Annotated in this window: 100 protein-coding genes, 2 tRNA genes and 3 pseudogenes (1 of these 105 running past the window's edge); 19 read left to right on the top strand and 86 right to left on the bottom strand. The window is 44.7% G+C overall.

What is annotated here, in order from left to right; translation table 11 throughout:
- Positions 1–377 carry the beginning of a cell wall hydrolase gene (locus H8S54_RS06440; protein WP_186901133.1) on the bottom strand. Its footprint begins 985 nt before the window's first position, so the window shows 377 of its 1,362 coding nt (coding positions 1–377); its start codon is at positions 375–377; the stop codon falls past the left edge of the window.
- A gap of 289 nt (positions 378–666) precedes the next feature.
- On the opposite strand from H8S54_RS06440, the gene H8S54_RS06435 reads away from it, so the two are divergent.
- Positions 667–957, top strand: a complete 291-nt coding sequence (locus tag H8S54_RS06435) for a hypothetical protein (RefSeq protein ID WP_021924689.1) — start codon at positions 667–669, stop codon at positions 955–957.
- A 143-nt stretch (positions 958–1,100) separates the two neighbouring features.
- Here H8S54_RS06435 and H8S54_RS06430 read toward each other — a convergent pair whose 3' ends face one another.
- Positions 1,101–1,253: a hypothetical protein gene (locus tag H8S54_RS06430; RefSeq protein ID WP_173767532.1), complete on the bottom strand. Its 153-nt coding sequence runs from the start codon at positions 1,251–1,253 to the stop codon at positions 1,101–1,103.
- A complete protein-coding gene (locus H8S54_RS19320; protein ID WP_317259478.1) occupies positions 1,237–1,347 on the bottom strand; it encodes a DUF6783 domain-containing protein in 111 nt (36 codons plus the stop codon). Before H8S54_RS19320 ends, H8S54_RS06430 begins: the two co-directional genes overlap by 17 nt.
- On the opposite strand from H8S54_RS19320, the pseudogene H8S54_RS19315 reads away from it, so the two are divergent.
- From H8S54_RS19315 to H8S54_RS06420, 3 genes and pseudogenes are all read left to right on the top strand, one after another.
- A pseudogene (locus H8S54_RS19315) lies at positions 1,306–1,419 on the top strand (DUF6783 domain-containing protein); the annotation flags it as partial. The gene H8S54_RS19320 and the pseudogene H8S54_RS19315 overlap by 42 nt on opposite strands.
- Positions 1,420–1,451: 32 nt before the next feature.
- A complete protein-coding gene (locus H8S54_RS06425) occupies positions 1,452–1,814 on the top strand; it encodes a hypothetical protein (RefSeq protein WP_186901132.1) in 363 nt (120 codons plus the stop codon).
- Positions 1,815–1,952: 138 nt separating this feature from the next.
- Positions 1,953–2,225, top strand: a complete 273-nt coding sequence (locus H8S54_RS06420; protein ID WP_021924691.1) for a hypothetical protein — start codon at positions 1,953–1,955, stop codon at positions 2,223–2,225.
- 182 nt (positions 2,226–2,407) lie between these two features.
- On the opposite strand, the gene H8S54_RS06415 is transcribed toward H8S54_RS06420, so the two are convergent.
- The 7 genes from H8S54_RS06415 to H8S54_RS06385 all read right to left on the bottom strand — a co-directional run bounded on the left by H8S54_RS06415 (position 2,408) and on the right by H8S54_RS06385 (position 8,265).
- Positions 2,408–3,676 (bottom strand): competence/damage-inducible protein A, encoded by a 1,269-nt coding sequence (locus tag H8S54_RS06415; RefSeq protein ID WP_021924692.1) that lies wholly within the window; start codon positions 3,674–3,676, stop codon positions 2,408–2,410.
- 202 nt (positions 3,677–3,878) lie between these two features.
- Positions 3,879–4,418 (bottom strand): CDP-diacylglycerol--glycerol-3-phosphate 3-phosphatidyltransferase, encoded by a 540-nt coding sequence (gene pgsA, locus H8S54_RS06410; RefSeq protein ID WP_021924693.1) that lies wholly within the window; start codon positions 4,416–4,418, stop codon positions 3,879–3,881.
- The gene (rimO, locus tag H8S54_RS06405) at positions 4,402–5,739 is read right to left on the bottom strand and encodes a 30S ribosomal protein S12 methylthiotransferase RimO (protein WP_021924694.1); all 1,338 of its coding nucleotides are present in this window, start codon (positions 5,737–5,739) and stop codon (positions 4,402–4,404) included. Before rimO ends, pgsA begins: the two co-directional genes overlap by 17 nt.
- Before the next feature lies 1 nt (position 5,740).
- On the bottom strand, positions 5,741–6,088 hold the full coding sequence (rpoZ, locus tag H8S54_RS06400) for a DNA-directed RNA polymerase subunit omega (protein ID WP_021924695.1): 348 nt from the start codon (positions 6,086–6,088) through the stop codon (positions 5,741–5,743).
- Between the two features lie 295 nt (positions 6,089–6,383).
- Positions 6,384–7,010: a guanylate kinase gene (gmk, locus tag H8S54_RS06395; RefSeq protein ID WP_173767538.1), complete on the bottom strand. Its 627-nt coding sequence runs from the start codon at positions 7,008–7,010 to the stop codon at positions 6,384–6,386.
- Complete coding sequence (locus H8S54_RS06390) at positions 7,003–7,275, bottom strand: extracellular matrix/biofilm biosynthesis regulator RemA family protein (protein ID WP_021924697.1); 273 nt, start codon at positions 7,273–7,275, stop codon at positions 7,003–7,005. Before H8S54_RS06390 ends, gmk begins: the two co-directional genes overlap by 8 nt.
- Positions 7,276–7,386: 111 nt before the next feature.
- Positions 7,387–8,265: a YicC/YloC family endoribonuclease gene (locus tag H8S54_RS06385; RefSeq protein WP_021924698.1), complete on the bottom strand. Its 879-nt coding sequence runs from the start codon at positions 8,263–8,265 to the stop codon at positions 7,387–7,389.
- Positions 8,266–8,633: 368 nt separating this feature from the next.
- Between H8S54_RS06385 and H8S54_RS06380 the strand changes: the two genes are divergently transcribed.
- Positions 8,634–10,382: an Rqc2 family fibronectin-binding protein gene (locus H8S54_RS06380; protein WP_186901131.1), complete on the top strand. Its 1,749-nt coding sequence runs from the start codon at positions 8,634–8,636 to the stop codon at positions 10,380–10,382.
- A gap of 83 nt (positions 10,383–10,465) precedes the next feature.
- Entirely contained in the window at positions 10,466–12,022 is a 1,557-nt protein-coding gene (locus tag H8S54_RS06375) for an ABC-F family ATP-binding cassette domain-containing protein (protein WP_186901130.1), read from the top strand.
- Positions 12,023–12,135: 113 nt separating this feature from the next.
- Here H8S54_RS06375 and H8S54_RS06370 read toward each other — a convergent pair whose 3' ends face one another.
- The gene (locus H8S54_RS06370; protein WP_186901129.1) at positions 12,136–14,226 is read right to left on the bottom strand and encodes an elongation factor G; all 2,091 of its coding nucleotides are present in this window, start codon (positions 14,224–14,226) and stop codon (positions 12,136–12,138) included.
- 356 nt (positions 14,227–14,582) lie between these two features.
- On the opposite strand from H8S54_RS06370, the gene H8S54_RS06365 reads away from it, so the two are divergent.
- From H8S54_RS06365 to H8S54_RS06355, 3 genes are all read left to right on the top strand, one after another.
- A complete protein-coding gene (locus H8S54_RS06365; RefSeq protein WP_186901128.1) occupies positions 14,583–15,692 on the top strand; it encodes a prephenate dehydrogenase in 1,110 nt (369 codons plus the stop codon).
- Between the two features lie 168 nt (positions 15,693–15,860).
- Positions 15,861–17,135 (top strand): 3-phosphoshikimate 1-carboxyvinyltransferase, encoded by a 1,275-nt coding sequence (gene aroA, locus H8S54_RS06360; RefSeq protein WP_186901127.1) that lies wholly within the window; start codon positions 15,861–15,863, stop codon positions 17,133–17,135.
- A gap of 563 nt (positions 17,136–17,698) precedes the next feature.
- A complete protein-coding gene (locus H8S54_RS06355) occupies positions 17,699–18,688 on the top strand; it encodes a 2-hydroxyacid dehydrogenase (protein ID WP_186901126.1) in 990 nt (329 codons plus the stop codon).
- 134 nt (positions 18,689–18,822) lie between these two features.
- On the opposite strand, the gene H8S54_RS06350 is transcribed toward H8S54_RS06355, so the two are convergent.
- The 3 genes from H8S54_RS06350 to H8S54_RS06340 form a co-directional block, all read right to left on the bottom strand.
- A complete protein-coding gene (locus H8S54_RS06350) occupies positions 18,823–19,137 on the bottom strand; it encodes a type II toxin-antitoxin system RelE/ParE family toxin (RefSeq protein ID WP_173767546.1) in 315 nt (104 codons plus the stop codon).
- Between the two features lie 3 nt (positions 19,138–19,140).
- The gene (locus tag H8S54_RS06345; RefSeq protein WP_021926505.1) at positions 19,141–19,407 is read right to left on the bottom strand and encodes a type II toxin-antitoxin system Phd/YefM family antitoxin; all 267 of its coding nucleotides are present in this window, start codon (positions 19,405–19,407) and stop codon (positions 19,141–19,143) included.
- A gap of 110 nt (positions 19,408–19,517) precedes the next feature.
- Positions 19,518–20,351 (bottom strand): deoxyribonuclease IV, encoded by an 834-nt coding sequence (locus H8S54_RS06340; protein ID WP_186901125.1) that lies wholly within the window; start codon positions 20,349–20,351, stop codon positions 19,518–19,520.
- 391 nt (positions 20,352–20,742) lie between these two features.
- Between H8S54_RS06340 and H8S54_RS06335 the strand changes: the two genes are divergently transcribed.
- Entirely contained in the window at positions 20,743–22,116 is a 1,374-nt protein-coding gene (locus H8S54_RS06335) for a sodium-dependent transporter (protein WP_021926507.1), read from the top strand.
- A gap of 144 nt (positions 22,117–22,260) precedes the next feature.
- A complete protein-coding gene (locus tag H8S54_RS06330; protein ID WP_186901124.1) occupies positions 22,261–23,499 on the top strand; it encodes a CapA family protein in 1,239 nt (412 codons plus the stop codon).
- A 324-nt stretch (positions 23,500–23,823) separates the two neighbouring features.
- Here the strand turns inward: H8S54_RS06330 and queA are convergent, their stop codons facing one another.
- From queA to plsX, 13 genes are all read right to left on the bottom strand, one after another.
- Entirely contained in the window at positions 23,824–24,849 is a 1,026-nt protein-coding gene (gene queA / locus H8S54_RS06325) for a tRNA preQ1(34) S-adenosylmethionine ribosyltransferase-isomerase QueA (RefSeq protein WP_021926509.1), read from the bottom strand.
- Positions 24,836–25,600, bottom strand: a complete 765-nt coding sequence (gene trmD, locus H8S54_RS06320; protein WP_117852009.1) for a tRNA (guanosine(37)-N1)-methyltransferase TrmD — start codon at positions 25,598–25,600, stop codon at positions 24,836–24,838. The genes queA and trmD overlap by 14 nt, the downstream gene beginning before the upstream one ends.
- Positions 25,601–26,104 carry a ribosome maturation factor RimM gene (rimM, locus tag H8S54_RS06315; protein WP_021926511.1) on the bottom strand — a complete coding sequence of 168 codons (504 nt, stop codon included), beginning with the start codon at positions 26,102–26,104 and terminating at the stop codon, positions 25,601–25,603.
- Between the two features lie 121 nt (positions 26,105–26,225).
- Complete coding sequence (locus H8S54_RS06310) at positions 26,226–26,456, bottom strand: KH domain-containing protein (RefSeq protein ID WP_021926512.1); 231 nt, start codon at positions 26,454–26,456, stop codon at positions 26,226–26,228.
- A gap of 82 nt (positions 26,457–26,538) precedes the next feature.
- Positions 26,539–26,784, bottom strand: coding sequence for a 30S ribosomal protein S16 (gene rpsP / locus H8S54_RS06305; protein ID WP_117852013.1), 246 nt, complete (start codon positions 26,782–26,784; stop codon positions 26,539–26,541).
- A 53-nt stretch (positions 26,785–26,837) separates the two neighbouring features.
- On the bottom strand, positions 26,838–28,187 hold the full coding sequence (gene ffh, locus H8S54_RS06300; protein ID WP_186901123.1) for a signal recognition particle protein: 1,350 nt from the start codon (positions 28,185–28,187) through the stop codon (positions 26,838–26,840).
- 3 nt (positions 28,188–28,190) lie between these two features.
- Positions 28,191–28,514: a YlxM family DNA-binding protein gene (ylxM, locus tag H8S54_RS06295; protein WP_117852021.1), complete on the bottom strand. Its 324-nt coding sequence runs from the start codon at positions 28,512–28,514 to the stop codon at positions 28,191–28,193.
- 228 nt (positions 28,515–28,742) lie between these two features.
- Positions 28,743–29,804: a tryptophan--tRNA ligase gene (gene trpS, locus H8S54_RS06290; protein ID WP_021925986.1), complete on the bottom strand. Its 1,062-nt coding sequence runs from the start codon at positions 29,802–29,804 to the stop codon at positions 28,743–28,745.
- Positions 29,805–29,824: 20 nt separating this feature from the next.
- A complete protein-coding gene (gene ilvA, locus H8S54_RS06285) occupies positions 29,825–31,036 on the bottom strand; it encodes a threonine ammonia-lyase (protein WP_186901122.1) in 1,212 nt (403 codons plus the stop codon).
- A 25-nt stretch (positions 31,037–31,061) separates the two neighbouring features.
- The gene (gene ftsY / locus H8S54_RS06280) at positions 31,062–32,003 is read right to left on the bottom strand and encodes a signal recognition particle-docking protein FtsY (RefSeq protein ID WP_021925988.1); all 942 of its coding nucleotides are present in this window, start codon (positions 32,001–32,003) and stop codon (positions 31,062–31,064) included.
- Positions 32,004–32,017: 14 nt separating this feature from the next.
- Positions 32,018–35,578: a chromosome segregation protein SMC gene (gene smc / locus H8S54_RS06275; RefSeq protein ID WP_186901121.1), complete on the bottom strand. Its 3,561-nt coding sequence runs from the start codon at positions 35,576–35,578 to the stop codon at positions 32,018–32,020.
- A gap of 41 nt (positions 35,579–35,619) precedes the next feature.
- Complete coding sequence (gene rnc, locus H8S54_RS06270) at positions 35,620–36,303, bottom strand: ribonuclease III (RefSeq protein ID WP_021925990.1); 684 nt, start codon at positions 36,301–36,303, stop codon at positions 35,620–35,622.
- 213 nt (positions 36,304–36,516) lie between these two features.
- Positions 36,517–37,560 (bottom strand): phosphate acyltransferase PlsX, encoded by a 1,044-nt coding sequence (plsX, locus tag H8S54_RS06265; RefSeq protein WP_021925991.1) that lies wholly within the window; start codon positions 37,558–37,560, stop codon positions 36,517–36,519.
- Positions 37,561–37,799: 239 nt separating this feature from the next.
- Between plsX and H8S54_RS06260 the strand changes: the two genes are divergently transcribed.
- Positions 37,800–37,896 (top strand) — tRNA-Sec (locus H8S54_RS06260).
- Positions 37,897–38,026: 130 nt separating this feature from the next.
- On the opposite strand, the gene selB is transcribed toward H8S54_RS06260, so the two are convergent.
- The 6 genes from selB to H8S54_RS06230 all read right to left on the bottom strand — a co-directional run bounded on the left by selB (position 38,027) and on the right by H8S54_RS06230 (position 45,261).
- Entirely contained in the window at positions 38,027–39,685 is a 1,659-nt protein-coding gene (selB, locus tag H8S54_RS06255; RefSeq protein WP_186901120.1) for a selenocysteine-specific translation elongation factor, read from the bottom strand.
- A 171-nt stretch (positions 39,686–39,856) separates the two neighbouring features.
- On the bottom strand, positions 39,857–41,695 hold the full coding sequence (gene glmS / locus H8S54_RS06250) for a glutamine--fructose-6-phosphate transaminase (isomerizing) (protein WP_117852039.1): 1,839 nt from the start codon (positions 41,693–41,695) through the stop codon (positions 39,857–39,859).
- Between the two features lie 91 nt (positions 41,696–41,786).
- Positions 41,787–43,172 carry an exopolysaccharide biosynthesis polyprenyl glycosylphosphotransferase gene (locus H8S54_RS06245; RefSeq protein WP_117852044.1) on the bottom strand — a complete coding sequence of 462 codons (1,386 nt, stop codon included), beginning with the start codon at positions 43,170–43,172 and terminating at the stop codon, positions 41,787–41,789.
- A gap of 53 nt (positions 43,173–43,225) precedes the next feature.
- The gene (locus H8S54_RS06240) at positions 43,226–43,960 is read right to left on the bottom strand and encodes a nucleotidyltransferase family protein (protein WP_186901119.1); all 735 of its coding nucleotides are present in this window, start codon (positions 43,958–43,960) and stop codon (positions 43,226–43,228) included.
- A gap of 124 nt (positions 43,961–44,084) precedes the next feature.
- Positions 44,085–44,747: a hypothetical protein gene (locus H8S54_RS06235; RefSeq protein ID WP_186901118.1), complete on the bottom strand. Its 663-nt coding sequence runs from the start codon at positions 44,745–44,747 to the stop codon at positions 44,085–44,087.
- Positions 44,701–45,261 carry a GHMP family kinase ATP-binding protein gene (locus H8S54_RS06230; protein ID WP_186901117.1) on the bottom strand — a complete coding sequence of 187 codons (561 nt, stop codon included), beginning with the start codon at positions 45,259–45,261 and terminating at the stop codon, positions 44,701–44,703. The genes H8S54_RS06235 and H8S54_RS06230 overlap by 47 nt, the downstream gene beginning before the upstream one ends.
- A gap of 261 nt (positions 45,262–45,522) precedes the next feature.
- Here H8S54_RS06230 and H8S54_RS06225 point away from each other — a divergent pair, with 261 nt between their 5' ends.
- Positions 45,523–47,010, top strand: coding sequence for a nucleotide sugar dehydrogenase (locus H8S54_RS06225; protein ID WP_186901116.1), 1,488 nt, complete (start codon positions 45,523–45,525; stop codon positions 47,008–47,010).
- Between the two features lie 12 nt (positions 47,011–47,022).
- Positions 47,023–48,105, top strand: coding sequence for a GDP-mannose 4,6-dehydratase (locus H8S54_RS06220; RefSeq protein WP_186901115.1), 1,083 nt, complete (start codon positions 47,023–47,025; stop codon positions 48,103–48,105).
- Between the two features lie 182 nt (positions 48,106–48,287).
- On the opposite strand, the gene H8S54_RS06215 is transcribed toward H8S54_RS06220, so the two are convergent.
- The 23 genes and pseudogenes from H8S54_RS06215 to H8S54_RS06105 form a co-directional block, all read right to left on the bottom strand.
- Positions 48,288–48,797 (bottom strand): hypothetical protein, encoded by a 510-nt coding sequence (locus tag H8S54_RS06215; RefSeq protein WP_186901114.1) that lies wholly within the window; start codon positions 48,795–48,797, stop codon positions 48,288–48,290.
- A gap of 226 nt (positions 48,798–49,023) precedes the next feature.
- Positions 49,024–49,197: pseudogene (locus tag H8S54_RS06210) on the bottom strand (transposase); the annotation flags it as partial.
- 268 nt (positions 49,198–49,465) lie between these two features.
- Positions 49,466–50,272, bottom strand: coding sequence for a dCTP deaminase (locus tag H8S54_RS06205; protein WP_021925884.1), 807 nt, complete (start codon positions 50,270–50,272; stop codon positions 49,466–49,468).
- Positions 50,273–50,390: 118 nt separating this feature from the next.
- A complete protein-coding gene (locus tag H8S54_RS06200) occupies positions 50,391–51,176 on the bottom strand; it encodes an SDR family oxidoreductase (protein WP_186901113.1) in 786 nt (261 codons plus the stop codon).
- A 146-nt stretch (positions 51,177–51,322) separates the two neighbouring features.
- Positions 51,323–53,026: an AAA family ATPase gene (locus tag H8S54_RS06195; RefSeq protein WP_330600116.1), complete on the bottom strand. Its 1,704-nt coding sequence runs from the start codon at positions 53,024–53,026 to the stop codon at positions 51,323–51,325.
- 271 nt (positions 53,027–53,297) lie between these two features.
- Positions 53,298–54,992 (bottom strand): IS1634 family transposase, encoded by a 1,695-nt coding sequence (locus tag H8S54_RS06190; RefSeq protein WP_186901112.1) that lies wholly within the window; start codon positions 54,990–54,992, stop codon positions 53,298–53,300.
- Between the two features lie 232 nt (positions 54,993–55,224).
- Positions 55,225–56,061, bottom strand: a complete 837-nt coding sequence (locus H8S54_RS06185; RefSeq protein ID WP_186901111.1) for an SDR family NAD(P)-dependent oxidoreductase — start codon at positions 56,059–56,061, stop codon at positions 55,225–55,227.
- Positions 56,062–56,070: 9 nt separating this feature from the next.
- A complete protein-coding gene (locus tag H8S54_RS06180) occupies positions 56,071–57,828 on the bottom strand; it encodes a thiamine pyrophosphate-binding protein (protein WP_186901110.1) in 1,758 nt (585 codons plus the stop codon).
- Positions 57,829–57,875: 47 nt separating this feature from the next.
- Complete coding sequence (locus tag H8S54_RS06175) at positions 57,876–59,426, bottom strand: lipopolysaccharide biosynthesis protein (RefSeq protein ID WP_186901109.1); 1,551 nt, start codon at positions 59,424–59,426, stop codon at positions 57,876–57,878.
- Position 59,427: 1 nt separating this feature from the next.
- Positions 59,428–60,660 carry a polysaccharide pyruvyl transferase family protein gene (locus H8S54_RS06170; protein ID WP_186901108.1) on the bottom strand — a complete coding sequence of 411 codons (1,233 nt, stop codon included), beginning with the start codon at positions 60,658–60,660 and terminating at the stop codon, positions 59,428–59,430.
- Positions 60,661–60,673: 13 nt separating this feature from the next.
- Positions 60,674–61,624 (bottom strand): CgeB family protein, encoded by a 951-nt coding sequence (locus tag H8S54_RS06165; protein ID WP_186901107.1) that lies wholly within the window; start codon positions 61,622–61,624, stop codon positions 60,674–60,676.
- Positions 61,625–61,641: 17 nt separating this feature from the next.
- Complete coding sequence (locus tag H8S54_RS06160; protein ID WP_186901106.1) at positions 61,642–62,559, bottom strand: glycosyltransferase; 918 nt, start codon at positions 62,557–62,559, stop codon at positions 61,642–61,644.
- 13 nt (positions 62,560–62,572) lie between these two features.
- On the bottom strand, positions 62,573–63,073 hold the full coding sequence (locus tag H8S54_RS06155; protein WP_186901105.1) for a serine O-acetyltransferase: 501 nt from the start codon (positions 63,071–63,073) through the stop codon (positions 62,573–62,575).
- Positions 63,074–63,076: 3 nt separating this feature from the next.
- A complete protein-coding gene (locus H8S54_RS06150; RefSeq protein ID WP_186901104.1) occupies positions 63,077–64,105 on the bottom strand; it encodes a glycosyltransferase family 2 protein in 1,029 nt (342 codons plus the stop codon).
- A 19-nt stretch (positions 64,106–64,124) separates the two neighbouring features.
- On the bottom strand, positions 64,125–65,033 hold the full coding sequence (locus H8S54_RS06145) for a glycosyltransferase (protein ID WP_186901103.1): 909 nt from the start codon (positions 65,031–65,033) through the stop codon (positions 64,125–64,127).
- Positions 65,030–66,220, bottom strand: coding sequence for a hypothetical protein (locus H8S54_RS06140; RefSeq protein ID WP_330600115.1), 1,191 nt, complete (start codon positions 66,218–66,220; stop codon positions 65,030–65,032). Before H8S54_RS06140 ends, H8S54_RS06145 begins: the two co-directional genes overlap by 4 nt.
- Positions 66,217–67,065, bottom strand: coding sequence for a glycosyltransferase (locus tag H8S54_RS06135; protein WP_186901102.1), 849 nt, complete (start codon positions 67,063–67,065; stop codon positions 66,217–66,219). The genes H8S54_RS06140 and H8S54_RS06135 overlap by 4 nt, the downstream gene beginning before the upstream one ends.
- 11 nt (positions 67,066–67,076) lie before the next feature.
- Positions 67,077–68,321, bottom strand: a complete 1,245-nt coding sequence (gene cps2T / locus H8S54_RS06130) for a beta 1-4 rhamnosyltransferase Cps2T (RefSeq protein ID WP_186901101.1) — start codon at positions 68,319–68,321, stop codon at positions 67,077–67,079.
- 19 nt (positions 68,322–68,340) lie between these two features.
- The gene (rfbC, locus tag H8S54_RS06125; RefSeq protein WP_186901100.1) at positions 68,341–68,949 is read right to left on the bottom strand and encodes a dTDP-4-dehydrorhamnose 3,5-epimerase; all 609 of its coding nucleotides are present in this window, start codon (positions 68,947–68,949) and stop codon (positions 68,341–68,343) included.
- A 16-nt stretch (positions 68,950–68,965) separates the two neighbouring features.
- Positions 68,966–69,880, bottom strand: a complete 915-nt coding sequence (gene rfbD, locus H8S54_RS06120) for a dTDP-4-dehydrorhamnose reductase (protein WP_186901099.1) — start codon at positions 69,878–69,880, stop codon at positions 68,966–68,968.
- Positions 69,881–69,894: 14 nt separating this feature from the next.
- Positions 69,895–70,914, bottom strand: a complete 1,020-nt coding sequence (gene rfbB, locus H8S54_RS06115) for a dTDP-glucose 4,6-dehydratase (protein ID WP_186901098.1) — start codon at positions 70,912–70,914, stop codon at positions 69,895–69,897.
- Between the two features lie 28 nt (positions 70,915–70,942).
- Entirely contained in the window at positions 70,943–71,839 is an 897-nt protein-coding gene (rfbA, locus tag H8S54_RS06110; protein ID WP_186901097.1) for a glucose-1-phosphate thymidylyltransferase RfbA, read from the bottom strand.
- A 406-nt stretch (positions 71,840–72,245) separates the two neighbouring features.
- The gene (locus H8S54_RS06105; protein ID WP_186901096.1) at positions 72,246–73,775 is read right to left on the bottom strand and encodes an LCP family protein; all 1,530 of its coding nucleotides are present in this window, start codon (positions 73,773–73,775) and stop codon (positions 72,246–72,248) included.
- A gap of 283 nt (positions 73,776–74,058) precedes the next feature.
- On the opposite strand from H8S54_RS06105, the gene H8S54_RS06100 reads away from it, so the two are divergent.
- On the top strand, positions 74,059–74,940 hold the full coding sequence (locus H8S54_RS06100) for a homocysteine S-methyltransferase family protein (protein ID WP_186901095.1): 882 nt from the start codon (positions 74,059–74,061) through the stop codon (positions 74,938–74,940).
- A 114-nt stretch (positions 74,941–75,054) separates the two neighbouring features.
- On the opposite strand, the gene H8S54_RS06095 is transcribed toward H8S54_RS06100, so the two are convergent.
- The 11 genes from H8S54_RS06095 to glgB all read right to left on the bottom strand — a co-directional run bounded on the left by H8S54_RS06095 (position 75,055) and on the right by glgB (position 88,112).
- Entirely contained in the window at positions 75,055–76,209 is a 1,155-nt protein-coding gene (locus H8S54_RS06095) for a DUF362 domain-containing protein (RefSeq protein WP_186901094.1), read from the bottom strand.
- Positions 76,210–76,221: 12 nt separating this feature from the next.
- Complete coding sequence (gene ptsP / locus H8S54_RS06090) at positions 76,222–77,856, bottom strand: phosphoenolpyruvate--protein phosphotransferase (RefSeq protein ID WP_186901093.1); 1,635 nt, start codon at positions 77,854–77,856, stop codon at positions 76,222–76,224.
- 108 nt (positions 77,857–77,964) lie between these two features.
- Positions 77,965–78,993: a polyamine ABC transporter substrate-binding protein gene (locus H8S54_RS06085; RefSeq protein WP_186901092.1), complete on the bottom strand. Its 1,029-nt coding sequence runs from the start codon at positions 78,991–78,993 to the stop codon at positions 77,965–77,967.
- Positions 78,994–79,101: 108 nt separating this feature from the next.
- Positions 79,102–80,949 carry an extracellular solute-binding protein gene (locus H8S54_RS06080; protein ID WP_117852122.1) on the bottom strand — a complete coding sequence of 616 codons (1,848 nt, stop codon included), beginning with the start codon at positions 80,947–80,949 and terminating at the stop codon, positions 79,102–79,104.
- 9 nt (positions 80,950–80,958) lie between these two features.
- Complete coding sequence (locus H8S54_RS06075; RefSeq protein WP_117852125.1) at positions 80,959–81,780, bottom strand: ABC transporter permease; 822 nt, start codon at positions 81,778–81,780, stop codon at positions 80,959–80,961.
- Positions 81,780–82,823, bottom strand: coding sequence for a spermidine/putrescine ABC transporter ATP-binding protein (potA, locus tag H8S54_RS06070; protein ID WP_021924608.1), 1,044 nt, complete (start codon positions 82,821–82,823; stop codon positions 81,780–81,782). Before potA ends, H8S54_RS06075 begins: the two co-directional genes overlap by 1 nt.
- A 32-nt stretch (positions 82,824–82,855) precedes the next feature.
- A complete protein-coding gene (locus H8S54_RS06065) occupies positions 82,856–83,638 on the bottom strand; it encodes an ABC transporter permease (protein WP_186901091.1) in 783 nt (260 codons plus the stop codon).
- A complete protein-coding gene (locus H8S54_RS06060; RefSeq protein ID WP_456298165.1) occupies positions 83,635–84,486 on the bottom strand; it encodes an ABC transporter permease in 852 nt (283 codons plus the stop codon). The genes H8S54_RS06065 and H8S54_RS06060 overlap by 4 nt, the downstream gene beginning before the upstream one ends.
- On the bottom strand, positions 84,483–85,559 hold the full coding sequence (locus H8S54_RS06055) for an ABC transporter ATP-binding protein (protein ID WP_186901089.1): 1,077 nt from the start codon (positions 85,557–85,559) through the stop codon (positions 84,483–84,485). Before H8S54_RS06055 ends, H8S54_RS06060 begins: the two co-directional genes overlap by 4 nt.
- Before the next feature lie 233 nt (positions 85,560–85,792).
- A tRNA-Thr gene (locus tag H8S54_RS06050) sits at positions 85,793–85,865 on the bottom strand.
- Positions 85,866–85,982: 117 nt separating this feature from the next.
- Positions 85,983–88,112 (bottom strand): 1,4-alpha-glucan branching enzyme, encoded by a 2,130-nt coding sequence (gene glgB / locus H8S54_RS06045; protein WP_186901088.1) that lies wholly within the window; start codon positions 88,110–88,112, stop codon positions 85,983–85,985.
- A 236-nt stretch (positions 88,113–88,348) separates the two neighbouring features.
- Between glgB and H8S54_RS06040 the strand changes: the two genes are divergently transcribed.
- On the top strand, positions 88,349–89,323 hold the full coding sequence (locus tag H8S54_RS06040; RefSeq protein ID WP_021924613.1) for a carbohydrate kinase family protein: 975 nt from the start codon (positions 88,349–88,351) through the stop codon (positions 89,321–89,323).
- Positions 89,324–90,107: 784 nt separating this feature from the next.
- On the opposite strand, the gene H8S54_RS06035 is transcribed toward H8S54_RS06040, so the two are convergent.
- From H8S54_RS06035 to tgt, 7 genes are all read right to left on the bottom strand, one after another.
- Positions 90,108–91,271 (bottom strand): phosphoglycerate dehydrogenase, encoded by a 1,164-nt coding sequence (locus H8S54_RS06035; RefSeq protein WP_186901087.1) that lies wholly within the window; start codon positions 91,269–91,271, stop codon positions 90,108–90,110.
- Complete coding sequence (serC, locus tag H8S54_RS06030; protein WP_186901086.1) at positions 91,271–92,353, bottom strand: 3-phosphoserine/phosphohydroxythreonine transaminase; 1,083 nt, start codon at positions 92,351–92,353, stop codon at positions 91,271–91,273. Before serC ends, H8S54_RS06035 begins: the two co-directional genes overlap by 1 nt.
- Positions 92,350–94,026, bottom strand: coding sequence for a biosynthetic-type acetolactate synthase large subunit (gene ilvB / locus H8S54_RS06025; protein WP_117852149.1), 1,677 nt, complete (start codon positions 94,024–94,026; stop codon positions 92,350–92,352). The genes serC and ilvB overlap by 4 nt, the downstream gene beginning before the upstream one ends.
- A 16-nt stretch (positions 94,027–94,042) precedes the next feature.
- Positions 94,043–95,716: a dihydroxy-acid dehydratase gene (gene ilvD / locus H8S54_RS06020; protein WP_117852154.1), complete on the bottom strand. Its 1,674-nt coding sequence runs from the start codon at positions 95,714–95,716 to the stop codon at positions 94,043–94,045.
- Between the two features lie 72 nt (positions 95,717–95,788).
- The gene (gene leuB / locus H8S54_RS06015) at positions 95,789–96,871 is read right to left on the bottom strand and encodes a 3-isopropylmalate dehydrogenase (RefSeq protein ID WP_117852159.1); all 1,083 of its coding nucleotides are present in this window, start codon (positions 96,869–96,871) and stop codon (positions 95,789–95,791) included.
- Between the two features lie 226 nt (positions 96,872–97,097).
- Positions 97,098–97,397, bottom strand: a complete 300-nt coding sequence (yajC, locus tag H8S54_RS06010; RefSeq protein ID WP_021926753.1) for a preprotein translocase subunit YajC — start codon at positions 97,395–97,397, stop codon at positions 97,098–97,100.
- A gap of 146 nt (positions 97,398–97,543) precedes the next feature.
- Complete coding sequence (gene tgt, locus H8S54_RS06005; protein ID WP_021926754.1) at positions 97,544–98,695, bottom strand: tRNA guanosine(34) transglycosylase Tgt; 1,152 nt, start codon at positions 98,693–98,695, stop codon at positions 97,544–97,546.
- 327 nt (positions 98,696–99,022) lie between these two features.
- Here tgt and H8S54_RS06000 point away from each other — a divergent pair, with 327 nt between their 5' ends.
- Entirely contained in the window at positions 99,023–103,273 is a 4,251-nt protein-coding gene (locus tag H8S54_RS06000) for a 2-hydroxyacyl-CoA dehydratase (protein ID WP_186901085.1), read from the top strand.
- 207 nt (positions 103,274–103,480) lie between these two features.
- On the opposite strand, the gene H8S54_RS18865 is transcribed toward H8S54_RS06000, so the two are convergent.
- Positions 103,481–103,603 carry a DUF6783 domain-containing protein gene (locus H8S54_RS18865; RefSeq protein ID WP_334298040.1) on the bottom strand — a complete coding sequence of 41 codons (123 nt, stop codon included), beginning with the start codon at positions 103,601–103,603 and terminating at the stop codon, positions 103,481–103,483.
- On the opposite strand from H8S54_RS18865, the pseudogene H8S54_RS18860 reads away from it, so the two are divergent.
- A pseudogene (locus H8S54_RS18860) lies at positions 103,559–103,795 on the top strand (DUF6783 domain-containing protein); the annotation flags it as partial. The gene H8S54_RS18865 and the pseudogene H8S54_RS18860 sit on opposite strands and share 45 nt — an antisense overlap.
- Here the strand turns inward: H8S54_RS18860 and H8S54_RS05995 are convergent.
- The 7 genes from H8S54_RS05995 to H8S54_RS05965 all read right to left on the bottom strand — a co-directional run bounded on the left by H8S54_RS05995 (position 103,759) and on the right by H8S54_RS05965 (position 110,282).
- Positions 103,759–105,378: a putative polysaccharide biosynthesis protein gene (locus H8S54_RS05995; protein ID WP_173767315.1), complete on the bottom strand. Its 1,620-nt coding sequence runs from the start codon at positions 105,376–105,378 to the stop codon at positions 103,759–103,761. The pseudogene H8S54_RS18860 and the gene H8S54_RS05995 overlap by 37 nt on opposite strands.
- A gap of 3 nt (positions 105,379–105,381) precedes the next feature.
- Complete coding sequence (gene ung / locus H8S54_RS05990) at positions 105,382–106,068, bottom strand: uracil-DNA glycosylase (RefSeq protein ID WP_117852172.1); 687 nt, start codon at positions 106,066–106,068, stop codon at positions 105,382–105,384.
- A 28-nt stretch (positions 106,069–106,096) separates the two neighbouring features.
- A complete protein-coding gene (gene hisF / locus H8S54_RS05985) occupies positions 106,097–106,855 on the bottom strand; it encodes an imidazole glycerol phosphate synthase subunit HisF (protein WP_186901084.1) in 759 nt (252 codons plus the stop codon).
- Between the two features lie 2 nt (positions 106,856–106,857).
- Positions 106,858–107,475, bottom strand: a complete 618-nt coding sequence (hisH, locus tag H8S54_RS05980; RefSeq protein WP_117852176.1) for an imidazole glycerol phosphate synthase subunit HisH — start codon at positions 107,473–107,475, stop codon at positions 106,858–106,860.
- Positions 107,476–107,649: 174 nt separating this feature from the next.
- Positions 107,650–109,158, bottom strand: coding sequence for a sensor histidine kinase (locus tag H8S54_RS05975; RefSeq protein ID WP_117852180.1), 1,509 nt, complete (start codon positions 109,156–109,158; stop codon positions 107,650–107,652).
- Positions 109,158–109,835 carry a response regulator transcription factor gene (locus tag H8S54_RS05970; protein ID WP_021926762.1) on the bottom strand — a complete coding sequence of 226 codons (678 nt, stop codon included), beginning with the start codon at positions 109,833–109,835 and terminating at the stop codon, positions 109,158–109,160. Before H8S54_RS05970 ends, H8S54_RS05975 begins: the two co-directional genes overlap by 1 nt.
- 168 nt (positions 109,836–110,003) lie before the next feature.
- On the bottom strand, positions 110,004–110,282 hold the full coding sequence (locus H8S54_RS05965) for a hypothetical protein (RefSeq protein ID WP_021926763.1): 279 nt from the start codon (positions 110,280–110,282) through the stop codon (positions 110,004–110,006).
- 413 nt (positions 110,283–110,695) lie between these two features.
- Here H8S54_RS05965 and H8S54_RS05960 point away from each other — a divergent pair, with 413 nt between their 5' ends.
- Positions 110,696–110,929 (top strand): hypothetical protein, encoded by a 234-nt coding sequence (locus H8S54_RS05960; protein WP_021926764.1) that lies wholly within the window; start codon positions 110,696–110,698, stop codon positions 110,927–110,929.
- Between the two features lie 234 nt (positions 110,930–111,163).
- On the opposite strand, the gene H8S54_RS05955 is transcribed toward H8S54_RS05960, so the two are convergent.
- From H8S54_RS05955 to H8S54_RS05940, 4 genes are all read right to left on the bottom strand, one after another.
- Positions 111,164–111,583 (bottom strand): helix-turn-helix domain-containing protein, encoded by a 420-nt coding sequence (locus H8S54_RS05955; RefSeq protein ID WP_186901083.1) that lies wholly within the window; start codon positions 111,581–111,583, stop codon positions 111,164–111,166.
- Positions 111,584–111,888: 305 nt separating this feature from the next.
- Positions 111,889–113,922 carry a sugar transferase gene (locus H8S54_RS05950; RefSeq protein ID WP_186901082.1) on the bottom strand — a complete coding sequence of 678 codons (2,034 nt, stop codon included), beginning with the start codon at positions 113,920–113,922 and terminating at the stop codon, positions 111,889–111,891.
- Positions 113,923–114,304: 382 nt separating this feature from the next.
- Positions 114,305–114,661 (bottom strand): hypothetical protein, encoded by a 357-nt coding sequence (locus tag H8S54_RS05945; RefSeq protein WP_021926767.1) that lies wholly within the window; start codon positions 114,659–114,661, stop codon positions 114,305–114,307.
- Between the two features lie 59 nt (positions 114,662–114,720).
- Positions 114,721–115,200: a hypothetical protein gene (locus H8S54_RS05940; RefSeq protein WP_021926768.1), complete on the bottom strand. Its 480-nt coding sequence runs from the start codon at positions 115,198–115,200 to the stop codon at positions 114,721–114,723.
- Positions 115,201–115,343 lie beyond the last annotated feature (143 nt).

Here is a 115,343-nt window from a genome sequence, read left to right as displayed (position 1 = left end):
GTCAGCCAGCCGCGAACCATTCTTCCGTTGGAAGGATTAAAATACCTGGTAACGGTGGAACTTTTCAAAAATCCAGTGACCATTGCACCGGAGCCTCTGGTAAAATAGCGGACGTTTCTTCCTTTCGTATCTTTCTGCCAGCCCTTTAGCTGAACGCCCGTCTTGGCATCAAAATAATATTTCCTTCCTTTCAGGGTCAGCCAGCCCTTGTGCTTGGCACCGCTTGATGTTATGTAATAGGTCTTGCCGTTTATGGTCTTAAATCCAGCTGTAGCAGCCTGTACATCCTTTGATGTCATTGGCATGGCAAGAAGAACCAGCAGAACCAAAAGCGCCAGTACAGAAAACCAGTTTCCTTTTTTACTCTCTCTTTTCATAACAGATGTCCTCTCCATTTCAATCACTCCCCATGAGCGTGCCTCCAATTTTCCCCCCGGAGCCGCACACTCTACCCCCAATGTGTGATTGGTAACTGTTCAATACCTTCACATTCACTGTGATTGTTACTTTCTGGCAAATGAATGTGTCAATTTTGTTGCAAAGATTACAAAAATATTAAATTCATAATTATTATAGCTAATTTTTGTTTTTCTGTCAACTGCTTTGTCACACAGGAGCTGTCCCTTCCATATGATGAACTGTAAACATTTTCTGGAGGTTTCAGGCATGAGTGATTTAGCTGCAACAAACTGTGGCTGTGGTGAGGAAAGATCCGGATGCGGATGCAACAACGGATGTGGATGCGGCAATGACAATGGCTGCGGCTGCGGACTTTCCAACTGGGGAAATGGCTCCTGCGGATGCAACATTCTGTGGATCATTATTCTTCTTTGCGCATGCGGCGGAAACGGTTTCGGATGCAACAACGGATGCGGCAACGGAAATGGTGACTGCTGCTGGATCATCATTATCCTTCTGCTCCTTTGCGGCGGCTTAGGAAACGGATGCGGATGCTGATGTGACATTGCAAATCGGGACAGAGGCGCGGGGCCTCTGTCCCTTTTTCATAAGCGCTTCGGATTTTTTCCTGTTCTCCGCCGAAGCAATTTCAGCAATCGTTTTCTCTTTTATTTCATTTTTTCATTTTTCCTTCCAGGTTTTTACTGGTGCCGACCTGACATCCGGCCATTTTTCTTTCTCTGGTTTTCTTCATTCTCTTTGTCTTTCTGCTGGTTCTTTCTGCGGACGCATTCCAGATCCAGTTCGTAAATCGCGTTTCCATCTATGATCAGCTTTTCATTTTCTCTTCTCATGATCATCCCTCCTGGTATGCCACGAATGATTTTCAAACACGCGGGCTACGACAACCGAATTCGGGTGAAATATACCGCAAAGTGGGGCGTGCAGATTGCGGGAATGATTTTTCAAACACGCTCTAATATAACATATGTCAAAAGGCAGTTTCCCGACATATTTTAATAATAAAAACATAGATTAGAAAAGGGATTTTTATGGAGTCAGAATTTATTGCCCAGACTGCATTGGATCAGATGGTCGGAACAGACCAGGGTCAGCTTTTAAAAGCACTGATTCCTTATCTTCCGCCCAGGGAGCAGCAGCTTTTTTCCCTGTACGCCAAGGCAAAGGAATTTTCCAATGCTGTAAATCTTTTCGGAAGCCAGGCGCAGCCTATGCGCATGCAGGCGGTTTCCGCCTCACAGCCTGTAGACATTCTCAACGACCTGCGCAAATACTGCTTCGGAAATACCAGAAGAACTCTGGATCAGATTACAAATATGATGGCTATGGTAGAAATGATCAAGGTGATGAACAGTACTGTGCCAGAGGACAGCTGTGAAGAGGAGCGGCAGTAATTGCTGTCATTATAGGTCATATCCATGAATTCGCCTGCCCAAATATGTTTCATGGCTGCCGTCAGGAGAAATTGGATTAAGCAGGCCTAATCAACTGCCGTCCAGGATTTTTATCTCAGACAGAAAGGTGTGATTTTTTTGGAAGAAAACTGGCAGGACAATCCAAAGCTTGCGGGAATGGACAGAAGCAAGCTTGACATGCTTCAGCAGATGGCACAGCAGGGCGCAGGAAAATCCCCCTCCGACCTGCTTCCCTTCATTATGAACGCTGCTGCCAAAGGAAAAAGCGCAGGACTTCGCTTCAACCCCAACGAGATCAATACCATCATCGAAGTGCTGAAAATGGGAAAAAGCCCCCAGGAGCGGGCAAAATTGGATCAGGTGGTAAATCTGATGAAAATGATGCGATAAGGAAAAAGAGGGCCCTGGATTCTTTGTGAACCCCTGGTCCTCCTTTTTCATAAGCCATGTTTCCACAGCCCATTATTCCTCTGTGAAACTGCCGCCTATCGTCAGCCAGGCTCTATCCTTTGCGGTCTCTTCTGACTGTGTTGTTCCTCTACGAAGCTTCCGTTTATCGTCGGCATATCCCTTTAGTCATTTTTCTCGATGCCTTCCATGATGCATTCCCGAAGAAGCACCAGCGCACTTGCCACTGCCTGTTGGCGGATCTTGGTCCGGTTTCCGGTGAAATGGTATTCTCTGGTAATGGTCTGTCCATTGTAGCAGCAGCCCATAAACACAGTGCCAACCGGAGTCTCCTTGGTTCCGCCGTCAGGGCCTGCAAGCCCTGTAATGGAAAGGCAGATATCTGCATCTGAGTTTGCGCAGCCGCCTTTTGCCATCTCCTTGGCACACTTCGCGGAAACTGCACCTTCTGTCTTCAAAGTGGACTTCTTCACGCCCAGACATTTTCTCTTGGCACGGTTGCTGTAAGTAACAAAACCGTGAGTAAATACCTGAGACGCTCCTGGAACATTGACAATACGCGCCGCAATGGCACCGCCTGTGCAGGACTCCGCAAGAGCCAGGGTCAGTCCCTGATCCCGCAGCATATCCACAACAGATTCCTCCAGGGTCTTCTCAGCTTCAAGGGCAAAAATATTTTTGCCAAAACGTCTTTTCAGTTCTCTTACCACCGGCTTGATCAGCTTTTTACATTCCTTCTCATCCTCACCCTTGGCTGTGATCCGAAGATGAACCTCTCCGGTTTTGGCATATGGAGCAAGGGTAGGATTGGTCTGTGCCTCGATCATATCCTGAATATCCGCAGCGACCTGACTCTCGCCGATTCCGCAGATCTTCACAACCTGGGAGCAGATGATCTCCGGCTGTTTCTTGCGAAGATAAGGGAAAACAGACTCCTCAAACATAGGGATCAGCTCATTGGGCGGTCCAGGAAGAAGGATAGCGGTTTTGCCATCTTTTTCAAGGATCAGTCCCGGTGCTGTACCGTTGTGGTTATCAATTACAAGAGCACCCTTTGGTACCTGTGCCTGCTTGTAATTGTTGGTTGTGATCCGTCTGTCCGGGTGATTTTTCTCATATTCTTTCATGTAGCGCTCAATACGCTTGCGGGAATGCGGATCCTCCTCAAGGGGCAAACCCATCACCTCTGCGCAGACCTCTTTGGTCAGGTCATCCTCAGTAGGTCCAAGGCCGCCGGAAAGAATTACCACATCTGAGCGATCCAGAGCGGATGCAATCACGGCTTTCATTCTGTCATGATTGTCTCCCACCACTGTCTCATAATAAACAGACAGCCCAAGCTGCGCCATCTGCTCGGACAGATAGGCACTGTTGGTATTTACAATGTTGCCAAGCAATATTTCGGTTCCTACTGCTACAAGTTCTGCAATCATCTGTATCCCTCTTTTCTGATTGTGATTATTTCAAAAGCCGCTGATTTACTGGGTAAACTGCGGCTTTTTCATATCATCTTATGAATCTTGGGTTTCAAAGTTCTGTCATATAGATTAAAACAACAATATATTAGGCTTACAGCCTGTTTGAGAAAGGCTCTAGAGCGTGTTTGAAACACGCTCTAAGCTTTCCTGCACAGGATTACTCCTGCATGGAAATCACATTTTTATTCTGCACAATATAGGTGATCAGGGAAATCACAGTCAGTGCCAGTGACAGCCAGATAAAAATATTGGTCAGAATCTCAAAAATTCCGCCAAAATTCAGAATCAGCAGAATGATCATCACCATCTGGGAAGCAGTCTTAAATTTGCCCCAGTAGTTTGCGGCAATTACCACTCCGTTCTCAGCTGCGATCAGTCTGAATCCGCTGATAATAAATTCTCTTGCGATCACAACAATCACCATCCATGCAGGCAGGCGGTCCAGCTCGATCATGCAGATCAAAGCCGAACAAACAAGCAGCTTGTCCGCAAGGGGATCCATAAATTTACCAAAGTTGGTGACCAGATTATACTTACGTGCCAGTTTGCCGTCAAACCAGTCTGTAATGCTTGCCGCAGCAAAAATAACAAGACAGATATAACGGTTGGCTTCCCCGCCCCATCCAGTCAGAATAAATAATACAAAAAACGGTACCATAATCATTCTGGCAACAGTCAGCTTATTCGGTGTATTCATTCTCCAGCTCTCCTATCAAATCATACTCCAGAGCACCTGTAACCCGTACTCTTGCAAAATCTCCGGTCATGAGAAGTTCGCCTGTCTGTACAAAAATATAGCCGTCAACCTTAGGCGCATCTCCGTAAGTACGTCCAATATACGCACTTTCACCGGATACCTTGCCCTCGATCATAACAGTCAGTACCTGACCTACGCGATTCTCACCCTTCTCCAGAGAAATCTCCTGCTGAAGTTCCATGATCTCATCTCGTCTGGCTTCCTTGACTTCTTCGGGAATCTGATCCTCCATAGTCGCTGCCGGGGTATCCTCCTCTGCGGAATATGGGAAAACACCAAGGCGGTCGAACTCGATTTCGTCCACAAACTCCATCAGTTCTTCATGGTCTTCCTGGGTCTCTCCAGGGAAACCGCTGATCAGACTGGTACGAAGGAAAATATCCGGGATCTCACGGCGCAGCTTGCCAATAATGTCCACAAGCTCCTGCTTGGTGGTGCGGCGTCCCATACGTTTCAGTACGCGGTCGCTGGCATGCTGAATAGGAAGATCCAGATAATGGCAGATCTTCTTCTCTTCCTTCATGGTCTGAATCAGTTCATCATAAATCTCCTCCGGATAACAGTATAAAATACGGATCCAGCGGATTCCTTTAATCTTGCAAAGCTCTTTCAAAAGCACATGCAGGGATTTCTTTCCGTAAAGATCCTTGCCGTAAAGAGTAGTCTCCTGTGCAACCAGGATCAGCTCCTTCACGCCCTGTTCGGCAAGTGACTGTGCTTCCTTCACCAGCTGTTCCATAGGAACGCTTCGGTAGCTTCCCCTGAGCTTGGGGATAATACAGTACGTACAGTGCTTGTCACAGCCCTCTGCAATCTTCAGATATGCAAAATGGCCGCCAGTTGTCAGCATACGCTTGCCGGAAATATTGGGAAGGAAATCAATGCTCTTGTATTCTTCGAAGTGCCTGCCCGCCTCAGCTTCCTTAACAGCTTTGATAATATCGCCGTAGGAAGTAGTTCCAAGGATTGCATCCACCTCCGGTATTTCCTCTGAAATCTCTTTCTTGTAGCGCTGTGCCATGCATCCGGTGACGATCAGGACCTTGCAGGTTCCTGCCTTTTTCTTCTCTGCCATCTCAAGAATGGTATTGACACTCTCTTCCTTGGCATCTCCAATGAAGCAGCAGGTATTTACAATAATCACCTCTGCCTCATCTTCATCGTCCACGATCTGATGTCCGTCTGCTGCCAGCATTCCAAGCATTTCCTCAGAATCTACCAGGTTCTTATCACATCCAAGGGAAATGAACAATAATTTCATATTATTCTGCACTCTCCTGGGAAACAGTCTCTGCTGTTGCTTCTTCTGCAGCTGCTTCCTCTGCCGGCTGCTCCGGTGCAAGACCTGCGATCTCTCTTAAATCCTCTTCCTCGTGCTGTCCCGGAAGGATCTTAACCTTTCCGTGATATAACTCGTCGATTGCGATGGAAAGCGGTTTCTTGCCTTTTACATTATCTGCAAGAGGCTTCGCTCCGCCGATGAGCTGGCGTGCACGCTTGCTGGTTGCAAGAATCAGGGAATAACGGCTGTTGAGCACCATGCTCTCGTCATCGTCCTCGTTGTTTGTATTGATTGCTTCGATTAATTCTGAATAAGATGGATGGATCATATATATATACTCCTTTCAAATTTGAGGGCCTTTGCAGCGTGCAGGAACCAGTTTCTGTAAATACCAGAAAACCTTTCCTGACATGCTTCGGCCGTAATTTCTCGTTACTTGATAGTAACATTTTATCATAAAGGCCGGGAACCGGTTTCTATTTAAAACATGTTCCTAACCTAAATTAACAAATTGATATCTGCTGGCAGCACCACTGTAAAAATCAGATAAATTAACAGGAACAGTTACATCCTGCTCTCTCAGTCGGACATATACGTCAAACGCACCAGTTTGCAAATCTATCTCAATTTTCTGTAAATTTAGCTGCCTGCGCCTGGATCTCATGGATGAAATCCAGATTTCTCTTCATGGAAAAATGCTCGCTCTGGATGATGCCGTGAAGTCTGTCCACTGCCTCATCAAGCTGATCATTTACCAGAACGTAATCATACTCGTCCACGCCTTCCGCTTCCTGTGCTGCTCTGGCAAGACGCTGGTGGATCACTTCTGCAGTCTCCGTGCCTCTTCCCACAAGACGCTCTCTTAACACTTCCATGGAAGGTGCAGTCACAAATACCAGCACTGCCTCCGGGAATTTCTTCTTGATCTTGCGCGCGCCCTGGATCTCAATCTCAAGGATCACATCGCGTCCCTGTGAAAGCTGCTCTTCCACATAGGCCTTAGGTGTGCCGTAATAATTCTCAACATACTGGGCATATTCAATCAGCTGATCCTGACGGATCATCTCTTCAAATTCTTCTCTGGTGCGGAAAAAATACTCTCTTCCGTCCTCTTCCCCTGGCCTGGGGTTTCTTGTGGTGGCAGACACAGACAACGCATAATTGTCATATTTCGCCATCAGGCTTTTCATAATGGTGCCTTTCCCTGCTCCGGAAAAACCGGAAACAACTACCAGAACTCCTCTACTCATGGCCCTCTCCCTTACTTTCAAAATCGTGTACCTCTGCAAATCTGCGGGCAATGGTGTCCGGCTGGATCGCAGATAAAATCAGAATGTCGTCAGATGTCACGATCACGGACTTGGTCTTCCTACCCTGGGTGGCATCTACAAGGGAATTGGTTCCCTTCACACTCTGAACCATTCGTTTCACCGGTGCGGCATCCGGGTTCACCACAGCTACAATTTTCTGGGAATTCACCACATTGCCGAATCCGATATTGATTAATTTTGCCATGTTTTCCCCCTTCTGTCAATATAAAGGAAAGATTACGCAAAAAGTATTTTGCATAATCCGTAACCCTGCGGATTGCTCCGCCGCTATGCGGCTGGCCTTGATTCCCTGGCATTACTCTATATTCTGGATCTGCTCACGGATTTTCTCAATCTCGGTTTTCAGATCAATGGCAATGTTGGAAATCACCAGGTCACTGGATTTCGACAGAATCGTGTTTGCCTCACGGTTCATCTCCTGAGCCATGAAATCAAGCTTGCGGCCAATCCCCTCTTTCTCCTCCAGCATTCTCTTCATGCCCTGAATATGGCTGTGAAGACGCACAGTCTCCTCATCATTACAGATTTTGTCAGAGAACAGGATCACTTCTGCTGCAATGCGGGAATCCTCTATCTGGGAATCCTCAAGAAGCTCATGCACCTTCGCTTCCAGCTTCTCTCTGTAAGAATCCACAACCAGCGGAGAACGCTCCTCCACCTGGTTCACCTTCTCATCCAGTGCCTCCAGCTTGGTGATCAGGTCATTCTTAAGATGCTCGCCTTCTCTTTCACGGGCCTGGGCAAATTTCTCACAGGCTTCGCGAAGGGGGCCTTCCAGTACTGCCCAAAGCTCTTCCTCGTCTACAGACTGCTCCTCCATAGTCAGAACATCCGGATAACGGGAAAGAGCCCCTGCCTTCACGTCATTCTCAATGCCAAACTCCTCTGCCATCTGGCGGATATAGGCCATGTACTCAGATGCAAGCTCTTTATTATATTTCAATGCGCCACAGCTTAAGGTATAATCTTCATAGGTAATAAATACATCTACCTTGCCTCGCTGCATATATGTCTTCATAAGATTCCGGATAGCACCCTCCAGAAAACCAAGCTTCCTTGGCATCTTAATGCTCAGATCCAGATATCTGTGATTGACGGATTTTAATTCAACGGTGATTTTCCGATCTTTTGTAATCACCTCGGCTCTTCCAAAGCCGGTCATGCTTTTTATCATAGTAATCTCTTTCTGTATTTTGATTTTTGTTCCGAATGATGTCAGCCCCCAAACAGCTTACATCACTTCTACGCATACAGATTTATTATAGTTCATTCCAAAACCCTAGTCAAATCATTTTTTTGCTGTTATAATATATTCTGATATCAGGGGCAAAAGGTCAAAAAGCCGGTCATGCTTGCATGATAAGGCTTTTGAACTTGGGACCCGCCGAACATAAGGAAGTAGCGATTTACGTAGTAAATCAGCGGATTCCGAATGTTCGAGAATTGCGGGAGCTGCTTCGCAGCGGAGCAATTCGTGGATATCAAGTTCGGGGCAAAAGACTTTTTGACCCGAACATCATAGTATAGAAAGGAGTTATTCCTATGGCCTTTGACGGAATTACCATTGCAGCAATGGTTTCTGAATTAAATAAAAATCTCTCCGGCGGACGCATCAACAAGATTGCCCAGCCAGAGAGCGATGAGCTTCTCATCACCGGGAAAGGGGCAAACGGCCAGAAGCGTCTGCTGCTCTCAGCCAGTGCTTCCCTTCCCCTGATCTATTTCACAGGCAAGAACCGGATCAGTCCCCTCACTGCCCCCAACTTCTGCATGCTTCTTCGCAAGCACATCGGCAGTGCAAGGATCACAGCCATCCGCCAGCCGGAACTGGAACGTGTAGTGGAATTTGAGCTGGAGCATCTCAACGAGCTGGGCGACGTGTGCCACAAGGTTCTGATCATGGAGCTGATGGGCAAGCACAGCAACATTATTTTCTGCGATGACCAGAATATGATCCTGGACAGCATCAAGCACGTATCCTGCAACGTAAGCTCCGTCCGCGAAGTTCTTCCCGGACGCCCCTACTTTATTCCACACACTCAGGACAAGCTGGACCCGCTCACCATTTCCAAAGAAGACTTTATGGAAAAAGTCTGCGGAAAATCTATCGCCATTTCCAAGGCTCTTTACCAGACTCTTACCGGTCTTAGCCCGGTGATGGCACAGGAGCTTTGCTACCGCGCTTCCATTGACGGAAATGATGAGGCCACAGCCCTTGAGGAAAATGCCCGTGAAAAATTATATCAGGAATTTTCCGGTATGATGGAGCAGATCCGCAGGGAAGAATTTACCCCTGTTATTGTATACAAAGGAGATGAACCTGTAGAATACGGCGTTTTTCCTTTTGCTCAGTATGGAGAAGGCTTCTCCAGCCAGACGTATGAATCCGTTTCCGAGATGCTGGAAACCTACTACGCTTCCCGTGACGTGATCACCCGCATCCGCCAGAAATCCGCGGACCTTCGCAAGATCGTCCAGACCGCCCTTGACCGCAACCGCAAGAAGCTAAGTATTCAGCAGAAGCAGATGAAGGACACAGAGAAAAAGGACAAGTACAAGATCTACGGCGAGCTGATCAACGCCTACGGCTACGGCCTGGAAGAAGGATGCAAATCCTTTAAAGCTGTAAACTATTATAATGGAGAGGAAATCACCATTCCCCTTGACCCTACCCTCACTCCCCAGGAGAATTCCAAAAAATACTTCGACCGCTACGGCAAGCTGAAGCGTACCCAGGAAGCCCTGGAGGTTCAGATTGCAGACACAGTCAGCGAGATCGAGCATCTGGAATCCATTTCCAATGCCCTTGATATTGCCACTGAGGAAAGCGACCTTTCCCAGATCAAGGAAGAGCTGATGGAGTACGGCTACGTAAAACGCCATTACGGAAACAAAAAAGGCGCCAAAATGCAGGTGAAGTCCAAGCCCTTCCACTATGTTTCCAGCGATGGCTACGATATTTATGTAGGCAAAAACAACTACCAGAACGACGAGCTTACCTTCAAGTTCGCCACAGGAAACGACTGGTGGTTCCACGCCAAAAAAATGCCCGGTTCCCACGTCGTAGTAAAAACCAAAGACGGCACCCTGCCGGACCGCACCTTCGAGGAAGCAGGCAATCTTGCCGCCTACTATTCCAAGGGACGCACTGCCCCCAAGGTGGAAATTGACTATCTTCAGAAAAAAAATGTGAAAAAGCCAGCCGGTGCCAAGCCTGGATTTGTGGTTTATTACACCAACTATTCTTTGATGGCTTCCCCGGATATTACAGGAATCAAGCAATTATCCTAACCGCGGCAAATGCAGATTTTATTTTGCGGCAAACCGGAATGTTTGCTGCACAACATACATTATTCTAAGAACAGGAGCAACCTATGAGTATTTTAAACGTTGAACACCTTACCCACGGCTTTGGCGACAGAGCTATTTTTCAGGATGTGTCCTTCCGCCTTCTCAAAGGAGAGCACATCGGCCTGGTAGGCGCCAACGGAGAAGGCAAATCCACCTTCTTCAACATTGTAACTGACAAATTAATGCCGGATGAGGGCAAGATCCAATGGGCAAAGAATGTCCGGGTAGGCTATCTGGACCAGCACTCTGTCCTTTCCCAGGGCATGACCATCCGCGATGTGCTGAAATCCGCTTTTTCCTGGCTTTTCGAGCTGGAAGAGCGAATGAATACCATCTGCGATTCTCTTGGAGAAGCTTCCCCAGAGGAAATGGAAGCTCTTATGGAGGAGCTTGGAACCATTCAGGATACTATGACCATGCACGATTTTTACATAATCGACTCTAAGGTGGAGGAGGTTGCCCGTGCACTTGGGCTTCTGGATCTGGGGCTTGACCGTGATGTTACAGATTTAAGCGGTGGTCAGCGTACCAAGGTTCTTCTTGCCAAGCTTCTTCTTGAGAAACCGGACATCCTTCTTCTGGACGAGCCCACCAACTATCTGGACGAAGAGCACATTGCCTGGCTGAAGCGTTATCTTCAGGAATATGAGAATGCTTTTATCCTCATCTCCCATGATATTCCGTTTTTGAACGATGTTATCAACATTGTTTACCATATGGAAAACCAGGAGCTGAACCGCTACGTAGGCGACTATGACCACTTCCAGGAGGTTTACGAGGTAAAAAAATCCCAGCTGGAGGCAGCTTACCGCCGTCAGCAGCAGGAAATCAGTGAGCTGAAGGATTTTGTTGCCAGAAACAAAGCTCGTGTTGCCACCCGAAATATGGCAATGTCCAGACAGAAAAAGCTGGACAAAATGGATGTGATCGAGCTTGCAGCCGAGAAGCCGAAACCGGAATTTCATTTTAAACAGGGACGTACCCCTGGCAAATATATTTTTGAGACCAAGGATCTGGTAATTGGATACGATGAGCCCCTTTCCCGTCCTCTTACTCTTTCCATGGAAAGAGGTCAGAAAATTGCTCTGGTAGGTGCTAATGGAATCGGAAAAACCACTCTTCTGAAAAGTATCCTCGGACTGATTCCTGCACTGAAGGGAACCAGAGAATTAGGAGATAATCTTCAGATCGGTTATTTTGAGCAGGAAGTAAAGGGAGACAATAAAACCACCTGTATTGATGAGATCTGGGCAGAATTTCCATCCTACACCCAGTACGAAGTGCGCTCCGCACTTGCAAAATGCGGACTTACCACCAAGCACATTGAAAGTCAGGTCCGGGTACTCAGCGGCGGGGAGCAGGCCAAGGTTCGCCTGTGCAAGCTGGTAAACAAAGAGACCAACGTACTTCTTCTGGATGAGCCTACCAACCATCTGGATGTGGACGCAAAGGATGCGTTGAAGGAAGCGCTGAAAGAATACAGAGGAAGCGTTCTTCTTATCTGCCACGAACCGGAGTTTTACCAGGATGTAGTTTCCCAAGTATGGGACTGCAGCAAATGGACTACGAAAGTGCTTTGATCTGCTGGGAAAGTTCCAAACAACAGCCAGGAATGAGATAACAAAAAAGACGCCGGAGAGTTTGATTTTCAGGGTTCACCCAAACTCTCCGACGTTTTTTATAATTTTATGATTTATTCAGCATCCGCAGCAACCTTGCTTGCTCTTGCCTCGATTTCCTTCTGCTGGATATCTCCAGGTGCCTGCTCATAGCGTGCAAACTCATAGGAGAAGTCTCCGCTTCCGCCTGTCATGGAGCGAAGATCTGTGGAATATCCGTAAATCTCAAGAAGCGGCACATCGGCTTCAATGATAGTATTTCCATTGTGATCCGGATTCATGCCAAGGACACGGCCACGGCGTTTATTCAGATTGCCCATAACGTCACCGGTATATTTGTCCGGAACAGTAACCTTCATGGAAACGATTGGCTCAAGGAGTACAGGAGATGCGTCCATAAAGCCTTTCTTAAATGCCAGAATAGTTGCCATCTTAAATGCCATCTCAGAGGAATCTACCGGATGATAGGATCCGTCATAAAGAGTAGCCTTCACACCTACTACCGGATATGCAGCCAGAGGTCCCTTCTGAACGCATTCCTGAAGTCCCTTCTCAACTGCCGGGAAGTAGTTCTTCGGAACTGCACCGCCAACTACAACCTGCTCAAATACATATGGAGTCTCCATATCACCGGACGGCTCAAAGCGCATCTTAACATGACCATACTGTCCGTGTCCGCCGGACTGTTTCTTATGCTTTCCTTCTACATCAGAATTCTTGCGAATAGTCTCACGGAACGGAACCTTCGGTTTGGAAAGCTCTACGTCTACTTTATAGCGATCCTTCAGCATGCTGACAACAACGTCAAGATGCTGGTCGCCCATGCCATAAATAAGGCTCTGGCGGTTCGCACCGTCATTCTCAACGCGAACAGTCTTATCCTCGCTCATGATCTTGGACAGAGCCTGGGAAATCTTATCCTCATCACCTTTATTTACAGCCTTAAATCTCTTATAGGTATAAGGTGTGGAAAGGATTGCCTTCGGATAAAGCACCGGATTGGCTTTGCCAGCAAGGCTGTCGCCAGTCTGAACGCTTACCAGCTTGGCAATGGCGCCGATATCACCTGCATGGAGTTCCGGAACCTCGATCGGCTTGGAACCCTGAAGAACATATAATTTGTTCAGGCGCTCCTCTGTACCTTTCTCCACATTGAGAAGGGTATCATCGGATTTGATAACACCGGAGCAAACCTTGATCAGGGAATATTTGCCAAGGAATGGATCCACGATGGATTTCCATACATATGCAGATTTCGCTTTGGCGAAGTCGTAATTTGCTTCAAAAATTTCATTGGTTTTCTGGGAAATACCGTTGCAGGAACGTTTGTCCGGGCTTGGGAAATATCCGCAGATATCATCCAGCAAGTTGGATACGCCGCGAAGATTGATCGGGGATCCCATGCATACCGGAACAATGCTTGCTTCCTGAATATTGGCTGCAAGTGCTGCGGAAACCTCTGTTACAGAGAATTCATCTCCCTCAAAGTAACGATCCATGAATTCCTCGCTGGTCTCTGCTACAGATTCCATCAGGATATCATGATATTTCTCAAGGTACTCATCCAGGTAAGAAGGAATCGCACATTCTTCCTTCTGTCCCTTGTCAATATATTTTCTTCCGGCCTGCTTCACAACGTTTACATATCCCACAAACTTGCCGTCCTCACGAATTGGGAAATGAAGCGGAGCAATCTTCTTGCCGTAAAGCTCAGTAAGCTGATCTACTACCTTACGATAGCTGACATCGTCCACGTCCATATCGGTAACGAAAATCATACGCGGAAGTTTGTACTTCTCGCACAGATTCCATGCCTTCTGGGTACCAACCTGTACGCCGGCTTTACCAGATACTACGATGATTGCTGCGTCTGCAGCGCTGACAGCTTCCTCGACCTCTCCTACGAAATCAAAATATCCGGGAGTGTCCAGAATGTTTACCTTGTTCTTCTGCCACGGGACCGGAATCACAGATGTAGTAATGGAAAAGTGTCGTTTGATCTCTTCTTTATCATAATCACTGACAGTGTTGCCATCTTCCACTTTGCCTAAACGGTTGGTCAAGCCTGCCAGATATGCCATTGCTTCTGCCAGAGTTGTCTTGCCAGCCCCACCGTGACCTAATAGGACTACATTTCTGATTCGGTCAGTTCTAAAAACGTCCATATGTAATACCTCCCTGTTTGTCTGATATGTTCATATTTTACTAAATATTCAGAAGAATTTCAAGTATTTTCTGGGATTTTGACGGTCTTTTTTCAAAAAAGTTTAGATTATTTTGTCATTTTCGTGGGAATTGACAATTTGCGAGGAATCTCGTACAATGACAGAAGGTAATTTCTTATTTAAAACGCGGGTAATATTCCGCGAGGTATTTTTTGTGAACAAAGTTCACGAAAAATCCGAGACTAGCAGCGCGAAATCATGCCTGCATGATTTCTGTGCATCGCGAAGCGCGTTACTGTGAACAAAGTGAACTGTAACGTTTCTCACTTTAACGAAGGAAAGGAAACGATATTATAATGAAGACAATCGGTTTTATCGGTCTTGGTCTGATCGGCGGTTCCATCGCCAAAGCCATCCGGAAGTACCATCCGGACTACCACATTCTGGCCTATAACCGCAGCAAGGAAGCACTTGCCTCTGCACTTAGCAGCGGCATTATAGATGGTGTCTGCGAGGAAATGAAGGATCCAAGGTTTGGAACCTGTGACTATGTATTTCTTTGCGCACCAGTAGAAATCAATCTGGAATGCCTGGCATACTTAAAGGAGATCCGTCAGGACGGATGCATCATTACAGATGTGGGAAGCGTAAAGGGAATCATCCACCAGAAGGTTGAGGAACTTGGAATGACAGACTGCTTCATCGGCGGTCATCCAATGGCTGGTTCTGAGAAAACCGGATTCGACCATTCCAATGAGCGCATTCTGGAGAACGCTTACTATATTCTTACTCCAGGCGGCGAAGTTGGGCTGGAATATATTGGAGATTTCACAGAGCTGATCCGCTCCCTTGGGGCCATTCCTATGGTGCTCACTGCAGAGGAGCACGATTTCATCACTGCAGGTGTGAGCCATCTGCCCCACATTATCGCATCTGCGCTTGTCAATCTTGTGAAAACACTGGACAATGACGCGGAATATATGAAAACCATCGCAGCCGGCGGCTTCCGGGACATTACAAGGATCGCTTCCTCTTCTCCTGTAATGTGGCAGCAGATCTGCTTGGAAAATCACGAGAACATTTCCAATGTTCTGGATGACTACATCCGCATGCTGATCCAGATCCGCTGTTCCATTGACAACTGCGCTTCTGACGGCAGGGAAGCAGACGCCATTTACCAGATGTTTGCAAGCTCCAGGGATTACCGTGACTCCATCGATGTGGTAGATAATGGACCCATCCGCAAGGCTTATGTGCTTTATCTGGATATTGCAGATGAGGCCGGTGGAATTGCTACCATCGCAACCATTCTTGCTATGGACAAGATCAGTATCAAGAATATCGGCATCATCCACAACCGTGAATTTGAACAGGGCGTTCTGAAAATCGAATTTTATGAGGAAGACGCCATGGAGCGGGCAATTGCACTTTTGAAGAAGCGCAATTATATCGTTTATGAACGATAATCTGTGCCCCAGCGGTTGTTTATAAAGGATACATTACAATCAATTTTTCAAACAAACACTGTATCAGTACAGTAAATATGAAGTAATCGCCATATTGACTCGTCTAATTCTTCTATGGCAGATACTCCATTTTGCTGTATTAGACTTTTCATTTAAGGAACGATTATTATGGAAATAAAAAAATTAACCAATCTCCACGGCGAGATTACCGTCCCAGGCGACAAATCCATCTCCCACCGTGCTGTCATGTTCGGTTCCCTTGCCAAAGGGACCACCCGCATCACCCATTTTCTGGAAGGAGCGGACTGCCTTTCCACCATCTCCTGTTTCCGCAAAATGGGCATCGACATCGAGAACAACAACGGCGAAATCCTGGTCCACGGAAAAGGACTTCGCGGACTTTCTTCCCCAACTGACATCTTAGATGTAGGAAACAGCGGCACCACAACCCGCCTGATTTCCGGTATCCTTGCAGGACAGAATTTTGTATCCGAACTGACCGGAGACGACTCCATCCAGAGCCGCCCTATGAAACGGATTATGACTCCCCTTCTTTCCATGGGAGCCGACATCACCAGCATAAAAGGAAACAACTGCGTTCCCCTTCGGATTGCCGGACACCCGCTGAAAGCCATTCACTACGATTCTCCGGTTGCTTCTGCCCAGGTGAAATCCTGTGTGCTTCTGGCAGGCATGTACAGTGACGGCGTTACCAGCGTCACAGAGCCCGTCCTTTCCAGAAACCACACGGAGATCATGCTGAATTATTTCGGCGCACAGGTAACCTCTGAGGGAACCACCGCTTCCATTGTTCCGGAACCTTCTCTTCATGCAAGGGAAATCACTGTACCAGGCGATATTTCTTCTGCCGCTTACTTTATTGCAGCAGGCCTTCTGGTTCCAGGAAGCGAGATCCTTCTGAAAAACGTGGGGATCAACCCTACCAGAGACGGGCTTCTTCGCGTCTGCAAAGACATGGGCGCTGACATTACCATGCTGAATGTGAATATGGACGGCGAGCCAACTGCGGACCTTCTGGTACGCACCAGTTCGCTTCACGGTACCACTGTAGGAGGCGAAATTATCCCTACTTTGATCGACGAGATCCCGATGATCGCGGTTATGGCGGCTTTCGCAGAGGGAACCACCATCATCAAGGATGCCAAGGAGCTTAAGGTAAAAGAATCCGACCGTATTCTGGTTATGGCAGAGAATCTCTCCCGCATGGGTGCTGACATCACCCCGACAGATGACGGCATGATCATTCATGGCGGCAAGCCGCTGCACGGCGCCGTGATTGATTCTTATCTGGATCACCGTGTCGCCATGTCATTTGCCATCGCCGGACTCCTCTGCGACGGTCCGCTTTCCATTAAAGGCGGCGACTGCGTGAAGATTTCCTATCCGGAATTTTATGAAGACCTGTATGGTTTAGGCGAATAGCCTTTCACCCCTCGGGTTATTACATTGATCTGAGACAACTGAATTGGGCAAAAATAATAAAAGCCGGAATTTTCCAGAAAAACATCAGTATGGAATTTCGGCTTTCTTTTTATGCAATATCTTTTTTCCTTCAAATCTCCTTTCTCAAAATGGGTAAAATCTGGCTGTTTGTTCGGTTAATGACCTTTCTTTTTTCAAATATTTTCTCTTTGAGATGGTTGTTTTTCCGCCTCATTCTGTTAAATAATAATCAATGTTAGTTTGATGCAATCGTCTTTTTCACTATATAATTCTTCTATTTTCCTAATTTCATTATGTATTTTTCACATTTTATCATGTATTTATTTGTGCACAATTTTAAAATTCGTTTTATTCCGATTTTTATATTGATATTTTTTTAACACATTCGACGAAGTTGAAAAACTTCCTGTTTTCCCCTTTTTTTCCTGGAAAAAATAACGTATAATCTCACTGTAAGTTGAGGAACACTAAAAGACAAACAAAACGAACCGAGATCAGCCCAGACAAAAGAGCGGCTGGTACAAAGAAAGGAGCCAGAAATAATGAAAATTTTATTTTACGGAACCAAAAATTATGACGAGCAGTTTTTTGACAAACTTCTGCCTGAATTCCCAGGTATTGAAATTAAATTTATCGAAGCGAATATCCACGAAGAGACCGCTTCTCTTGCAAAGGGCTATGAAGCCATCTGTGCATTTGTAAATGCGGATCTGAGTACGAAAGTTATAGAAGAGTTACACCAGCAGGGCGTGAAACTGATCCTTATGCGCTGCGCAGGTTACAACAACGTCGATCTGAAAACAGCACAGAAATACGGTATCAAGGTTCTGCGTGTACCGGGTTATTCTCCGGAAGCAGTTGCAGAGCACGCAATGGCACTTGCCCTTACTGCCAACCGTCACACGCACAAGGCGTACATCAAATGCCGTGAGAACAACTTTACCTTAAATGGTCTTATGGGCGTGAACCTTTATAAGAAAACAGCTGGAATCATCGGTACCGGAAAGATCGGACAGGCTATGGCAAGAATCTGCAAGGGATTTGGAATGCGCGTCATCGCTTATGATCTTTTCCCGAATAAGAGCCTTGATTTCCTGGAGTATGTTTCCCTGGACGAGCTGCTTGCTACCAGTGATCTGATCAGTCTCCACTGCCCGCTTACCGATGAGACCAAGCATATCATTAATGAGAAAACAATTGCGCAGATGAAGGATGGTGTGATTCTTGTGAATACTTCCCGCGGCGGCCTGATCAAGACAGAGGATCTGATTTCCGGCATCCGCGATCACAAGTTCTTTGCAGTTGGACTGGACGTTTATGAGGAGGAATCTGATTATGTATTCGAGGACCTGTCCGAGAGCATTATGCAGACTTCCCTGATCCAGCGTCTCCTCTCTTTCCCGAACGTCACCATGACCTCCCACCAGGGATTCTTCACCGAAGAAGCCCTCACCAACATCGCCGAGACCACCATGGAAAATGCGCGTGCTTACATGAACGGAGAAGAACTGAAGAACGAAGTACTTTCATAAGCAGCGCCTCTGTTATTTCAATAAAATAAATGAAAGGTATTTCAAGGCAGAAAGCGTTTGAAATACCTTTTTTGTTTCTTTATAGTAAAAAGCACCACCAGTTGAAGCAACGATTTTTACATCAGCCATACATTTTATCGAATAAGCCAGCTATAATCCTTACGGCAATCAAGAATATAATCCACATACACCGCATGATCTTTGATTTGATAAAGAACTAGATACCACTTTTCCACGAACATCTTATGATATTTATTCGGTGGTATATAAGATTCTTCAAAGAACGGAAAGCGCTGAGACATACGCTCTAAGGAGCGCATCGCTGTGATCAGTTCTTTCTTTTTGGCAGCAGCAGCTTCTTTATTGACCTGTGTCATAAAACGGAAGTGCACTCCCAACATTTGCTTTGCTCTATCAGAAACAATCACCTTATATTTCTTATCTGCCATACACTATACCTCGTCAATCACATCATCAAGGTATGCATCCAGTTCATCAAGAGTACATCCGCTTCTTCCTGCTATTCTGTCTTCCTCAACAGCAAGCAGTTCCTCCCTTAGTTTTAGCATCTTTTCCCAACGGTTGTAAGTTTCAATATCCATAACCACCAAGTCACCTTCACCATTCTTGGTCAGGAATATGGGTTCTTCTGTTTTGCGGCACATATCAGCAATCTCGTTGTAATTTTGGCGAATCGCTGCAGACGGACGAATATTCATATTGACACCTCCTTGGAATCATTGAGATAGTAATATTCTATCTATATTATACTTATCTCATACAACGAAGTCAATGTTTTCAAAAAATTTGCAATTACAAGTTTTCTACATTATTCCGCATATTTCGCCCGTAATAGCGCAATCTCCCTTGTCCAGCCCTCGTCATCATTGGGTGTTTCCAGAATAAATGGTCTGCCTTCCAGGGCGGGGTGGCGGATGACACGGACCAGGGCGTCGAGACCGATCTGGCCTTCGCCGATTTTGGCGTGGCGGTCTTTGTGGCTGCCAAGGCCGTTCATACTATCGTTCAGATGAATTGCTTTCAGATGTTCGAGGCCGATGATACGGTCGAACTCATTCAGCACACCATCCAGATCATTCACAATATCATAGCCGCCATCCCATACATGACAGGTATCCAAACAGACACCCAGCTTGTCTTTCTTCTCCACCAGATCCATAATGGCCCGAAGCTCCTCAAAACGGCTTCCCACCTCAGATCCTTTCCCGGACATGGTTTCAAGAAGAACGGTTGTGGTCTGCTCCTTTGTAAGAACTGCATTCAGTACCTCCGCAATCTTCTGGATTCCAACCTCGATTCCCTGTCCCACATGGCTTCCCGGGTGGAAATTATAGTAATTTCCAGGGGTAAATTCCATGCGCTTCAGATCATCCGCAAAAGTCTCCTTTGCAAACTCTCTCAGATTCTCCTTCACCGCACAGGCATTCAAAGTATAAGGGGCATGAGCCACTATTTTCCCAAATTCATGCTCCCTGGCAAGCTCCAGAAACTTTGCCACATCCGCCGGATCAATAGCCTTGGCATTTCCCCCTCTTGGATTTCTTGTAAAAAACGCGAATGTATTCCCGCCGTTTTTCACCATCTGCCGCCCCATGGCAGCGTATCCTTTAGAAGAAGATGTATGATTTCCTATATATAACATATGCTTTTTCCCTTTCTGCAAATATCCTCCATTGTTCCTGTACACTTTGCGCCAAAACCCCCGCGGAACATTACCAGTGAACAGTCACCTTATTGGTTACTGTTCACTCCGTGCCCAGTAACACGCTTCGCGATGCACAGAAATCATGCAAAGCATGATTTCGCGCCGCAGTTCTCGGGTTTTCTGTGAACTTTGTTCACAAAAAACACCTCGCGGAACATTACCAGTGAACAGTCACCTTATTGTACCATTTCTCCCTTCTTTTTCAAGAAATTTATTGACGAAATCCCTTTTTCTTCTTATACTATTGAAAGATGTGTTCATCTGTAAAAACACGTTCGTCCCACATTTTTACAGAGTTCATTCATACAAAAAGAGGAAGGAAATCGATATGAAAGAACGTGAAAAATTCTCATCCCGGCTGGGATTTATCCTGATCTCAGCCGGCTGCGCCATCGGCATCGGTAATGTATGGCGCTTCCCTTACATCACAGGCCAGTACGGCGGTGCTGCCTTCGTACTGATCTATCTTCTGTTCCTGGTAATCCTGGGACTGCCCATCATGGTTATGGAATTTGCAGTCGGCCGCGCAAGCCGCAAATCCGCTGCCAGAAGCTTCCATCTCCTTGAGCCCAAAGGCACCAAATGGCACCTTTACAGCTACGGTGCCATGCTCGGCAACTACATGCTGATGATGTTCTACACCACAGTAGGCGGCTGGATGCTTGCATACTTTTTCAAAATAGCAAGCGGAACCTTCACAGGTCTTGACACAGACGGTGTCGGAAATGTCTTTAACACCCTGCTTTCCAATCCAGGGGAAATGACCTTCTGGATGGTAGTCGTAACCGCTTTTGGCTTTGGCACCTGCTGCATGGGACTGCAGAAAGGCGTTGAGCGTATTACCAAAGTTATGATGGTTTGTCTTCTTACCATTATGGTAGTCCTCTGTATCAAGAGCTGTACCCTTCCAGGGGCAATCGAAGGCATTAAGTTCTACCTGCTTCCGGACTTTGGCCGTCTGAAAGAAAACGGACTGCTCTCCGGTATCTACGCTGCTATGGGACAGGCATTCTTCACCCTGAGCCTTGGAATCGGTGCTATGGCGATCTTCGGAAGCTACATCGACAAAGAACGCAGCCTTATGGGCGAATCCATCCAGATCGGAATTCTGGATACCTTCGTAGCGCTGATGGCCGGCCTTATTATTTTCCCGGCATGCTTCGCTTACAACGTAAGTCCTACACAGGGTGTTGGACTTGTGTTCGTAACACTGCCCAACATGTTCAACCAGATGATGGGAGGACGCTTCTGGGGCGCATTGTTCTTTATTTTCATGACATTTGCGGCTCTTTCCACCATCATTGCCGTATTTGAAAATATCTTAAGCTTTGCCATGGATCTGTGGGGATGGAGCCGTAAAAAAGCCGTTGCTGTAAACGGTATCGCCATTTTCATTCTGTCCATGCCATGCGTGCTTGGATTCAATGTATGGAGCGGTTTTCAGCCGCTTGGCGCAGGAAGCACCATTCAGGATCTGGAGGACTTCATTATCTCCAACAACCTGCTTCCCCTTGGAAGCCTTGTTTACCTGCTGTTCTGCGTTACCCGCTATGGATGGGGATGGGACAACTTCATCAAAGAGGCGGATCTTGGAAACGGTGTTAAATTTCCAAAATGGGCACGTCCATATCTCACCTATGTACTGCCGCTTATCGTTCTGTTGATTTTCGTAATGGGTTATTACGATAAGTTTTTCAGATAAAATACCCGCAAAATACCATACCCAACAGGGCAAAAATTCACCGGACTATTTTACAGAAACCTTTGGATTTTTGCCCTTCTGACTATCCAGCGACCTTTTTATACAGTTTCCGGTTCACACCAAATACCAGATAAGGATAAACGTATGCAAAAGAAAAAGAATTTATATAGAAAATCCAGATATTATCGTCGGCGTCAGCAGCTGCTGCGGAGAATTTATGCAGCCATTGGCGGCGTTTTGCTGCTGGTCGTAATCGTTCTGATCGTACGCGGCTGCATGTCCAGACAGGCTAAGACCGCTGATTCTTCCAATGTCAAAAACGAATCCGCTGCAAACGCTGACACCACTTCCGATACCCAAGCTGCCGCTTCGAGTACTGCTGATAGTGAAGCTTCCGCGAACGGAGAAAGCGAGAATTCAGATTCCGCAGCTGGAACGGCCAAAGCCGCCCACGACACCCCTGTTACCCTCACCGTCAGCGTGGTTGGTGACTGCACCCTTGGCACAGATGAAAATTTCGATTACGATACCAGCCTGAACGCATATTTCGAAAGCTATGGAAAGGAATATTTTTTCCAGAATGTAAAAAGCATTTTCGAGGCCGATGACCTGACTATCGCCAACAACGAGGGAACCTTCACCGAAAGCTATGACCGCGAGGACAAAACCTTCGCCTTCAAGGCCCCTGCTTCCTTTTCCGGAATTTACTCCTGCAGCTCTGTGGAAGCGGTAAATACAGCCAACAACCACAGCCATGATTACGGCGAGCAGAGCTTCCAGGACACTATGGACGCACTGGACGCCGAAGGAATCGTTCACTTTGGCTATGATGAAACTGCTGTTATGGACGTAAAAGGGGTGAAAGTCGGTCTTATAGGAATTTATGAGCTAAACGACCACCTGGAGCGTAAACAGCAGCTGGAGGACAATATTAATAAGGTAAAAGATGAGGGCGCCGAACTGGTTATCGTCATTTTCCACTGGGGAAATGAAAAAGAAACCGTTCCGGATTCCAACCAGACCACCCTGGGCAGACTTGCCATCGACCTTGGAGCCGACCTGGTATGCGGTCATCATCCTCATGTGCTTCAAGGCGTTGAGGAGTACAAGGGCAAAAATATTGTGTACAGCCTTGGAAACTTCTGCTTCGGCGGCAATTCCTCCCCAAGCGACATGGACACCATGATTTTCCAGCAGACCTTCACTATCACAAATGATGGCGTGCAGGATGATAACGTAACCAACATCATCCCCTGCTCCATCTCCTCTGCCTCTGACTACAACAACTATCAGCCCACTCCCGCAGAAGGCGACGAGAAAACCCGAATCATGGAAAAAATCCAGGAAAGAAGCTCCTGGATTGATACAGAAAATACATATTGAAAATATAAACTACGTATGCTATAATATAGCTAAACAACAAAGACCAAAAGCCATATGTAACAGCAAAAGACCCCAGAGTTGCAGCTCTGGGGTCTTATTCCGTTTTGGAGTGGTGGCTTAATCCACAGGCTAGTTACCGACTACTTATCACCGTCTAACCATTTGATGATATAGTGACACACTACACCAGCCGCGACGGCAGCAACAAACGACCAAAATATTTCCATATGTAACACCTCCCTTCCTTACCTGTCTAGGAGGCGGTAACATATAAATTATACTTTAAGAACCGTTTTTTGTCTACCTATAAAAAATTATATTTTTTTAAAGTATCAACATCGCATCTCCAAAGGAGAAGAACCGATACCTCTCCTGCACTGCCACTTCATAGGCATGCATAATATTCTCTTTCCCAGCCAGCGCGGATACCAGCATGACCAAGGTGGATTCCGGCAGGTGGAAATTGGTGATCAGGCCATCAATCATCTTGAATTTGTAGCCTGGATAGATGAAAATCTCGGTCCAGCCACTTCCAGCCTTCAGGATTCCATCCTCTCCTGTGGCAGATTCCAGTGTACGGCAGCTGGTAGTTCCAACTGCGATCACCCGGCCGCCGTTTTTCTTGGTGTCGTTGATCAGCTTCGCCTGGTCCTCTTCCACTATATAAAACTCAGAATGCATGTGATGCTGCTCCACATCATCCACCTTCACCGGGCGGAAGGTTCCAAGTCCTACGTGAAGAGTAACATGGGCAATGTTTACCCCTTTTGCCTTCACCTGTTCCAGCAGTTCTTTGGTGAAATGCAGTCCTGCTGTAGGCGCTGCCGCAGAGCCCTCATGCTTAGCATAAACGGTCTGGTAACGGTTCTTATCCTTTAATTTATGAGTAATATAAGGAGGCAGCGGCATCTCGCCAAGCTGATCCAGAATCTCCTCAAAAATCCCTTCATAATGAAACTGGATCAGGCGGTTGCCCTCGTCAACCACATCAATGATCTCGCCCTTCAAAATGCCGTCACCAAATGTGATCTTCGCACCTGGACGAGCCTTTTTGCCAGGCTTCACCAGACACTCCCAGATATCATTCTCCCTTCTTTTCAGAAGAAGGATCTCGATCACGGCACCAGTCTCTTCCTTGTGTCCGTAAAGTCTTGCCGGAATTACCTTGGTATCGTTAATCACCAAAGTATCTCCCTTATTCAAATAGTCCAGTATATCCCTGAAATGGCGATGTTCAATGCTTCCATCTGCCATAGAAAGATGCATAAGCCTGGAAGAACTTCTATCCTCCAGCGGATCCTGGGCAATCAGCTCCTGGGGGAGCTCATAGTAAAAATCAGATGTTCTCATCTTTGGATTCCTCCTCTTTCCACTGCTTTTTCAGCTGCCGCACAAAATTCCATTCTTTGTTGGTAAGGTCTGCCTTTTTCAGCAGATCCGGGCGTCTTTTCGCAGTACGGATAATGGACTGCTCTCTGCGCCACTTCTCTATATTTGCATGATGACCGGACATGAGAACCTCCGGAACCTTTTTCCCATGCCACTCTTCCGGCCGGCTGTACTGGGGATATTCCAGAAGATTTCCTGCGAAAGACTCTGTCTCGCCAGATTCCTGGTTGCTGAGCACCCCCGGAACCATACGGGAAATGGAATCCATCATAACCATGGCCGGAAGCTCCCCGCCTGTAAGCACATAGTCTCCAATGGACACATAATCCGTCACAATTTCCTCCAGAACTCTCTCATCGATTCCCTCATAATGACCGCAGAGGAAAACAAGGTCCTCCTCTTTCGCCATATCCCGTGCCATCTGCTGGTTAAACACCTGTCCCTGGGGCGTGAGATAAACCACTCTGGGGCGTTTCCCTGCCTTTTGGGCAATAGCCTCATAGGCCAGGTAAACCGGCTCGGCCTGCATCAGCATTCCTGCTCCGCCGCCGTAAGTATAATCATCCACCTTCTGATGCTTGTTAAAAGCATAATCCCGGATGTTCACCGCTTCTACAGAGAGAATCCCTGCGTTAATGGCACGGCCTGTAATGCTGGTGTTCATTCCATTCTGGATCATTTCCGGAAAAAGGGTCAAAACATGGAAATTCATTTACAAAAGTCCTTTCATCAAATGTACAGTCATCACATTTTTCTCCAGATCCACGTCAAGGATACACTCCTTGATCGCCGGAAGAAGTACTTCCTGATGGTCCGGAAGCTCTACTACGTAAACATCATTGGCGCCAGTCTCCATAACATCCTTCAGGGTTCCGAAATGTGTATTGTCCTCCAGAACCACTTCCATGCCGATCAGATCGCCAATATAATATTCGTCCTCATCCAATTCCTGCGCTTCCTCACGGGGAACCCACAGGTCTCTGCCTTTGTACATTTCAATATCATTTATGTTATCGATCCCGTTAAATTTCAGGATCACAAGATTCTTAAAAAACTTCACATTCCGGATTTCCAGCTTCTTCATCTCTCTGCCGGCATCCAGAAGCACATATTCCAGATCCAGGAAACGCTCCGGATCTGTGGTAGGGAATACTTTCACTTCTCCTCTTACGCCATGAGTGGTTGTAATTACTCCAACCTTTAATAAATCTTCCATTCAAAACTCCTCTGCATAACTGAATAATGGAAAGCCAGTTCTTCTTAATTGCTGTAACAGACTTCCAATGTAAAAACAGGAGCCATGTTTCCACAGCTCCTGCACCATTATATCTTGCTTATCATTGCAGAATATCTACAATCACTTTTTTGCTGCTTTTGGAAGAAGCCGCTTTTACTACGGTACGGATTGCCTTGGCGATTCTGCCCTGACGTCCGATCACCTTACCCATATCAGATGGTCCTACCTTCAGCTCAATGACAACTGCGTCATCCTTTTCTGTTTCGGTAACGACTACTTCGTCCGGATTTTCAACAAGAGATTTTGCAATTACTTCTACTAATTCCTTCATTACACACCTCCCTGATCTGTCCTAGAGCATATCAAAAGGCTCTAATCTGGACGTTACAGAAATACCCCCTGAGAGATACTTCTTATTTCTCGATTCCGGCCTGTTTGAGGATCTTAGCAACAACTTCTGTAGGCTGAGCACCGTTTGCAAGCCATTTCTTAGCTGCTTCTTCGTCAACCTTGCATACGCTTGGCTCCTGGTTCGGATCGTATGTTCCGATCTCCTCGATACATCTTCCGTCACGTTTGCTGCGGGAATCTGCAACAACGATTCTATAGTAAGGTGCTTTCTTCTGTCCCATTCTTCTTAATCTGATCTTTACTGCCATTTTAATTTTCCTCCAGTTGATTTCTCTTTATTAGTTTAATTTAGTTTGTTTATCTAAAAGGGAAGCTTAAAGCCGCCTCTTTTACCACCCATTTTGCCGTTCATCATGCCCGGCATCTGCTTCATCATCTTCTTGCTCTGCTCGAACTGCTTCACAAGGCGATTGACTTCTGCAACATCCACACCAGCGCCTCTTGCAATGCGGTTCTTGCGGGAAACATTGAGGATTCCCGGATTGGAGCGCTCCTGCGGAGTCATGGAAAGGATAATGGACTTGGTTCTGTCCATTGCTTTCTCATCGATCATACTCTCCACATCCTTCATCTTGCTTCCCATACCAGGGAGCATGTTCAGGATACTGGAAATGCCGCCCATCTTATTCATCTGCTCAAGGCTGGTAAGATAGTCATTGAAATCAAAGTCCATCTTCTTCAGCTTCTTGGACATTTCCTGGGCTGCTTCCTGATCAACAGCTGCCTCCGCCTTCTCGATCAGGCTCATTACATCTCCCATACCAAGGATACGGGATGCCATTCGTTCCGGATAAAACTGCTCCAGATCGGAAAGCTTCTCTCCCATACCTACATACAGGATCGGCTTGCCGGTTACGGCTTTGATGGAAAGGGCTGCACCGCCTCGGGTGTCACCATCCATCTTGGTCAGGATCACGCCGTCGATTCCAACCTTCTCTGTGAAAGCCTGGGCTACATTGACTGCATCCTGTCCGGTCATGGCATCAACTACAAGGATTGTAGCATCCACCTCAATATTAGACTTAATATCAGCAAGTTCCTGCATCATATCCTCATCAATATGAAGACGACCCGCTGTATCAATGATCACTACATTCTGCTGATTGGCCTTGGCATGTGCAATGGCTGCCTTGGCAATGTCCACTGGGCTCTGCTTGTCACCCATGGTAAAGACTTCTACGCCCTGCTTCTCACCATTCACCTGCAGCTGTGTGATCGCTGCGGGTCTGTATACATCACAGGCTACCAGAAGAGGTCTCTTACCCTTGGACTTGATCTTACCTGCAAGCTTGGCTGCGGTGGTGGTCTTACCAGCACCCTGGAGACCTGCCATCATAAGCACGGTAAGGTCATTGCCAGGCTTGATCGGAAGTTCTGTAGTCTCGCTTCCCATAAGATTAACCAGCTCTTCATTTACAATCTTGATGACCATCTGGCCTGGATTCAGTCCGTTCATAACGTCCTGTCCAACCGCACGTTCCTGTACAGATTTGGTGAACTGCTTCACCACTCTGAAGTTAACGTCCGCTTCAAGGAGTGCCATCTTAACTTCCTTAAGAGCGATCTTAACATCCTCTTCTGTCAGACGGCCTTTGCTTCTTAGCTTCTTGAATACATTCTGAAGTTTATCTGTCAAGCTTTCAAATGCCATGAATTATAACTCCTCTAAAATCACATTGGATATTGCCACGATATCATCCGCGTGATACCCGGATGCAAGCTCATGGATCTTCTGTACCTGTCCCCGGATATTCACAAACTTCTCAACCAGATGCAGCTTCTCTTCATATCCCTCCAGCGCCCTGTCGCAGCGTCTGACCATATCATGTACGCCCTGACGGCTGATATTCAGTTCTTCTGCAACCTCACTTAAGGAATAATCCTCCAGAACTACACTCTCGTAGATCTGCTGCTGTCTCTTCGTAAGAAGCTCTCCGTAAAAATCATAGAGCAAAGTACGTTCTACAAACTTTTCCATTCGTTATCACCTTGGGTATCATACCTTATTTCGCGGTGTGTGTCAAGTGTTTTTTCTTTACAAGTTGAATTATTTTACTTTCCATGCAAAAAATAATTTTTCTGCAGCATGTAAAAAGGCCGGGAATTGTAACTGTTTCATACCTTACAGTTGTGAACCAAAATGCATTCCAGATTTCTTCAGGAATAGCATCCCGGCACAATTCCCAGCCAAATAGTAATCGAATGATCAGTGAATCAGATTGTCGTCATCAAAGTAATTGATTCTCATGGACGCCTTTACATCCTTCAGAGTCTCAGCGGCTTTCGCCTCTGCTACCTTGCTGCCCTCTCTTAAGATGTCGTAAACATCCGGGATTCGCTGCTCCCACATTTTACGGCGCTCGCGGATCGGTCCAAGCTCTGCCTGGAGAACATTGTTCAGGAACTTCTTAACCTTCACATCTCCAAGTCCGCCTCTCTTGTAATGATCCTTCAGCTCATCCAGGTTCTGATAATCCGGAAGGAATTCCGGGAAATACTCTGGCTTGCAGAACGCATCCAGATAAATGAATACCGGGTTGCCGTCTACATTTCCAGGATCCTGAACACGAAGATGGTTCGGGTCTGTGAACATGGACATAACTTTTTTCTTCACCTCATCTGCCTCGTCAGAAAGGTAGATGCAGTTTCCAAGGGATTTGCTCATTTTGGCTTTGCCATCAATACCTGGCAGACGCAGGCATGCCTTGTTGGAAGGAAGCACGATCTCAGGCTCTGTAAGAGTCTCACCGTATACGGTGTTGAATTTGTGCACGATTTCCTTGCACTGCTCCAGCATTGGAAGCTGATCCTCCCCAACCGGAACTGCCGTTGCGCGGAAAGCGGTAATATCTGCTGCCTGGCTGATCGGATAGCAGAAAAATCCTACCGGAATGCTGGCTTCAAAATTACGCTGCTGGATCTCAGATTTTACAGTTGGGTTACGCTGAACACGGGCCACTGTAACCAGATTCATATAATAGAAGGTAAGCTCTGTAAGTTCCGGAACCATGGACTGGATAAAAATAGTGGATTTGTCCGGGTCAATGCCGCAAGCCAGGTAATCCAGTGCAACCTGGATAATGTTCTGGCGTACTTTCTCCGGATGCTCTGCATTGTCTGTAAGAGCCTGGGCATCTGCGATCATAATATAAATCTCATCATAATTGCCGGAATTCTGCAGTTTTACACGCTCAGATAATGAGCCTACATAATGTCCGACATGAAGACGTCCTGTTGGACGGTCACCTGTCAAAATTACTTTTTTCATAGTGGGTATACTCCTTATTTTTATAAGCTTGCGCGGATCACCTTCGGTCTGCAGCCTGCAGTCTCAAGTGCCTTCACGATCTGATTCTTATGGTCTGTACCAAATGCCTCCAGAGTGATCTTCAGCTCCACAGCCGCATTACGGTTGGTGCTTACAAACTGGTTGTGATCCAGCTTGATAACATTTCCCTGATTCTCTGCGATAATGGAAGCCACACGTACCAGCTCACCTGGCTTATCCGGGATCAGAACAGATACGGTAAAGATTCTGTCACGCTGGATCAGACCATGCTGTACAACGGAAGACATGGTGATCACATCCATATTTCCGCCGCTTAAGATGGAAACGACTTTCTTGTTCTTGAAATCAAGATGACGAAGAGCTGCAACTGTCAGAAGACCGGAGTTCTCCACGATCATCTTGTGATTCTCAACCATATCAAGGAAGGCAACGATCAGCTCATCATCCTCGATGGTAATGATTCCATCCAGGTTCTCCTGGATATATGGGAAAATATGGGATCCCGGAGTCTGAACTGCAGTACCGTCTGCAATGGTATTTACGTGAGGAAGGGTTACAACCTCGCCCTTTTCCAGGGAAGCTTTCATGCAGGCTGCTCCGGCTGGCTCAACACCGATAACTTTAATGTGAGGATTGAGCAGCTTGACAAGTGTGGAAACACCTGTTGCAAGTCCGCCTCCACCGATTGGTACCAGGATATAGTCTACAAGAGGAAGCTCCTGAATGATCTCCATTGCGATGGTTCCCTGACCGGTTGCAACAGCCGGATCATCAAAAGGATGGATGAAGGTATAGCCTTTTTCCTCTGCCAGGTCCAGTGCATAAGCACAGGCTTCATCGTAAACATCACCGTGAAGGATTACCTCTGCGCCGTATCCTTTGGTGCGCTCTACTTTAATAAGCGGTGTGGTGGTCGGCATTACGATCACTGCTTTCACACCATATTTATGTGCGGCATAGGCAACACCCTGTGCATGGTTTCCTGCGGAAGCTGTAATCAGCCCTTTGCTTCTCTCCTCATCGGAAAGAGTACTGATCTTGTAATAAGCTCCGCGCACCTTGTATGCGCCTGTTCTCTGCATGTTCTCCGGTTTAAAAAATACCTTGTTTCCGGTCAGTTCAGAGAAATAGCTGCTTTTCACCAGCTTGGTCTCCTGGGTTACCTGCTTAACAATTTCTGCCGCTTCTTCAAAACTCTCTAATGTAAGCATTTTTTATTTTCCTCTCAATGATTTCTTAATTTTCCTCCGGGTGGATATCAAACAGCGCGTCCACAAAAGAATTCGCATCAAACTTCTGCAGATCGTCAATGCTCTCGCCCACTCCGATATACTTCACCGGAATATCCAGCTCAGACTGGATTGCAACTGCAATACCGCCCTTGGCTGTACCGTCCAGCTTGGTAAGAATGATTCCGGTTACATTTGCCACTTCCGCAAACTGTCTTGCCTGCACAAGCGCATTCTGTCCGGTAGTTCCATCCAGAACAACCAGAGTTTCCAGATAAGCCTCCGGGTACTCTTTTTCCAGAATACGGTAAATCTTGCGAAGCTCTTCCATCAGGTTCTTCTTATTATGAAGTCTTCCTGCAGTATCACAGATCAGAATATCCGCATTTCGTGCCTTGGCTGCTGCCACTGCATCATAAACAACAGATGCCGGATCTGCGCCGTCCTGGCCGCCGATGATTTCCACGCCTGCACGGTTTGCCCACTGAGTCAACTGCTCCCCTGCTGCCGCACGGAAGGTATCCGCTGCGCCAAGAATGACTTTCTTGCCCTGATCCTTCAGCATGCCTGCAAGTTTTCCAACGGAAGTTGTTTTACCAACGCCGTTTACTCCAATCACAAGGATCACGGATTTGCGGTTCTCAAATTCATACTCGGTGCTGTCCACCGTCATTTGGTCCTTGATGGTATCAATGAGAAGCTCCTTGCACTCTCTTGGATCCTTGATATTGCGGATTTTCACCTGTTCCTTCAACCGCTCCAGAATCGCTGTGGTGGCATTGATTCCAATGTCTCCCATGATCAGGATCTCTTCCAGTTCCTCATAAAAATCATCATCTATGGTAGAATAGCCTGTGAAAAGAGAATCAAATCCTGCCACAATGTTGTCCCTTGTTTTTGTCAAGCCGCTGACAAGTCTTTTAAAAAAGCCTTTCTTTTCCTCTGCCATTTGCTCTCCTCCTTTTACTGCGTAAGCTGGTTCTCTACTAAATCTACGGAAACCAGTGCAGATACGCCTTTCTCCTGCATGGTAATACCATAAAGCCGGTCTGCGGCATTCATAGTACCACGCCTATGTGTTATTATAATAAATTGGGTGTTCTTCGTCAACTTCTGAAGATAACCCGCAAAACGACCTACGTTGGAATCATCAAGAGCTGCCTCGATCTCGTCCAGAAGACAGAAGGGAGATGGCTTCAGGTTCTGGATGGCAAAAAGAAGGGCAATGGCAGTCAGCGCCTTCTCTCCACCGGAAAGCTGCATCATATTCTGGAGCTTTTTGCCCGGAGGCTGGGAAATAATACGGATTCCAGCTTCCAGAATGTCCACATCCTCCTCAAGCTCCAGAGTACCCTTTCCTCCGCCAAACAGCTCCTTAAATGCCTTGTCAAATTCCTTCTGGATATCCTGGAATTTCTCGGTAAACTGCCTGCGCATTCCCTCATCCAGCTCCTGGATAATGTTTTCCAGCTGGGCTTCTGCTGTTTTCAGATCCTCATACTGTCCGGAAAGGAACGCGTGACGCTCGGAAATTTCCTTATATTCTTCAATGGCATTTACATTTACATTTCCAAGCTTCCGGATCTCGTCCTTTACCTGGGCAATGTCCCGCTTCATGGCGTTCAGGTCTGTAAGCTCTTCCTTTTTGTACTGAAGGGCATTGTTTGGCGTGATCTCATATTCGTTCCACAGATAGGAAATCTGGGCTTCCCTGTGCTCTTCCAGCTTCTCCATCTGGCTTTTCAGACGGTAGCACTCCTTATCCAGAAGGGAAATCTTGCCGGAAAGTTCATCACGCTTTTCGAAAAAGGCTTTGTGACTGGTGTTCTTCTCATCCTTTACAGCCTGCCAGCTCTCCAGCTGGGCTCTCGCCTTCGTCTCCTCTTCCCCTAAAGTTTTGATCACAGCTTCCAGGTCTTCCACAGACTGGCGCTTCTTCTGGTTCTCCTCACTGCCAAGGGTAAGAGTCTCATGGATATCCGCCTCTTCCTGGCGAAGAGCCTCCATCTCATGATTCAGACGATCCAGAGTCTCAGATGCAAAGCTTTCTTTCTGCTGTGCGGTGCTGGCTTCCAGACGAAGGGATTCCAGTTTCTTTGAAACCTCCTGCTCCTCTGTTTTCCACTCTTCCAATTCTTTCTGCCTGGTCTGGATAAAAGCTTCCAGCTCTTTTTCATCCTGCTCGGAAGCCTTCAATTCTTCTGCAATTTTATTGTGGTCTGCCTTGGCCTCCTCGATCTGGCGGCGGATCTCCATCTGTTCTCTCTGGATCTCGCCATAGCCAGCCTGGATTTCCTTTGTCTTGGCTTCCACCTGGTTCATATTCATTTTCGCAGTGTTCTGAGCAACGTACTGCTGGCGCAGCTTTTCCTGCAGATCTGCGATGGTATCACGGATTACATTGCGCTTGCTTCTGTTGTCATTGATGGATTTCTGCATGTCATCCATGTCTTTTTTCAATGCTTTGACGCTGGATTCCAGTTCCTCAATCTCACGGCGGCGTCCCAGAAGGTTGCTGTTGTTCTTAAAAGAACCACCAGACATGGAACCGCCTGGATTGAAGGATTCTCCCTCTACCGTTACCATGCGCAGGCTGTGCCTGTATTTTCTTGCAATGGCAATGGCGTGGTCAATATGATCCACCACCAGAACTCTTCCTAGAAGATAGGTTGCAAGACCAGTGTATTCCGGCCCTGTTGACACCAGTTCACTGGCAAGGCCAATCACTCCCGGCTCTCTCAGCGCTTCTCTCTGGGTAAAACTGCTCTTGGTATTAATACTATTTAAAGGAAGGAACGTAGCGCGTCCGAAACGGTTCTTTTTCAGAAACTCGATCATCTGCTTGGCAGTCTGCTCGTTGTCTGTGACAATGTTCTGGATGCTTCCTCCAAGAGCTGTCTCAATCGCAATCTCGTATTCCTTATTTACCTGAATCAGATCCGCCACAACACCTTTGATTCCAGGTGCACGGTCCTTCTGCTCCATGACGCGGCGGATACTGTTTCCGTATCCATCATACCGCTCTGTAATATTCTTCAAAGATTCCAGTCTGGATGCTTCCCGGTGATAGGCACTCTGGCCGATCTCCATCTGGCTGTTCTGCTGCTTTAATTCACTGGTCAGCTTATGTACTTCATCATCCAGGCGCTGGCACTCTGCATTCATTTCTTCAATAAGAGAGGTGATTCCCTGGAATTTCTCCCGGGCCTTCTCCATCTCGGTGTGCTGCTCTGCCTCTTCAGTTTTCAAATGAAGCTGTCTCTGGCTGATTCCGGCTCTTCGGATATCGATCTGCTCCATCATGGTATCGAAACGCTGGGCTTTTCCTCTTGTGGTGGCACGGGAATTGAGAAGTTCAATGATCTCATTCTTGCCGTTCTCCACTGCCTGGGTGCACTCTTCAATCTGCGCCTGAATATTGGAAAGGCGCTCCTCCTCATCTCCCTGGCGCTTCTTTGCCTGAAGAAGGGCTGCATGGAGCTGGGATTTCTCCTGCTCCTGGCTCTCTAAAGAAGTCTGGCGCTCCTTTAAATCTGCTTCAATGGTCTGCAGACGATTCTTGTAGTGCTCTTCATTTTGCACGCCTGCAAGGATCTGCTCTCTTAAAACCTTAATCTCGCCATCCAGCTGCTGCCTGCGGATTGCCTTATTCTGGGTATCCTCCCGAAGCTGGTCCATCTGGCTGGTAAGCTTCTCCAGTTCCTCTTCCAGACGGTCGTACTCCACCTTGGTCTGGTCGTAGGCTTTCTGGTTCTCTTCCAGTTCTTCTGCCGCCCGGGTGTTCTTTCCGTCCAGTTCCTTCAGTTCCTGGCTGGTTTTCTCGTTTTCCACAAGGAAACAGTTTACATCCAGTTCCCGGAGGGTATCTCGTTTGGCAAGATAAATTCTGGCAGTCTCAGACTGGCGCTCCAATGGACCTAACTGTCTGGTCAGCTCGCTTAAAATATCGGTTACACGCACCAGGTTGGCCTGCTCGTCCTGCAGCTTCTTGATGGTGGTATTCTTGCGGCGCTTAAACTTTACGATTCCGGCAGCCTCATCAAACAGCTCCCGGCGCTCCTCCGGCTTGCCGCTTAGGATCTTGTCGATCTGCCCCTGACCGATAATGGAATAGCCTTCTTTTCCAATACCGGTGTCATAAAACATCTCATTGATGTCCTTCAGACGACAGGCACTTCCGTTGATCAGGTACTCGCTTTCCCCGGAACGGTAAAGCCGCCTGGTAACTGTGACTTCGTTAAAATCAACCGGAAGCTTGTGATCGCTGTTGTCAAGGGTGATGGCCACAGAGGCAAAGCTTAAGGGCTTTCTGGTCTCTGTTCCGGAAAAAATAACGTCCTGCATGTTCCCGCCTCGCAGCTGCTTGGCACTCTGCTCGCCAAGAACCCAGCGGACCGCATCGCCTACGTTGCTTTTTCCGCTTCCGTTAGGTCCTACGATTCCGGTAATTCCGTTATGAAATTCGAAATTGATTTTCTGTGCAAAGGACTTAAACCCCTGCACTTCAATGTTTTTTAAATACATGTATTCGAATCCTTGTCATTATTGTTATAGGAAATCCGCTTTTATGCTTTCATTTTGCGGATTGCCTGATAAGCAGCTTCCTGCTCGGCAGCTTTCTTGGTATGGCCAACGCCTGTCCCCATCACCTGGCCGCTGACCAGAACATCCACAGTAAAGCTCTTGTTGTGATCCGGTCCTTCCTCTTTCATAAGGCGGTACTCCACAAGATGGGTTCCCTTCTCCTGTACGATTTCCTGCAGGATGGTCTTGCTATCATAAAAGAGCTGCTTGTTCTCAAGATCGTTCAGGATAAATTTCAGAACGAACTCCTTTGCGCTAGCAAAACCACCGTCCAGATAAATAGCTCCAAGCAGAGCCTCTGTTGCATCGGAAACGATAGAGTCACGGTTTCTTCCGCCAGTCATATCCTCACCTTTGCCAAGAAGCAGGTACTGGGGCAGTCCAAAATCCCTTGCACAGTAAGCAAGACTTGGCTCACATACCAGGCTGGCTCTCTTCTTGGTCAGCTCTCCTTCCGGGATCTGGATGTATTTCTTATAAAGGAAATCACTGCTGATCAGTTCAAGAACTGCATCTCCAAGAAACTCCAGACGCTCGTTGCAGCCTACCTTGCCAAGCTTCTTCTCATTTGCATAGGAGCTGTGTGTCAGCGCCAGAATCAGAAGATTCCTGTTCTTAAACTCATAACCGATCCGTGCTTCCAATGCTTTTAACTTTTTTTCCATAATTAACTTCCTTCCCTCTGGCAATCCGAATATGTTCTGATGCAGTGCTGTCTGGAAAACTCAAAAAAGTTTCCAGCAGCCACTTCCTTACTATCTCACAGCAGGTCTTTGCTGTGAAATTGATGTCAGAAAAAAATCATGTATCATATTCAGGCTGCCAGTATCTCTTTACTTTCTGCCTTATGCACTGCGCACTGGCAGCATATAAAGCTTTTATGCCTCTTCTTTTGGTGTCTCTGCTTTTTGTGTTTCTTCTACCATGTGCGCTGCGATCTTCTCGTTGATCTTCTGCTGTCTGAACTGTACGCACTGGAAAATGGCGTGGCGGATTTCTACAGCCTTGGCACTGCCGTGTGTCTTCACAACCAGTCCCTTCAGTCCCAGAAGCGGAGCTCCGCCGTACTCGCTTGCGTCAAATGCCTTCATGGTCTCCTTGATGGCCGGCTTCACCAGAAGTGCACCTACTTTGCTGCGGGTATCCTTCATAAGACCGCTCTTGATCATCTTCATGAAAGTACTTCCAAGTCCCTCATACAACTTCAGGATCACATTTCCCACAAAGGCCTCGCAGACAATTACATCTGCATAACCAGCTGGAATATCCCTTGCCTCAATGCTTCCGATAAAATTGATTCCCGGACACTCTTTCAGAAGAGGGAATGTCTCCTTTACAAGGGCGTTGCCTTTCTCTTCCTCTGCGCCGTTATTTACAATGGCTACCCGGGGATTCTTGATTCCCACAACGTCTTCCATGTAGATAGATCCCATCTTGGCAAACTGCACCAGATGGTCTGGTCTTGCATCTACATTGGCGCCGCAGTCGATCAGAAGAGAAACGCCTTTCTCTGTGGGAATCAGCGGTGCCAAAGGCGGACGCTGCACGCCCTTGCTTCTGCCTACGATCACCTGGCCGCCTACCAGAATCGCTCCTGAGCTTCCGGAGGAAACAAAAGCATCTGCTTCCTGCTTCTTCACAAGGTTCAGGCCTACCACAATGGAAGAATCCTTCTTCTTACGGATTGCAACCACCGGAGGTTCTGCAGTCTCGATCACCTCTGTGGCATTTACCACCTGAATTCTTTCTTTGGGGTAATTCTGAAATTTACTCAGCTCACTCTCAATTACTTCCTGCTTACCAGTGAGGATCACTACAATATCATCTCTCTCTGTAACAGCTTCTACAGCTGCCTTCACAGGCTCTGCCGGGGCGTTATCCCCGCCCATGGCATCTACTACTACTCTAACTGTCTCTGCCATATTCTTCTCCTCTTGGATTTCAGTTACTGCATCTTTTCCAGGCAGCAACATCTCTTCAACACTGTACTTCATTAATGTGAAAATATCCATTATAATCGGGACACGCAAAATCACAGGATCTTACACTATCCCGAATAATACTATTCTACTGTACTGCCCCCGGTAAGTCAATGCCAAACTTTGGATTACTCTTCACTTCGTGACTTGACTGAGCGGGCTAACTTGGTTATACTCACTTCGGGAGCAGATAGGTGCCGGTGTGCCTCCTGGTCTTCAAAACCAGTGTGGGGCGCTAATCCCGTCCCGGATGGGTTCGATTCCCATATGTTCCCGCCAAATAAAAATGCAAAAAAGCATTCACAAAGATCTTCTGTATGTCGCACAACACATTTTTGTTATTATAACTGCGCTGTCTTTTCACAATATAAAATTAAATATATTCCAAACTAACGACAACAGCTGAAAATTATATACGAGTAATTAATATTCGTTCCCCATTTGTCATCCTGGTAATTCTGTCCCTGTCAAAGCCTTCCAGCAGCGTGATTGCACATTTTCTGGATATCCCCAGCTGATCACGAAATTCTCCGGTTTTGATCACGCCCTTTTCCTTATATAATGTAACCGCCATATCCAATGCTTTCTTTCGAATATCCCGATGCATATAATGTTTCTCATCATATCGCACCAGCACACCGCTTCGCACCATTTTGAAAAAAACTGCTGAAAATTCTTTCTCCCTGGAAAAATCGGACTTCACCTCATCTGTCAAAGGCGGGATAAAACCCGAATTTAAATATAGATTCTGAATTTTGATAAATATGGGCGTACTTTCCAATTCATTCTCTTTGTTTTTGTTAATATTGTTATCATTTAGATCGTAATTTTTCCCTGCAGTTTCTATACTGTTTGTTTTATTGATTTGTGCCGGAACAAGCTTTGCTCCATTCCCGGACATCTCTTTACTCAAATCGGTGTCAGAACTTGTTTGAAAACGACGTTCTGCTCCCAGCTTTCGCCTTCTCTTCCGTTTCAACGCATTTGGATTTTCCACCACGCCTCCGCCGATAGTTTCCACCGGCGAATAAAACCGAATCACAAAATGATCACCAGCTTTCATCGCAGTCTGCTGTTCCATGCGAAGCTGCGCCACAGCTTCTTCCCCTGTTTTCATCACTTCTCTGTCAAGCAAAATCACCTTGCAGATCAATTCTGCCGCTCCGTGGTACAAATGTACCCTCGCGCCGCTTTTTAAAGACCGATGTCCGCTTTTCAACAATCTCAGTTTGACATCCGCCATCATCGTGCTCTCCATGCTATCTGCGGCCGCCAGGATTTCTCCTCTGGAAATCTCCTCTTTCCCAATTCCTGCCAAATTCACCGCCACACGCTGTCCCGGAAAAGCACGGCTTACATTCTGCCCATGAACCTGGATTCCTCGAACTTTCACTAGCTGGGCCTTTGGATACAACATGGCGCTTGAATCCATATCCAGTGCCCCATCCAATAACGTCCCCGTCACAATCGTGCCAAAACCCTTTAAGGAGAACACACGGTCAATTGGAAGCCGAAAACTGTTCACAGAAGCATTTCTCTGCGCATAATCTCCTCCTTGCGTCTCTTCCAGACACATCTGCCACAGAATTCGCCGAAGGTCCTCAATCCCTCTTCCGTCCACTGCACTGGTCACTACCACTGCCGCTTTCTCCAGAAAAGTTCCCGCCACGAACATCTGAATTTCTTCTCTCAGTCCCGGCTTCCATTCCAGATCTCCCTTGGTAATCACCACTACGCCTCTTCGAATTCCCAGCAATGAAAGAATATCCAGATGTTCCCGTGTCTGAGGCATCACCCCTTCATCCGCCGCAATCACCATCATGGCAATGTGGATTCCGCCAGCTCCTGCCAGCATATTTTTTATAAATTTTTCGTGTCCCGGCACATCAATGATCCCGGCCTCTTCCCCATCAGGAAGCTTCAAAAAGGCAAATCCATTCTCAATGGTAATCCCCCGCTTTTTCTCCTCCGCAAGCCGATCCGTATCTGTCCCTGTCAAGGCCTTCACCAGCCAGGTTTTCCCATGATCAATATGCCCCGCCGTGCCGATTATAATATGTCTTTTCATACTGCTCAACTTCCATAATAAAAATGGTCCCATGGTATCAACTATCTCAAATAATGATACCATGAAACCAAATTTCGCTCAAATATTATATTATGATATCAGGGGCAAAAGATTAAAAAGCCGTTCATGCTTGCATGATAAGGCGTTTGAACTTGGCCCCCTAACATCATATTATTCTACCGTCACCGACTTCGCCAGGTTTCTCGGCTTATCCACATCCAGACCTTTGGCAACGCTGACATAGTATCCCATCAGCTGCAGCGGCACAATCGCAAGGCTGGTTGTAAAGTATTTCTCTGTTTTCGGAACATAGACTGAGAAATCAGCGGTATCCTCAATGCTGTAGTTCCCGTAGCTGGTCAGTCCCATCAGATAAGCCCCACGGCTCTTAACCTCAACCATGTTGCTCAGTGTTTTTTCAAACAAATCCTTCTGGGTCATGACGCCGATTACCAGAGTACCATCCTCCACAAGGCTGATGGTTCCATGCTTCAGCTCGCCAGCTGCATACGCCTCAGAATGAATGTAGCTGATCTCCTTCATTTTCAGGCTTCCCTCCATGCTGATCGCATAGTCGATGCCTCTTCCAATAAAGAAAATATCATGAGCATTTGCATATTTACTTGCAAACCACTGAATACGCTCTTTGTCATCCAGCACCTTGCTGATCTTATCCGGCAGTGTCTCCATCTCAGCAAGAAGCTCAGACACACAGCTCTCCTCCAGTTTTCCCTGGACAAAAGCACTCTGGATAGACAGCAGATACATAGCGATCAGCTGTGTGCTATATGCCTTGGTAGTCGCAACGGAAATCTCCGGTCCTGCATAAGTATACAGCGTATAATCGCTCTCTCTTGCAATGCTGGAGCCAACCACATTGACAACGCTAAGTACCGGCACATTTCTCTCCTTGGCAAGGCGAAGAGCAGCCAGACTGTCTGCAGTCTCACCGGACTGGGAAATGATCACAACCATGGAATCCTCTGCCAGGATTGGATTGCGGTAACGGAACTCAGAAGCCACATCCACCTCAACCGGAATTCCTGCCATGGACTCGATCACATATTTGCCAACCATTCCAACGTGATAAGCGGAACCGCAGGCAACAATGTAAATTCTCTTAAGAGAAGCCAGCTTCTCATCGGTAAGGCCTGTCTCAGACAGATCCACATGTCCGTCTTTCACATAAGCACCAATAGTATCCTGAACTGCCTTCGGCTGCTCATGGATCTCTTTGAGCATAAAGTGCTCATATCCGCCTTTTTCTGCTGCTGCCGCATCCCACTGGATCTCCACAACATCCTTCTGGATCTCCTCGCGGTCGATATTATAGAAATGGATCTCATCACGGGAAAGCTCTGCAATCTCAAGATTGCCAATATAATAAACTCTTCTTGTCTGATCCAGAATAGCCGGAACATCCGATGCGATCAGGCATCCGGAATCCTTCTGGCCAATGATCAGCGGACTATCCTTACGGGCAGCAAACAGTTTGCCCGGATAATCCTTAAACATCACGCCAAAAGCATAGGAACCGCGGATACGCAGCATGGCTCTGGAAATTGCCTCCAGAGGCGTTCCTGTTTTCTTATAGTAATAATCTACCAGCTTCACAGCCACTTCTGTATCGGTCTGTGAATAAAATGTATAGCCGGAACGAAGGAGCTTCGCCTTCAGTTCCTGATAGTTCTCAATAATTCCATTATGAACAAGAACCACAGATCTGTCATCTGTGCAGTGAGGATGGGCATTGGTCTCAGAAGGCTCCCCGTGAGTTGCCCAGCGGGTATGTCCAATACCGCAGGTACCCGGCACAGCGGAACCGCCGTCCGTCTTTTCCACCAGAGTTTTCAGGCGTCCTTTGGCCTTCACAATGGCGATCTTGTCTGTCACTTCATTGCGCACCGCAATACCTGCTGAGTCATAGCCTCTGTACTCCAGCTTGGAAAGTCCCATCAGCAAAATCGGTGCCGCCTGCTCATCTCCTACATAACCTACAATTCCACACATAAATTTTTTCCCTCCAGTAAAATCTCCTCTAAAAACTTATAATCGGAGTAAGTATAACACAAAATGGAGAAATTAGAAAATATTTTTTTCCTTACTTCCTGTCTTCCTCTTCTTTCTCCTGTCCCGCAGTCTTCTGCCATGCTTCAACCCCTTCTGTATTTTCCTTCTGGAAAAGGATTTTAAAGGTCAGCATAAGAAGCTTCACATCCAGTTTCAGAGAATAGGTTTCGATATAAGTAAGATCCAGTTTCAATTTATCATATGGCGTTGTATTATATTTGCCATAAACCTGGGCATAGCCGGTAAGTCCGGCTTTTACCTTCAGACGATAGTCAAACTCCGGAATTTTCTCACAGTAAACAGCCGCGATCTCCGGCCGCTCCGGTCTTGGGCCAACCAGAGACATATCCCCTTTGAGAATATTAAAGATCTGCGGCAGTTCATCAAAATGAATGCGCCGAATGATTTTGCCCACAGGGGTAATTCTGTCATCCTCTTTTTTCGCCAGCTGTGCCCCTTTGACCTCAGAATCCATCTTCATGCTGCGGAATTTCAGAATCATAAAAATCTGTTTATCCCTGGTAAGACGAGGCTGCTTATAAAGCACAGGGCCACCATCATAAAGCTTAATCGCAAGCGCGATCACCAGCATAAATGGAGATGCGATCACCAGCATCAGCAAAGAAAATACAATATCCACAAGACGCTTGCAAAACAGCTGCTCTGCCGTCAGTCTCAAATTACGGGAAAGAAGAAGTGTTGTGTCAAATAAGTGGATATCATCTGCATTTCTAAGCATAATATCGGAAAGCTTGGGAATAGAATAACACCGGATATCCTTCTCAAAGCAATATTTCAAAAGCACATTTCGCTCATGGGACGGGATATCCCCTATTACTACAGCCTTATATCCGCAAATCTTCTCCTTAATCGCATCAAGTCCCAGGGAAATGGGAACCATTTCCTTAATTGCATATTTGTCCTCTCTGGTTTCCAGTTTGCTTCGCAGGTCACCTGGATTATGCTCGCCGTAAACCATCAGCATTTGTCTGGGCGGATACAGCCGGGTGTACACAAACCGCATGCCAACAACCCAGATCACCACGATTATAAGGTCAATCCCCGTCATAGCCAGCATTGGAGTGAGATGCTCCCCCAGTCTCCAGCGTCCGATCAGGCACAGCTGCAAATACGTAATAAAATTCACGCATACTACAGACAGGATCTGGGAATAAATCACCTCAAATACTCTCAGATATCCAACCTTAAAGCCGCCATAGATTTTATAGAAGAAATACAGCATCAGCACATACAAACCGATCACCACCTGATTTCCTCTGACAAAAAGCCTGCCGATCACCTCTTTGGACAAATAAAAATTATACCAAATATAAGCAAACAGCGCTGTCTCGATAGCAACAATCACTACCGATGACAAAAACATAATAATTCTCTTGTATCGTTCGCGATTTTCCATTTTTTCCTCCGGTAAGTATTAGAGCCTGTCTGAAAAAACATGCTCCAGTCAAATCATCTGACTTTTAATTCTTTCACAGCCTCATAGCTGACTCTGTCGCCAATATCATAGCGTTTTCCCGGCATATTCCACGCATACACATCGGTGTTCCTGCTAAGCCAGGCAGCAAAGCTTCCCGGCGCATCAGGCTTGCAGCCCGCATCAAGAGCTTCCGAAAGTCTTGCCGCGTCCTTTGCAAGATAGCAGTAAAATGGCGGCACTGCAAGATTTCCCTTTGGCACCTGCGGCTTCTCTTCATAAGAAAGAATTTTGTCATTTTCATCTTTCACAATGATGGCAGTCCTCTGCTGCTTCTTCAGGTCGTTTTCCTCATGGCACATGACGCAGGACGCCTGTTTTTCACGCATGAAGGACAGAAAACCTGAGAAAGAGAAATTCACCAGATTGTCTCCTGCCACCACCAGAATATCATCCTGAATCTGCAAAGTCTCTACTGCAAACAAAATATCCTTCACAGCCCCAAGGCGGTTCTCATTGTCTGTGGAGCCATCATCCAGCACTCTGATCGGCCTGGTAAATTTCTGCTCTGCTGCCCAGCTTTCAAAATGGTTGATAAATTTGTGATTGCTGATCACCACAAACTCCGTCACCTCCGGAATCTGGTCAATATCCTCCAACAGCCAGTTCAGAAGAGGCTTCCCTCCAACCGGCAGCAATGGCTTTGGAAAATTTTCAGTAAGAGGATACAGCCTTGTGGCATATCCAGCAGCTAATACAATACAAATCATTTTTCTTCTCGCTTTCTTCGTATTTACTATGAGCATGTTTAAAAAATCATTTCTGCAATGTCCCACAAATTGTGACACACATCTTACAGAAAATCTTTTTCAGGCATACTCAAAATTTTCATATCTATTTCATGACAACTCCATCTGCACTTTCACAGATATAAGCAGAATATTTTCCTTCCAGCTTCGGGAATGCGGACAAATATTCCTTTGTCACCTGTTGAACGATTTCTTCCTCATAATCCGGGTCGATCAGCGCCATACAGCAGCCTTTAAATCCGGCACCGCTGAATCTGCCGCCATAGATTCCCTTCGTCCGATTCATAATCTCATACATTGTGCGCAGCTCATCGGAACCGCTCTCATATAGATGGATGGAAGAATGACCGCTCTGGGATATCAGCTGGCCAAAGGTCTCAATATCGCCTTCTCTCCACGCTTTTACCCCGGCCTCCACACGGGCGGATTCCCCATAAAAATGCTCCGCACGCTTTCTGAAATTCTCCGGCAGACGGTCCTTATACTGCTCAAATACCTCTGATGGCACCTGTCTTAACACAGCATCCGCATATTTCCCGTAACTCATGCCGGAAAACGCCATAAGGTCATAGGCCGCTGACTTGCATTCATCCACACGAAGATTATACCCTGATCCAGCCAAGGTTCTCTCTACACCGGAAAAGAAAATAGCAATCTTGTAAGGCTTCATAGAACTGCTGGCAGGTATCCGCTCATAGCTGTCATCCGCCGTATCCAGATAAAGAAGATGGTCTTTTCTGCAATACACCTCGCAGGACTGATCCAGTTTTTCCGGAAGAAACGCCTACATATTCATTCTCCGCACGTTTGGCAATGGAAATAACCTCCAGATCAGACAGCTGAATCTGGTTCACCCTGCAAAGCACGCTGAGAAACGAAATGGTCACTGCTGCGGAGGATGACAGTCCTCCTATGGGAAGGGTTCCCTCAATCACTCCGTCAAAGCCAGTCCGAAGCGGATGCTTTTCCCCAAGATATTTGGCAGCACCCCTCAGATAATCTGCCCAGTCCCCCACTTTATGTTCTTCAATCGCATGAAGATCAAACTGGATTCCCTCCGGAAAATTCACGGAAGCCAGGCGAACGACACCGTCTTCTCTTTTTTTGTACGCAACGTGAATTCCTCTGTCAATTGCAAATCCCGTTACTTTTCCCAGCTGATGGTCAATATGCGCCCCAAGCGGACAAATGCGATAGGGACAAAATGCAGTATCCTCCGGCATCTGCTGATATAACTTCTGAAAAACCTCCTCACAATACATGGTGTATCTCCTTCTCTTTATAATCTTAGCCTAAATTGCTTTTTGCAAATATCTCTTCCTAATTAAATATGACCTCATATCCAAAAGGTCTTTGCCTCTGGCATTTTGTTATTATAGCATAAGGATACCCAATGAGCAAATACAGATATTTTCCAAAATACAGGAGTATTTCTGTGAAAGATTATATATTGATATTTTAAATAGAATTTTCTAGTTTGAGATGCTATTTAAAACAACATTTTAACAAAACAGGTGAACAAAATGAAAAAAATATCCAAAAAAATCGTGGCAGAAACCATCACTGCAAAAAGAAAAGAGAAAAAACTTTCCCAGGCAATGCTCTCAGAAATGACAGGAATTAACCGTTCCATGATTGGAAGAGCAGAAAATGAAGAATTTATGCCTTCTATTGAGCAGCTTCAGACCTTAGGCGAGGTTCTGGGATTCGAAGTAACCGACCTTTTCGTTGAGGAAGGAACTACAGCACCAGCCGCTGCTGCAAATCACATCACAGTCGATAAGAAATACAACATCGCAGTAGCAGGTACCGGCTACGTTGGCCTTTCTCTTGCTACTCTTCTCGCACAGCACAACCATGTTACCGCTGTTGATATCATCCCGGAAAAGGTTGAACTGATCAACAACAAAAAATCTCCTATTCAGGATGATTACATTGAGAAATATCTTGCAGAAAAAGATCTGGATCTGACTGCAACTACAGATGGAGAATCCGCATACAAGGACGCAGAGTTCGTAATCATCGCTGCTCCTACCAACTATGACAGCAAGAAAAACTTCTTTGACTGCTCTGCAGTAGAAACCGTAATCGAACTGGTCCTGAAAGTAAACCCGGATGCCACTATGATCATCAAGTCTACCATCCCGGTTGGCTACACCAAACAGGTACGAAGCAAATACAATACTCAGAATATCATTTTCAGTCCTGAGTTTCTCCGTGAATCCAAGGCCCTCTATGATAACCTTTATCCATCCCGTATTATTGTATCCTGCGATGAGGCTTCTTCTGAAAAAGCACATATTTTTGCATCTCTTCTGCAGCAGGGTGCTATCAAAGAAAACATCGATACTTTATTCATGGGATTCACAGAAGCAGAGGCTGTTAAGCTTTTCGCAAATACATACCTTGCCCTTCGTGTTTCCTATTTCAATGAGCTTGACACCTACGCAGAATCCAAAGGGCTGAATACAAAAGAGATCATCGATGGTGTCTGCCTGGATCCGCGAATCGGAACCCATTACAACAACCCATCCTTCGGCTACGGCGGCTACTGTCTGCCAAAAGACACCAAGCAGCTGCTTGCCAACTTCCAGAATGTACCGCAGAACATGATGTCTGCCATCGTCGAGAGCAACCGTACCAGAAAAGACTTCATTGCTGACCGTGTTCTTGAGATCGCAGGTGCATACGAAGCCAACAGCGCCTGGGATCTTTCCAAGGAAAAAGAGGTTGTGGTAGGCGTATACCGTCTTACCATGAAATCCAATTCCGATAACTTCCGCCAGTCCTCCATCCAGGGTGTTATGAAGAGAATCAAGGCAAAAGGTGCCACAGTGGTTATTTACGAGCCAACCCTTCCAGCAGGCTCCACCTTCTACGGAAGCCGCGTCATTGGCGATCTGAATGAGTTCAAAGCAATCTCTCAGGCCATTATTGCCAACCGTTATGACACTTCACTGGATGACGTACAGGAAAAAGTATACACCCGTGACATTTTCCGCCGCGATTAAAGGAGAGAAACCATGCAGAAAATTGATTTAAAAAATAAGACCGTTTTTGTAACAGGATCCGCCGGCTTCATCGGCAGCAACCTGGTACTGGAGCTTTTGAGAACCCAGTCCCCTATCAACATTGTGGGACTGGACAACATGAACCACTATTACGATGTTTCCATCAAAGAGTGGAGACTTTCTGAAATTGAGAAATGCGCAGCAGAACATCCGGAGTCTACTTACCAGTTTTACAAAGGCGACCTTGCTGACAAAGCAATGATCGATCAGATTTTCGCAAAGCACAAGCCTGCAGTTGTAGTAAACCTTGGTGCTCAAGCTGGCGTCCGCTATTCCATCACAAACCCGGACGCCTATATCCAATCCAACATGATCGGTTTCTACAATATCCTGGAAGCCTGCCGTCATTCTTATGACAACGGCGAAACCGGTGTGGAGCATCTGGTATATGCCTCCTCTTCCGTATACGGAACCAACAAAAAAGTTCCTTATTCCACAGATGATAAGGTAGACAACCCGGTATCTCTGTATGCCGCAACCAAAAAATCCAACGAGCTGATGGCCCACGCCTACTCCAAGCTCTATAACATTCCGTCCACAGGACTTCGTTTCTTTACTGTTTACGGGCCTGCCGGAAGACCGGACATGGCATACTTCGGCTTCACCAACAAGCTTCTGAAAGGCCAGACCATCCAGATCTTCAACTATGGAAACTGCAAGCGCGACTTCACTTATGTAGACGATATCGTAGAAGGCGTCAAGAGAGTTATGCAGGGCGCACCAGAAAAGAAAAACGGCGAGGACGGCCTTCCCATCCCGCCATACGCCGTATACAACATCGGCAACAACAGCCCGGAAAACCTTCTGGACTTCGTGGACATCCTTCAGCAGGAACTGATCCGCGCAGAAGTCCTCCCCGCTGACTACGACTTCGAGTCCCACAAAGAATTAGTCCCCATGCAGCCCGGCGATGTCCCCATCACCTACGCAGATACCACCGCTCTGGAGCGAGACTTCGGTTTCAAACCAAGCACTAGCTTAAGAGATGGATTGAGGAAGTTTGCGGAGTGGTATAAGGTATTTTATAAAATATAATGCAGAAGATGACGAACGCCCCGGCAGGATTTCCTGCCGGGGCGACATTATGTATTATGGTTCAAGCCATAACATTGATACAGCACATTTAGCATTTTCTTTTTAACTCGATTTATTTCATTTTAACTTTGCAATGTTAAAAGGTAAGTTTTTGAGTTATTTCTCTTCCTACCTTTCGATCACTATATTTTGACACCAACCACTTTCTCCACCCGTTCTGCACATAGTTCCCAAACATCCTCTATTCTAATATCTGTAGATTCATCCAATTCACATCCCATAAAATCTTCAGAATACCATTCATAATCTTTCTTTATATTGTATTTGTCTTCCAGCAATTCAGAAATTTCAGATTCTGTTACTATCCCATTCTCGACCAGCCTTAACATCAATCCGTAAGAAATCGTCTCCGAAAAAACAGATGAGATAAGCAAATCACACCAGACTCTGGTTACGTTTATTTCTTTTTCGTCCATTTTATAAAGCTCAGATTTTTGCTTTGCTTTTTGCAATAATAACAGATTCCTAATCTGATTCTCTGTTTTGTCATCTTTACTTATATCAATTTTATTCTCTTCAATCAAAGACTTTACAAGTGAAATTCTTTTCTCTTCCTTCAATTGCAATTCCTGTATACGCAAATACGCTTCATTTGTACGAACCACACATCGATCCAGCATTTCTGTGCTCATTTCAGAAAACCCAAATATCTGATATACCGTGTTTCCTAAACAGTATCATCAACTGGTAGTATATCACTTTTTCAAGCAGATGAAAATCTGCTTATTTGTCGTTGTCAAAATGAACAAGAATTTAACCATTTTCATATTTCATAAATTTTTCAAGGCATTTCTTTTTAAATGCCAAGTAATCTCCGGAATATGCTTTATTTATCTAAATACCATTGTTCCATGAACTATAACGTTCAGGAAGATCGCGCCAAGGTGCCCCACTACGGGCAAGCCATACAATTCCATTCATAATAATACGATTGTCTTTCCTTGGACGCCCTTGTTTTCCAGTATTTTCAGGAGGCAATAAAGGCTCAATGCGAAGCCATTCTTCATCAGTTAACTCATATCGTCTTAACATAGTGAACCCCCCCTTTTCTTTATTTTATCATGAAAAAGGGAAATAAAACATGCGTTTTGTGCAATTTTTATTTTTCAGACACGCTCTAGAATGTAAGGCAACGATGGGAAAAAGATGTGAAAGTATGTCTTGAAAACCTGTCGTATTACTGGAATAATATGACAATTATGAAGCTGCATAGATATGCAAAACCGCCTATACTCAGCTAGTTTGGAACTGAGTATAGGCGGTTTTTATACCGTTTTCAATATTCAGATTTTACCTTGTACTAAAGCAATAATACGCCCAATAATACAGCAATCAATACTACCATAATAACTCCATAAAAAACTATCATTTTTTTACTGCAAGTCTTATGGTTAATAAAAAACATAATTAATCCCAGGAATAAGCAAATAACAATACCTAGCGACAAATTCATAACTGCTACATACTTTGTATTTGCAAATGATTTTCCCAGATTACTGAAATTAACTGTAATCAGAGAAAAAACGGATACAAAGATTCCCATAAGAGTTAATATATTCGCATATATATGATTTATCTTTTCATCCAAATCATTATTCGCATCCTTTATCTTCTCCATACGTTTCTCATATTCATCCTTATATTCCGCCATACCTCTATACTGGTCTTCATCATTAAAAGATGCGTTCTGCTGCTGATCATATGTATGTTCAGGTACATCACTTAATTGCTCAAAAAATATCTGGGCGATTTTATCACCTTTCTTCACTTTGATCGTATCAGAAGTAATATTCTGAACACGCAGATAAATATAAGTTTCATGCCCTGGGAAATAGTGTGGCCCGGACACCCATAATCCCTGCCTTATTCTGGAATTCTTCTCTCCAATTCTTCCCATTAAATCCTTAGGCATGTGGATTTTCTCTTCCATTTTAACAAAAATCACTTCATTCGGATGCAAAACATAAGAATCAGCTAGTTCATCCTGCGCAACAATCCCTAATATATGTAAATCGTATGACACTGCATTTACACAGGATTCATCATAGCATCCATCACAGAATATCTCAGACTGACGATTTTTAATGTCTTTATCAACTAATATCATAATTCTTCGCCTCTCTTCTAGATGGATATTATTATAGCACAGAATGTGCAAAATTCAATTCAGATTTTTTTACAATCTGCTATTTTTTGAGTGTTACTTTTTCAGGAAGTTAAGGTTATTATTTCGCGTATATCGCTCCAACGATTTTTCCACGAAGACCGCAGGGCAGCAGTTTGCACAGCAGACTGAGGAATTTGTACTGCGCTCCCGCCACACATATCGGCTTGCACTTCTTCTCTGCGATTTTTGCAATGTATGCACCAATTACTTCTGGGCTGGCACCGTTCTGCTCATCCTTTTCCATCTGGCTGACGCTTCGGGAAATACGACCGCCGTACTCTTTATCGCCAACGATCACCTTCTGCCGCGCCTGCGTGAAACCAGTGTGGATATCTCCCAGTTCAACCGCAGTCACCTGAATGCCGTAAGGCTTCACTTCGTTATCCAAAGCGCATGAATAGGAAGAAATCGCCGCCTTACTGGCGGAGTAGAATGCCTGGAACGGAATGTGTGCAGCTGCCGCCACAGAACTAATATTGATAATATGCCCTTTTCCGGCTTCCCGCATGAACGGCAAGACCGCCTTGTTCACATTGACTGTTCCGAAGAAGTTCACATCAAACTGTGCCTTTGCCTGGTCAAGTGGCGTAAACTCCACTGCACCGGAGATTCCGAATCCTGCGCAGTTGACCACGACATCAATTCCACCTGCTTCTGATATAATTTTCTCGACCGCTTTCTGGACAGCATCTTCATCTGTCACATCCACGCTGATGTGTTTTATTCCGTCCTGCGGCGCATCTCGGCGGCTGAACTCATAGACTGCAAACCCGGCATTCCTTAATGCAGCCGCCGTACAGCGTCCGATGCCGGAGCTGCCTCCTGTTACAAGGGCTGTCTTCATTTTCTGTCCTCCGTATTTTCTTCTTTTTTGTATCTTTTCTTCTATTATACCTATGGCTTGAACACATCGCAATCATATAGCAGAAAAAAGCCCGCCAGCGTACCATCTAAGAGTTACATAGTGCGCTGGCGGGCGAGGGTGTTTGCTTATAGTTTTTCAACTACGATTTTACAACGCTTTTTGCAGAATGCAATTCCATACGCAAGAATATTATTTCGTCCATCCTCACGCAGTTCTGTATCGTATCTGCGATCCTTGATTTGTTCCATTGCTCTTTCACAGGCCTTATCAAGATCATTCATGGAATATGCATATTTTAATTCTATCACGATTCCCACATCAGGATTCTTGGGCTTAAGCAGAATATCAGCAAATCCATCACCGGACTCTTTGTTTGATTTAACTGCCCATCCGGAATAGTTTTTCAGAATACCGATTAAAATGCCATGGTAGAAGTTTTCCTTTTCTTCGTTTCTGGCTTTCGTATCCAAAACGCTGATCGTCTCGCCAAGAAACATTGTCAGTTCCCGCCGAATATCATCGGTCTTTCCTTCAAGAAATCCAGAAACGATTTTCTTTATGGAAGAGCTATCGTTTTTCACAACTCCATTGAACCATTCATTGATTTGAGAGACGAAAACCTCGCGAACTTCCTTATTAGGGATGACTAGACTATACACACCGTTTTCGTTCTTTCCAAGCCGTGTAAGATAACCAGTTGTAAAAAGAACGCTCCATACATTATCAATGTTGTTATCAATTTCATCATAAGTCAAATCCAGCCGAATTTTCTTTTCAACCGCATTCCCAGCGATCAACTGCTCGATTTCATCTTTTGTGGTTGTATCTGCCTTGTCAACAAAGCGTTTAACCAAGTCATTTCCGCTACTGTTAATCCAGTAGGATTTTGAGGGTGCATCCGGGTCCGTCAGCCGATCTAAAACATAGTTTATTACATCCCATGGGCAGTAAATGTCCACATTCCCAAAATGATAACCGTCATACCACTCTTTAACTTCTGAAGAATGTTCTTGCATATTGTAGTCAGCCAAGAGGTTCGCTACTTCTTCTTTTGTGAAACCGAATTCTTCCTCATACTGAACATCATCAGCAGCATAAACCTTGAAATTATTCAAACCCGTAAAGATGCTCTCCTTGGAAACCCGAAGGCATCCTGTCAACACAGCAAACTGCAGATAATCATTTGTCTTTAATGCCTCACCAAACACGCCTCGGATTAGCGATACCATCTCTCTATAATAGCCGTGCTGAAATGCTTTGTCGAACGGCACATCATACTCGTCAATCAGAACAATTACTTTCTGATTATAATGTTTATATAATAGCTCTGATATTTTCTTTAGTGAAAATTTAAGCTTTACTGCAAATACAGTTTCTCGTCCCTCTTGAAACGAAATCAAATCACGATACAGTTTCTTTTCGTCGTCATCCAATCTGTCACTATTCAGCAAATACTTGAAACGTCTAGCTTCACTGGCAATCAGCTCACACAATGAGTACTGTGCCTCCTCAAATGTGAGCCCGTCCACGCTTTTTAGGGACAAGCACACAACCGGATACTTTCCCATATATTCCCTGCAAAGTTCTTTATTCTGTGAGATATAAAGACCATCAAACAATGTTGCATCTGTTCCAATTTCAAAAAAGCTCTTAAGCATACTCATGTTTAAGGTTTTTCCGAATCGGCGAGGTCTTGTAAACAGGTTCACTTTACTCCAATTCTCAAGAAGCCGCTCTATCAGTTTCGTTTTGTCCACATAATAGCAGCCCAACTTTCGAATTTCTTGAAAACTTTCAAACCCAACTGGCAGCTTTTTCAATCCCAGCACACTTTACACGCTCCTTTTCGAAGCTGTACTCCTGGAGTAATGTGCAAAAAGAACAAATTCTTCACAGTCTACCCCAGTGTATTTTGATTTTACCATTTAGCAGGTCAAATAACAAGTCAATAAGTCAGCGTACCGCCACTATTTTTCGCCCCATCGCAAGCTCCGGTATGCATTGTGAACTTCCGAAAACATTTCATCATAAGAACGGCTACTGTTTTCCTGTTCACTGCTTCTTCTCGTCCTTGCCATGCTCTTTTTCTCCTTCGTTTTCTTACTGGTTTTGCAAAATATTTCCGATCTCTTTCGCCTGATACCGCACATTTCCTTCATTTAAACCGAAGGCATCCAGTATTATTTTCTGGGTTGCTGTGACGGCGTGATCCAGACGATAAACGCCATCAAGCTGACGTATCATTACAATTTTTTCCAGTTCTTTTAAGGCAGCCGGAACCGTCAGATAGTTCGGTTTTTTCAGCATTTTTTCGGTTTTTTCTTTCAGTGCTGTATAGATCCTGCTACGCAGGATCAGGGCAATAAACTGGATAAATACCTTTGACGAAAGTGCTTCATCACTATGCACCCGCATACTTTTATTTCCAAGATAAGACTTATCACTGCGGAACAGTTTTTCCGAAGCATCCCTGCTTTTATAAAGCTCTATTGCTTCCCTCGCCGTCATATTATCCGAGGAAACAATGGCAAAATATCCAGCCAGGGACAGTTCCTTTTCCACTGCGGAAGTGTTCTCTTCTGCAAGCTTCAGTGTCTTCCCATCCTTTTCATAATTCAGGTGAAAATACTTCCCGATTTCTGGTCCGAAAAGCACACATTCTTTTCCAACACAGCTGTCCAGATATTTTTTCAGACGGCGTATACTCTGCTTGATCTCCTGCTTTTCACTGTAAGCTTTTCCGTCACTGTAATAAATATGAAAGTTCCTTTTTTTCGTGTCTCCCTCGCATAAAAAACGCTTCACTGTCGTACCGTATACATCATACCGGTCAACATATTTCCCCCGGCTGTTCTCAAAACCACCCTGGTTTTCCTCTATGATTCCACGGATAAAGTCCTTCATTCCCTTCACCATAATTAGAAAACTGTAGCCATTCTGATCCATATATGCCAGGTTTTTCTTACTAAAATAGCCTCTGTCAAGGATAAATCCAATGTTCCTGTAACCGTATCCCTGAGCCTTATCGATCATGCAGATCAGCGGGGAAACATCATTCAGACTGCCTGGATACAGTTCGTAAAAAAGAGGGATCCTGTTCGCAGAATCACAGGCAACTGAGTAATTAAAAATGGGCAGCCCCGCATCTACTTTCGCATTCCCGTATTCCACAAGGTCTATATCACCGGCCTGGCAGTTTTTATTTGTGGAATCATAAGAGAGGTAAATCTTCTGCCGTTTATTCTTTGATTTATTCCAGCTGTTCAGGAATCCAACCGACTGTTCCGGCTTTAACCCATGCAGAAAATCGGATACTTTTGAGTCTGTATATATCTTCATATCAGGTGTAAAAAGGGCGTGTTCATACGCATAATCCGGATAGTACTGCCCTGCATTCTTCTCTTCGATAATGCTGTAGCAGGCCAGGTCCAGCAAAAAGCCGATGTCTTTTTCATCCATATATTCGTCTAAAATCTCTTTTAATTTACAGTTCTGGATGAGTTTATGAAGTACCACATACGTACCGATATTTAAATACGGACTCCGGTCTGAACGGTCTATTTCTTCCGGGATTTCTGCATCAGGAAAGTACTTTAAAAAGTTTTCGTTCGGAGTCATCCTGGTCGGATCTTCCGGATCCACGCGTCCAATAGACGCCCGTTTTGGATATGTATACTGCTTCACCGGATCATAAATCCGATCATATTCATACTCTATATAAGTGTGTCCGCCACGGTTTTTTCTCACCAGTTTCCCCGGCACAACAGGAATGTCAACTTTATATTTCAGGAACATAGGAATCCCTCCATCCGAATAATAATCCGTTTACAATTATAGGGTATAAATGCCCTATAATTATTTTGTCATAAAATCCGGTCGATTGCAAGCAAATTTGCGTGCAAAACGCCGGATTTTCAATATTTTTTTATTCCTCATCATCCCTAAAATTTGTTTAGGGGAGATTTTTTTGGAAGTTCACACAGAGTTTCGCGGGCATGATCTATCAGGATTTCGAGAGATCATATTATCAATATTGAATAGTTCCAGATCCCCCACTAATATAAAATGTATCTCCTATTACCAAATCACACATATCACTAACCATTATCACTGCCAGTTGTCCAATCTCTGAAGGTGTTGCAAAACGCTTTGCCGGAATACAATCTGTATACAAAGTGTCTCCCTCCTTGCGCCCAAGCATTGCCGTTGCAACTGGTCCTGGAGCAATTGCATTTACAACAATTCCATATGGAATCAATTCAGCTGCAGCTCCCAATGTAAACGACCGAACTCCACTTTTTGATATTTCATAAGGAGTATAGCCAGGTTTTAGAGCAGCAGCCGAACTAACATTAAGAATATGTCCTTTTATTTTTTTCTCTTTCATGTAGTTACTTACTATCTGCGTCATAAAAAACAATCCTTTAAGATTCGTATTCATAACTGCATCATATGTTGCTTCTGAAACGCTTCCAAATTTTTGATTGCCATGTACGCCTGCGCAATTCACAAGAATATCAATCCTATTTTCAGGAAACAAACTAATAGCCTGTGAGACTTTATTATCAAATTCTGTCACATTGTTTAAATCTATCTGTATACCTCTTGTAGCATTTCCAAGTTTTTCAACAGTCTTTGTTACTTTTTCTTCGCTTGTTCCTGAAATAATAACTTTTGCACCAGCTTCCAAAAATGACTCTGCGATTGCTGCTCCAATACCACCAGTTCCGCCAACTATCAATGCAACTTTATTTTCCAGTAAATTACTCTTGTTTTTCGGAATATTGATTGGAACTACATTCTTTTCATTCTTTTTTGAGTAATAATAATCTATCAACTTTCGAATTTTTGAACCCACTCCCATTTTTACACCTCAGTCATTTTTGTGCATAACTTTTTGAATCATTTTTACACCATTTCGGCCAAGAATATTTTTAGCTAGTTTTTTTGTTTTAGCCATAACATTTTGGTCATTTTCTGAAAAATCTCTTAGACTCTGAGTCAAATCAAGAGCACTTACATCCTCATGTTCATCCATAAACACTTCAAAAAGTATCGGCTTTTCCTTATGTTTCGTAGCGGTAAACTCTTTCATTGCTGCAAGAAAGCTTGTTTTATCAGTTGCCGACAAATACTGAAATCCCAAATCTTGTGCGTAATGCTTTAAAAGCTCCTGTGATTTCTCGCCATAATGCCCATAAGCAGAAATATACGCATCTGCCGAGTCACCAAGACCTGCTTTCTGAACGTTTCCCAATGAATTTTTAAATTCTCCTCCCAATCCATTATTGGCAACAAGAATACGTACATTCGATGAAATATGTCTGTTTCCCAAGCTATTCATATCGTAAAAGAATGCTAAATCTCCAAAAATACCATAGTATATGGTATCAGAGTTCACAAGGGATGCGCCTATTAAACTTGATACACCTCCATCAATTCCAAAACCACCTGTATTCGAATAACCGCGAATGCTATGATCAGTTTCAAAACAATTCCAACAACGGAGAGAATTCAAAATTCCAAAATGAATAATGGAATTCTTTGGCATTTCTTTATACATGTTCTGTGCAATCCACAAAGAAGAAAATGCCATATCATTATTACTGTTCTGCATCGCCTCTATTTGTGAACGATATACAGCATGCCACTTTTCATATTGTGTAATCCGACTTTTTGAATTGTTTCCACAATATGCCTTAAAGAAATCTTCTTCTTGCATTTCAAATACTTTTGTAAGATGTTGATATGTATCACGAATCTCGCCATCAGGATTCACTCTCCAGATTTCTTCGGCAAATGCTGGCCATGATGCTGAAATATTTCCCAAATGAATCAATAGATTTATCTTTAAATTAGGAAACCCTACAATATCGAATACGCCACAAGGAATACCATACTTTCCGGTATAATTGCTTGTTTGATCATAAAAAACAAACGCATTATATTCTTCACAGAATGATTCAACCGAAGCTTTTAGTCTCTCATTCCATACCGAATGCGCTCCTACAAATATTGCAATATCTCCCTTAGATAATTCAGGTAATTTACTTTCTAAATCAACTCTTTGAATTACACGTTCTTCTGGAAGTTTGCTTACAGAAAAATCAAGGCTGTAGGATGTAGTCAAATTTATATGTACGGGTCCGCCTCCATTTCTTCGAAGTTCCAATAAAGCATCATTAATTTTTAAATTACATTCCCATTCATCTTGCTCATTCTCTATTACTGGAAGATGTACACTTTTTACTGCAATATCCTTTGGTATAACAGTTCTATCAATTAGCTGATCACGATTTTGCCCCAGCCATGCAATTGGTCGCGTTGCCGTTACTGCAATAACAGGCAATTTTCTATAGTATGCCTCTGTCAATCCGGGCATATAATTTCTTGATGCTGTAGCTCCAGTGCAACAAATCACAACAGGCTCTTGAGATTCTTCTGCTAGCCCACAGGCAATATATGCTGCGGATCGCTCATCAACAGAAGAATACAATTCAAATTCTCCATCATATTGTGCACTTGCTACAAAAGACGCGTTTGCACTTCCTGGGCTTAATACCATTTTTTTTATTTTATGCGCTTTTAATAGCGATAATAGCATTTGCACATTTCTTTCACTTGAATACATAATTTATTTTCCCCTTTACTATATGCTTTTGCAGAAAGGTTTCCTCGCTATTTTTTTATTATTTTCAATACTCGTGTAAATTTAAACTTGGTTATCCTATCAACCAGTTCAACCATCTGATTATAATAGCTATTTTTTCTATATATAACAAACATTGCTATATTTGACAAAACAACTGAAAAAATCAAATTTATTATAACCTGTCCTAACAAAGAAAGCTCTCTTGTTGTTCTACATAAAATACAGCATAAAAATGTAATAATGCATGCGGCAATGAAATATGTCACAAACTCTTTCATGAATTGCTTCAAGCTTCTATGAAATACATACTTAAAAACATTACTAATCATCCATGGCATTGATATAAAAACATAACTAATGATGGTTGAAAGTAATATTGCGTAAATACCCCAAAATTGAACTAATACAATGTTAAGAAACAAATTGACCATTGCTGCAATAAGCGGACGAAATCTATCCTGATGCCATACACCTGCGGCATCCTTATACATTCCATTTATCTGCTGCATCGTTACAAGATAAAAATAAACACAAAAAAGTGCAACAACTATTTCATCAAAAGTATAATCTTTTCCTACCCAAAGTTCTATAAATGGTTGGTATACTGTTGCAAAGCAACACATACAGACAGTAACGATCCAATTTATTAAAAATGTAAGAACTCTAAAATCATTATAATTTTTTTCTGCACTCTCCATCACCATGCTATTACCGACTCCAGCTAAACAGGAGCTAAAAACTACTGTCAATATCCCCATAACAGAGGACATAATAAAATAATAGTTTTGATACATGGCAAGAATTGTCAAACCTAAAAACGCTGATATAACAATTGTGTCTGCCGAATTAACAATCGTTGCACCAAGTTTTGCGGTAAACAAGTCTTTAATTCTTTGATTAATTGTTTTGACCGTTCTATCAGGCAAGTCTCCTTTTGGTTCCATGTCTGGATACAGATGCGATGCTGCCATCGCAGTAATAACATTCGCCATTGCCTGTGTAAAAAGCATAACGATAATGTAAAGATAATAGTTATGAAACAACCATAAGACAATTAATTGTGTCGCATATTGGAGTGTTGTTGTTACAATCGTTATCTTGCTCGCTATATCGCTTCGTTGATAAGCTTGAAGTAAAGAATTTTTATAGGCGAACAGCCAATATGTCATTACTGTAGCTGCTAAGTTTAGCAGATATAAAATATAAACATTTAACTGTCCAGGAATATCTCCACTAATTAGTTTTGGAATCAAAGGGGTCAGCAAAACGCCTACACAAGCGATTATTAGTCCAATAAAAAAATAGTATTTTTTATATAACTTTAACAATGCGCAAATAGTTGATTTGTCATTCTCAGCAATTGGCTTATACATACTATAAACCATCGCCGAACCCACTCCCAGTTCTGCAAGATTCAAAACTTGTAAAATAGATGTAAACAAACTATTTAATCCTAGATATTCTACACCCATCAGATAAATCATTGCCGTTCGCATTATAAATGGCAATAAAATCTGATAAATCTTTAAAATGACTCCAAACACTATATTTCTTGTTGCGTTTTGAGTTCTGTTCATATCACTGTACCTTCTCTTTTCTTTCCAATACCGTTACTAAAATATCTGTTGTTTTATGAGCTTCAGACTTCATAAAGGCATGTTTATTACAGAGATACTTCTTGTATTCATCATAATGATTTACAAGCTGCTCAAAACGATTTTCAATAGTATCTTTTGATAAGGTTTTAAGGTCAATGCAATATTCTGCCAAATTCATTTTTTCCATAAAGCCTTTCATCTTTTGTTCATATGATATCGAAATAAAAGGTGTTCCCATCTTTGCAGAAAAAATATTACTATGGTATCGCATACCAATAACTGCGTACAATTGACCTATCAAATACTGCTGAAAATAAGTATCATATCGCTCATCACTTGCTGTTACTACAAAATAATCATTTGTATCACAACAGAATGTACGCATCAAATCATAATCATTTCCGTTTCCATATAATTGCGGAATAAACACCACACCATAACCAGCCTTTGTAAGACTTGAAAGAAATTCGTGGAATACATCATGAATATTTTTTGAAATTGCAGGATTTTTAGAATACACCGGATGCCACAGTAAATCTGTAATTGTCACACCTACACATTTTTCATGTTTTTCTAAAAATCTCTTTAATTCCATATATTGATTTAGCTTTTCTTTGTTATGCTCAATATTTACATCATGTTGAAAAGCTGAGTCTAAAGTCAAAGAAATTGTTTTATCCGGAACAAAATCACGTACATATTTCTCGGAGATAGGATCCCTTAACACAATAGCCTCTGCATAGTCCAACACCTTTTTGCGCCATGAAATGCGTTCTTCCCTCTGAAACGGTCCCATAGACGGGGCATAAAACATATATGGTTTATGCATTGCAATCAGCAAATCATAAATTGCAAGATAAGTTGGCTCATCACTATAATATGTATCGCCAATGCTAGGACCACCTGGAGCATGTAAAATAATATCAGCTTTAGAAATCTCCGAAATCAGAGCTTTCTCATTTGAAGAAATTGATACCCTTCCACCTGTCAGTACAGCGATTCGATGTGCCAATTTTGCTTTAGAAGAAATTGGCATAAACTGATGTATCATTTTTACATTCGATGGCATATTAGGGTACTTTGTACCAGCACCACGGATAGCCAATGTAATTTCAACGCCTGGATATGCAGCACTTATTTCATCTACCATCGCATGAACAGCCGCTTCATCGCCACGGTTATCCGGATGGCAGTTAATAACTAAAATTTTCATTTTTTCTTTTTCCTTATAAATCGAATTTTTTCAACCATTCTGGAATAGTCAATGCCTGATAACCTGTTTCGACATATGGCTTTTCTATAAATGCATCATCTATGACTATGTTGTTCCTGTCTACAATCAAGATATTATCAGAATAAATTGGGTATTCCTTTATGAACGGATTTACCGTAACCACTTTTGTCTTTGTTAGCAACGCATCAAATGAACGTGTAGTAGGGCCTTCTTGTGTAGATTGCGGTACGTCTATAAGAACTTTAGACTTCCGCATATACGCGATATATTTTTCATATGTTAATGGCTGGTCATGGCAAAAATTTCCATTTGTATGTGCGGGATCATACAAATAAATGAACAGCTTGTACTCTTTTCCATATTTTGAATACAATTCATCTGCAATTTTCTGTCGATCCGAGTGTGCCGATCCAATAAAAAGAATGTCATATAAATCTTTTGAATCATGTCCTACTGTTTCATTTTGGACAAACATCGGACAATACGAAAAATTATACTTTTTACATTCAGAAATATTATATGCAAACCTCTCATCAAAGAACTTGATATGTGATTGTTTTATTAAATTTTTCACATCATCCCACGCATAGTAAATAAACCGTGCTTGTGGGTTTTTTTCCCTTACTACTTGATAAAATTTATCAGACAAAAAAGATCCATTGATGCAAAATACCACCGAATAGTAATTCTTCGTTGTATTTATCTTTTCAAGCGTTTGCACCAAATACTTAGCTTCCGCTCTTTCTTGATCATGTTCTTTAATTGCCGAAAAAAGCTTTCGCAACATCCACCGAAATTTACTGCATTTTTTATATTCTTCGAGAATCACTTTATCATATTGGTCGCAATTAAGTAATGTTACTTCATATTTTTTTCCCAACTGATCCTGCAAGCTTTTCTCATATCCCATAAATGAGGGCATTAAAAGTAAAAGCTTCTCCACTTGAACCATCCTTTCAGCTATATATGCTCTCTTAGCAACAGTGATGTTTTTTCAACGATATCTCTCCAAAAAAAACGACTTTTCAGAATTTGCACAGTACTTTTTATTTTTTCGATGCTCGATCCAGTTTTTATCATTTGCTTTTCCCTTTTATAGTATGAAAGCTGTTCAAGCTGACGACGGAATTTTTCGGAATTGAGAAAATCTGTAATGGTGTCTTCCGTGAGCAAATCAATCTGCTTCATATTTTTGGCAAGATAATCTCTTAGTAAAAACTGTTCAGTCTCATGTGATTTTGATACGCCACTCTGACGTATTCTATAACTCAGTTCAACCTTCGGAATATTCCCAACTTTATATCCATGTGCTATTGCCCGGAGAATAAAATCGTAATCTTCACAACGAGGTACATTCCGATACCCGTTTAAATCTTGATAGACATTTGACTTTGCCAACCATGTAGGATGTGCTAAACAATTCCCCCAACGCATAAACACCTTGACCTGAGAAGCTGTAACAGGAAACCTCATTGCACTCTTTTGGACAATTCCCCTTTCATCTATTATTTCAATAAATGAACCTACAACATCTAAATTATTTTTTTGCATATATTGCAGTTCATCCTTCAAACGAGTTTTCCTACTAATATCATCAGCATCCATCCGTGCAATAAAATTTCCTGTTGCTTTACTAATAGCTCTATTTAAGCTTCGTACTAGTCCGATATTTTCTTTATTTTCTATAAATTTTATTCTTTGATCATTTGCTTCATAAACTGCCGTCTTTATATCTTGGTTATCAGGATTATCACTAACAATTATAAATTCAATATTCTGGAACGTTTGATTTAAAATGGAATTAATACTTCTACTCAATTCATCAAATGACTCATTATACGCACTCATAATTACTGAAATTTTAGGTGTGGTTTCCATTTCTGCTCTCCAATTATTTTCTTCTAATCTCTTTGCCAGGGATTCCAACAATAGTAGCATTTTCTGTTAAACAGTTCTTAACAACAACTGCCCCTGCTCCAATTTTAACTCCATTGGCAATCCGAATAGGACCTAGCACTTTTGCACCAGTTCCAACATCAACGTTATCACCAATAATGGGACATCCTTCCGTTTTTCCATTATTTCCAATACAGTTATCACCATGTAGCATGCAATTTTTTCCGACTCTGGATTCCGCATTTACAACAATGTTGCCGTAATGCCAAATATGTAATCCCTCGTCAAAAACACCTGCTGGTATATAAATTCCTAATTTTGACCCCAATCTATTCTTGCTCAATCGATAAATGAATTTTGAAAAAATATTGCTTGCATTTTCTTCTGCACGCAGTTTTTTTTGAAAGCAATACAGATACCATTCATGTTCTTTGAGCAATGCATATTTCAGAAACTTTTTTTTGCTTTTGAAATATATTTTCCTTGTATTTTCCATTATTTACTCGATTCTCTTCTTTTTATTCTGAAGCCATGTCAGGAAATAAATAGTATAAATCCACTTATGCTCCATTGCAAAATTGTAAATATACTGCGACCTATTAAAAGAGGCTTTTGGATAATTTCCTATTAATGTTTGAACATCTTTTCTGGAACAAATCTTCCTGATATTTTGAATTGCTGTTACAAATCCATTTTTATCCGCATAAAATACTTCAAGTTTAATGCAAGTACGAATATGCCCGATAAAATTTGTATTCAGACGATATTTGGCTTCAACTGGCAAATCTAATTCCTGTATTTTTATGCCCATATAATAGTACAATTCCATAACAAGTTCCAACTTATTCGGCTTGTACGTATGTGTCAAAGACCCCTCATTAAAGCAATAATAATAAACAGGTTTATGGAGAACATATACTCTTTCGCACAGTGGATATGCATCTGCACTAAATGCCAAGTCTTCCCAGATAAGTTTTCGTTCGGATGGAAAAACAAGATTGTTTTTAGTGAACAGCTCTTTTTTATACAATTTTCCCCATGCCGTATAAGATAGGGCATCAAGTTTATTTCCGTTGTTGCCCATCATATGAACCATAAGTTCCTTCTTAATTTCATTTCCGCTATATAAACGCTCTGGTATTGCAACTTCTTGTACTTCATTTTTATAATAGTGAGTCGCAATTACCACATCCGCGTTTGTCGCAACCGCTCGATCCAGCATTGCTGCAATCGCATCCGAAGTTAAATAATCATCCGAGTCGACAAATGTAATATACTCACCAGTAGCTCTTTCAATACCATAATTTCGTGTCAGGCCAAGACCTTCATTTTCTTTATGAAATACTCGAATCCGAGAATCTTTCAACTCATATTCCTTACAGATTGAAAGCGAACTATCTTTTGAGCCATCATCTACCAAGAGAATTTCAAGATTTGAATAGCTTTGTCCAATAAGCGAATCCACGCATCTCTTCAGATACTTTTCTACATTATACACGGGAACAACAATTGATACTTTCTGCTCCATCCTTTCTTCTTCCTTTCCCTCAATACCAATTTAATAGAATCCCCAGTTTTAGAGCGAGTGTTCCGCTGAACGTTAGCCTTTTGAAAGCTGGGTCAAATAGAAGTGATACTTTGTCTTTGAACACTTTTTTGTAATCGCTTGCCTTTTTCAGAAAAGCACGATCCTCTGGCTGCAGAAGATCACTGTAATCCTCTAACATAGCTGTACTGATATTAGGATACGATTTCTTTTGTAACGTCTTTTTCAGTCTATATTGAATTGCTGTTCCTTTAGTGCCTTCTCCTGTAACACTGGTATCATATCGAATCCAATAGTAAAGTTCTTCATCTACAAAGTATACCTTACCAAACCAGTGGCATAATGTTCCAACCCACATATCATGAGGTAAATCGTCCACTTCAGGCCACACTCTGCAAACCAGTTCTTTTGCACTCTTATTGATAACCGTCGCAGCACCGTAATTATATGTTTTAATTAGCGTAAGTTTTTTTGTCAGCTGTTCGGGTTTCAAAACTTCTACCTGTTCATCCAAGCGATTCAGCTGAACGTCACTCCGCTGCATTTTGCAATATGCCAGCTGTGGGACTTGATTTGCTTCCTGCATCGCATCAATACACCGAATCAGCTTATTCGGTTTCCAAACATCATCCTGGTCTGCAAATGCATAGTAGTCTGCATTGCCGCACATCGAAAGACCAAGCCAAAAACTTTTTGCAAAACCAACATTTTCTCCCTTGATAATTTTAATTTTGTTTTGCGGATGGTTTTGTGCGTATTTTTGTACAATTTCTACGGTATTATCTTTACTACAATCATCTCGCACTAAGGCCTGAACATCTACACCAGTCTGCTCAAAAATTGAATCCAACTGTCGTTCAATATGCTTTGCGCCATTATATGCAGAAATTACAACTATCACTGTTTTCATATTTTTTCTATCTTTCCTTTATATATTCTATCAACTTTCTTTCCCACATTTTTAATGAGGCCATCAGTTTTAAAATTATTAAAAGCCCAAAGAATAAACGGAAGAAACGAGTAATCCACCAAGTCATTATCAACAAAATTTGCTATAAAAACTGCTATTATTGTTCCCAATACACATGCATTTCCCTTATTCTTTTTCGCCAAACAATAGGCGATCAAAAAGTAAACGAGTATAATTAAGATTCCATATCTCAATATTACATACAGATATCCATTATCCAAGACAATCGAACTTATATCTTTTCCATTAACATAAGTAATGTTATCACTCACGAACGATTCATTGCTCATAATATTTATAAGATGAAGACCAATTCTTCTCATTTTAAATATCGCCAGTCTAAATCTACCTGAAAAGAAAGTGTCAATTGTGTTCCAAATTCCACCTTTTAGTAATAAAAACAGCATTGAAAACGAAAAGATTGACATACAAGGTATACTTAAAACCGTAGTTTGATACAATATTTTATATTCACCTTTCTTCATTTTCTTTACAAAAATAACAAATAACGATAAAGCCAATGACAGAATTAACGCATTTCTCGAATGACAGAAAGTATTTATGACTCCTGCAAGAAGCATAAAGAAAACTATTACGTTATTTCGTATTTTTTCTTTTGCAATACAGATATAATACACTTCTAAATAAAAAATCAGCAATGGCAAAACATTGCTATGGTAAAATCCAAAAGAATGTCTGTTATAGTTAATTTGCTCTACCGTATTGCGAGATGTTAAAATGTCTGGCAATACTCCAAACATACAAAGAATCAAAACACTGATTATACCGATTACAATTATTCTCGAACTCGTTTTATAAACTCTTTCTATATTAATCTTTTTTGAATTATAAATAAGTAGAATTAAAACGCTCCAATATAAGTCTCCGGTTTTTACACCATACAGCAATGTCACCATTAAAACAGCAATCATCCGGAAAAAATCTTTCTTTTTCAATCTCATATTAATACAAGAAATAAAAATCAATACATATGAGCCCATGCGCAAATATCTTGCCAATATATCCATGCTACCGGTATTATAGACATCGCCAATAAACAATGATATATACAGTATAATGTAGGACAAATAAAATAATATTTCATCCTTTTTAAATTTTGTTATCACTTTTCTCCCCCATGATTCAACATTTGCGCAACGCAAAGCAAACTAAAGTTAATTGATCTAAGTTTTATACCATAAGCCACACTCCAGCCAAGAATCCTAATACATCCACTAATCCTACCACTAAAACCATTAAGACTAGAATAATACATTGTATCTTTTATTCTTATACGAAACCGATTCCAATATTTTTGCACATCCTTATTGCCACTGCGCTGAAAAAAGTTTTGGTATATTTTTACTGGAAGCGTGCAAAACTTCAACTCTTTTTTCCGAAAATCATCAAACAATTTTGTGTCAACACAATCCATAAACAGTCCTTCGTCATAGGTATACCCTTTGTATGCTTTTAACCTTACAGCAAGACAACTGTTGATTGCATTAAATTTATTCTGTGGAATTTGTTGTTCTGGAGATTTAATATACCTTCCTTTCAGCCATCCTGATTCATTTGGCGAATAAATCACACCATTTTGCCCATATATCACAGGAGCAAAGACATCATATGATTTATCCATCGCTTTATTTTTTAAACAATTAAAATATTCCTGGTCTACAGGCGTGTCATCATCAAACCAGATTACAATATCATCCTCAGAATTATCTTTCAGGATAGAGAGCGCATAGTTATACGCTTTGGATAAGCCAACATTTCCACCCATACTATGGTAGGTCAGCAAATCAATCGGATAATATTTCCTATTATCCACCACATAATCATCTGTGCTATTATCTAATACAATAATGTGAAGTTGCTTTTCCTGTAACTGCATTAAATGTGAAATCGTAATCGATTTCTGTATTTTTTTGTTATACAAAACAACAACTGCATAATATTCGCTCATCATTCTCGCCCTGCTTAGTTTTTATTATATTTGCGAAACGCATCTTCATACTGCCCACAGATCTTAGCCCATGTATACTCTTCTGCCACGCGCTTTTTAGCTCTCCGGCCCATCTCTGCAATTTCATCCGCACTCATCTGATCTACTTTATCAATCAGCTTTGCAAGACTGCCCGGTTTGCGGCTCCAATACAAAGCACAATCCTCTGCGACTTCTTTATTAAAACCAACATCAACCAACAGGTTCAGATCTGTACTACCAAGAGCCTCGATTAGCGACGGATTCGTACCGCCAACCGTATGGCCATGAAAATAAGCATAAGTATTCTCTCGAATCTTCTTCAACAATTCCTGATCATAAACAGTGCCGACAAACTTAATTCTCTTATCTTTCTTGAAATGCAGTTTTTCCTCAAGCTCATTCAGAAACTTGTCATTTACGTTTGTGATGATAGCAAAATCCTTCTGACTCTTGCTCTTCATGAATTCTCGAATCATAACTTCAAATGAATTCTCTGGTACAAAACGACCGACGACAAGGTAATAGTCCTTTTTCGTCAGTCCTTTTTCTTTATACCAGTTCACCAGCTTCTCATCGTCATCAGACAGTTTACTCAGGGTCAAATCTGCGCCATACGCAATAAATGTAGTCTTAGGATTTCTGCCCTTGATGCCTTTACTGTCGTAGCACTCATGGATATACTTCTCGATATTCACTGAATCGCAGATAGCAAGATCACAGTATTTAACCATCATTTGTTCGGAAATCTTCCAGTATTTCCGAATCGGCGCAGACCACTTTGCTCTCATCCATTCGTGTCCGTCCGGATTCAGGTACACAGTACCACCCAGCTTATGAATTTCTTTATAGAAATGACCAGCAAAAGGTCCGATACGGCAAGCCATGATATAAACGATCGGATGTTTAATCTGATATTCCTTTATGTACTTACAACAAGCCTTCAATGCCGCAACATCATAATAAATTGCCTGTGCAGGTCCAATCTGAGGAATATCTATCTTAAAACAATGTGCATTGTGGAATTCAAACTCATGATCATTGATTCTGGTCACACCATCCACTTTTGTTTCATCCATGCAACCGTCACCGTTAGCCTTACACGCCACATGATATTTAATATTTTTCTTATTCTGGTGGTACTCTGTGAGCTTATAAACAAAAGTCTCGTATCCGCCATATGCACCTAAGCTCTTAGCTCCTACCAGAAATACGTGTTGTACTTCGTTTTCCCGCTGCATTCTTCCTACCCCTGTGTTCTTAAAATTTAAAAGTATCCTTCAGTCCCAACCACTTCTGATCCTTATCACTCAGATTCAGTGCCGTTCCATCTTCCAGTGTGTATCCTTCTGCACTTGCGCTACTCTTATACTCACCCTTCAGTTCTGGCCACTTAATTCCAATCTCTGGGTCGTTCCAAGCCATGCCACCCTCATCATTCGGATGCCAGAAGTCATTAACCTTATAGCAGAACTCTGCCTCATCGCTCAGAACCAGGAAACCATGTGCAAAGCCCTCTGGGATGAGGAACTGCTTCTTGTTCTCAGCGGACAAAGTAACGCCATACCACTTGCTGTAAGTTTCGGAGTCTGCACGCAAATCAACTGCGACATCAAATACAGTGCCGCGCACAGCGCGCACCAGCTTGCACTGCGGATACTGCTTCTGAAAGTGCAGACCGCGCAGCACACCCTTTGTAGACATAGACTGATTGTCCTGCACAAAGTGGATATCGATGCCAGCTTCCTTCATATCTTTCTCGTTGTAGGTTTCCATGAAATAGCCACGAGCATCGCCGTGAACAGCAGGCTCAATGACACAAAGACCCTCTATACCGCCTACATTTTTCTCAACTTTAATTTGTCCCATCTTTCTCTATCTCCTCTTACTGCTCGATTTCCTTCAGATAACGGCTCAGTGCATCCTGCCAAGTCGGAAGCGGAGTAAAGCCAGCTTCCACCAGCTTGCTCTTATCCAGACGGCTGTTGAACGGACGAGAGGCCTTGCTCAGACCATACTCTGCCGTGGTCACCGGCAGGACTTCCGTCTTATATCCAGCCTGACGATAGATTTCTTTCGTGAAATCGTACCAGCTGATATAACCGCCCTCGTTGGTTGCATGGTAATAGCCGTACTTCTCAGTTTCATTCATATCAACGAGCAGTCGAGCCAAATCGTATGTATAAGTCGGTGTGCCGATCTGGTCATTAACCACACGAACAGCATCATGGATCTTACCGACATTCAGCATGGTCTTGATAAAGTTCTTACCATTCAGCCCGAACACCCAAGCAATGCGGACGATGAAATACTTCTCCAGTGTCTGGCTGACTGCCAGTTCACCTTCCAGCTTTGTCTGACCGTATACATTCAGGGGCTTGTAATCCTTGCAGTCCGGCTGCCAAGGCTCAGTGCCCTGGCCGTCAAACACATAGTCTGTGCTGATATAGGTCATCTTACAGTCCAACTTCTTGCAGACATTTGCAATGTTCTGAGTACCGCCTGCATTGATGACACGGACTTTCGCTACTTTATCATCATCCTCAGCCATATCCACAGCAGTCCATGCTGCACAGTGAATCACTGCATCCGGATTAACTTCTGTAATTGCTTTTTCAACAGCGTCCTTATCAGTAATATCCAGAGCGACATACGGTGCTTTTGTTACCGCAGAATCATCTGCTACACCGCTATAGTTTTCCTGAATATCAGAACCGATACCCTCATGACCGCGCTTCAACAGCTCGTTCATTACATCATGTCCCAGCTGACCGCCAACGCCTGTTACAAAAAACTTCATGTTCCTTCCCCCTATTAGCGATTGCTGTACATTTTCTCGTAGTAGTTCTGATACTCACCGCTGATGATGGTCTCCCACCACTCACGATTATCGAGATACCACTGAATAGTCTTCTTGATGCCATCCTCAAATTTAGTCTCTGGCAGCCAGCCCAGCTCGTTGTGAATCTTAGTCGGGTCGATTGCATAGCGCATATCATGACCCTTACGATCACCAACGTGAGTGATCAGGCTCTCCGGCTTGCCAAGCTCCTTGCAGATAATCTTCACAATCTCAATATTCTGTTTCTCATTGTGACCGCCGACATTGTAGACTTCACCAACGCGGCCATTGTGGATAATCAGGTCAATGGCCTTGCAGTGATCTTCCACATACAACCAGTCACGGACATTCAGACCCTCGCCGTAAACAGGTAGCGGCTTGTCAGCCAATGCATTGGCAATCATCAGCGGTATCAGCTTTTCTGGAAAGTGATATGGGCCGTAGTTGTTGGAGCAACGAGAAATAGTCACAGGCAGACCATAAGTACGGTGGTAAGCCAGAACCAGCAGATCAGCGGCAGCCTTAGAGCTACTGTACGGAGAACTGGTATGGATTGGGGTCTCTTCAGTGAAGAACAAGTCAGGACGATCCAGCGGCAGGTCACCATAAACCTCATCGGTAGAAACCTGATGATAGCGCTGAATTCCATGCTTGCGGCAAGCATCCATCAGCACACTGGTACCGATGATGTTAGTCTGAAGGAAAATGCCTGGGTCTTCGATGGAACGGTCAACATGAGATTCTGCCGCAAAGTTGACCACCATGTCCGGATGTTCTTCTTCAAACAGCTTGTCGACAGCTTCGCGATCACAGATATCGGCCTTTACAAAACGGAAATTCGGGTTATCCATAACAGGTGCCAACGTGGACAGATTACCTGCATAGGTCAGCTTATCTAGGCAGATAATCCGATAATCTGGATATTTCTTCAGCATATGGAACACAAAGTTACTACCAATAAAACCAGCACCGCCGGTAACAATAATATTCATGATCTATTCTCCTTTACACTTTCCCTAGTTAATACAAATGTTCCTGATACTTACCGTCCATGACATCCTTCAGATACTGACCGTACTGGTTCTTCTTCATGACTTCGTAGACTTCCATCAGCTCATCCTTGCTGATCCAGCCGTTCAGGTAAGCGATTTCCTCCAGGCAGGCAATCTTACGATGCTGATGCTGCTCCACAGTCTTTACAAAATTGGTTGCATCCACCAGGCTCTCATGTGTACCGGTATCCAGCCAAGTAAAGCCCTGCCCCAGCAGTTCTACATTCAGAGAGCCGTCTTCCAGATAAATGCGGTTCAAATCAGTGATTTCCAGTTCACCACGAGCAGACGGCTTCAAGTTCTTTGCAAACTCGATTACACGGTTATCGTAAAAATACAGACCGGTAACACAGTAATTGCTCTTCGGATGCTCCGGTTTTTCTTCAATAGAAATAGCCTTACCGTTTTTGTCAAACTCAACAATTCCGAAACGCTCAGGATCATCCACATAGTAGCCAAACACTGTTGCACCCTTGCCACTCTCAGCGTTTTCCACTGCAGCAGTTAGTCTTTTCTTTAATCCGTGACCTGCAAAGATATTGTCGCCCAGTACCATAGCCACAGAATCATTGCCGATGAAATCAGCACCAATAATAAAGGCTTGTGCCAGTCCATCTGGAGACGGCTGAACAGCATAGGTCAAATTCACACCAAATTGGTGACCATCACCCAACAGATTTTCGAAGCGAGGCGTATCCTGCGGTGTGGAAATAATCAAAATGTCACGGATGCCAGCGTTCATGAGAACGGACATCGGATAATAAATCATCGGTTTATCAAAAATGGGTAAAAGCTGTTTGCTTGTAACTTTCGTTAATGGATACAGGCGTGTACCAGATCCTCCGGCTAAAATAATGCCCTTCATAATTGTTTTCTCCTTCCGGTGCTTTTATATTTATAACTTATCTAATTATTTATCTTACTCATTGGCTATTTTAATCCCAATGAGACAAATCATATTTTCCGACAATTTTCATCATCGCATTCTTCTAATAAAAATACCACCTCCCCCCTGAATTGTCAACTGTACGCCCTTCATTTTACCTGTTTCTGGATAAAATTCGTAATTTTTCCCAATTATTCTATGTTTTTATTATCGTTTTTACTTCATTTAGCCCTTCTCCTGTCAAAAATATGTCAGCCTTCCGACTTATTTCTCTTCTTCCGCAAATCAAAAAAAGCCAGAGCAAATTAAATTTTAATAATCTGCTCTGGCTTACTATTAAACTGTCTGTTTGCTCTTTATTAGAGCCCACCTAATAATCGCTATCTTACTGCCCTGTAGTTCCGTCTGCATCTGCCTGCGTTACAACCTCGCCATTACGTACCTTCGCCATAAGGTCTTTCGCCTTATCAACAGTACTGTAATCCGGTACCATAACATAAGCCTTCTGGCTCATGGAGTATGGCTTCTCAGTTGCTCCGGTTCCATCCACACTGTAGGAAACAATCGTCCAGTCGCCGCCGCCTGCAAGCTGCTGCTGGAGAAGCTGTGCAATTTCTTCGTAGGTAATATTGGTACCAAAGCATCCGTCCAGGCTGGAAAGAATGGAAGAATAACTGGTAAGGATTTCCGGAGAAAGTGCTTTATCCACAACGCCTTTGATCACTGCCATCTGGTTCTTGCCTCTCTGGCGGTCACCCTCCTGGAACGCATATCGCTCTCTTGAGAATACAAGGGCCTGTTCTCCGTTTACATAGTTTGCTCCCTGATTGAAGTGGTATCCTGTAATGTTCTTAGAATCAAAGTCATAATCTGAATATACAGTAATTCCGCCTAATGCATCAATTACCTTCACAAATCCGCCGAAGTTGATTCTGAAGTAATAGTTGATATCAATATCATACAGCATTCCCAGGGTGTTCATACAAACATCAATTCCATAGATACCTGCATGTGTCAGCTTATCCGGTGCTCCGTTTGAAATGGAAAGCGGCACATAGTAATCACGAGGTGTGGAAACAAGAAGAATCTCACGGGTGTCTGTATTGATAGTCGCAATGATATTTACATCGCTTCGGCTCTTAGCTGTCATCTCGCCGCGGGTATCAATACCGCTGATGTAAATGGTATAAACCTTACCGCCTCTGGAGGTGGTTATCGGCTCTGCTGTCTGAGTATCATTACTGCCATCAGAGGATGTGTTATTTACCGCAATCTCACTTTCTACGTCAACAGTTCCAACCTGTTTCACCTTTGACTCAAAGTCCGCATACCCATCCATTTCCTCAAGGACATCCAGATATGCGTTATTCAGGATAATCGCACCTACTTCATTTTTGTAAAGTCCGTCTGCCAGCTCGGTAAGTCCGGCGTATTCTGTAGTCTGTACCGCTGTTCCAAACTGACTGTTCAGATGGTTTACAGCACCGTCCGTGTTCTCACGGTCAAGAGAGGACAAAATACCAAAATTGTATCCTGCAGTTGCTTCAACAGAATCCGCAGCATCGTCACTTCTTACATAAACTGCAATCTGGGTTACCTCTGTATTAACGCCGGAAATGCCGCTTAATGCATCTCTTGTCTTATTAATATAAAAACTGCCAAGGGCAAGAACTGCAACCAAAAGCACTGCAAGTATGGTACCTGCTATAAATCTGCCCTTATGTCTGAAATGCCATACCAGCAGCCAGATCACAGCGGTAAACAATACCAATACAATGCCTATGATCAGCATATAAATCGTGGGAACCATCTTAGTCATTGCAAGAAGTCCCATGAAAACAACAGAAAGCATAAGTACAATGATCGTGATCACTGCGCCTGGAATCCAGTCGTTTCTTCTTCTCCTTCTACTCATCGTGTAACTCCTTTTCTTATAGTCATTCATAGCTACTGTTCACGGAATGAACAGTAACCTTTTATCAGAACATAGCATATATTTTATATGCTGACAACTGGAAAATCAAGTCAAATAGTGATATAATGCAAAAGATTTACATTTATTTTTTTATGAAAACGTTATAATTTCCAGGACGCGGATGGGACTATGACGAAATCTACCGTATCCGGCAGAACTATATCATGTATACCCGGACAAGCGGGCAAGAAAATGTTCTGCCAATCTAAGGAGGAATTATCATATGACAAAACAGGATTTTCAGACACTTACACAGAATGTTGTTCTTCTTGATGGAGCTACAGGTTCTAATCTGATGGCTGCCGACATGCCAAAGGGCGTCTGCACAGAGGAGTGGGTACTGGCACATAAGGATGTCTTCCAGGCCCTTCAGAGAGGCTATGTAGAAGCGGGAAGCGATATTATCTATGCTCCTACCTTTGGTGGTAATCGCATAAATCTCACCATGCATCATCTTCAGGATCAGATAAAAGAGATCAACACCCGCCTGGTGTCCTATTCCAGAGAAGTAGCAGACGCAGCTTCCCGCAAGGTTTATGTCGCTGCTGACATTACCACAAGCGGCAAAATGATGGAGCCTGCCGGAGATATGACCTATGAGGCCGCTTTTGAAATGTACCGGGAGCAGATTGAAATTCTGAAAAACGCAGGAGTTGACCTGATTGTTGCTGAGACCATGATCAATATTGAAGAGACTCTTGCTGCTGTAGATGCTGCTTCCACAGTCTGCCAGCTTCCGATTATGTGTACTATGACTGTAGATGCTGACGGAAGTATTTTCAGCGGTGGAAATGCCATTGAAGCTGCTGTTTCTCTGGAGGCTGCAGGCGCTGATGCAGTAGGTGTAAACTGTTCCGTTGGTCCGGACCAGCTGATTTCTGTTATTCGAAACATCCGCGAGAATGTTTCCATTCCGGTTATCGCCAAGCCCAATGCAGGAATGCCTTTCATTGATGATCAGGGAAATGCCGTATATTCTATGAAAGCCCCGGATTTTGCGAAGCACATCAAGGCACTGATTGATGCGGGCGCTGGTATTGTAGGCGGATGCTGCGGCACCACACCGGAATACATCAAAGAAGTAGCAACTTTATTAGGGCGTTGATTTGTAAAAGCAGCAATAGGATAGCTGGTGAATCCAGATGTGCTACTGTTGCTTTTCATGTTAAAGTTCTTATTTTTCCTTAGATGCAAGAAGTGCTCTCAAACGAGCATTCAATCACTTCACCTTAATCGCCTTCTTCGGGCACATCTCCTGACAGCAGAAGCATCGGATACACTTTTTATAATCATATACCGGCGGATTCTCTTTTCCTTTTCGGAATTCCACAGCTTTACCGGGAACAGGGCAGCTGTTTACACAAATGCCGCAGCGAATACATTTCTCCGGCTCGATGTAGGGCTTCTTCTGGAAAATATTCAGGGCTTTGGCTAGTTTTGTCCAGACATTGCTGCGTATCTGAGTACGGTCCACATTGAAATCCGGTTTTCCGTACCGACAAACCAAATTCTCCATGGATACGAGCTGCTTCGAATGCATGGCATCTGCCACCACAAGCTCAATATTCTCTTCCCGGCAGTGTCCAAGTCCCATCTTTTCTCCATGGTAGTTTGTTGGCACCATCTCCGGCTTCAGGTACACCAGCCTTGCAAACACACTGTCCAGTGCCACCGGATCTGTGGACATAAGGATCACATTCATTGCAATCGGATCTCCGGACCCTGGACCGTTGCCTTCCATTGCCGTGATTCCATCCATAATATAAAGCCTTGGCTTCACATATTGATTCAGATCGATCAGCATACGTGCAAAGCTGTCTGCACTTGGATATTTGGTATGGCCGATTGCCTTATTTTTCCCATAGATAAAGCCATAGCTGTTTTTTACAGCACCTGTGATCCGTTCCAGGGCATGAGTTTTCATTTTGGAAAGGGAAATAACGCAGTCTGCCTCCAGAAGCTCCTTTGGGAGAATAAATTCCCTGGCCTGAATCCCCTGCGGATAATCTACATGCACTCCTTTTGTATAATCAATAGCCGGAATCTCGTATTTTTCCAAATAAGTATCCATGCCGGTTCCCTGGATCACCTGTCTGGTGGTTCCGTGACCGCAGGAGTCTGCAAGGACAATATTGGCATAGCCTTTCTCCCGTAAAATTCTGGCAAAGGCACCAACTACCACAGGATGGGTGATCACTGCCTTTTCTACTTCTGCCTTCTTCAAAAGATTAGGCTTAAGCAGAAGCTTCTCTTCTTTTCCAATCAGTGCTTCAAGCCCGCCAAGCTCCTTCAGACCAGCTTTTAAAAGATTATAAATTTTTTCTTCCTCATATGCCTCACAAGGAAGCACAACTACTTTACTTTTTTTATTCATGCACGATGTCCTTTATTCATCTTCATTTTTCACCCGCGCTGCTCGCAGTGCCTTTCTCACCGGCAAAATACATGCCGGTACCACAGACAATGCGTCTACACCCATCCGCAGAAAGGTCTCTGTCAGCCTTGTATCTGCTGCCAGCTCACCGCAGAGACAAACCTTACAGTTCTCTTTGTGTCCTGCATCTATAATCATTTTGATCATACGCACAACTGCCGGATGATGATCGTTATATTTTTTCTGAAGCAAAGGATTCTGGCGATCCATGGCAAGCGTATACTGGGTCAGGTCATTGGTTCCGATTCCAAGGAAATCCACACGTCTGGCAAGCTCCTCCCCGATCATTACGGCTGCAGGAGTTTCCATCATAATGCCCGTTCGGATATTTTTAAAGGGAATCCCCTCACTACTCAGCTCAGCTTTCACCTCCCGGATCAGCTCCTCAATCGCATCCATTTCCTCCTCTTCACTGATCATCGGATACATCATCCCCAGATTTCCGTACCAGCTTGCACGGTAAATGGCACGAATCTGTGTTTTAAACAGATTTTTCCGGTCCAGGCAAAAACGGATTCCACGATTTCCCATAAGAGGATTTGTTTCCTGAGGAATCTCCAGGTAGGCTGCCTGTTTGTCTGCACCAAGATCTGCTGTTCGAATGACCACCAGACGATCACCCATGGTCTGTGCCGTCTTCTTGTATGCCTGGAAAAGCTCTTCCTCTCCCGGATAGCTCTCTCTTCCCAGATATTGGAACTCACTTCGAAGCAATCCAATTCCCCTTGCGCCATAGTAAAGCGCACTGTTCAGATCATCCAGGCTTCCGATATTTGCATAAATTCCTACTTCCTTGCCATCCAGGGTGATATCCTTTTCATCCTTTAGCTTCAGAAGAGCTTCCCGCTCCACAAGATCTGCTTTTCTGCGGATTTCATATTCCCTTCTCACCTCACGGTCCGGTTCCAGATAAAGAGTTCCTGTATAACCATCGATTATGGCAACTGTGTCTTCCCATTCCTCTTCGGATGCGGGAATTCCTACTCCTGTTACACAGGGAATATCCATGCTTTTGGCAAGGATGGCCGTATGAGAGGTTGCAGAGCCTTTACGTGTCACAATGCCAAGGAGCTTGTCCTTGTCCATCTCCATCAATTCAGCCGGAGACAGGGCATCTGCTGCCAGAATTACCGGTTCCTCACCCAGATTGATTTTTTTCTCCTCTTTTCCCAGGATTTCCAGAAGAAGGTCTGAAACCCTGCTAACATTGTGAATCCGTTCTTTTATAGAGGGATCCTTCAGATTGCCAAACGTGCCATTTAACTCATCCCGTGTGGTCTGCACTGCATAGGCGGCAGTTACCTTTTCTCCGCTGATCATGCTCTGTACCGCCCGAAGGAAGCTGCCGGAGCCAAGAAGCTCAGCCTGCTCAAGTACCTGATGTTCAATAGCTTCTGAGATTCCTGCACTATCATATTCTTCCTTCAGGGTCTGCATCACATGTCTTCTTGCTACGTCAAAGTTACGCTGTTCCGTCTTTATATCATCTGCCTGATGCTGTCGGAGCTGATATTCTCCTTTTCGGTAAAACTGTATTTTTCCGATGGCAATTCCCGCAAATGCGGAAGCACCCTTATATATTTCCATGTTGTTCTCCCTTTAGCGAATAGTAAAGGCAGACTCAAAAGCCTGCCTCTACAAACTGTTGCTTTTGTATCAATTATACAACGCAACTCTTTTTAATGCAATTTTGAATTAATCACAAGCCGCCTTAAATTCCGTCCAGTTCTTATTATACTGCTCCTCTGCCTTTGCGTTTACATTTTTGATGCTTTCGCCGCTTGTTACGCTGTCCGGCACTACCAGGTTCTCATCTACCAGCTGGTCAGCCGCCTTGTTTGTGCAGTAGTATCCAATATAATCAAAGCACTCTGCTGCAATCTCAGGTCTTAAAATATAATCCACAAACTGATAAGCCGCCTCAGCATTAGGTGCAGCACTTGGAATGAACATGCCCATTACGCCAAATCCAAGACCCTCTTCCGGGTAAACCACCTTCAGCTCCGGATCCTCTGCAAGAGCTGCTGTTACCTGGGAAGTATAAAGGAGCGCCACAGATGCCTCACCGTTCAGAAGCGCATTCTGGGTATTGTCATCCTGGATCATACGAATATTAGGTGCCAGTTCCACAAGCTTTTCACCGGCCGCCTTAATAGTATCCACATCCTCCTCGTTCATGCTTTTTCCCATGGTAAGAAGTGTGATTCCATTGATAACACGATAGTTGGCAATCAATGCCACACTGTCCTCAAGGGACGGATCCCACAGATCCTTATAACCCTTAATGTCCAGATCCACCTCATCCGGATCGTAAACGATCAGCGGGATTCCTGCTCCGTAGGGTACGGTGTACTCATCATTTTCGTCATAGAACTGTCCCTGGTAAAGAGGGTTGATGTTATCCCAGTTGGAAATTTTTTCCTTGTCAAGCTTAGTGGCAAGACCCTCCTCTATAATTTTCTCAAGGATATAATCGTCTGCAATTACCACATCATAATCTCCGCCCTTTGCCATGGAAACCTTCTCAAGCATGGTTTCATCTGTGTCAAAATTGGAGTATACAATCTTATAGCCTGTCTCTTCCTCAAAGCCATCCAGAACCTCCTGTGGGAACATTCCCTCCCAGGTGTAAAGAACCAGCTCAGAATCAGCTGCATATACAGGTGCCACGCTGCCGCATACTGCTGCCACTGTTAAAATTGCTGCAAGTAACTTTTTCTTCATAGTCGATCTCCTTTTTCGTCTTACGGTTTCCCGCTGCCTGCCCCGTCAGCTTTTGGAAGTGCTGCCGCATCCACCCAGGTGACGGTGCTTACCGGTGCTTACCTACATTTACTCGGCCTTGATCTTGGTCCACAGCTCTGCATATTTCTGCTTGATCTTCGGCTCCTGATAGCGGAAAATCTCACTGTTAGGATTCTCGAAATCCGGAATATAAGAAGAAACGCCCTCATACTCACCACTGATCATGGTCTCGTAAACACTCTTTACAGGAGAAGTATAACCTACTTCTTCCGTATTGGAAAGAGCAGATTTTTCTTCCAGCATAAAATTAATAAACTGATGGGCCAGCTCCACCTCGCTGCAGTCTCTTGTGATTACCATAGCATCATACCAGTTATTGGTTCCCTGTCCCGGTGTGAAATAGTCCATATTCGGATTTTCACTGATAATATAGGAAGCATCTCCGGAATAAACTACTGCCATTGCCTTATTGCCGGAAATCATATTATCGATCACATCATCACCTGCATAAATAGGATCCATGGTGTTTCTCTGATTAACCAGCCACTGATAAGCCTCCTGAATCTGTTTTTCATCCGTTGTGTTCATGGAATATCCAAGGGCCTTTAAGGCTATCATAAAGGAATCTCGCTCAGAATCATACATGTAAATATTTCCTTTATACTTGGTATCACAAAGAATCTCCCAGCCCTCCTGAAGGTCTGCCGGATCTACCACCGTCTTATCATACAGAATTCCTACTGTTCCCCAGAAATACGGGCAGGAATAACGGTTGCCCGGATCATAGCTCTTATTCATAACCTCTTTCATCAGATTCGCCTTATTGGGAATCTGATCCCAGTCAATATGCTGGAGATAATCCTCTTTGATCAGACGCTCGATCATATAATCGGAGGGTACCAGCACATCATAGGATTCACCGCCGGACAGCTTGGTGTACATCATCTCATTGGACTCAAAGGTCTCATACACCACAGTACAGTTATATTCCTCCTCAAACTCTTTAAGAAGCGCAAGATCAATATATTCTCCTGCATTATACACCTTCAGCACATGACTCTCTCCTGCTGCACCGCCGCATTTTGCAAGGCCAAAGCCAAGAGCCGCCACTACCAGAAGTGCGATCACACGCTGAATCTTTTTCGTATGCTTACTTGCATGCTTCTCAAGAATCGGCGGAAGCATATTTGCGAAAACAAGTACCAGAATAATAACCACGATTACAATGGTAGACAAGGCATTAATGGTTGGATTGATTCGCTTGGTCATATTGTAAACAACAATAGAAATATTTTTCACACCGTTGCCGGATACAAAATAAGAAATTACAAAATCATCAAAGGACATGGTAAACGCAAGCAGGGCGCCGGCGAAAATACCGTCCTTGATCATAGGCACAATTACCTTTGTCAATGCCTGGAAGGGTGTTGCTCCAAGATCCATTGCCGCATTTGCCAGATTGGGATCCAGACTTCTTACCTTTGGATAAACACTGGTGATAACATATGGCGTACAAAAGGAAATATGCGCCAGCAGCATGGTGATATATCCCTTGCGAAAGCCCAGTGAGGAAAAAAGAAGCATCAGTCCGATAGCTGTTACAATATCCGGATTAAGGATCGGCAGGTTGTTAATATTTAAAAGTGTTTCCTTTAACACCTTCCGTGACTTGGAAAGCCCGATGGCTGTAATAGTTCCAAGAACGGTAGAGATCACAGTTGCCAGAATGGCAATCGTCACAGATACGTAAACCGCCTTGCTGACTTCTGTATTATGAAGCAGCTCGGTATACCATCTCATGGAAAATCCCGTAAATTTAGTCAGGGATTTAGATGAGTTAAAGGAAAAAATCATGGTCACCAGAATTGGCAGGTAAAAAAACACCAGGCAGATGGCCACATAAAATCTCTGAAAAAAGCTTGTCTTCTTCTGCATGATACCCTCCTACTCTCCTTTTTCCTTATCCATTCGCTTCATAAGACTCATGGAAAGCAAAATGATCACTGCCAGGATCATAGAAATGGCACTTCCGAAGTTCCAGTCTCCAACAGAGATAAACTGGGATTCGATCAGGTTACCGATCAGCATGTACTGTCCCCCTCCCAGAAGCTTGGGAATAACGAAGGAGGAAATGGCAAGAAGGAATACCATCATAATACCGTTTACCACCCCAGGCAAAGACAGCTTCCAGATCACCTTCCAGAAGGTCTGGAACCGGTTTGCACCAAGATCGTAGGCAGCCTCGATCAGGGACTTATCCATTTTATTTAAGGATGTATGAATCGGAATGATCATAAAGGGCATAAAGTTACAGATCAGACCGAGCATTACGGAAAAATCAGTATACATCATATTGATAGGTCCCAGTCCGATTTTTGCCAAAAGGTTATTGATGATTCCGTTATCTGACAAAAGGTTCATCCATGCATAGGTACGAAGCAGCATGTTGATCCACATGGGAATCGTAACCAGCATGATCAGAAGACCCTGCATTTTTTCAGAGCATCTTGCAATGATCAGGGCAAGGGGATAGCCCAGCACCAGACAGATAAAGGTGGTAAGCAGTCCCAGCCAGAAGGATTTCAAGATAACATTTAGATAAGTAGCTTCCAGAAACTTGGCAAAGTTTCCCCAGGTGAAGGAAAGAGTCATAACTTCATTTCCTTCTGTAGTAAATGCATACAGGGCAATGAGAAACAGTGGGATTACAAGGATTATGATTGCCCATATAAAATACGGAATAATAAGTCGTTTAAACTGTTTCATTAATATGCTCCCATTCTGTACATAACATGAATATCTTCCGGTCCGAATTTCAGTCCTACCTGGCGGCCCACCTCCGCATAATCAGTAGTCTGAACCTTATAGGTACGCAGCTCTGTCTCCACAAGGATTTCGTAGTGTACACCCTTGAAGGTAACATTTCGTACCACACCATTTAACTTAGCCTGAGATGGCTCTACAATATCCAGATCCTCCGGACGAAGCACAACCTCAATTTCTTCATTGTCTTCAAAGCCCTTGTCCACACACTCAAATTCAAATCCGTCAAACTGCACCAGGAAATCCTTTATCATAATTCCTTCAATGATATTGGACTCTCCGATGAAGCTTGCTACAAAACGGTTTTCCGGCTCATTATAAATATCAGTAGGCGCACCGATTTGCTGAATTTCACCGTTATTCATAACTACCACTGTATCAGACATGGAGAGTGCCTCCTCCTGATCATGCGTGACATAGATGAACGTGATTCCAACCTCCTGTTGGATTTTTTTCAGCTCAATCTGCATCTGCTTACGGATTTTGGCATCAAGGGCACCTAAAGGCTCATCAAGAAGAAGGATCTTCGGCTCATTTACAAGGGCCCGGGCAATGGCAACTCGCTGTTGCTGTCCGCCGGAAAGCAGGGTAACATCTCTTTTTTCAAAGCCCTCAAGGCCTACCATTTTCAGCATTTTGCTTACCTTCTGGCTGATAACCGTCTTATCCACCTTTTTCAGGTTCAGACCAAATCCAATATTATCTGCCACATTCAGATGGGGAAAAAGAGCGTATTTCTGGAAAACGGTGTTTACCTCTCTTTTATATGGAGGAAGCTTGGAAATCTCAATGCCGTTAAATAATACTTCTCCGCCACTTGGCTCCTCAAAGCCTGCAATGATTCGAAGGGTGGTGGTTTTTCCGCAGCCACTTGGTCCCAGAAGGGTGAGAAACTCGTTCTCATAAATGTCCAGATTGATTCCGCGAAGAACCTGCTGGTCATCAAAGTTTTTTGTGAGGTTTTTCAACTCAATGAGTTTATTCATTTGTTTTCTCCTTTCCGTAGACAACCATTGCCCTACCTAAGCTTCCTGTAAAACTTTCTCACAAGAGAATAGACAAGAAGGAGCAATACTGTAAAAGCCAGCATAATCGTACACAGGGCATTGATTTCCGGTGTCACACCGGTTTTTATCTGAGTGTACACCTTGATGGGCAAGGTGGACAGTCTCGGACCATTAATAAAAATACTGATCACCACATCGTCCATGGACATGGCAAATGCAAGTAATGAGCCAGACGCCACAGCCGGCATAATAAGGGGCAGGGTGATGTCAAAAAAGGCTCTGAGGGAAGTCGCGCCAAGGTCTCTTGCAGCTTCCTCAAGGGAAGGGTCCATGCCTACAAGCCTTGCCTTTACTTCCATCAATATATAAGGAATGCAAAACACCGTATGGCCGATAAGCAGGGTCAGCATTCCAAAGGGCAGGTTCAGCATATAAAAAAATGCCATCAGCACCATGCCCAGAATAATTTCCGGTATCATAAGGGGCAAAATAGAGATGTACTCAAGTGCGCCCTTTGTTTTCCAGTGGATTCGTGACAGTCCCACTGCTCCCATGGTTCCGATCACTGCGGAAACCGCACAGCTGGCAGCTCCCAGGATCAGACTGTTTACAAGTGCTTCTTGCATGTCACGATCTGCAAACAGCTTCTGATACCACTGCAGGGAAAATCCGGTCAGCCGTACAGGAAGCTTGGATTCATTAAAGGAAAAAATGATCACAACTGCCACCGGCAGATACATCAGCAAAAAAACAATACCCAGATAGATTTTTTCGAAACGTGTGCTTTTTTTCATCCCAGCCCCTCCACTTCTTTGGCATTGGTAACCTTACGGTACAAAAGGATCATCAAAGTGGTAAGGATCATCATGATCACTGCCAGGGCTGCTGCAAAGGGCCAGTTATTTCCCCTGGTCATCTGATCCTGGATCAGGCTTCCTACCAGCACCACTTTATTTCCGCCCAGAATATCTGCTATAAAAAACAGCCCCATGGATGGAATAAAGGTCAAAATCACACCTGACAAAAGACCGGGCAGGGTCAGCTTAAAGCTAACCGTCCAAAAGGCTTTTATTTTGCCGGCACCAAGATCCCGGGCTGCCTCCACCAAAGACCAGTCCAGCTTTTCCGCACTGGAATATACAGACAAGATCATAAAAGGCAGCAGCACATAAATCATACCGATTACAATTGCCGGGTAACTGTACATCAGCTTCAAAGGCTTCTCGATCAGTCCAAGCTTCTTCAGAAGGAAATTCAGAAGTCCTTTTTTCTGAAGAATAATGATCCAGCCATAAAGACGGATCAGGGAATTCACCCAGAAGGGAAGCATAAGAAGCAGCATGGCTTTCTTTTTGCCGCTGGCCGGCAGCTTCGCCATGTAATAGCCAAAAGGATAACCGATCAGTGTTATAAACAGGGTGCTTGTAAAAGCAAGCTGAAAGGACTGGGCAAATGTATTCAGATATACAGGCTCTAATAGCTTCCTGTAATTATCCAGTGTAAAAATCCACTGCACCCCGTGAACTTCTCCGGGAGTGGCAAAGCTTAAGGCAACCATATAGAGAAGTGGGCAGGCTACAAATATCAGGGTAAAAATATATAAAGGAAGAATCATCCATATGGAGCTTTTTTTGCCCATCAGTTTGTACCTCCCTTAGGGCGGTCCACTAAAACCGCATCCTTTGGTTCAAAACGCCAGCAAATCTGCTGTCCCGGCTGAATGTCTGCATTCATACCGAAGCGGCTGGCTGTAACCTCATCACCATTTGGCAGGGTAAGTAAAACCCTAAGCTGCCCTGCTGCAAAATTCTTTTCCTTCACAGTGGCATGCAAGTTGCCATTTTCCTCCAGCAGAATGTGTTCACCACGAAGAGCAACCGTAACGTTTTCCCCGACATTTACCTTTTCCTCTGTATCAATAGAAGCCACTTCATCTCCCAGCTTCACTTTTATGTGGTGCCCGTTTTTCTCTGCTACAGTTCCCTTGAGAATATTGGCATTTCCTACAAAGGCAGCCACATAGCTGGTCTTCGGATGATTATAAATTTCATCCGGTGTTCCGATCTGCTCAAATTGCCCCTGATTCATTACCACGATCCGGTCAGACATATTGATGGCCTCCTCCTGGTCATGGGTAATATAAATAAAGGTAATTCCAAGCTTCTTCTGCAAACGCTTCAGCTCCAGCTGCATGGTGCGGCGAAGCTGCAGATCCAGCGCTCCAAGTGGTTCATCCAGCAGCAAAACCCTCGGATTATTTGCCAGTGCTCTGGCAATTGCAACCCTCTGCTTCTGACCGCCGGAAAGCTCTGAGGGCTTTCGCTTCTCATACCCCTCCAGCTGCACAAGCTCCAGCATCTCTTTCACCTTTTTCTTAATCTCAGCCTTGGGAGCCTTACGGATTTTCAAGCCATACCCAATATTATCCGCCACATTCATGTGGGGAAAAAGGGCATAGTTCTGAAATACTGTATTCACATCTCGCTGATTAGGTTCAAGAGCAGTCACATCCTGTCCCTCCAGCCACACACTGCCGCTGTCAGGCTGCTCCAGGCCTGCGATAATGCGCAAGGTAGTTGTCTTGCCGCAGCCGGAAGCACCTAGCAGAGTTACAAACTCGCCCTGCCTGATTGTAAGATTTATCCTCTGAAGAACAGCCTCGCCGGGGGCAAAGCTTTTTTTCAGATTTTTTAATTCAAGAAATGAGTCAGACATACATTACCCTCCTCTCTGTATTTGTGAAAAAAAATACGGGCTGCCGACATAACAAAGCCCTTGATGGACTTCGGCATTAACATAATAAATGTTAATGCAGTGCTATTACTGCACCTTACGAAATCGGTAACCCGTATTTTCATATAATTTGCCGAAAAAAGGTACGCCAAAAGCAGGTTCGTCCTGTTCAAGGTATATTCTATCATGGAGTATACCCTTTTGCAAAATAAAAAAGCTGGAAATGAGACTCGAACTCACGACCCCTTCATTACGAGTGAAGTGCTCTACCGACTGAGCTATTCCAGCTTATGCGCCGACAGATGAAAACATCTGCCGGACACAATTGCTATTTTAATTTATACATCTGCATTTGTCAAGGAAATTTTGAACCAGTCCTCCTGGGAAAATTCCACTACTGTGCAATCATTTCACGGCCTTCGAAGCAATTACCCTCTTGGCAGGTGCCTTTCCCGGCGTGCAGCTGTAAATGCTGACACCAAGTGCGGGCAGCTTCACTTTAATAGAATACTCCCGCTCGTCCCACTCTTCTGCCTTTGCTGCTTTGACCCGGGCATTTACAACGCCCTCACCACCAAATTCTGCAGCGTCACTGTTAAAGACTTCTTTATATTTGCCTGCAAATGGTACGCCAACCTGATAATTCTCATAAGGAATGGCAGCAAAATTGCAGATCACCAGAAGCGTTTCCTCCGGCTTTTCTGTTTTGCGAAGGAAAGTGATCACATTTTCCTCGTACTTCATCAGCTGAATCCACTCAAATCCGTCGTAATCGTCATCCAGCTTATAAAGAGCAGGAGAATTTTTGTAAAGAGCATTCAATGCCTGAATACATTTCCCCAGCCCCTCCGGCATATCCCCCTGTGGTGCCATCATTTTACAGCCAGGATGTACCATCATATAGGAATAAGCAGCTCTTACCTGTGCCAGCTTCTGCTTCTCATCTCCTGGAAGCTTATCCATAAATTCCCCAAGAGTTCCCACATCTCTGCTTCCAAGGGTGAGTACATAATGCTCAGAATATGCATATAACGTAGACAACGTCAATTGATCATGATAATTCTTCCGAAGGACAGGATCTACGGAAAGATAGAACAGGAAATCTCTGGTCCATCCGCCGCTCCACTTGTAGTCAAAGCCAATGTGATCATTCTCTACACAATCTGTCAGCTCCGGCCACAGGCCGTCCTCCTGAGCAATGAGAAGCGCGCCTGGATTACGTTTCTTCACAATGGAATTAAGATGCTTCAGAAATTCTATAGCATGCAGGTTCTCATTGGAACCGTACATATTCGGTGTCCATCCGTCTTTTCTTCCGTAATCCAGGTAAAGCATGGCATCCACATCATCCATGCGAAGTCCGTCTGCATGGAAAACCTCCAGCCAGAAGCAGGCACCTGAAATCAGGAAGTCCTTTACCATAGGACTGTCATAATTATAAAGCATGGTTCCCCACATAGGATGAACTGCCATACCAGGATCCTTCACCTCATAAAGAACAGTTCCGTCAAATTTCTCCAGTCCGCCCTCATATCTTGGGAACTGGGCCGGGGACCAGTCAAGAATCACACCGATTCCTTCCTGATGAAGCTGATCAACAAAGGCAGCAAACTCCTTAGGCTCTCCATATCGTGTACTAAGGGCAAAATATGCAGAGGTAGGATAGCCATCTGCCTCATCCTCCAGAAATTCCATAACCGGATGCAGCTCCACATGGGTATAGCCCTCTTCCTTCAGAAAAGAAACTAATTCCTTCTTATTATTCCACTTGCCAAGGCTTGTCTCATAGATAGAAACCGGCTGTCTGCGGTCATCGTACTTCTTCCGGTCCTTCATCCACTTGCCGTCATTCCATTCAAAGTCTGACACATCTGCCACAACCGAGTTCCATTCCGGCGCCGCAGCAGCTCTGTTTCCATAGGGGTCTGCCTTCTGAAGAAGTACATCCCCTTTCGCCTTGATTTCATACCGGTAGGCATCTCCCACCTTCACTCCCGGAACAAACAGCTGAAAAATACCGGATTTTGGCATCTTATGCATAGGAAGCACTCTGCCGTCCCAGTCATTAAAATCTCCCACAACGCTTACACGAATGGCATTGGGTGCCCACACTGCAAAATGAGTTCCGCTTACCCCATTCATAACCATAGGATGCGCACCTAACTTCTTATAGCCTTCATAATAAACGCCGCACAAGAAGGCAGCCTCATCCTCCTCTGTGAGGATTCCTCCAAAGCCATAGGCATCCTTAAAGCTTCTCTCTTTATCACCTGTCTGTATCTGAAATTCGTACTCAGGGATTCTCCGTCCCGGAATTAAAACCCCATAATAGCCAGCTTCATCCTCCAGCTCCATCTGGTATTTCTTATTCCCAACAGCTACCGCTGCTGACTTGGCACCTGGGAAAAAGCCCTGTATCAGCACACCATCCGGTGTCAGTCTGGGTCCCATCACATCTCTTGGAGCTGTCTCTTCTCCATAAACAATTGCTTCAATTCCTGCCCAATTCATATAATCATATACAGTTTTACTCATATGCTCTCCATTTCTCCGCACAACCTGCGGCCACCCACAGTATTAATATCCTGCCCTTAAAATCTGTCTGAAAAATCCATCCGCAGGTAATGGTTATTTATTACTATTTTACCATTTTAAACTGAAAAAATAAAGGAATTTGTTTGACAAATCTTACCTGCTGCGTTAAATTATTGGTATATATTTTCGCTAGGGCATGTTTGTAAATGGCTCTAGAAGCTAAGGAGGATTTTTCAATGAGCAATCGAAGCTATGATGTGACTGCACTGGGTGAACTTCTGATCGACTTCACAGAGAATGGTACCAGCACACAGGGCAACCCTATTATGGAGGCCAATCCAGGCGGAGCCCCATGCAATGTTCTTGCTATGCTGAATCGTCTTGGAAAGAAAACTGCTTTCATCGGCAAGGTTGGAAAAGACATGTTTGGAAATCAGCTCAAGGCTGCTGTTGAAGAAGTTGGAATTGATACACAGGCACTTGTTATGGATGATGAGGTGCATACCACACTGGCATTTGTTCACACCTATCCGGATGGGGACAGAGATTTTTCTTTCTACCGCAATCCTGGTGCTGACATGATGCTGACCATTGACGAGGTTCCGGATGATTTGATCCGTGATTCCCGTATCTTCCATTTCGGAACTCTTTCTTCTACTCATGAGGGCGTTCGTAAGGCTACCCGCCATGCCATCGACGTAGCTAAGGAAGCCGGATGTATTATCACCTTTGACCCGAACCTTCGTCCGCCACTCTGGAAGTCCTTAGAGGATGCCAGAAAAGAGATTGAGTACGGTCTTACCAAATGCGATGTGCTGAAGATTTCTGACAACGAGGTAGAATTTCTCTTCGATACTACAGACTATGACAAGGGTGCAGCCCTTATTGAAGAGAAGTACCACATTCCCCTTGTACTGATCACTATGGGTAAGGACGGAAGCCGTGCTTACTACAAGGGTCGCCGTGTAGAATGTGCACCGTTCCTTCAGGAACATACTATTGAGACTACAGGTGCCGGAGATACCTTCTGCGCCAGCATTCTGAATTATGTTCTGGAGCATGGTCTTGAGGACCTCTCCGATGAGAATCTTATGGAAATGCTTACCTTCGCCAATGCAGGAGCTTCCCTTATTACCACTCGTAAGGGTGCGCTTCGCGTAATGCCGACCCGCGAGGAAGTACTGGAATTCATTGCTAAGAGCGGCAGATAAAAAAGGAGCTGACATTTGCGGTAGTTGCAGATGTCAGCTTTTTTATGCAATAAACTGTGTCTCCGGAAGCTAAATGGGATTTAGTTAATCAAGGCGGACGCATTCCCCCAGGTGTACCGGGGCAGCCAATGACAAATTTCGGGATTTGGCTCCGTCGCCTATTGACAGGTGGGGAAGCAAACTCGCCCTATCGGGCTCAGACAGTGCATCCCCACCTGTCGCTTACTCGCCAAATTCCCGAAATTCGCCAACCGGCTGTCCCGGTACACCTGGGGGAACGCTGGCTATTGAAATCTACTCCCGCAATCTGTATACTCGAACATTGCAACGCACAGCCCTGAATGTACATTGTTAAATCGTGTTCGGGTAACGCCACTACTTAAATAAGTAGATGATTGGAAACAGCAGAACCACAGATAGCGTGCATCGGCTGGAATACCCTCCTAACGTCAGTGAAGAAGTATCGTTTTAGCACATTCGCCTTACCAGTAACCAGTGAGTTCGCAATGTATATTCGTGAGCAGGTCATTTCAGGAGCGCTCTTAACGGAAACGAGATCCACTGTCTACGAAGACTTAACATCGAAGGCTCTCCTGAGATGTTTAGTCGCAGTTGACAGTTAGCTCGTTGGAGTGTTACGACGACCTGCGATGAATATACATTGCGAACTCACGTCCTGGTAACAACTGCTTCACTAAATCCCGCACTGCCACATTTTCGCAAAAAACTGCCCGCAGCGCAGCACCATCTCCGGCACCACACCACGGGCATTTTATTCATCCTTTTATTTCACCACACGCACTCTGGAAACGCCCTCAATAGACTTCAGTGCATCCAGTGCCTCTGCGGAAGCTACACTCTCCAGATCGATCAGAGTATACGCATACTCCCCTTTACTCTTGTTAGTCATATCCGCAATGTTCAGTCCCTCAGCACCAAGAATCTTGGTCAGCTGGCTGATCATATTCGGGATGTTCTTATGTGTGATAGCAATACGTCCAACTGCCACACAGGTACCCATATCACAGTTCGGGAAGTTCACAGAATTCTTAATGTTACCATTCTCAAGGAAATCACGAACCTCTTTCACAGCCATCACTGCACAGTTCTCCTCAGACTCCTCAGTGGAAGCTCCAAGATGAGGAGTAACCAGAATTCCCTCATGTCCTGCAACTGTATGATTTGCAAAATCTGTCACATACTTCTTCACCTTGCCGCTGTCAAGAGCCTCGATCAGAGCCTCCTCATCCACCAGAAGATCACGTGCAAAGTTCAGAAGAACCACGCCGTCCTTCATCTTTCCAAAAGCCTCTTTGTTGATCATCTTCTTGGTAGAATCCAGAAGGGGAACATGAACGGTAATATAATCACACTTGCTGTAAATCTCATCCAGGCTCTTGCTGTGCTTAATGGTACGGGAAAGATTCCAAGCCGCATCAATGGAAATATAAGGATCGTATCCATAAACCTCCATGCCAAGAGAAGCTGCCGCATTTGCAACCATGCTTCCGATGGCGCCAAGACCGATGATACCAAGCTTTTTGCCCATGATCTCACAGCCTGCAAACTGTTTCTTCTGCTTCTCAGCCAGCTTATCAATATCTTCCTGGTCCTTCTCTCTTTGAACCCATTCGATACCACCTACAATATCACGGGAAGCAAGCAGCATACCGGCAAGAACCAGCTCCTTGACACCATTTGCATTGGCACCAGGAGTGTTAAATACAACAACACCATTCTCAGCGCATTCCTTAACCGGAATATTATTCACTCCGGCTCCAGCACGGGCGATCACAGCAACACTTTCCGGCAGCTCCATATCATGCATTTTTGCACTTCTTACAAGAACCGCCTGGCAGCCGTCAATGGTATCAGAATTTTTATATCCCTCATCAAAAATATCCAGACCCTTCTGGGCAATCGGATTCAGGCAATGATACTGAAACATTACGCATTTTCCTCCTCAAACTTTTTCATGAATGCAACCAGCGCTTCCACGCCTTCCTTCGGCATTGCATTGTAGATGCTGGCTCTCATGCCGCCTACTGTTCTGTGGCCTTTCAGGTTCACAAGACCAGCCTTTGCTGCCTCAGCTACAAATTTTGCATCCATCTCCTTGTCACCTGTTACGAAAGGAACATTCATAAGAGAACGGTCTTTCGGAACAACTGTGCCATGGAAAAGCTTGCTGGAATCCAGGAAATCATAGAGGATCTTTGCCTTCTCCTCATTGCGTCTCTTCATCTCTTCCAGTCCGCCCATTTTCTTCAGCCATTTGAAGACTTTTCCGCACACATAAATGCAGTATGCGTTCGGTGTATTGTAAAGAGAGCCTGCGTCTGCATGTGTCTTATATGTAAGCATAGTAGGAGTTCCCGGAAGGACATCCTCTGTGATCAGGTCCTCACGGATGATCACGATTACCATACCGGCCGGTCCGATATTCTTCTGGACACCGCCGTAGATAATGCCGTATTTGCTTACATCAACAGGCTCAGAAAGGAAACAGGAGGATACATCCGCTACCAGTGTTTTGCCCTTTGTATTGGGAAGCTCTTTGAACTTGGTTCCATAAATGGTGTTGTTCTCGCAGATATAAACGTAGTCTGCATCCGGGCTGATCGGCAGATCACTGCAGTCCGGAATGTAGGAGAAAGTCTTATCCTCGGAAGAAGCAATTTTGTTTGCTTTTCCGTATTTCTGTGCTTCCTGGTATGCTTTCTTTGCCCACTGGCCGGTTACAATATAATCAGCCACCTTATTTTTCATAAGGTTCATAGGGATCATGGCAAACTGCTGGGAAGCGCCGCCCTGAAGGAAAAGAACTTTGTAGTTGTCCGGAATGTTCATCAGCTCACGCAGATCCTTCTCTGCTGTGTCGATGATCTCCTGGAATGCAGCACTTCTGTGGCTCATTTCCATAACAGACATTCCGGTACCATTGTAATCCATCATCTCATCTGCGACTTCTTTCAGCACCTCTTCCGGAAGGACTGCTGGTCCTGCGGAAAAATTGTACACTCTGCTCATTTCTTCACATCCTCCTCGTCAAATACCTCATCTAAACTTGCTCCTGCAGGAACCATAGGATATACGCTTAAATCCTGGTCGATCCAGCAGTCGAGAACTACCGGGCCCTCTGATGAAAGCGCTACCTTAAGGGCAGGCTCTACTTCTTCCATCTTCGTAACGCGGATTGCTTTTGCTCCCATTGCCTCAGATACTTTTACGAAGTCCACGCCATCGTTTAAGATGGTCTGGGAATATCTGTGATCATAGAAAAGAGTCTGCCACTGACGTACCATTCCAAGTACATGATTGTTCAGAATAATCTGGACAAGCGGTCTGCCGCAGCGCACTGCTGTGGCGATCTCGTTCATGTTCATACGGAAACAGCCGTCTCCTGCTATATTTACCACAGTTTTGTCCGGGCATCCCATCTTTGCTCCGATGGCTGCGCCAAGACCGTAACCCATGGTACCAAGCCCTCCTGATGTCAGGAAGGTCCTCGGCTCCTTAAATTTGAAATACTGGGCAGCCCACATCTGGTGCTGTCCAACATCTGTAGAAATGATAGCATCTCCACCAGTCAGTTCATAAAGCTTCTGGATCACATAAGGTCCGGTAAGCTGGGAATGATCGTAATTCAGCGGATATTTTTCTTTCATATCCTGAATGTGTGCTGCCCACTCTTCGTGTTTCTTCTCCGGGATTTTTTCCAGAAGAAGCTTCAGCACTTCCCTCAGATCTCCGATCACGGAAGCGTCAACCACAATGTTCTTGTTGATTTCCGCTGCATCCACATCGATCTGCAGGATTTTTGCCTTCGGTGCGAAGGTCTTGGTATCTCCTGTGACACGATCGCTGAAACGTGCGCCAAGGGTAATCAGAAGATCACACTCACACATAGCATAGTTGGATGTTTTGGTTCCATGCATTCCAACTGGTCCTGTATAGAACTCATCCTCACCGGAAAAAGCACCTTTTCCCATCAGGCTGTCACATACAGGTGCCTGGATCTTGTGAGCCAGAGCACGCACCTCTTTGGATGCGTCTGCAATTACAGCGCCGCCGCCTACAAAGATGAAAGGCTTCTGGGCTCTGGCGATCATCTGGGCTGCGGTCTCCACATCCTCCGGGCGGATGGTATCCACCTTAGGCTCTACAGCTGTGATAGTGTGACGGATATATTCGCATTTCGCGGCGGTCACATCCTTCGGGACATCTACAAGGACAGGTCCCGGACGACCGCTTTTTGCTATGGTAAAAGCTTTGCGAATGGTGTCCGCAAGCTGTGTTACGTCTTTTACAATGTAGCTGTGTTTTGTCACAGGCATTACGATTCCTGCGATATCCACCTCCTGGAAAGAATCCTTTCCAAGAAGTGCAGTTCCTACGTTACAGGTAATTGCCACCACCGGAACAGAGTCCATGCATGCGGTTGCGATTCCGGTTACCAGGTTGGTTGCTCCAGGTCCTGAAGTAGCCAGGCACACACCCACCTTTCCGGTTGCCCGGGCATAGCCGTCTGCTGCATGGGAAGCTCCCTGCTCATGGGATGTAAGTACATGTTTGATTTTGTCACTGTATCGGTAAAGGGCGTCATAAACATTCAGGATCGCGCCGCCTGGATACCCGAAAACAGTATCCACGCTTTGCTCCAGTAAACATTCTATGATGATCTCTGCTCCTGTAAGCTGCAATTTTGTTTCCTCCTAACTATTTCGCTTTCGGTACTTCAAGAATTGCACCGCGGTTTCCGGAGGTAACCATTGCTGCATATCTTGCAAGATATCCGGTTGTAACCTTCGGCTCTCTTGGCTGCCATTTTGCTTTTCTTGCTGCAAGCTCTTCATCAGAAACCTTCAGTTCCAGCTTCAGTTCCGGAATGTTGATGCTGATGATGTCACCCTCTTCAACCAGAGCGATAGGGCCGCCAACTGCTGCCTCCGGGGAAACATGCCCGATGGAAGCACCTCTGGATGCGCCGCTGAAACGTCCGTCTGTAATCAGGGCTACAGAAGAGCCAAGTCCCATACCTGCGATTGCGGATGTGGGGTTCAGCATCTCTCTCATTCCAGGGCCGCCTTTTGGTCCCTCGTAGCGGATGACAACAACGTCACCTTCTACAATCTTGCCGCCTTTGATGGCTGCGATTGCGTCTTCCTCGCAGTCAAAAACTCTTGCAGGTCCTTCGTGAACCATCATCTCAGCTACCACTGCAGAACGTTTTACAACGCTTCCGTCCGGGGCAAGGTTGCCGCGAAGTACGGCAAGTCCGCCTGTGGTGCTGTACGGATTGTCAAGAGGACGGATAACCTCCGGATTCAGGTTTGCACAGTCTTTGATGTTCTCTCCTACTGTCTTTCCGGTTACGGTCATGCATTCTGTATGAAGAAGTCCAGCCTGTGCAAGCTCATTCATAACCGCGTAAACACCGCCTGCCTCATTCAGGTCTTCCATATAAGTCGGGCCTGCAGGTGCCAGGTGACACAGGTTCGGGGTCTTTGCGCTGATCTCATTTGCAAAGCTGATATCGAAATCCCAGCCAATCTCATGTGCGATAGCTGGAAGATGAAGCATACTATTTGTGGAACATCCAAGTGCCATATCTACGGTAAGGGCATTTAAAATTGCCTCTTTTGTCATAATGTCTCTTGGACGGATGTTGCGGCGGTACATTTCCATAACCTGCATTCCTGCATGCTTTGCAAGACGGATACGCTCGGAATAAACAGCCGGAATGGTTCCGTTTCCTTTCAGTCCCATACCAAGAACCTCTGTCAGACAGTTCATACTGTTTGCAGTGTACATACCGGAACAGGAACCGCAGGTTGGACATGTTTTGTTCTCACACTCGGTAAGGCCTTCCTCTGTAAGCTTGCCTGCAGCGTAAGCTCCAACAGCCTCAAACATGCTGGAAAGACTTGTCTTGTGTCCGTTTAAGTGACCAGCCAGCATTGGGCCGCCGCTTACGAATACAGTAGGAACGTTGATTCTGGCTGCTGCCATCAGAAGTCCAGGCACGTTTTTGTCACAGTTCGGGATCATAACAAGGGCATCAAACTGATGTGCCATTGCCATTGCTTCTGTGGAATCTGCGATCAGGTCTCTGGTTACCAGGGAATATTTCATTCCCACATGACCCATTGCAATACCATCACAGACAGCGATTGCAGGGAACATGATCGGAGTTCCGCCAGCCATTGCAACGCCAAGCTTAACTGCCTGGGCAATTTTATCCAGGTTCATATGGCCTGGTACGATTTCATTATAAGAGCACACAATACCAACTAACGGGCGCTCCATCTCTTCTTTTGTCATTCCAAGGGCATTAAACAGGGAACGGTGAGGTGCCTGCTGTGTGCCTGTTTTTACTGCATCACTTCTCATAGCTTGTATCTCCTTTGTTCTTCACAGCCGGAAAAATCTGATTTTCCCGGCTGTAAATCCTTTCTATTCTGATTAGATCTCTTTTGCGATCAGGTCGCCCATCTCTTTGGTTCCAACTAAGGTGCAGCCCTCAGACATAATGTCGCCTGTGCGGTAGCCTGCTGTCAGAACCTTCTGTACTGCTGCCTCAACTGCGTTTGCTTCCTCATCAAGGTCCAAGGAGAAACGAAGCATCATAGCTGCGGAAAGAATGGTTGCGATCGGGTTCGCCTTATTCTGTCCGGCAATATCCGGTGCAGAACCGTGGCTTGGCTCATAAAGGCCAAATTTTGTCTCATTCAGGCTGGCAGAAGAAAGCATTCCAATGGAACCGGTTACCATGCTGGCCTCGTCAGAAAGAATATCGCCGAACATGTTCTCTGTAAGAATGACATCGAACTGCTTCGGGTCTCTTACCAGCTGCATGGCACAGTTGTCAACCAGCATATGCTCAAGAGTCACCTCCGGGTAATCCTTGGCAACTTCTTCTACTACTTTTCTCCAGAGTCTGGAAGAATCCAGAACGTTTGCCTTGTCAACGCTTGTTACTTTCTTGCGGCGCTTCATGGCAATGTCAAATGCCTTGATGGCAATTCTGCGGATCTCGTTTTCATTATAGGAAAGCGTATCGATTGCCTTGGCAACTCCGTTTTCCTCGATGGTCTTTCTCTCTCCAAAGTAAAGACCGCCAGTGAGCTCACGTACAATGATCATGTCAAAGCCGTCGCCAATGATCTCATCGCGAAGAGGGCATGCTGCGCGAAGCTCATTGTATAAATATGCAGGACGCAGGTTTGCAAAAAGATTCAGTGCCTTACGGATGGCAAGAAGTCCTGCTTCCGGACGCTTGGATGGCTCTAATTTGTACCATGGGGATGTTTTGGCATCGCCGCCAATGGAGCCCATAAGAACTGCATCAGAAGCCTTGGCGGTTGCAATGGCTTCCTCTGTAAGGGGAACACCGTGAACATCGATGGATGCTCCTCCTAAAAGTACCTCAGAATAAGAAAAGCTGTGTCCGTATTTCTCACATACCTTGTCCAGAGCCTTCTTTGCCTCTGCAACGATCTCCGGTCCGATACCGTCTCCGGGAATCAGTGAAATGTTGTAATTCATAATAATTTCTTCTCCTTTGTTCCTGTATGCCAGTGGGAATTTCCACGTCTCTTCTGACATCAATGGATAATTGTTATTATAATAACGCACTTTCTTTCAGATTTCAACCTATTAAAGTAAAAAAGTTGTCGTTTTCCCTCCCATATAAATGGATTTATGCATAAAAAAAGCCCCACCCCGCTATAGGGTGAAGCTCTTTCGTCTTACGTAATTGTCAGTCCGCAGATTATGCAGAAGCCTGCTCTGCTTTCTCAACTTCAGCAATTGCCTGCTTTCTCATAGGGATACGGCAGTTCTTGTTGTTGCCGAACTCTACGATCACATCGTCTTCTGTCATGTCGATGATCACGCCATAGAAGCCGCTTGTGGTCACAACGCTATCACCAACAGCCATATCGCTGAGCATTGCCTGTACTCTCTTCTGCTCTTTCTTCTGAGGTCTGATCATCAGAAAATACATAATACCGAAAAGTACAACCAGCCATACGATGGTAAATCCCATACTCATTCCGCTTGATGCGTCCATTTGCAAATCCTCCTGTATCTTACTCTTCCCAGGGAATGTGATTCCAGTCCGGAATTCCCCTGAATCTTCCGCCGCCATAATCGCCAGCGCATTATAGTATAATATACACAATAAACGGGAATTCTTCAAGTAGTTTTAGAATTTTTTTATACTCTGCCGTTGATTTTGCCCTCTGCAAAACCAGCCAGGCGCATTTCCTTATATTCTGCGAAATTCCCTGCATCCAGAGCATCCCGGATTTCTTCCATCATATGATTGTAAAAATACAGGTTGTGAAGCACGCAAAGGCGCATTCCCAGCATCTCCTTGGCTTTCATCAGATGACGGATGTAGGCTCTGCTGTAATGCTGGCAGGCAGGACACTGACAGCCTTCCTCAATGGGGCGCGGGTCCATTTCATACTTGGCATTAAACAGGTTCATCTTGCCGTGGTTGGTGTACACATGTCCATGACGTCCGTTACGGCTCGGGTACACGCAGTCAAAGAAATCGATTCCTCTTGCAACCCCTTCCAGAATGTTCGCCGGAGTTCCAACGCCCATCAGATAAGTAGGCTTACCCTGTGGCAAATGCGGCACAACTTCATCCAGAATGTGGTACATCTGCTCATGGGTCTCGCCCACTGCCAGACCGCCCACTGCGTAGCCGTCCAGATCCATCTTGGAAATGGCGTCTGCATGTGCAATACGGATGTCCTCATAGATGGCACCCTGATTGATTCCGAAAAGCAGCTGCTCCTTGTTCACCGTATCCGGCAGGCTGTTCAGTCTGGCCATCTCCTTCTTGCAGCGCTCCAGCCATCTGGTGGTGCGGTCTACTGATTTCTGCACATACTCCCTGCTTGCTACGCTGCTGGGACATTCGTCAAAAGCCATGGCAATGGTAGATCCAAGATTGGACTGGATCTGCATGCTCTCCTCCGGTCCCATGAAAATCTTGTGGCCGTCAATGTGGGACTGGAAGTAAACGCCCTCTTCCTTGATCTTACGCAGTCCTGCCAGGGAAAACACCTGGAATCCGCCGGAATCTGTAAGGATCGGTCTGTCCCATACCATAAATTTATGAAGTCCGCCAAATTCCTTAATCAGCTTATCTCCTGTTCTTACATGAAGATGATAGGTATTGGAAAGCTCCACTTGGGTACCGATATCCTTCAGATCCATAGTAGATACTGCTCCCTTAATGGCACCTACTGTTCCCACGTTCATAAATACAGGAGTCTGGATCGTTCCGTGTACTGTCTCAAACTGGGCACGCTTGGCACGGCCTTCTGTTTTCATAAGTGTATATTTTGCCATATATGTTTCCTTTCTTTTTATACTATCTATGCCTTTCCCCTTTTGTTTTACACATTTTTATAAGTGTAAAAATCCGGTGGGAAACTTTATCTATTATAGCCCGAAATAACCGAAAATTCAACATCTGGTGAAAGAATCCTTGTTAAACTTTTACATTGCCATTTAAGTTTTCATATCGTATAATATTACGGAATATCTTCACTGAAAAGATTAACATATAAATAAGAAAGTTTGCGGACTGTTTTTCATCCCGCGCACATGCCAAAGGCGGCCTTACCTACTCAGTTTGGCCGCAATGAGCACAAACGAGGAGGCATATTTTTTTATATGAGCAATAAATACACTTTAGGAATTGACATTGGTTCCACCACTGTCAAAATCGCAATACTTGACGAAAATGACACCCTGCTTTTCGCAGACTACCAGCGTCATTTTGCCAACATCCAGGAGACTCTCGCAGATCTTCTTGAGAAAGCATACGAGAAGCTTGGAGAGCTTACCCTCCATCCTGTGATCACAGGTTCCGGCGGACTTACCCTTGCCAATCACCTTGGGGTTCCTTTTGTCCAGGAGGTTATCGCAGTCTCCACTTCCCTTCAGAAGATTGCACCCCAGACTGACGTAGCCATCGAGCTTGGCGGCGAGGATGCCAAGATCATCTACTTCGAAGGCGGCAATATTGAACAGCGTATGAACGGAATCTGTGCAGGCGGTACCGGTTCCTTCATCGACCAGATGGCATCCCTGCTTCAGACAGACGCCACCGGACTGAACGAATACGCCAAGAGTTACAAGGCACTTTACCCAATCGCAGCCCGCTGCGGTGTATTTGCCAAGACAGACATCCAGCCGCTGATCAATGACGGTGCTACCAAGGAAGACCTTTCCGCTTCCATTTTCCAGGCAGTAGTAAACCAGACCATCTCCGGTCTTGCCTGCGGTAAACCCATCCGCGGACATGTTGCATTCCTTGGCGGTCCTCTTCACTTCCTGGATCAACTGAAGGCAGCCTTTATCCGCACCCTGAAGCTGGATGACGAACACGCCATCACACCGGAGAATTCCCACCTTTTCGCAGCCATGGGTTCTGCCATGAACGCTAAAGATGAGGTGACCGTTTCCCTTACCGATATGAAGGACCGCCTGAAGAATTCCATTAAGATGGACTTCGAGGTAGAACGTATGGAGCCTCTTTTTGCCACAAAGGAGGATTACAAGGCCTTCAACGAGCGTCAGAGTGCTTACCAGGTAAAGAAGGGCGACCTTTCCCAGTACCACGGCAACTGCTATCTGGGTATTGACGCAGGTTCCACCACCACCAAAACTGCTCTTGTAGGCGAGGACGGAACCCTGCTTTATTCCTTCTACAGCAACAACAACGGAAGCCCGCTGAAAACAGCCATCCGTTCCATTCAGGAGATCTACAGCCTGCTTCCGGAGGATGCCCACATTGCATTTTCCTGTTCCACAGGCTACGGCGAGGCGCTGATGAAGGCTGCCCTGCTGCTGGATGAGGGCGAGGTTGAAACCGTTTCCCATTACTATGCAGCTGCTTTCTTTGATCCGGAGGTTGACTGTATCGTAGATATCGGCGGACAGGATATGAAGTGCATCAAGATCCGCAACCAGACCGTTGACAGCGTACAGTTGAACGAGGCATGTTCCTCTGGCTGCGGTTCCTTTATTGAAACCTTTGCCAAATCCCTGAACTACTCCGTGCAGGATTTCGCCAAAGCCGCTCTTTTTGCAGAGCATCCTATTGACCTTGGTACCAGATGTACCGTATTTATGAACTCCAAGGTAAAACAGGCCCAGAAGGAAGGCGCTTCTGTCGCAGATATCTCTGCCGGACTTGCCTACTCTGTTATCAAGAATGCTCTTTACAAGGTTATCAAGGTTTCCGATGCCAAGGAGCTTGGCAAACACATTGTTGTACAGGGCGGTACCTTCTATAACGACGGTGTTCTTCGAAGCTTTGAGCGTATTGCAGGCTGCCAGGCTATCCGCCCGGATATTGCCGGAATCATGGGTGCTTTCGGCGCTGCCTTGATTGCCAAGGAGCGTTATCACGCAGAAGGCCGCGAGACCACCATGCTTTCCATTGACAAGATCAATGAGCTGAAATACACCACCTCCATGGCCAACTGTCACGGATGTACCAACAACTGCCGTCTTACCATCAACAAATTCACAGGCGGACGCCAGTTTGTAAGCGGAAACCGCTGCGAGCGCGGTATCGGCAAGGAGAAAAATAAGGATCATATCCCGAACCTTTACGAATATAAGTACAAGCGTCTGTTCTCCTACGCACCGCTTTCCCCGGAGAAAGCAGTGCGAGGCAAGGTAGGTATCCCGCGTGTACTGAATATGTTTGAGAATTATCCTTTCTGGTATACCTTCTTTACAGAGCTGAAATATCAGGTAGTGCTTTCCCCTACCTCCACCAGAAAGATTTATGAACTTGGAATCGAGTCCATTCCAAGTGAGTCCGAGTGCTATCCTGCCAAGCTTGCCCACGGACATGTGACCTGGCTGCTTCGAAATGGTGTGAAATTTATTTTCTACCCCTGCATTCCTTACGAGCGCAACGAATTCCCGGACGCAGTCAACCATTACAACTGTCCGATCGTTACCTCCTATGCAGAGAACATTAAGAACAACGTGGACGAGCTTCATGATCCGTCCATTACCTTTATGAACCCATTCCTGGCACTGACCTCCGAGGAAATCGTGACCAAGCGCCTCACTGAGATTTTCCCGGATATCCCGGCTGCTGAGGTGAAAGCAGCAGCTCACAAAGCCTGGGAAGAAATGGATGCCGTACATAAGGACATTGAGAAAAAGGGCGAGGAGACTCTTCAGTATCTGAAGGAAACAGGACGAAGAGGAATTGTCCTTGCAGGACGTCCTTACCACATTGACCCGGAGATCCACCACGGTATCCCGGATCTGATCAACAGCTACGGAGTCGCAGTCCTTACTGAGGATTCTGTTTCCCATCTGGTTCCGGTAGAGCGTCCTATTCGTGTCAATGACCAGTGGATGTACCACTCCAGACTGTATGCAGCTGCAAACTTTGTTAAGACAAGAGATGACCTGGATTTAATCCAGCTGAACTCCTTTGGATGCGGACTGGATGCAGTTACCACGGATGAGGTTTATGAGATTCTGGACGGCAGCGGCAAGATTTATACCTGCCTGAAGATTGACGAGGTCAACAACCTTGGTGCAGCCAGAATCCGTGTCAGATCTCTTCTGGCAGCTCTTCGTGCCAAGGATGCACAGAAGAAGGAGCGCACTATCCGCCCGGCTTCTATTGAGAAGGTTTCCTTTACCAAAGAGATGAGAAAGGATTACACCATCCTGTGTCCACAGATGTCTCCGGTACATTTTTCCCTGCTTGAGGCTGCCTTTAATGCAAATGGCTATCATCTGGAGGTTCTTCCAAATGACAACAAGCACGCCGTTGATGTAGGTCTGAAATATGTAAACAACGATGCCTGCTATCCCTCCCTGATCGTAGTAGGACAGATTATGGATGCTCTTTTATCCGGCAAATATGACCTGAACAAGACAGCTGTTATCATGTCCCAGACAGGCGGCGGCTGCCGTGCCTCCAACTACATTGCCTTTATCCGCCGCGCCCTTAAGAAGGCCGGCATGGAGCAGATTCCGGTTATTTCCCTTAACTTAAGCGGTCTGGAGAGCAACCCTGGCTTTAAGCTCACTCTTCCACTTGTGAAAGCTGTTGTTTACGCTGCAGTATTCGGCGACATTCTGATGAAGTGTATTTACCGCATGCGTCCCTATGAGCTTGAGAAGGGCATTGTAAACCGAAAGCACAAGATCTGGGAAAAGCGTGTGATCGCTTTTGTTTCCGGAGGCTCCTTAAGCCACAGCCAGTTTAAGAAAATGTGCCGTGAGATGGTTCATGATTTTGATACCATTCCCATCAGTGACGAGAAGAAACCTCGTGTAGGAATTGTAGGAGAGATCCTGGTGAAATTCCTTCCGGCTGCAAACAATCACCTTGCAGAGCTTCTGGAGGCTGAAGGCGCTGAGCCGGTTGTGCCGGATCTGATCGACTTTATGTCTTACTGCTTCTATAACCAGAACTTTAAGGCAGATAACCTTGGTTTCAAGAAGTCCAAGGCCTTCTTTGGAAATATGGGCATCAAAGCTATTGACTGGGTAAGAAAGGCTGCAAACGAAGCACTTGCAGAAAGCCGTCATTTCCACCCCACAGCCGATATCCGTGACCTTGCAAAAATGGCCCGCCCCATTGTTTCTGAGGGCAACCAGACCGGCGAGGGATGGTTCCTTACAGGTGAAATGATGGAACTGATTCACGACAACGTTCCCAATATTGTCTGCATCCAGCCATTTGCCTGCCTGCCAAACCACATTGTAGGAAAGGGCGTTATCAAGGAAATCCGACGACAGTATCCGAAGGCAAATATTGCAGCCATCGACTACGACCCAGGTGCAAGTGAGGTTAACCAGCTGAACCGTATTAAGCTGATGCTTTCTACTGCGCAGAAGAATTTGAAGGCGGAGGAAGAGGCGAAGAACGCGTAAAATTTCACCTCCATTAAGGGCGCACCTGAAATGACCTGCTTAGGAGTAGCGGCTGTGAAAACGCTGTGTGCTTGAAATTGGAAATAGCGTGTAGTATGATAGCTATTAATATGTTTGAATAATTAATTATATATAAAAATCCCCGTTACCATAAGATTTGCAAAAATTGCATGCTCATGATAACGGGGATTTTTTATTCTATTTCGTTTACACACTAGAGCGTGTTTGAAAAAGGCTTTCTGCAAGATGTGCGTCACAATTTGTGGGAGATTTTGTCCGGATGAGGGCGCCGTAGCGGGCTACGGCAACCGAATTCGGGCAAAATCTCACGCAAAGTGGGGCGTGCAGATTGCGGGAATGATTTTTCAAACACGCTCTAGCCAATACACAGCATTTCGACAGTTGATCGTTAGTTCACTGGGGTGTTGCACCGACCTGCGTGGAATATCAATTGCCGAAATGCGTCCGCCTGGCTTTTTCTCATTTCAAAATGGTAATTTAGACGCGATTTTCTTCAGGTAGGCGCCGCCGGGCATCATGGCGAATTGTTCGTCGGAGGGCTTGCTTACGGCAAGGTATACGATGAAGTAAGCAATCATTCCAAGGACAACTGCGATTCCAAGACTGATGAAATTGGAACGGATCAGTTTGTAGATTCCGTAGTAGGAGAATCCGGCAACAGCTGCCATAGGCACAGATGCAAGCAGCGGATTTAAATACGCGCTTCTCCACGGATTCTTATACTCCATGTATTTCTTCATGGCACGCTCATTAAGCAGACACATGACAACTGCATAAATAATCATAGCAATGACAATGGAATAAACTCCAAGGTCCGTCACCAGAAGCAGAATTGCCATGGCAATCACATCCACCACCAGGGCAATGGCCGCATTGATCATCGGAATATTGGGCTTGCCGATTCCCTGGAGCACGCCGTTGGAAATATTGGAATTTCCGTTGAGGATGATGGTGATGACACCAAGCATCATCAGCTGCGCTGCTGCCCCTTCCGTTCTTGGGAACAGAAGCCTGGTAATCGGTCCGGCAAGGACTGCAAGACCAACTGCACATGGAATAGAAATAAACATACTGATCCAGGTAGCCCGGTCGATCTTATCTCTTGCGCTGTCCATATCATGCTTGGCATACTGTGCGGAAACCTCCGGAATCATGGAAGTAGGCGCTGTACTTGCAAGGGTCAGCGGAATATTGATCAGAGTCATATAATAGCCATACTCCGCATACAGGCTTGTGATAGTATCGTGGTCGATCCCCTTAAATCCCTGAATGCCGGAATACATATAACTATTGATAAATCCATTTACATTATAAATAAAAGAACTGAGGATAATAGGCATAACAATGAGGACAATGTTTTTCATGACCTCGCCAGTGGCCTCATCCCGTGAATTGGTGTCACGAGCCAGTCTCTTATTAATCGTCTTCTTATTGACGCCATACACAAAGAGCATGAACAAAAGCGCAGAAGCAACTCCCGCACCGGTTCCCATAGTCGCACCAGCGGCTCCCCATGCATTTCGCACAGACTCCTCTGCCCCGCTGAACCGATTCAGCATCACACTGGACATCAGAATGGCAAAAACAGCTACAAAGCACTGCTCCACAATCTGAGACAAGGAAGTCGGCAGCATATTACGATACGCCTGAAAATACCCGCGGAAGGTACCCAGAATTCCAGACAGGAAAATGGTCGGCGCCAGCATTTTCAAAGCCAATCTTGCACCGGACATAGACTCTGGCACCAGAATGGAGGAACCAAAGAAACAGAACAGCGCCACAACGCCGCCCATTGCCGCAACATAAAGAAGAGCACAGTGGAAAACCTTCTGTGCATCCCGGTAGCGCTTAAAAGCCAGCTTCTCCGCCATGATCTTGGAAACCGCCTGCGGAATACTGAAGGAGGCAATCATCAGCAGAATAAAATAAACATTCTGGGCATAGTTAAAAAGACCCATACTGCTGTTTCCAAGGGTATTGGAAAGCGGACTTTTATAAAGCATTCCGATGATCTTGGAAATCAGCGCTGCGATCATCAGGAATGATGCATTTTTTACAAGTGTATTGTCATTCTTTTTCCCCATATCTTAATTTTCCTTTGCAATATTTTCAATCTGCCAGTCAATGGGGGCAAGCCCGTTTTTCTCCAGAAATTCATTGGTCTGGCTGAAATGCCTGCATCCGAAAAATCCTCTTGACGCAGACAGCGGGCTTGGATGTGCAGCGGTAAGCACCAGCTGCTTCGGATTGTATAACATGGCTTTCTTCGTCTGGGCAGGTCTTCCCCAGAGAAGATACACAATAGGACGGTCCTGGTCGTTCAAGGTACGGATCACCGCATCTGTAAACTGTTCCCAGCCGATTCCCCTGTGGGAATTGGCCTGATGGGCACGCACAGTCAGAACTGTGTTCAGAAGAAGAACTCCCTGCTTCGCCCATTTCTCCAGGCAGCCATTGTCCGGGATATAGCATCCCAGATCACTGTGAAGTTCCTTATAAATATTCACCAGAGAGGGCGGAATCTCCACATCCTCACGCACGGAAAAGCACAGGCCATTGGCCTGTCCGTCATTGTGATAAGGATCCTGTCCCAGAATTACAACCTTCACATCATTTAACGGTGTGAATTCAAACGCATTGAACATATCCTGGGGCGGCGGAAAAATCTTCTTCGTGCGATATTCCTCCATCACTGTTTTATATAATTTGGCATAGTAAGGCTGATGAAATTCATCCTTTAAAGCCACCTGCCAGTCTCCTGAAATTTGACCCATTTACCAGTCACCTCATCTTATTGTATTGTTATCTTCTCACCGGAACGCCTTTTCCCGCAAGATAATCCTTTACCTGGGATATCTCCAGTTCCTTGTAGTGGAACAAAGAAGCCACCAGCACTGCATCCGCGCCGCCTTCTGTCAGTCCCTCATAGAAATGCTCCAGAGTTCCCGCGCCGCCAGAAGCGATCACCGGAATGGACACCGCGTCAGCCACCGCTCTGGTAAGAGGGATGTCATATCCTGCCTTGGTACCATCGCAGTCCATACTGGTAAGAAGGATTTCCCCGGCTCCAAGAGCCTCCACCTTCTTCGCCCACTCTATGGCATCAATGCCTGTATCCAGACGTCCGCCGTGCTTGTAAATATTCCATCCGCCGTCCTCACGCCGTTTGGCATCAATAGCAACCACCACGCACTGGCTTCCGAACTTGTCCGCTGCCTCCCGGATCAGTTCCGGACGGTCAATAGCCGCAGAGTTCACGGAAATCTTGTCTGCGCCCTCCCGAAGAAGCCTCTTGAAGTCATCAACAGTACGAATGCCGCCGCCGACTGTAAAAGGAATAAACACATTAGCCGCCACCTTGCGCACCATATCCACCACAGTGTCACGCTGCTCGCAGGAGGCTGTAATGTCAAGAAATACCACCTCATCCGCTCCAGCCGCATCGTATGCCTTGGCGATCTCCACCGGGTCTCCGGCATCCTTCAGATCTACGAAATTCACGCCTTTCACCACTCGCCCATTATTCACATCCAGGCAGGGAATAATTCTCTTCGTAAACATCCTTATGCCTCCTTCCCAAGCTTTGCGAAGTTCTCCAGAATCTTAAGACCATATTTGCTGCTCTTCTCCGGATGAAACTGGCAGGCAAAAATATTGTCTTTCTCAACAGAAGCATGAATGGTCACGCCGTATTCTGTGGTTGCTTTCACGATCTGGGGATCCTCGGCCTGCAGATAATAGGAATGGACAAAATATACGTATGTCTGCTCCGGGATGCTCTGAAACAGCCGTCCGTCATTTTGAAGATGAAGGGAATTCCATCCCATGTGGGGAATCTTAAGTCCCTCTGCTGGCGGAATCTTCACGATCCTGCCTTTCAAAAGTCCAAGTCCCTCCACGCCTGGAGTCTCCTCACTGGACTCAAACAAAAGCTGAAGCCCCAGACAGATTCCAAGAAACGGTGTCTTCTGGTCCGCGATCTGGCGGATGACAGGAACAAGACCGAATTTATTCAGATTATTCATGGCGTCTCCAAAGCTTCCCACTCCCGGAAGAATCACTTTATCCGCGTGCAAAAGCACCTGGGGATCTCTGGAAACCACTGTCTGCTCTCCCAGATAATGAAGAGCTTTTTCCACACTCTTTATGTTGCCGGCGTCATAATCAATTATACCTATCATTCGGGCTCCTCCTGTTGTCGTTTTTTCTAATCCATTCTTACAGTATAGCGCAAAAACAGGCGGTTGCAAAGAGCGAATTCCCTGCTGCCGCCTGTTTTGTTAGTTTGTCCTGTCCTGTCGAAATCCTGTTGCTTTTTTTATTAAAAATCACAAATACAAACTGTGCTTATCTGGCTATTTCCGATCCAGAGTAAACCAGAATTCCACACCGTTGTCAAAATTCTGTACGCCGTATTCTTGATTCATGCCTTCCAAGATTGCTTTTACAATGGAAAGTCCAATGCCGCTGCCGCCGTATTCTCTGGTGCGGGCCTTGTCTACCTTGTAGAACTTGTTCCACAGGTTGGGAAGATCTGCCTCCGGGATCGGTGTTCCGGTATTAAATACGGTTACCTTCACCTGGGTTTCCAGCTTCAGGATCTTGATTTCCACAATCTTCTCTCCGTCCAGATGGTTCAGGGCGTTGCTTACATAGTTGGTCACAACCTCTTCGGTTTTGAACTCGTCTGCCCACACATAGATGGGCTCTTTTTCATTGAAAATTACACTGGCTTCTTTCTGGCGGATCATAATGTCCATGGTAGACAATACGCCGTTTACCAGCGCTGTAAGGTCAAAACGCTCCATCACAGCCGCATCCTTGCCGGACTCCAGCTGATTCAAGGTCAGAAGATTCTTCACAAGCTTGTTCATCTTGGAGGCCTCATCAATGATCACATCGCAGTAGAAATCCATGCTTTCCGGGTCATCATTGATATTCTCCTTCAGGCCCTCTGCATAGCCCTGTACCAGTGCAATGGGAGTCTTCAATTCATGGGATACGTTATCCAGGAATTCCTTTCGCATCTCATCAATTTTCACCTTATCCGCAATATCCTTCTGCAGTTCATTATTGGCCGACTTCAGTTCGGAAATGGTGTTCTCCAGCTGACTGGACATTTTGTTAAAATTATCCCCCAGCACATCGATCTCATTTCCCGCCTTGCTCTTATATCTTGCCTCGAAATCAAGATCTGTCATCTTACGGGAAAGCTCGGTCAGCTCAGAAATCGGCTTGGTCAGCCGTCTGGTTACCGCCATCACACACATTCCGCTTATAACAATAATGACAATTCCTACAAAGAAATAAAATTTATTGGAAATGTTCGCACTCTCCTGAATGCTTTCCAGGGGACTTCTAATCAGGAAATAATTGCCATTGTCAAACTTTCCCCAGCATTCCACATAGTCCATTCCCACAAAACGATCGTGCACCTGCTGAACCACGCAGTCATCTGTTTCTTTCAGGGTTTTGCCCTTGCCGTTGTCCATATCCAAGTCACTGGCATAGCCGAAAAACAGCTTGCTTCGCAGCTGATCCTCATTTTCCGGCCAGCACAGATACCTGGTGTTGTCCTCGTTGATCAGTACCCAGGTCAGATTGTTTCGGGAGCTGGACTGGACAATTTCCGAGGGCAGTGACTCTTGCTCACTTTCCCCATCATCTTCTGTCAGGGAATCGGTATCAATCTGGCTTAATACATCCTTGGCATCCAGCAAAGTTTCCGTCTTCTGGGCCACATAATATTTCTCCAGAAATACGCCATTGATAATGGAAATCGTCAGAATGGAAAGGAGCATAAGCCCGATAAACGTAAACGTGATCTGGTGCTTTATGGATCGGATTTTCTTTGGTTTCTTCATCACTCTACCTCAAACTTGTAGCCCATTCCCCATACGGTTTTGATGTATTCGCCTTTTTCGCCCATTTTGCTTCTCAGCTTCTTGACATGGGTGTCAATGGTTCTTGCGTCTCCGAAGTAATCGTAATTCCATACCGAATTCAGGATTTTTTCCCTGGAAAGGGCAATTCCCTGGTTCTCCAGGAAATAGGTGAGAAGCTCAAATTCCTTGAAGCTAAGGTCCATAGGCTTCTCATCCACGGTTGCAAGGTGTGCTGCCTTGTCGATTACAATACCGCCGGCAGAAAGCACATCCTCAACGCCTGTCTGTCCGGTACGGCGAAGGATTGCCTCCACTCTGGCTACCAGAATCTTGGGGCTGAACGGTTTGGATATGTACTCATCCACGCCCAGGTCAAAGCCAAGAAGCTCATCTCTCTCATCACTTCTTGCAGTCAGCATGATAATCGGCACTTTGGAATTCTTGCGGACCTCACGGCATACTTCCCAGCCGTCCATCTTCGGCATCATCACGTCCAGAATGATCAGTGCAATATCTTTTTCTTTATAAAATACATCCATGGCTTCCTCGCCGTCTCCGGCTTCCAGAACCTGGAAATTTTTCTTAGTCAGAAAGTCTTTTACAAGCTTTCTCATACGGCTTTCATCGTCTACTACAAGGATTTTTAATGTGTCCATAAATCTCTTCCTCCTCTTTTTTCTTGGATGTTAGAGTCAAAAAGTATTTTGCCCCTACCAAGTTCAAAAGCCTTATCATGCAAGCATGAACGGCTTTTTGACCTTTTGACCCTGATATCTTCATGTTAGCAGATGTTTATGATGATTTTGTGAACGAAGAGCGAGAATTTAGTGATTCAACCCTTTTTCATAAACATCATTGATGGTGGCCTGGGCGTGCTCTAATTCTTTCTTCTGCATAATGGCATCCCGGTCGCTTAAAATGGCAAGCATCTCATCTGCCACATCCTCCATTCTGGGGCTGGTGACACGGTAAAGATAGCCTAACATGCGGGTGGCTGTATAATCTGTGTTCATATATTTATAGGCAATTTCCCGGCAAAAGGCATCCGGGTAGCCTTTTTCCTGCAACGCCTGGTAAAGTTCCCTGGTTCGGTCTGATGGCATAAATGTTTTCCTCCAAGTTAATTTGATTCCGTGGACTGCTTTGGTACTCCTTTAAAATTCATTATAATAATCTTCCCGGAAACTTACAAGCCTGGATGACAAATTTGGGGTTTTGTGGTATTCTAAAGTTACTGTTCATAGGTAATATTCCGCGAGGTGTTTTGTGTGAACAAAGTTCACAGAAAACCCGAGAATTAAGTTTGCGCAGCAAACGCTACTTCTTGTGCAATGCACAAGAAGGTTCGTCTTTCTGTGCATCGCGAAGCGTGTTGCTGGGCACGGAGTGAACAGTAACATTCTAAAGCATATCTGAAAAAGACTTTCTGCAAGATGTGTGTCACACTTTACGGAAATGCTTTTTCAAACAGACTCCAAAACAAAAAATGTGTCAAATAAAGAAAGAAGGAATTTTCATGCGTCAGGAAAGCTTCAAAATGGAACGTCCAGGTCTGGTGAAACCCGGAGATAAGGTTCAGATCACCGAATATCAGTCATACATGAACTACAGCTACATCATCGAGCCCGCTGTTGCCATGTCCGGCTGCTACCCCAATTCCCAGCGAATCAAAGCCAAGGAAGGCACTATCGTCAGCGTGGAAAAGGCGCCGCTTAGCGGGTATGTGGTGATTGCGGAGTTTGAGGAATAAATTAAATAGATGCGCGGTTCCTTTGCATCACCGCTGTCGAAACTTAATTTATGATGTACCAGACGAGCCAAATAAGATTTATATAATAAAAACACCCCAGAAGCAGATTATCCAGTATCTCCTTGACGAAATCCTGACAATCTGCTTCCGGGGTATTTTATTTCTACCTATATTATGTAAAAAATATTTCCAAAATCCGTTTTCCCTATCTCACGGCCTATTTTCCTGTCTGCCTTATTTTCTCTTAACCTCATATCCCTGGAGAAGCTTCACCACATCATGGATCAGATCTTTCTCCCCCACAGAAAGCTGTCTGTAAACTGCCAGCATCTGCAGCTCATCAAATGTAAGCACTTCCTTTTCCTCACATTCTTCATCAATCAGCAGCTCCGAAATCGGAATTTCCAACGCATTGCACAATTTATAAACCGTATACATGTAAGGTTTTGTTTTCCCGGTCATCATAGAGTGAAGGGCCGATGTTGATATATCTGCCTTCTGTGCCAGTGCATAATACGAAATTGCCCGCTCCTTACAAAGCAGCTTAATATTCTCCACCAGCTGCTCACACTTCTCTTCCGGATTATACGGTTTTGACACAACACATTTTTCCATTTTCAGATCATTCTTCTGCATACCACTCAACATCCCCATTCGCTTTTTTCCTATCTTTTACAGTGTAACTGCTTCATACTTTTACAGCTACAACGCAATTTCTCAATCTCTTTCCCTCTATAACTAATACGACAGAAATCGACAAAAATCACAAAACTGTACTAAAAACAGTATAGCACATCTCCAGGCTTCTTCCTTTTTCGCTATTCCGTAAGTCCATACTTTCTTTCGAATGGATTTCCTCCACTTGCATAGACTCTCCCATAATGATTGTATTATATATGAAAGAAGAGCGAAAGGTCTTGTTTTAGACCTTTTCGCTCTTAAGTATTTTTCAAACTCTTTTATTTTCGTTTCGGCTCAAATAAAACCTTCAAAGTCGCCGCCAATATTCCCAGATCCATAGCAAAAGAATAATTCTGAATATAGTAAAAATCCATTTTCAGACGATTGCTTCTGGAACTGCTGTACTTGCTATGCACCTTGGCGTATCCAGTAAGCCCTGCCTTTACAGAAAGGCGGTAGGAATACTCCGGATGGTTTTTCCCATATTTCACCGCATTCTCAACGGTTTCCGGATAAGGTCCTACCACAGACATATCCCCCCGCAGAATATTAAAAAACTGGGGCAGTTCATCCAGATGCGTTGTTATAAGCAAATGCCTGCCATTAAATTTATACTGCGAAAAATGCTTGCCATCCTTAGTCAGACACTCCCTTTTTATCAAAACCGGATTTCTTCTTACCACTTTAATATAAAAAGCAATCAGCAGATACAGCCAGGACAGCAACACCATCACAAACACAGAAAAGCAGATATCAAAAATACGCTTTGCCATTCTCTGTTCCACAGTAAGCCCGCAGTTACGAAACAGCTGCAAAGTCATATCCGACAAGGAAACTTTCTCGGAACTCATCAACATAATATCCGACAGGCTTGTCTGACAATAGCACCGCTTCTTATTTTCATAACAAAAACGGATATAAAACTCACGGTCTTCCGCTGACATATCTCCTAACATCACCGACTCATGACGCATAATCTCACGGGCAATCTGCTCCCGTCCTTCTTCCAGGGAAATCCGGGCACCCAAATGGTATCTCCCACTGCGCCTCTGCAGTTCTGCCTCAAGAGGCGCGGTGCTTTGTTTTCCATAAATAAGCAAAACTTCATGTGCCGGGTAAATATTGCCGTACAACCACCGAACCACTACAGACCACACAATTCCAATCAGGAAATTCAAAAGAGCCACCGCCAGCATAGGCGTAATATGCTCCATAAATTTCCAACGTCCAATCAGCGCCAACTCCAAATAAGTTCCGCCATTGACCAGCACTGCTGTATACGCATGGGAAAGAATCACTTCTACATACTGCTGATGGATCACACGAAAAGCGGAAAATACTTTGCCTACCAGCATATTCAAAGCCAGATACAAGGACAACAGCGCCACATAACCCCAAAAGTAATAACGACGCCCAATAATCCGCTTGAAATTATACTGCTCAAACCATGCCCTGGAAAAAGTCCAGGTCCACAGAAAAAGAAGCAGTGCTGTCATCAACATAAGAAATAATTTCTTAAACCGCTCTTTGCCCATCATTAGGCGATAGCTTCTCCACCAGAGCAGAGAGTATTTGCACAATCCATGAAAGGTATAGCTTGCCATACAAAAAATTCTCTGTTTCAACGGAACTCCAGCTTTTATATAAGTCTGCCAGTTCATTTGCGCAGACTTTCCCTTTTTCCCGGATTTGGAAGCCAGCGCCTTACGGTAAATTAGCAGAGGCTCGTCCACACCGTAAGCCCTTGGAACTTTCTCAAGAATCGCCAGCCAGGTGGCAAAATCCTCATGAATGCCCTCTTCTTCAGGCATAGGAAATTCCAGCATAAGTTCACGGCGAATCAGTACGGAAGAACAGGAAATCACATTCTGACCAAGCAATTTCCTGCGGCTTACATGCTCTGGCACGTGAAGCACATGCGCAATGGTCATTCCATCATCTTCAATAAACGCAGAGCCCGTAAACAAAAATTCTGCCTCTGGATTCCTCTCTATGACAGCCAGTTGCTTTTCCAGCTTATCCTCCCGCCATAGATCATCACCGTCCAGGAATGCGATCCACTCCCCTCTTGCCAGACGAACGCCATAATTTCGAGTAGCCGCAGAACCAGAATTCACCTTATTTTGAAAAATCCGAATTCTTTTATCTTTTTCCGCCAGTTTCTTCATATAGCGGTACGTATTGTCCTTAGAGCAGTCATCAATCATCAGCAGTTCCCAGTCCGTAAATGTCTGGGAAAGCACGCTTTTCACTGCATCCGGAAGATATTTTTCACAATTGTAAGCCGGGGTTATGATAGATATTTTCGGCATGTAAATCCCTTTCTTACTTTTCACTACGTAGTTATACTTTTATCACAACTGTTTTGCCATTATAACATATTAAAGGAGAATGAGCAAATTCGTGTTCCTGTCAAACCCAAATGTTTCAACACCTCTCAAATCATAAAGCACGTGACGCATCGTTCGAGTTATAATAAAACAACTTCTCTCAGATCTATGGTGTAATTGAGAGGTCCAATATCAATTAACCATCTAACTAAGAGAAGTTGTATTTATATAATACCACATAATTTACAGTTTGTGTAAACTTTTTTCAAAAATTTTAGAATTTTTTCATTTACCAGCTTGTCTCCAAATTTGCAGACAGGAACCAAAGTCCCTGTCTGCATAATAACAACCATTATTTAATATTTTACATTCTGCCATTAATGACATCTGCAATGATATTCTGCAGTACTCCTTCTGTAAAGGTTCCAAGATGAATGCCTATTTTTCTCAGCACTTCTCTTTTATTCTTGGATTTGCTGTTCTGCACAATTTTTCTCAACGAAGAATACTCCGGTGAAGATGCCGGCAGCTCCTGCAATGCATTCTCCGCCTTTTTCACAACAGATTCAATCTGCATGTCTGTGAGAAACTGTGCATCACCATACACCTTTACTTTCTCCGCCTGAACATCAAAATCTGCTGTTTCACTCATCCTGACTCCAGTGATAACTTTCGCATGATCACTGATCGAAACATCATTCAACTTAATATTGATTGCCATGCTGCAATACCTCCAATTCTTAACTTATATTGTCTGTCAACAACGTTTACACGGAATCCTTATTTAATTCCCATATCCGTTAAGATTTTGGCATTGCCATGAATATCGCAGCCCTTGATATTTACAGTAATATTCTGATGGCCAATACTTCCAGCCTTCATTACTTCTTCCAGCACATTGAGGACCTTCTTAAGGAAATTTTCGTCAGTGAACAGAATTGGAATGCGGGTTCCAGAGTTCATAGACAGAGTCAAAAGCGTTTTGCTTTTTAAATCTTCTTTTTCAAAGTACCAGTAAAGGATCCATGCAATACCAGCCGCTACACATCCAGCAAAAGCAGCTGTATTGAAAGATCTGAGGAGCAATCCAAACAGAATCAGCACCACAGATAATTTCGGAAAAGCGGGCAGTTCAAACTTATCATTCGTAACGTAAGAAATGTTGGCGATCTTAATGACGCTTCCATTCCATTTAATAATGTCACCTGTGATTTTGAAATTGTCCAGTTTCAGTTCTTTTCCCTTTTTTTCGTTACTCATAACTATTTCCTCCTTAATTCCAATATAATCTCTCGGAATCTTCAGCCCAGTAAAATCAAGACTTTCAGATCCCTTTTTTTATAAAATCCCCCACTTTTTTGCAAAAATCGCTTGACAAATCTACCGAAAAATGCGGCGCTTCG

The organism is Blautia segnis, assembly GCF_014287535.1.
GTDB lineage: Bacteria > Bacillota > Clostridia > Lachnospirales > Lachnospiraceae > Blautia_A > Blautia_A acetigignens.
Note: the sequence above shows the minus strand (reverse complement) of the source record. Positions and strands in the feature narration are given on the sequence as shown.

What these genes read in the sequence shown, in the direction of transcription:
- H8S54_RS06105 (WP_186901096.1), bottom strand. Translation starts at nt 73,775, where the DNA reads ATGAGTAGAAGGAGAAGAAGAAACGACTGGATTCCAGGCGCAGTGATC.
- H8S54_RS06100 (WP_186901095.1), top strand. Translation starts at nt 74,059, where the DNA reads ATGACAAAACAGGATTTTCAGACACTTACACAGAATGTTGTTCTTCTT.
- leuB (WP_117852159.1), bottom strand. Translation starts at nt 96,871, where the DNA reads ATGAATTACAACATTTCACTGATTCCCGGAGACGGTATCGGACCGGAG.
- rfbC (WP_186901100.1), bottom strand. Translation starts at nt 68,949, where the DNA reads ATGGGACAAATTAAAGTTGAGAAAAATGTAGGCGGTATAGAGGGTCTT.
- H8S54_RS06160 (WP_186901106.1), bottom strand. Translation starts at nt 62,559, where the DNA reads ATGGAAACCACACCTAAAATTTCAGTAATTATGAGTGCGTATAATGAG.
- aroA (WP_186901127.1), top strand. Translation starts at nt 15,861, where the DNA reads ATGGAAATAAAAAAATTAACCAATCTCCACGGCGAGATTACCGTCCCA.
- hisF (WP_186901084.1), bottom strand. Translation starts at nt 106,855, where the DNA reads ATGTTTACGAAGAGAATTATTCCCTGCCTGGATGTGAATAATGGGCGA.
- H8S54_RS06340 (WP_186901125.1), bottom strand. Translation starts at nt 20,351, where the DNA reads ATGTTATATATAGGAAATCATACATCTTCTTCTAAAGGATACGCTGCC.
- plsX (WP_021925991.1), bottom strand. Translation starts at nt 37,560, where the DNA reads ATGGCAGAGACAGTTAGAGTAGTAGTAGATGCCATGGGCGGGGATAAC.
- yajC (WP_021926753.1), bottom strand. Translation starts at nt 97,397, where the DNA reads ATGGACGCATCAAGCGGAATGAGTATGGGATTTACCATCGTATGGCTG.
- H8S54_RS05945 (WP_021926767.1), bottom strand. Translation starts at nt 114,661, where the DNA reads ATGGCAATCAATATTAAGTTGAATGATGTTTCGATCAGTGATCATGCG.
- H8S54_RS06040 (WP_021924613.1), top strand. Translation starts at nt 88,349, where the DNA reads ATGAGCAATCGAAGCTATGATGTGACTGCACTGGGTGAACTTCTGATC.
- H8S54_RS06200 (WP_186901113.1), bottom strand. Translation starts at nt 51,176, where the DNA reads ATGAAGACAGCCCTTGTAACAGGAGGCAGCTCCGGCATCGGACGCTGT.
- queA (WP_021926509.1), bottom strand. Translation starts at nt 24,849, where the DNA reads ATGAGAACATCTGATTTTTACTATGAGCTCCCCCAGGAGCTGATTGCC.
- H8S54_RS06330 (WP_186901124.1), top strand. Translation starts at nt 22,261, where the DNA reads ATGCAAAAGAAAAAGAATTTATATAGAAAATCCAGATATTATCGTCGG.
- H8S54_RS06145 (WP_186901103.1), bottom strand. Translation starts at nt 65,033, where the DNA reads ATGAAAACAGTGATAGTTGTAATTTCTGCATATAATGGCGCAAAGCAT.
- H8S54_RS06175 (WP_186901109.1), bottom strand. Translation starts at nt 59,426, where the DNA reads ATGAACAGAACTCAAAACGCAACAAGAAATATAGTGTTTGGAGTCATT.
- tgt (WP_021926754.1), bottom strand. Translation starts at nt 98,695, where the DNA reads ATGGCAAAATATACACTTATGAAAACAGAAGGCCGTGCCAAGCGTGCC.
- H8S54_RS06065 (WP_186901091.1), bottom strand. Translation starts at nt 83,638, where the DNA reads ATGAAAAAAAGCACACGTTTCGAAAAAATCTATCTGGGTATTGTTTTT.
- H8S54_RS06385 (WP_021924698.1), bottom strand. Translation starts at nt 8,265, where the DNA reads ATGATAAAAAGCATGACCGGCTTTGGAAGAGCCGAGGTGATTACAAAA.
- H8S54_RS06190 (WP_186901112.1), bottom strand. Translation starts at nt 54,992, where the DNA reads ATGTTCCTGAAATATAAAGTTGACATTCCTGTTGTGCCGGGGAAACTG.
- rfbD (WP_186901099.1), bottom strand. Translation starts at nt 69,880, where the DNA reads ATGAAGTTTTTTGTAACAGGCGTTGGCGGTCAGCTGGGACATGATGTA.
- H8S54_RS05955 (WP_186901083.1), bottom strand. Translation starts at nt 111,583, where the DNA reads ATGGGGATGTTGAGTGGTATGCAGAAGAATGATCTGAAAATGGAAAAA.
- H8S54_RS06055 (WP_186901089.1), bottom strand. Translation starts at nt 85,559, where the DNA reads ATGTCTGACTCATTTCTTGAATTAAAAAATCTGAAAAAAAGCTTTGCC.
- H8S54_RS06180 (WP_186901110.1), bottom strand. Translation starts at nt 57,828, where the DNA reads ATGTATTCAAGTGAAAGAAATGTGCAAATGCTATTATCGCTATTAAAA.
- H8S54_RS05940 (WP_021926768.1), bottom strand. Translation starts at nt 115,200, where the DNA reads ATGAGTAACGAAAAAAAGGGAAAAGAACTGAAACTGGACAATTTCAAA.
- H8S54_RS06150 (WP_186901104.1), bottom strand. Translation starts at nt 64,105, where the DNA reads ATGGAGCAGAAAGTATCAATTGTTGTTCCCGTGTATAATGTAGAAAAG.
- H8S54_RS06230 (WP_186901117.1), bottom strand. Translation starts at nt 45,261, where the DNA reads ATGTATTGTGAGGAGGTTTTTCAGAAGTTATATCAGCAGATGCCGGAG.
- H8S54_RS06205 (WP_021925884.1), bottom strand. Translation starts at nt 50,272, where the DNA reads ATGATATTAGTTGATAAAGACATTAAAAATCGTCAGTCTGAGATATTC.
- H8S54_RS06035 (WP_186901087.1), bottom strand. Translation starts at nt 91,271, where the DNA reads ATGTTTCAGTATCATTGCCTGAATCCGATTGCCCAGAAGGGTCTGGAT.
- H8S54_RS05950 (WP_186901082.1), bottom strand. Translation starts at nt 113,922, where the DNA reads ATGCCGAAAATATCTATCATAACCCCGGCTTACAATTGTGAAAAATAT.
- rfbA (WP_186901097.1), bottom strand. Translation starts at nt 71,839, where the DNA reads ATGAAGGGCATTATTTTAGCCGGAGGATCTGGTACACGCCTGTATCCA.
- H8S54_RS06430 (WP_173767532.1), bottom strand. Translation starts at nt 1,253, where the DNA reads ATGAGAAGAGAAAATGAAAAGCTGATCATAGATGGAAACGCGATTTAC.
- ung (WP_117852172.1), bottom strand. Translation starts at nt 106,068, where the DNA reads ATGGGTCAAATTTCAGGAGACTGGCAGGTGGCTTTAAAGGATGAATTT.
- rpsP (WP_117852013.1), bottom strand. Translation starts at nt 26,784, where the DNA reads ATGGCAGTAAAGATCAGATTAAGAAGAATGGGACAGAAGAAAGCACCT.
- H8S54_RS06085 (WP_186901092.1), bottom strand. Translation starts at nt 78,993, where the DNA reads ATGAAGAAAAAGTTACTTGCAGCAATTTTAACAGTGGCAGCAGTATGC.
- H8S54_RS06000 (WP_186901085.1), top strand. Translation starts at nt 99,023, where the DNA reads ATGAGCAATAAATACACTTTAGGAATTGACATTGGTTCCACCACTGTC.
- glmS (WP_117852039.1), bottom strand. Translation starts at nt 41,695, where the DNA reads ATGTGTGGAATTGTAGGTTATGTAGGAGATGAGCAGGCGGCACCGATT.
- rfbB (WP_186901098.1), bottom strand. Translation starts at nt 70,914, where the DNA reads ATGAATATTATTGTTACCGGCGGTGCTGGTTTTATTGGTAGTAACTTT.
- rnc (WP_021925990.1), bottom strand. Translation starts at nt 36,303, where the DNA reads ATGGAAAAAAAGTTAAAAGCATTGGAAGCACGGATCGGTTATGAGTTT.
- H8S54_RS06390 (WP_021924697.1), bottom strand. Translation starts at nt 7,275, where the DNA reads ATGGCAAAATTAATCAATATCGGATTCGGCAATGTGGTGAATTCCCAG.
- H8S54_RS06185 (WP_186901111.1), bottom strand. Translation starts at nt 56,061, where the DNA reads ATGGGAGTGGGTTCAAAAATTCGAAAGTTGATAGATTATTATTACTCA.
- H8S54_RS06245 (WP_117852044.1), bottom strand. Translation starts at nt 43,172, where the DNA reads ATGGAAAATCGCGAACGATACAAGAGAATTATTATGTTTTTGTCATCG.
- hisH (WP_117852176.1), bottom strand. Translation starts at nt 107,475, where the DNA reads ATGATAGGTATAATTGATTATGACGCCGGCAACATAAAGAGTGTGGAA.
- ilvA (WP_186901122.1), bottom strand. Translation starts at nt 31,036, where the DNA reads ATGCTTACATTAGAGAGTTTTGAAGAAGCGGCAGAAATTGTTAAGCAG.
- H8S54_RS06075 (WP_117852125.1), bottom strand. Translation starts at nt 81,780, where the DNA reads ATGAAACAGTTTAAACGACTTATTATTCCGTATTTTATATGGGCAATC.
- smc (WP_186901121.1), bottom strand. Translation starts at nt 35,578, where the DNA reads ATGTATTTAAAAAACATTGAAGTGCAGGGGTTTAAGTCCTTTGCACAG.
- H8S54_RS06415 (WP_021924692.1), bottom strand. Translation starts at nt 3,676, where the DNA reads ATGATTGCAGAACTTGTAGCAGTAGGAACCGAAATATTGCTTGGCAAC.
- potA (WP_021924608.1), bottom strand. Translation starts at nt 82,823, where the DNA reads ATGAATAAACTCATTGAGTTGAAAAACCTCACAAAAAACTTTGATGAC.
- H8S54_RS06225 (WP_186901116.1), top strand. Translation starts at nt 45,523, where the DNA reads ATGAAAAAAATATCCAAAAAAATCGTGGCAGAAACCATCACTGCAAAA.
- H8S54_RS05965 (WP_021926763.1), bottom strand. Translation starts at nt 110,282, where the DNA reads ATGCCATCAGACCGAACCAGGGAACTTTACCAGGCGTTGCAGGAAAAA.
- H8S54_RS06080 (WP_117852122.1), bottom strand. Translation starts at nt 80,949, where the DNA reads ATGCAGAAGAAGACAAGCTTTTTTCAGAGATTTTATGTGGCCATCTGC.
- H8S54_RS06155 (WP_186901105.1), bottom strand. Translation starts at nt 63,073, where the DNA reads ATGGAAAATACAAGGAAAATATATTTCAAAAGCAAAAAAAAGTTTCTG.
- serC (WP_186901086.1), bottom strand. Translation starts at nt 92,353, where the DNA reads ATGAGCAGAGTGTACAATTTTTCCGCAGGACCAGCAGTCCTTCCGGAA.
- rpoZ (WP_021924695.1), bottom strand. Translation starts at nt 6,088, where the DNA reads ATGATCCATCCATCTTATTCAGAATTAATCGAAGCAATCAATACAAAC.
- H8S54_RS06310 (WP_021926512.1), bottom strand. Translation starts at nt 26,456, where the DNA reads ATGAAGGAATTAGTAGAAGTAATTGCAAAATCTCTTGTTGAAAATCCG.
- H8S54_RS06215 (WP_186901114.1), bottom strand. Translation starts at nt 48,797, where the DNA reads ATGAGCACAGAAATGCTGGATCGATGTGTGGTTCGTACAAATGAAGCG.
- H8S54_RS05995 (WP_173767315.1), bottom strand. Translation starts at nt 105,378, where the DNA reads ATGGGGAAAAAGAATGACAATACACTTGTAAAAAATGCATCATTCCTG.
- H8S54_RS06365 (WP_186901128.1), top strand. Translation starts at nt 14,583, where the DNA reads ATGAAGACAATCGGTTTTATCGGTCTTGGTCTGATCGGCGGTTCCATC.
- H8S54_RS06380 (WP_186901131.1), top strand. Translation starts at nt 8,634, where the DNA reads ATGGCCTTTGACGGAATTACCATTGCAGCAATGGTTTCTGAATTAAAT.
- ilvD (WP_117852154.1), bottom strand. Translation starts at nt 95,716, where the DNA reads ATGAGAAGTGATGCAGTAAAAACAGGCACACAGCAGGCACCTCACCGT.
- ftsY (WP_021925988.1), bottom strand. Translation starts at nt 32,003, where the DNA reads ATGGCAGAGGAAAAGAAAGGCTTTTTTAAAAGACTTGTCAGCGGCTTG.
- trpS (WP_021925986.1), bottom strand. Translation starts at nt 29,804, where the DNA reads ATGAAAAAAGTAATTTTGACAGGTGACCGTCCAACAGGACGTCTTCAT.
- H8S54_RS05960 (WP_021926764.1), top strand. Translation starts at nt 110,696, where the DNA reads ATGCGTCAGGAAAGCTTCAAAATGGAACGTCCAGGTCTGGTGAAACCC.
- H8S54_RS06425 (WP_186901132.1), top strand. Translation starts at nt 1,452, where the DNA reads ATGGAGTCAGAATTTATTGCCCAGACTGCATTGGATCAGATGGTCGGA.
- H8S54_RS06355 (WP_186901126.1), top strand. Translation starts at nt 17,699, where the DNA reads ATGAAAATTTTATTTTACGGAACCAAAAATTATGACGAGCAGTTTTTT.
- H8S54_RS06435 (WP_021924689.1), top strand. Translation starts at nt 667, where the DNA reads ATGAGTGATTTAGCTGCAACAAACTGTGGCTGTGGTGAGGAAAGATCC.
- H8S54_RS06220 (WP_186901115.1), top strand. Translation starts at nt 47,023, where the DNA reads ATGCAGAAAATTGATTTAAAAAATAAGACCGTTTTTGTAACAGGATCC.
- H8S54_RS06375 (WP_186901130.1), top strand. Translation starts at nt 10,466, where the DNA reads ATGAGTATTTTAAACGTTGAACACCTTACCCACGGCTTTGGCGACAGA.
- gmk (WP_173767538.1), bottom strand. Translation starts at nt 7,010, where the DNA reads ATGAGTAGAGGAGTTCTGGTAGTTGTTTCCGGTTTTTCCGGAGCAGGG.
- selB (WP_186901120.1), bottom strand. Translation starts at nt 39,685, where the DNA reads ATGAAAAGACATATTATAATCGGCACGGCGGGGCATATTGATCATGGG.
- rimO (WP_021924694.1), bottom strand. Translation starts at nt 5,739, where the DNA reads ATGAAATTATTGTTCATTTCCCTTGGATGTGATAAGAACCTGGTAGAT.
- H8S54_RS06170 (WP_186901108.1), bottom strand. Translation starts at nt 60,660, where the DNA reads ATGAAAATTTTAGTTATTAACTGCCATCCGGATAACCGTGGCGATGAA.
- H8S54_RS05975 (WP_117852180.1), bottom strand. Translation starts at nt 109,158, where the DNA reads ATGAAGAAACCAAAGAAAATCCGATCCATAAAGCACCAGATCACGTTT.
- cps2T (WP_186901101.1), bottom strand. Translation starts at nt 68,321, where the DNA reads ATGCAGCGGGAAAACGAAGTACAACACGTATTTCTGGTAGGAGCTAAG.
- glgB (WP_186901088.1), bottom strand. Translation starts at nt 88,112, where the DNA reads ATGAGTAAAACTGTATATGATTATATGAATTGGGCAGGAATTGAAGCA.
- H8S54_RS05970 (WP_021926762.1), bottom strand. Translation starts at nt 109,835, where the DNA reads ATGGACACATTAAAAATCCTTGTAGTAGACGATGAAAGCCGTATGAGA.
- ylxM (WP_117852021.1), bottom strand. Translation starts at nt 28,514, where the DNA reads ATGGAAAAGTTTGTAGAACGTACTTTGCTCTATGATTTTTACGGAGAG.
- pgsA (WP_021924693.1), bottom strand. Translation starts at nt 4,418, where the DNA reads ATGAATACACCGAATAAGCTGACTGTTGCCAGAATGATTATGGTACCG.
- H8S54_RS06135 (WP_186901102.1), bottom strand. Translation starts at nt 67,065, where the DNA reads ATGATGAGCGAATATTATGCAGTTGTTGTTTTGTATAACAAAAAAATA.
- H8S54_RS06335 (WP_021926507.1), top strand. Translation starts at nt 20,743, where the DNA reads ATGAAAGAACGTGAAAAATTCTCATCCCGGCTGGGATTTATCCTGATC.
- ffh (WP_186901123.1), bottom strand. Translation starts at nt 28,187, where the DNA reads ATGGCATTTGAAAGCTTGACAGATAAACTTCAGAATGTATTCAAGAAG.
- ptsP (WP_186901093.1), bottom strand. Translation starts at nt 77,856, where the DNA reads ATGGAAATATATAAGGGTGCTTCCGCATTTGCGGGAATTGCCATCGGA.
- H8S54_RS06350 (WP_173767546.1), bottom strand. Translation starts at nt 19,137, where the DNA reads ATGGCAGATAAGAAATATAAGGTGATTGTTTCTGATAGAGCAAAGCAA.
- H8S54_RS06370 (WP_186901129.1), bottom strand. Translation starts at nt 14,226, where the DNA reads ATGGACGTTTTTAGAACTGACCGAATCAGAAATGTAGTCCTATTAGGT.
- H8S54_RS06345 (WP_021926505.1), bottom strand. Translation starts at nt 19,407, where the DNA reads ATGAATATTCGTCCGTCTGCAGCGATTCGCCAAAATTACAACGAGATT.
- H8S54_RS06095 (WP_186901094.1), bottom strand. Translation starts at nt 76,209, where the DNA reads ATGAATAAAAAAAGTAAAGTAGTTGTGCTTCCTTGTGAGGCATATGAG.
- H8S54_RS06240 (WP_186901119.1), bottom strand. Translation starts at nt 43,960, where the DNA reads ATGATTTGTATTGTATTAGCTGCTGGATATGCCACAAGGCTGTATCCT.
- rimM (WP_021926511.1), bottom strand. Translation starts at nt 26,104, where the DNA reads ATGGAAGATTTATTAAAGGTTGGAGTAATTACAACCACTCATGGCGTA.
- trmD (WP_117852009.1), bottom strand. Translation starts at nt 25,600, where the DNA reads ATGAATTTCCATGTTTTGACCCTTTTTCCGGAAATGATCCAGAATGGA.